This window comes from Psychrobacter sp. Pi2-51, from assembly GCF_904846665.1.
GTDB classification, from domain to species: Bacteria; Pseudomonadota; Gammaproteobacteria; order Pseudomonadales; family Moraxellaceae; genus Psychrobacter; species Psychrobacter glaciei.
This window is the reverse complement of sequence record NZ_CAJHBP010000008.1, coordinates 57,672-152,836: the sequence shown is the minus strand read 5'-3', so window position 1 is coordinate 152,836 and position 95,165 is coordinate 57,672. Positions and strand designations below refer to the sequence as shown.

82 protein-coding genes and 1 pseudogene (1 of these 83 only partly in view) are annotated in these 95,165 nt (G+C 43.8%); 35 read left to right on the top strand and 48 right to left on the bottom strand.

All coding sequences use genetic code 11. From position 1 onward, the window contains the following. Window positions 1-141: 141 nt before the first annotated feature. The 12 genes from JMY08_RS06625 to JMY08_RS06570 all read right to left on the bottom strand — a co-directional run bounded on the left by JMY08_RS06625 (window position 142) and on the right by JMY08_RS06570 (window position 15,961). Complete coding sequence (locus tag JMY08_RS06625) at window positions 142-765, bottom strand: BLUF domain-containing protein (RefSeq protein WP_189580140.1); 624 nt, start codon at window positions 763-765, stop codon at window positions 142-144. Between the two features lie 540 nt (window positions 766-1,305). Further along, window positions 1,306-2,064, bottom strand: a complete 759-nt coding sequence (gene ispD, locus JMY08_RS06620) for a 2-C-methyl-D-erythritol 4-phosphate cytidylyltransferase (protein WP_201592441.1) — start codon at window positions 2,062-2,064, stop codon at window positions 1,306-1,308. Between the two features lie 134 nt (window positions 2,065-2,198). Next, window positions 2,199-2,507: an FtsB family cell division protein gene (locus JMY08_RS06615; RefSeq protein ID WP_010196361.1), complete on the bottom strand. Its 309-nt coding sequence runs from the start codon at window positions 2,505-2,507 to the stop codon at window positions 2,199-2,201. 95 nt (window positions 2,508-2,602) lie between these two features. Then, on the bottom strand, window positions 2,603-3,919 hold the full coding sequence (gene eno, locus JMY08_RS06610) for a phosphopyruvate hydratase (protein ID WP_201592438.1): 1,317 nt from the start codon (window positions 3,917-3,919) through the stop codon (window positions 2,603-2,605). Between the two features lie 317 nt (window positions 3,920-4,236). Then, entirely contained in the window at window positions 4,237-6,597 is a 2,361-nt protein-coding gene (locus JMY08_RS06605) for a heavy metal translocating P-type ATPase (protein ID WP_201592436.1), read from the bottom strand. A gap of 337 nt (window positions 6,598-6,934) precedes the next feature. After that, window positions 6,935-7,159, bottom strand: coding sequence for a heavy-metal-associated domain-containing protein (locus JMY08_RS06600; RefSeq protein WP_201592434.1), 225 nt, complete (start codon window positions 7,157-7,159; stop codon window positions 6,935-6,937). Between the two features lie 178 nt (window positions 7,160-7,337). Beyond that, window positions 7,338-7,592, bottom strand: coding sequence for a heavy-metal-associated domain-containing protein (locus tag JMY08_RS06595; protein WP_201592432.1), 255 nt, complete (start codon window positions 7,590-7,592; stop codon window positions 7,338-7,340). 27 nt (window positions 7,593-7,619) lie between these two features. Further along, window positions 7,620-8,495 carry a 3-deoxy-8-phosphooctulonate synthase gene (gene kdsA, locus JMY08_RS06590; protein ID WP_201592430.1) on the bottom strand — a complete coding sequence of 292 codons (876 nt, stop codon included), beginning with the start codon at window positions 8,493-8,495 and terminating at the stop codon, window positions 7,620-7,622. A gap of 219 nt (window positions 8,496-8,714) precedes the next feature. Continuing rightward, on the bottom strand, window positions 8,715-10,349 hold the full coding sequence (locus JMY08_RS06585) for a CTP synthase (protein ID WP_189580122.1): 1,635 nt from the start codon (window positions 10,347-10,349) through the stop codon (window positions 8,715-8,717). A 328-nt stretch (window positions 10,350-10,677) separates the two neighbouring features. Then, the gene (locus JMY08_RS06580) at window positions 10,678-11,799 is read right to left on the bottom strand and encodes a porin (protein ID WP_201592428.1); all 1,122 of its coding nucleotides are present in this window, start codon (window positions 11,797-11,799) and stop codon (window positions 10,678-10,680) included. A gap of 285 nt (window positions 11,800-12,084) precedes the next feature. Beyond that, window positions 12,085-13,134: a porin gene (locus JMY08_RS06575; RefSeq protein ID WP_201592427.1), complete on the bottom strand. Its 1,050-nt coding sequence runs from the start codon at window positions 13,132-13,134 to the stop codon at window positions 12,085-12,087. Window positions 13,135-13,762: 628 nt separating this feature from the next. Then, a complete protein-coding gene (locus tag JMY08_RS06570) occupies window positions 13,763-15,961 on the bottom strand; it encodes a malate synthase G (protein ID WP_201592425.1) in 2,199 nt (732 codons plus the stop codon). A gap of 610 nt (window positions 15,962-16,571) precedes the next feature. Between JMY08_RS06570 and JMY08_RS06565 the strand changes: the two genes are divergently transcribed. Beyond that, window positions 16,572-17,339 (top strand): tRNA-(ms[2]io[6]A)-hydroxylase, encoded by a 768-nt coding sequence (locus JMY08_RS06565; RefSeq protein WP_201592423.1) that lies wholly within the window; start codon window positions 16,572-16,574, stop codon window positions 17,337-17,339. Between the two features lie 144 nt (window positions 17,340-17,483). On the opposite strand, the gene JMY08_RS06560 is transcribed toward JMY08_RS06565, so the two are convergent. The 6 genes from JMY08_RS06560 to mtgA form a co-directional block, all read right to left on the bottom strand. Beyond that, the gene (locus JMY08_RS06560) at window positions 17,484-17,684 is read right to left on the bottom strand and encodes a hypothetical protein (protein WP_201592422.1); all 201 of its coding nucleotides are present in this window, start codon (window positions 17,682-17,684) and stop codon (window positions 17,484-17,486) included. A gap of 93 nt (window positions 17,685-17,777) precedes the next feature. Continuing rightward, complete coding sequence (locus JMY08_RS06555) at window positions 17,778-18,134, bottom strand: hypothetical protein (protein ID WP_189580101.1); 357 nt, start codon at window positions 18,132-18,134, stop codon at window positions 17,778-17,780. A gap of 83 nt (window positions 18,135-18,217) precedes the next feature. Beyond that, window positions 18,218-18,481, bottom strand: a complete 264-nt coding sequence (locus JMY08_RS06550) for a hypothetical protein (RefSeq protein ID WP_189580099.1) — start codon at window positions 18,479-18,481, stop codon at window positions 18,218-18,220. Between the two features lie 82 nt (window positions 18,482-18,563). Next, a complete protein-coding gene (locus JMY08_RS06545; protein ID WP_189580095.1) occupies window positions 18,564-18,734 on the bottom strand; it encodes a hypothetical protein in 171 nt (56 codons plus the stop codon). Window positions 18,735-19,136: 402 nt separating this feature from the next. Continuing rightward, the gene (ppk1, locus tag JMY08_RS06540; RefSeq protein WP_413786689.1) at window positions 19,137-21,317 is read right to left on the bottom strand and encodes a polyphosphate kinase 1; all 2,181 of its coding nucleotides are present in this window, start codon (window positions 21,315-21,317) and stop codon (window positions 19,137-19,139) included. A 474-nt stretch (window positions 21,318-21,791) separates the two neighbouring features. Continuing rightward, a complete protein-coding gene (mtgA, locus tag JMY08_RS06535) occupies window positions 21,792-22,478 on the bottom strand; it encodes a monofunctional biosynthetic peptidoglycan transglycosylase (protein WP_010196335.1) in 687 nt (228 codons plus the stop codon). Between the two features lie 196 nt (window positions 22,479-22,674). Here mtgA and JMY08_RS06530 point away from each other — a divergent pair, with 196 nt between their 5' ends. From JMY08_RS06530 to JMY08_RS06520, 3 genes are all read left to right on the top strand, one after another. Further along, entirely contained in the window at window positions 22,675-22,989 is a 315-nt protein-coding gene (locus tag JMY08_RS06530; protein ID WP_201592420.1) for a glutaredoxin family protein, read from the top strand. A gap of 238 nt (window positions 22,990-23,227) precedes the next feature. Further along, window positions 23,228-24,205 (top strand): rhomboid family intramembrane serine protease, encoded by a 978-nt coding sequence (locus JMY08_RS06525; RefSeq protein WP_201592419.1) that lies wholly within the window; start codon window positions 23,228-23,230, stop codon window positions 24,203-24,205. Between the two features lie 115 nt (window positions 24,206-24,320). Beyond that, on the top strand, window positions 24,321-25,133 hold the full coding sequence (locus JMY08_RS06520) for a MipA/OmpV family protein (RefSeq protein WP_201592417.1): 813 nt from the start codon (window positions 24,321-24,323) through the stop codon (window positions 25,131-25,133). A 195-nt stretch (window positions 25,134-25,328) separates the two neighbouring features. Here the strand turns inward: JMY08_RS06520 and JMY08_RS06515 are convergent, their stop codons facing one another. The 5 genes and pseudogenes from JMY08_RS06515 to fumC all read right to left on the bottom strand — a co-directional run bounded on the left by JMY08_RS06515 (window position 25,329) and on the right by fumC (window position 29,180). Next, complete coding sequence (locus tag JMY08_RS06515) at window positions 25,329-26,411, bottom strand: DUF6602 domain-containing protein (RefSeq protein WP_201592415.1); 1,083 nt, start codon at window positions 26,409-26,411, stop codon at window positions 25,329-25,331. A 252-nt stretch (window positions 26,412-26,663) separates the two neighbouring features. Beyond that, window positions 26,664-26,816: pseudogene (locus JMY08_RS06510) on the bottom strand (class II fumarate hydratase); the annotation flags it as partial. A 3-nt stretch (window positions 26,817-26,819) separates the two neighbouring features. After that, a complete protein-coding gene (locus JMY08_RS06505; protein WP_010196319.1) occupies window positions 26,820-27,119 on the bottom strand; it encodes a HigA family addiction module antitoxin in 300 nt (99 codons plus the stop codon). A 33-nt stretch (window positions 27,120-27,152) separates the two neighbouring features. After that, window positions 27,153-27,431 carry a type II toxin-antitoxin system RelE/ParE family toxin gene (locus tag JMY08_RS06500; protein ID WP_201592413.1) on the bottom strand — a complete coding sequence of 93 codons (279 nt, stop codon included), beginning with the start codon at window positions 27,429-27,431 and terminating at the stop codon, window positions 27,153-27,155. Window positions 27,432-27,776: 345 nt separating this feature from the next. After that, window positions 27,777-29,180 carry a class II fumarate hydratase gene (gene fumC / locus JMY08_RS06495; RefSeq protein ID WP_201592410.1) on the bottom strand — a complete coding sequence of 468 codons (1,404 nt, stop codon included), beginning with the start codon at window positions 29,178-29,180 and terminating at the stop codon, window positions 27,777-27,779. A 198-nt stretch (window positions 29,181-29,378) separates the two neighbouring features. Here fumC and JMY08_RS06490 point away from each other — a divergent pair, with 198 nt between their 5' ends. Genes JMY08_RS06490 through JMY08_RS06480 form a run of 3 tightly spaced genes read left to right on the top strand, consistent with a single transcriptional unit; the run spans window position 29,379 to window position 30,730 of the window. Next, window positions 29,379-30,029, top strand: coding sequence for a 5-formyltetrahydrofolate cyclo-ligase (locus tag JMY08_RS06490; protein WP_201592409.1), 651 nt, complete (start codon window positions 29,379-29,381; stop codon window positions 30,027-30,029). After that, entirely contained in the window at window positions 30,029-30,271 is a 243-nt protein-coding gene (locus JMY08_RS06485) for a hypothetical protein (RefSeq protein WP_189580053.1), read from the top strand. Before JMY08_RS06490 ends, JMY08_RS06485 begins: the two co-directional genes overlap by 1 nt. Before the next feature lie 3 nt (window positions 30,272-30,274). Beyond that, entirely contained in the window at window positions 30,275-30,730 is a 456-nt protein-coding gene (locus JMY08_RS06480; protein WP_201592408.1) for a hypothetical protein, read from the top strand. A 132-nt stretch (window positions 30,731-30,862) separates the two neighbouring features. On the opposite strand, the gene JMY08_RS06475 is transcribed toward JMY08_RS06480, so the two are convergent. Continuing rightward, the gene (locus JMY08_RS06475) at window positions 30,863-32,224 is read right to left on the bottom strand and encodes a Na+/H+ antiporter family protein (RefSeq protein ID WP_201592407.1); all 1,362 of its coding nucleotides are present in this window, start codon (window positions 32,222-32,224) and stop codon (window positions 30,863-30,865) included. A gap of 469 nt (window positions 32,225-32,693) precedes the next feature. Here JMY08_RS06475 and lon point away from each other — a divergent pair, with 469 nt between their 5' ends. Next, window positions 32,694-35,321, top strand: coding sequence for an endopeptidase La (gene lon, locus JMY08_RS06470; RefSeq protein WP_201592406.1), 2,628 nt, complete (start codon window positions 32,694-32,696; stop codon window positions 35,319-35,321). Between the two features lie 452 nt (window positions 35,322-35,773). Next, entirely contained in the window at window positions 35,774-36,331 is a 558-nt protein-coding gene (locus JMY08_RS06465) for a superoxide dismutase family protein (RefSeq protein ID WP_201592405.1), read from the top strand. Between the two features lie 120 nt (window positions 36,332-36,451). Here JMY08_RS06465 and topA read toward each other — a convergent pair whose 3' ends face one another. Both topA and JMY08_RS06455 read right to left on the bottom strand, forming a co-directional pair. Continuing rightward, window positions 36,452-39,109 (bottom strand): type I DNA topoisomerase, encoded by a 2,658-nt coding sequence (topA, locus tag JMY08_RS06460; RefSeq protein ID WP_010196278.1) that lies wholly within the window; start codon window positions 39,107-39,109, stop codon window positions 36,452-36,454. Window positions 39,110-39,388: 279 nt separating this feature from the next. Next, the gene (locus JMY08_RS06455) at window positions 39,389-39,970 is read right to left on the bottom strand and encodes a hypothetical protein (RefSeq protein WP_201592403.1); all 582 of its coding nucleotides are present in this window, start codon (window positions 39,968-39,970) and stop codon (window positions 39,389-39,391) included. A gap of 414 nt (window positions 39,971-40,384) precedes the next feature. On the opposite strand from JMY08_RS06455, the gene JMY08_RS06450 reads away from it, so the two are divergent. Beyond that, window positions 40,385-40,855 carry a DUF2799 domain-containing protein gene (locus tag JMY08_RS06450; RefSeq protein ID WP_081501561.1) on the top strand — a complete coding sequence of 157 codons (471 nt, stop codon included), beginning with the start codon at window positions 40,385-40,387 and terminating at the stop codon, window positions 40,853-40,855. Window positions 40,856-41,276: 421 nt separating this feature from the next. On the opposite strand, the gene JMY08_RS06445 is transcribed toward JMY08_RS06450, so the two are convergent. The 3 genes from JMY08_RS06445 to JMY08_RS06435 all read right to left on the bottom strand — a co-directional run bounded on the left by JMY08_RS06445 (window position 41,277) and on the right by JMY08_RS06435 (window position 43,523). Further along, complete coding sequence (locus JMY08_RS06445) at window positions 41,277-41,678, bottom strand: ExbD/TolR family protein (protein WP_010196272.1); 402 nt, start codon at window positions 41,676-41,678, stop codon at window positions 41,277-41,279. A gap of 82 nt (window positions 41,679-41,760) precedes the next feature. Further along, window positions 41,761-42,450: a MotA/TolQ/ExbB proton channel family protein gene (locus tag JMY08_RS06440; RefSeq protein ID WP_201592401.1), complete on the bottom strand. Its 690-nt coding sequence runs from the start codon at window positions 42,448-42,450 to the stop codon at window positions 41,761-41,763. Between the two features lie 116 nt (window positions 42,451-42,566). Beyond that, window positions 42,567-43,523, bottom strand: coding sequence for an energy transducer TonB (locus JMY08_RS06435; RefSeq protein ID WP_201592398.1), 957 nt, complete (start codon window positions 43,521-43,523; stop codon window positions 42,567-42,569). Window positions 43,524-44,047: 524 nt separating this feature from the next. Between JMY08_RS06435 and JMY08_RS06430 the strand changes: the two genes are divergently transcribed. The 4 genes from JMY08_RS06430 (at window position 44,048) to JMY08_RS06415 (ending at window position 48,199) form a co-directional block, all read left to right on the top strand. Next, window positions 44,048-45,100 (top strand): siderophore ABC transporter substrate-binding protein, encoded by a 1,053-nt coding sequence (locus tag JMY08_RS06430; protein WP_201592397.1) that lies wholly within the window; start codon window positions 44,048-44,050, stop codon window positions 45,098-45,100. 195 nt (window positions 45,101-45,295) lie between these two features. Continuing rightward, window positions 45,296-46,255, top strand: a complete 960-nt coding sequence (locus JMY08_RS06425; RefSeq protein WP_227679617.1) for an iron chelate uptake ABC transporter family permease subunit — start codon at window positions 45,296-45,298, stop codon at window positions 46,253-46,255. An 88-nt stretch (window positions 46,256-46,343) separates the two neighbouring features. Continuing rightward, window positions 46,344-47,426 (top strand): iron chelate uptake ABC transporter family permease subunit, encoded by a 1,083-nt coding sequence (locus JMY08_RS06420; protein ID WP_201592391.1) that lies wholly within the window; start codon window positions 46,344-46,346, stop codon window positions 47,424-47,426. A gap of 14 nt (window positions 47,427-47,440) precedes the next feature. Then, window positions 47,441-48,199, top strand: coding sequence for an ABC transporter ATP-binding protein (locus tag JMY08_RS06415; RefSeq protein ID WP_201592388.1), 759 nt, complete (start codon window positions 47,441-47,443; stop codon window positions 48,197-48,199). 431 nt (window positions 48,200-48,630) lie between these two features. Here the strand turns inward: JMY08_RS06415 and JMY08_RS06410 are convergent, their stop codons facing one another. The 3 genes from JMY08_RS06410 to JMY08_RS06400 all read right to left on the bottom strand — a co-directional run bounded on the left by JMY08_RS06410 (window position 48,631) and on the right by JMY08_RS06400 (window position 55,399). Continuing rightward, a complete protein-coding gene (locus tag JMY08_RS06410) occupies window positions 48,631-49,977 on the bottom strand; it encodes a PepSY-associated TM helix domain-containing protein (RefSeq protein ID WP_201592383.1) in 1,347 nt (448 codons plus the stop codon). Between the two features lie 170 nt (window positions 49,978-50,147). Further along, entirely contained in the window at window positions 50,148-52,472 is a 2,325-nt protein-coding gene (locus JMY08_RS06405; protein WP_201592375.1) for a FepA family TonB-dependent siderophore receptor, read from the bottom strand. 845 nt (window positions 52,473-53,317) lie between these two features. Then, window positions 53,318-55,399 (bottom strand): TonB-dependent receptor domain-containing protein, encoded by a 2,082-nt coding sequence (locus tag JMY08_RS06400; RefSeq protein ID WP_201592364.1) that lies wholly within the window; start codon window positions 55,397-55,399, stop codon window positions 53,318-53,320. A gap of 643 nt (window positions 55,400-56,042) precedes the next feature. Between JMY08_RS06400 and JMY08_RS06395 the strand changes: the two genes are divergently transcribed. The 5 genes from JMY08_RS06395 (at window position 56,043) to JMY08_RS06375 (ending at window position 60,421) form a co-directional block, all read left to right on the top strand. Beyond that, on the top strand, window positions 56,043-56,318 hold the full coding sequence (locus JMY08_RS06395) for a Trp family transcriptional regulator (RefSeq protein WP_201592361.1): 276 nt from the start codon (window positions 56,043-56,045) through the stop codon (window positions 56,316-56,318). A gap of 87 nt (window positions 56,319-56,405) precedes the next feature. Then, window positions 56,406-57,818, top strand: coding sequence for an anthranilate synthase component I family protein (locus tag JMY08_RS06390; protein ID WP_201592358.1), 1,413 nt, complete (start codon window positions 56,406-56,408; stop codon window positions 57,816-57,818). A 79-nt stretch (window positions 57,819-57,897) separates the two neighbouring features. Beyond that, the gene (locus JMY08_RS06385; RefSeq protein WP_201592355.1) at window positions 57,898-58,545 is read left to right on the top strand and encodes an anthranilate synthase component II; all 648 of its coding nucleotides are present in this window, start codon (window positions 57,898-57,900) and stop codon (window positions 58,543-58,545) included. Between the two features lie 16 nt (window positions 58,546-58,561). Beyond that, a complete protein-coding gene (locus JMY08_RS06380; protein ID WP_201592352.1) occupies window positions 58,562-59,296 on the top strand; it encodes a lysozyme inhibitor LprI family protein in 735 nt (244 codons plus the stop codon). A gap of 177 nt (window positions 59,297-59,473) precedes the next feature. Beyond that, entirely contained in the window at window positions 59,474-60,421 is a 948-nt protein-coding gene (locus JMY08_RS06375; protein WP_189579991.1) for a DMT family transporter, read from the top strand. A gap of 468 nt (window positions 60,422-60,889) precedes the next feature. Here JMY08_RS06375 and JMY08_RS06370 read toward each other — a convergent pair whose 3' ends face one another. The 4 genes from JMY08_RS06370 to JMY08_RS06355 form a co-directional block, all read right to left on the bottom strand. Further along, the gene (locus JMY08_RS06370) at window positions 60,890-61,636 is read right to left on the bottom strand and encodes an amino acid ABC transporter ATP-binding protein (RefSeq protein WP_201592452.1); all 747 of its coding nucleotides are present in this window, start codon (window positions 61,634-61,636) and stop codon (window positions 60,890-60,892) included. An 85-nt stretch (window positions 61,637-61,721) separates the two neighbouring features. Beyond that, complete coding sequence (locus tag JMY08_RS06365; RefSeq protein ID WP_010201059.1) at window positions 61,722-62,405, bottom strand: amino acid ABC transporter permease; 684 nt, start codon at window positions 62,403-62,405, stop codon at window positions 61,722-61,724. 53 nt (window positions 62,406-62,458) lie between these two features. After that, the gene (locus JMY08_RS06360) at window positions 62,459-63,295 is read right to left on the bottom strand and encodes an amino acid ABC transporter substrate-binding protein (RefSeq protein ID WP_201592350.1); all 837 of its coding nucleotides are present in this window, start codon (window positions 63,293-63,295) and stop codon (window positions 62,459-62,461) included. 305 nt (window positions 63,296-63,600) lie between these two features. Further along, window positions 63,601-64,326, bottom strand: a complete 726-nt coding sequence (locus JMY08_RS06355) for a UTRA domain-containing protein (protein ID WP_194619651.1) — start codon at window positions 64,324-64,326, stop codon at window positions 63,601-63,603. A 312-nt stretch (window positions 64,327-64,638) separates the two neighbouring features. Here JMY08_RS06355 and hutU point away from each other — a divergent pair, with 312 nt between their 5' ends. The 5 genes from hutU to hutI all read left to right on the top strand — a co-directional run bounded on the left by hutU (window position 64,639) and on the right by hutI (window position 71,906). Further along, window positions 64,639-66,357, top strand: a complete 1,719-nt coding sequence (gene hutU, locus JMY08_RS06350) for a urocanate hydratase (protein WP_201592348.1) — start codon at window positions 64,639-64,641, stop codon at window positions 66,355-66,357. Window positions 66,358-66,389: 32 nt separating this feature from the next. After that, complete coding sequence (locus JMY08_RS06345) at window positions 66,390-67,754, top strand: YjiH family protein (RefSeq protein WP_201592346.1); 1,365 nt, start codon at window positions 66,390-66,392, stop codon at window positions 67,752-67,754. A 119-nt stretch (window positions 67,755-67,873) separates the two neighbouring features. Continuing rightward, window positions 67,874-69,436: a histidine ammonia-lyase gene (gene hutH, locus JMY08_RS06340; protein ID WP_201592344.1), complete on the top strand. Its 1,563-nt coding sequence runs from the start codon at window positions 67,874-67,876 to the stop codon at window positions 69,434-69,436. Window positions 69,437-69,459: 23 nt separating this feature from the next. After that, window positions 69,460-70,518 (top strand): formimidoylglutamase, encoded by a 1,059-nt coding sequence (hutG, locus tag JMY08_RS06335; RefSeq protein ID WP_201592342.1) that lies wholly within the window; start codon window positions 69,460-69,462, stop codon window positions 70,516-70,518. 110 nt (window positions 70,519-70,628) lie between these two features. Continuing rightward, window positions 70,629-71,906, top strand: coding sequence for an imidazolonepropionase (gene hutI / locus JMY08_RS06330; protein WP_413786687.1), 1,278 nt, complete (start codon window positions 70,629-70,631; stop codon window positions 71,904-71,906). A gap of 354 nt (window positions 71,907-72,260) precedes the next feature. On the opposite strand, the gene gdhA is transcribed toward hutI, so the two are convergent. Continuing rightward, window positions 72,261-73,607 carry an NADP-specific glutamate dehydrogenase gene (gene gdhA / locus JMY08_RS06325; RefSeq protein WP_201592339.1) on the bottom strand — a complete coding sequence of 449 codons (1,347 nt, stop codon included), beginning with the start codon at window positions 73,605-73,607 and terminating at the stop codon, window positions 72,261-72,263. A 542-nt stretch (window positions 73,608-74,149) separates the two neighbouring features. Here gdhA and JMY08_RS06320 point away from each other — a divergent pair. From JMY08_RS06320 to JMY08_RS06295, 6 genes are all read left to right on the top strand, one after another. Then, window positions 74,150-74,512 (top strand): roadblock/LC7 domain-containing protein, encoded by a 363-nt coding sequence (locus JMY08_RS06320; protein ID WP_010201036.1) that lies wholly within the window; start codon window positions 74,150-74,152, stop codon window positions 74,510-74,512. A 177-nt stretch (window positions 74,513-74,689) separates the two neighbouring features. Beyond that, on the top strand, window positions 74,690-75,184 hold the full coding sequence (locus tag JMY08_RS06315; RefSeq protein ID WP_201592336.1) for a PAS domain-containing protein: 495 nt from the start codon (window positions 74,690-74,692) through the stop codon (window positions 75,182-75,184). 3 nt (window positions 75,185-75,187) lie between these two features. Further along, a complete protein-coding gene (locus tag JMY08_RS06310; RefSeq protein WP_201592333.1) occupies window positions 75,188-75,937 on the top strand; it encodes a PhnD/SsuA/transferrin family substrate-binding protein in 750 nt (249 codons plus the stop codon). A gap of 11 nt (window positions 75,938-75,948) precedes the next feature. Then, entirely contained in the window at window positions 75,949-76,566 is a 618-nt protein-coding gene (locus JMY08_RS06305; RefSeq protein WP_201592330.1) for a hypothetical protein, read from the top strand. Window positions 76,567-76,607: 41 nt separating this feature from the next. Next, window positions 76,608-77,222: a hypothetical protein gene (locus tag JMY08_RS06300; protein WP_201592328.1), complete on the top strand. Its 615-nt coding sequence runs from the start codon at window positions 76,608-76,610 to the stop codon at window positions 77,220-77,222. A 385-nt stretch (window positions 77,223-77,607) separates the two neighbouring features. After that, on the top strand, window positions 77,608-78,288 hold the full coding sequence (locus JMY08_RS06295) for a class I SAM-dependent methyltransferase (RefSeq protein ID WP_010201027.1): 681 nt from the start codon (window positions 77,608-77,610) through the stop codon (window positions 78,286-78,288). A gap of 30 nt (window positions 78,289-78,318) precedes the next feature. On the opposite strand, the gene JMY08_RS06290 is transcribed toward JMY08_RS06295, so the two are convergent. The 6 genes from JMY08_RS06290 to JMY08_RS06265 form a co-directional block, all read right to left on the bottom strand. Continuing rightward, entirely contained in the window at window positions 78,319-78,897 is a 579-nt protein-coding gene (locus JMY08_RS06290; protein ID WP_201592326.1) for a GNAT family N-acetyltransferase, read from the bottom strand. 32 nt (window positions 78,898-78,929) lie between these two features. After that, window positions 78,930-79,634, bottom strand: a complete 705-nt coding sequence (locus tag JMY08_RS06285) for a nucleotidyltransferase family protein (RefSeq protein ID WP_201592324.1) — start codon at window positions 79,632-79,634, stop codon at window positions 78,930-78,932. After that, window positions 79,631-80,950, bottom strand: coding sequence for an XdhC family protein (locus JMY08_RS06280; protein ID WP_201592321.1), 1,320 nt, complete (start codon window positions 80,948-80,950; stop codon window positions 79,631-79,633). Before JMY08_RS06280 ends, JMY08_RS06285 begins: the two co-directional genes overlap by 4 nt. 111 nt (window positions 80,951-81,061) lie before the next feature. Continuing rightward, the gene (locus JMY08_RS06275; RefSeq protein ID WP_201592319.1) at window positions 81,062-83,500 is read right to left on the bottom strand and encodes a xanthine dehydrogenase family protein molybdopterin-binding subunit; all 2,439 of its coding nucleotides are present in this window, start codon (window positions 83,498-83,500) and stop codon (window positions 81,062-81,064) included. Window positions 83,501-83,502: 2 nt separating this feature from the next. Then, window positions 83,503-84,495, bottom strand: a complete 993-nt coding sequence (locus JMY08_RS06270; protein WP_201592317.1) for an FAD binding domain-containing protein — start codon at window positions 84,493-84,495, stop codon at window positions 83,503-83,505. Next, window positions 84,492-85,163: a 2Fe-2S iron-sulfur cluster-binding protein gene (locus tag JMY08_RS06265; protein WP_201592315.1), complete on the bottom strand. Its 672-nt coding sequence runs from the start codon at window positions 85,161-85,163 to the stop codon at window positions 84,492-84,494. Before JMY08_RS06265 ends, JMY08_RS06270 begins: the two co-directional genes overlap by 4 nt. Window positions 85,164-85,722: 559 nt before the next feature. On the opposite strand from JMY08_RS06265, the gene JMY08_RS06260 reads away from it, so the two are divergent. From JMY08_RS06260 to JMY08_RS06250, 3 genes are all read left to right on the top strand, one after another. Beyond that, window positions 85,723-86,277, top strand: a complete 555-nt coding sequence (locus tag JMY08_RS06260; RefSeq protein WP_201592313.1) for a carboxymuconolactone decarboxylase family protein — start codon at window positions 85,723-85,725, stop codon at window positions 86,275-86,277. 322 nt (window positions 86,278-86,599) lie between these two features. After that, a complete protein-coding gene (locus JMY08_RS06255) occupies window positions 86,600-87,253 on the top strand; it encodes a DsbA family oxidoreductase (protein ID WP_010201018.1) in 654 nt (217 codons plus the stop codon). 55 nt (window positions 87,254-87,308) lie between these two features. After that, entirely contained in the window at window positions 87,309-88,007 is a 699-nt protein-coding gene (locus tag JMY08_RS06250; protein ID WP_201592311.1) for a haloacid dehalogenase type II, read from the top strand. A 131-nt stretch (window positions 88,008-88,138) separates the two neighbouring features. Here JMY08_RS06250 and JMY08_RS06245 read toward each other — a convergent pair whose 3' ends face one another. Beyond that, the gene (locus JMY08_RS06245; RefSeq protein ID WP_201592303.1) at window positions 88,139-89,263 is read right to left on the bottom strand and encodes an S-(hydroxymethyl)glutathione dehydrogenase/class III alcohol dehydrogenase; all 1,125 of its coding nucleotides are present in this window, start codon (window positions 89,261-89,263) and stop codon (window positions 88,139-88,141) included. Between the two features lie 196 nt (window positions 89,264-89,459). Here JMY08_RS06245 and JMY08_RS06240 point away from each other — a divergent pair, with 196 nt between their 5' ends. Together JMY08_RS06240 and JMY08_RS06235 are read left to right on the top strand one after the other, a co-directional pair. Beyond that, complete coding sequence (locus JMY08_RS06240; protein WP_227679612.1) at window positions 89,460-90,353, top strand: LysR family transcriptional regulator; 894 nt, start codon at window positions 89,460-89,462, stop codon at window positions 90,351-90,353. 158 nt (window positions 90,354-90,511) lie between these two features. Beyond that, window positions 90,512-91,030: a DUF302 domain-containing protein gene (locus JMY08_RS06235; protein WP_201592301.1), complete on the top strand. Its 519-nt coding sequence runs from the start codon at window positions 90,512-90,514 to the stop codon at window positions 91,028-91,030. A gap of 83 nt (window positions 91,031-91,113) precedes the next feature. Here JMY08_RS06235 and JMY08_RS06230 read toward each other — a convergent pair whose 3' ends face one another. The 4 genes from JMY08_RS06230 to JMY08_RS06215 form a co-directional block, all read right to left on the bottom strand. Next, on the bottom strand, window positions 91,114-91,401 hold the full coding sequence (locus tag JMY08_RS06230; RefSeq protein ID WP_010201315.1) for a DUF4031 domain-containing protein: 288 nt from the start codon (window positions 91,399-91,401) through the stop codon (window positions 91,114-91,116). Window positions 91,402-91,467: 66 nt separating this feature from the next. Further along, window positions 91,468-93,729, bottom strand: a complete 2,262-nt coding sequence (locus tag JMY08_RS06225) for a transglutaminaseTgpA domain-containing protein (RefSeq protein WP_201592299.1) — start codon at window positions 93,727-93,729, stop codon at window positions 91,468-91,470. Further along, window positions 93,726-94,763, bottom strand: a complete 1,038-nt coding sequence (locus JMY08_RS06220) for a hypothetical protein (protein ID WP_201592297.1) — start codon at window positions 94,761-94,763, stop codon at window positions 93,726-93,728. Before JMY08_RS06220 ends, JMY08_RS06225 begins: the two co-directional genes overlap by 4 nt. A 91-nt stretch (window positions 94,764-94,854) precedes the next feature. Further along, a protein-coding gene (locus JMY08_RS06215; RefSeq protein ID WP_201592448.1) for an AAA family ATPase crosses the window boundary here: on the bottom strand, window positions 94,855-95,165 show its 3' portion. The gene runs 697 nt beyond the window's last position; the window shows 311 of its 1,008 coding nt (coding positions 698-1,008); the start codon falls outside the window, past its right edge — the gene reads right to left on this strand; its stop codon occupies window positions 94,855-94,857.

Genomic DNA, 95,165 nt, shown 5'->3' with positions numbered 1-95,165 from the left:
CTGCGCTTAGCTCTGTTACTCTCTAGGTTTGACATAATATCGCCTAAAATATATCAACTCATTCTAGGATGGGACATTCATAACAAAAAAAGCCAGCAATCTTTGCTGGCTTTTCGGTATAAGCGGTCTACTTTTTATGACCTAAAAAATCTTATCCGATATCATGAACCACAGTAGCGCTAATATAATCAGCGAGCCCAATACGGTCTGAATCAAGAAAAAGGCTTGGTGCTGTCCGACAACTTTACTTAAGGTTAAACCTAAGGTGCTATATTGTATCGGTTGACTGTCAGTTTCGCCTGTGCTGACATGCTTTTCATAATAACCTTGCAAGATATCTAAAAACTCCGTCCATTCGTCAGTGCTCCACGCATAAGGCTTAAACGGCATAAACTTCTTAAGCTTAGGCTCTTTAATCATCCAGCGCTCAAGGGTAATCGAGCGCAGTGACCAACCAGCGAAACGACGATCTTCCAGTGCTGAAAAATCTAAAATGGTTAAGTCTTTATGTCGATCATCCATTATCAAGCGATTTTTGAGATTGGTTAACGCTTGCTCACTACCTTCTACACACTGTAAAAAGTAACCATTGCCGTAGCAAAGAATACCTGTAATATTATCAGCTTTGTTATGTTTGCTGGCGACTTCTGCAATATCGTTCAGTGTACTGGCGTTTGATAGACCAGTCGACGTGATGCGGCTCAAATACACAAGTTGGCAGAGATCTGTCGTTACTGGATTTGTCGAATCATTGACTACTGACAATCAGCTTCTCCCTATTTTCAGGTAAATGTAGCTAAAACAACCATACTAACTTTAGAAAAAACATAGAGACAAGACTTTCGAAAACATCGAATTGGCTTGGTATATTATTGATTTTATAAATGTTTATATTAATTGTATTAAGTTGGTTACATCATAGGCTAGTTTAGTCAACAAATCAATATATGAATATATTACATCATTAGGTAGCAATACTAAATAATATTATATTATTACTCATACTAAGAATATAGAGTGTAATTTTCTAGTAATTATAGAATTAAGAGGCAATATGACGGGAAGTTAATGATAAAAAACGTGATCAGTTAATGATAGAACCGTCATTTAGATTGTAAGATTGGTACAGAATGCTACTTATGACAATATCACTTGCCGCGTTATGCAAACTCATCAATATGCCAGCATAATAATTTGGACTAATAACAAGTAGTGAAGGTAAGCCAATAAAGAGAAGGTAGTTTTTTGATATTTATCAAAATAACTAGGCTATCAGATAGCGATCTTTCAAATTGAAGATATGTCCTAAGACTGGGCTTTAAGAATCGCTGCGAGCAAGATAGCGTCATCAGGATAGGTGAGCTTGATGTTTTGGCGACTGCCAGTCACTAGACGAATAGGCAGTGCTAGATATTCAAATGCACTAGCTTCATCGGTGATATCGAGTTTGTGTTCAGCCACATGCTTCAATACTTGTCTTAGCTGTCCTAAACGAAATACTTGCGGCGTTTGGGCTTGCCACATATTACTGCGATCAATCGTTTGTTTAACATAAGCGCTAGACGTGTCTTTGTTTACGTTTAGAGAATCACGCATAAGCTCAGAGTGAGCGCTGGATTGTTTGCAGGATTGCTTTAGAGTGTCAGCAACAGGGGTCGCTAAGATAGCGCCATAAGGCTCAAGCATTGCCGCTTCAATGACTTGTTCAATATCATGAGTGGGAACTGCTGGACGCGCAGCATCATGAATGAGCACCAAGTCTGAGTCATCCGCACCTGTATTAACGATCGCCTCTACCCCCGCCTGTACAGACTGCCAGCGCTCAGCACCGCCAATAGCATAATGAATTGGAAGCGCAAAATTGAGTGTCTCTGCTTTGCTATCATCTGCTGCGACGACCAATAAACATTTATCAATATAAGCACTACATCCAAGCCTTGCCACACTGTGCTGTAGCAAGGTCTGCCCTTGCAGCATAGTATATTGCTTGGCGATAGAGGCACCAAAACGATTACCGCGACCAGCAGCGACGATCATGGCATGTATATTAGGTGTGGTATTCATAAGGTGGTGTTCATAAAGTAGTAATCAGGGTTTGCTTGCATGATGATATGAGTATTAAGAGGAGTAGTAATAGCGGTTTCGAGAAAAGCAAAGCCATCGTTATCAATGAACACTCATTACGATGGCGTTAAAAATTAGTAGCGACTGTGCGTCGTTGGTGCGGTTGATACTTGGACAAACGTCTCATTTGGCTTAATCAAACCTAAGTCTAAACGCGCATGCTCTTCTACTGCCTCAAGTCCATTTTTTAGATCATAGACGTCAGTACGTAATAAGTTATTTGCGGCCACTTGATTGTCATTTAAGCGTTGCTGATCTTCAGTCTGAGTCAGTAGTTTATTATGCTCAAAGCGCCCATTTTCACCCAGCCAATATTGATATTGCAGTCCTAACAGCACCGCAACGGCTAAAGCAAGTAGTATAAATTGGCTAAAGTATTTCATGTGATAGGCCAAACGATAGAGAGATAATAAAATAAATACCAGCTAAGCTTGCTAGACAATATATCAAAAATGACATATTGCCTAACCTTAGCTAATTAGCCACGTAGACCGATAAACTCTTCGCGACCACGGTAGCTTGCACGTACTTGTTGCTCAATACGTAGCAGCTGATTGTATTTCGCCACGCGATCTGAACGGCATAGTGAGCCAGTTTTAATCTGACCAGCCGCAGTACCAACGGCTAAATCTGCAATGGTGCTGTCTTCAGTTTCACCTGAACGATGCGAAATAATCGTCGCATAACCATTTTTCTTCGCCAAATAAATCGCATCTAGCGTTTCTGATAAGGTACCGATTTGGTTGAATTTAATCAAAATCGCGTTGGCAATATGCTTATCAATACCTTCTTGTAAGATAGCAGGATTGGTCACAAATAAATCATCACCAACCAATTGGACTTTATCACCAATCTGCTCAGTTAAGTATTTCCAACCATCCCAATCAGACTCATCAAGACCGTCTTCGATAGAAATAATAGGATATTGACGCGCCAAACCGACTAGATAGTCTGAAAATCCTTGGCTATCAAAAGCTTTATTGCCCTCGCCTGCCAAGATATATTGACCATCTTTATAAAACTCACTAGCCGCACAATCTAGTGCAAGATGAATGTCTTCGCCTGCTTTGTAGCCAACTTGCTCGATCGCTTGCATGATAACGGTGATAGCTTCTTCGTTACTACGTAGGTTCGGAGCAAAGCCGCCTTCATCACCGACTGCTGTACTCAAGCCTTGTGATTTTAAGACAGATTTTAGACTGTGGAAAATTTCCGTGCCAGCACGTAACGCTTCTGAGAAGCTGGTGAAACCAACTGGCTCAATCATAAACTCTTGGATATCGATTGTGTTATCTGCATGCTCGCCACCATTTAAGATGTTCATCATGGGTACAGGCATGGTCAACGACGTCTGGTTGCGCAAATTGGCGATGTATTGATGTAGTGGCAAACTTTGTGACTTGGCAGCGGCTTTTGCAGTGGCAAGAGACACCGCTAGCATCGCATTGGCACCAAGGCTGTCTTTGTTTTCTGTACCATCTAGCGCAATCATGGCATCATCGATACCTTGCTGCTCGGTGACCTCTTTATCCATCAACGCACTGCGAATCTGGCTATTGACGTTGGCAACGGCTTTTTTGACGCCTTTGCCCATATAGCGGTCTTTGTCGCCATCACGTAGCTCAAGTGCTTCACGTGAGCCAGTAGACGCGCCACTTGGGGCAGCAGCACGGCCGACAGTACCGTCAGCTAAGATAACATCGACTTCAATCGTTGGGTTACCGCGCGAGTCTAAAATCTCACGAGCACGAATGTCTTTAATTGCGGCAACGTTGGTGGTTTCTTCAGCGTACATAATGTCTGTTAATTCCTTTGGTCATGCCAAGTTTGTGGGGTAAATAACGGCAACTAGAATACAAAAAAGATAAAGCAAAATATCATATAGCCCTATACCTAGACCAGATTTTTCTACTGATATACTCGGCTAGTTTTGAGCAGGCTTCAGGGTTTGTTTAGTACTTTAACCGTCAGCTATAGTGGTTGGCATCATAGCATAAATTTTACCAAACTTCCCTTATCTTACATCGACTGGCGGTCATAAAACCACACATAGATAGCCAAATATTAATTATCAATTTGTCTCAGTAGCTGATATCAAAAGTAAAATGACTCTTATGCTTTTATTGGGCGTTCCGCTCTAGTCTGAGAGGCAGATACCGTGTTATCAAGTTCAACCTCCGTTTTGAATCGGGTTAAACGTAGCGCATTCATTAATACAGAAATAGAGCTAAGCGCCATCGCAGCGGCGGCAATCATAGGATTTAAAAAACCAAAAGCGGCAAGCGGAATGCCAAGACAATTATAAATAAAAGCAAAAAACAGATTCTGCTTAATATTGCGTAGCGTGGCTTGCGCAATTTTTTGCGCGGCATCGATATGCATCAGCGACTCGCCCATCAAACGGGCAGAAGCACTATGCTGGGCAACATCTGTGCCTTCAAACATCGCAAAACTGGCATCAGCGGTTGCCATCGCTGGCGCATCATTGACGCCATCACCTGCCATTGCGACTTTGTGACCAGCTGTTTGCAACAAGGCGATTTGGCTCGCTTTATCGCGTGGACTCATCTTGCCATAAGCTTGCTTGATACCAAGCTGCTCTGCCACATGATCGACAACGGACTGCTTATCACCACTCATCAAAATGACATTGATACCAGCATTTTGCAGCGCAGTAATGGCCTGAGGGGTATCGGCTTTTAAATCATCAGCTAAAGCAAAAGCACCTAAGGCTTCATCATTAATGCTAATGGCAACGGTACTGGCGATTTGCCATACCTTTGGCATCAGCTTTGGTAGCGTTAAATTAGCAAACTCTGCGGTGCCGACTTTTACCACACCTAAACCTTCAATGTTCGCTTGTATACCAGCGCCTTTAACGACACTAATATCCGTAACATTCATTAATGGCAGATTACGGTCTCTGGCAGTATTTATTAACGCGGTGGCTAACGGATGGCTGGCATGCGCCTCGACGCTGGCGGCAATTTGTAATACATCATCCACAGCAAGCGACTTATCAACCATCACCTTATCGACGATAGTCGGTTTACCAATAGTCAATGTACCCGTTTTATCGAGCACGACCGTATCAATATTACCTGCAGCTTCTAGGCTTTGGGCATCTTTGAACCATACACCATGACGAGCAGCGACCCCCATACCAGCCATGATAGCCGCTGGCGTGGCTAAGCCAAGCGCACAAGGACAAGCAATGACCAATACTGATACGGCATGCATTAGGGCAGTATCAACCATACCTGTTAGCCACCATGTGACCCCAAAGGTGACTAGAGCAATCGTTACCACCACTGGCACAAAAATAGCCGTGACTCGATCAGCAAGACGCGCCAAGTCGGCTTTTGAGCCTTGGGCATCGCTGAGGGCTTGTACCATATCACCCAGCTTCGTATCACTGCCTTTAGCACTGACGCGATATAGTAAGCTGCCGTTTTCGACTAAAGCGCCTGCTAATAGACTATCACCCTCTTCTTTTTTGAGCGGTACTGACTCACCCGTTAAATGACTCTCTACACACCAGCCACTACCTTCGATGACTACCCCATCCGTTGCCACACGGCTACCTTGTTTGGCACGCAAAATATCACCAATTTGCACATCTTTAAGAGCAACATTATGAAAATCACCATTTGGCTGCTGCTGTTCAACTTCATCAGGCGTTAAAGACAATAATAAATCAATACTGTTAAGGCTGTGTTTTTTGGTACGTTCTTCTAAATATTTACCCGTTCGCACAAAAGCAATAACCATCACCCCAGCTTCAAAATACACAGCAGGGCTATTACCAGTCCCATGACCACCAGCGTGACCACTTTGTAGCAGGCTATTCAACGTACCATCGCCATGCATCAGCCACAGATATGTTGAATACGCCCATATGGTTACCGTACCAATGACGACCAGCACATCCATATTAGCAAGGCCACCTTTGATGGATGCCCAAGCGCTCTTATAGAACGGTAATGCCAAGCCAAATTGTACAATCGTCGCTAGGACAAACTGAATCCAAACCGATGGCATCCACGCCATACCAAAACCTGTCAGCATACCTGCCATACCAACTAAAAACGGCAGCAAACATAACCACAAGCCAATCAAGCGCCACGGGTACTGAGTCGCGGTATCTTTATCCGTTTGGGCAAACAAACTATCAGCTGCCTGCAAATTGGCGGCGAAACCTGTTTTATTTACCCATTCTGTGACTTGCTCAGGCGTCGTCTGGGTCGGATCATAATCGACATTCGCGGTCTCGCCAGCGAAATTCACACTCACCTCGTATACCGACGGCTTTTTATTGAGCACCTTTTCAATTCGCGAGGCACAGGCCTGACACGTCATGCCATCAATAGCCAATTGCAAGTGCGCACGCTGCGGCGCGAGCAGCGTATTGGCTTGAATATCCGTTTCTACATCGTAGGCGTTATGATTGTCAGTTTGGGTAGAATCATTCATAAATAAAACTCGGTATGGCGTTTATGCGTTATGGCGTTATAAAGTCGTCTGAGCTAAAACAACAACCCAGTGGAGGGGACATCTAAGTCAAACAAGTAAAACATTCTACTATTGAATACTACTGTAATCGAATCGAATAATTAGCATGCTATTATCATCAGTAATGGCAATAATGCTAAATAATCATCCTGATTGGTAGTCATTCAAATTCTTTAATTTCTTTGACTTCTTCAGCTGTATTGAAAAGGATAGCTCTATATTTTGACGCTACTATCAATAATTTTTAACCATTAAAAAACCAGCCATGATAGCCGGTTTTTTATACAAATGGATAAGATTAAGCGTTAGCAACGGTAGCATCAAAGCCAGCGTCATCGATAGCTGATGCAATGACTTCTGCACTGGTTTTACTATCATCAAAGGTGACCGTTGCTTGATTGTCTGCAAGCTCGATACTGATATCATCTAGCCCATCAATATCGGCGGTGGCGTTATGGACACTAACCACACAGCCACCACAAGTCATGCCGTCGATTTTAATAATACGTGTTTGGTTTGCCATGGTAGGCTCCTTATTTTTATTAGTGAAAAATAGCCTTGATAGCTGTTCTTTAATATTTACCTTTTAAAATTTATCAAAGCCACACTAAACAAGCATAAGCGCTATCATCCTCAGTAACAAGACTGTTTGGTTGTCTCTTTATTAAAAGACCTATCATCAAAGAATGTTTTGCTCAACGCTAATCATCATGATGTGGATTTTGCGGTGAATCGATAGGAAACGGTTGGGTAACATAATCGACCATGCTAATCGCGGCAGTTAAGGCGTGAATACTGGTATCGGTATCATCATAGCGCACGGTTGCAACGTCATTATCAGGGTCAAGCTCAATCGCAGTGACTCCTGTAATATTCTTAAGCGCTGTCATCAAGCTATCAAGACCTTCAGCGTTATCGATATTTTCTATACTGACTTGTGCAACTTGTATGGCCATTATCTTACTCTCTTATAATCTATACTATTAATGAGTATCTAATATCTCAAAGCCTTTAACGAGATCATCAATTTGCTTAAGCTGACGTAAAAATGGCTCTAACTGACTTATTCTTAAGGCGCACGGACCATCACATTTTGCGGTTTCTGGATTTGGATGCGCTTCTAAAAACAACCCTGCCAATCCAGTTGCCATACCGGCACGTGCAAGTGTCATGATTTGCTCACGGCGTCCACCGGCGCTATCACTACGACCGCCCGGCTGCTGCAAACTATGGGTGACATCAAAGAATACCGGTATGCCCATCTGCTTCATAGTATCAAAGCCCAGCATATCGACGACCAAATTATTATAACCAAAAGCACTACCGCGCTCACAAAGTATCAGCTTGTCATTACCACCTTCGAGGCATTTATTGACGATATGGCGCATCTCATGCGGCGCTAAAAACTGCGCTTTTTTGATATTAATAATCGCATCGGTCTTCGCCATCGCATGCACCAAGTCAGTCTGACGCGATAAAAATGCAGGAAGCTGGATAATATCGGCAACCTCAGAGACGGGCGCTGCTTGATACGGCTCATGCACGTCAGTAATAATAGGTACTTGGAACTTTTCTTTAATTTGTCCCAGCCAATCGATACCTTTTTCTAATCCAGGACCTCGATACGAATGCAGGCTTGAGCGATTGGCCTTGTCAAAACTGGCCTTGAACACATAGCCGATGCCCAAACGCTGACAAATCTCGACATACTGCTCAGCAATTTCGAACGCCAATTCTTTGGACTCTAAGACATTCATACCACCGAACAGCACAAAGGGCTGATCGTTACCGATATTAAGTGTGTTATTACTCGGAGTCTTAAGCTGAATATGTGATTGCGCTGTTAATAGATTTTCCATGAAACCCTTGTCCTCTTTATTGTTATCAACACGTATATCCCATATTGTAACCGATAGACCAATTAAAAAAAGTATCCAAGCGTAATTAGATATCGCTAACTAAAAGAATATATAAACAACCATTATCACCCGTCAAGTTAAGCAAAAAAAAGACCAATCCGTAGATCAGTCTTTTTTGGTGAAAATAACGCTTTCACACTATATTTCACATTTTAACGATTACTTTGTTTCGCTATGATTTTTTGCAGCTTTCACAAAGCTGTTAAACAGTGGATGACCACCACGTGGCGAGCTGGTAAATTCAGGATGGAACTGTACGGCGACAAACCATGGATGCTCGCTAATCTCAACCGACTCAACCAAATGCTGCTTGGCAGAATAACCCGATATCGTCATGCCTGCTTGCTCTAATGGCTCGATATAACGGTTGTTCATCTCATAACGATGGCGATGACGCTCAGTGATATTGCTAGCGCCATAGATTTGGCTCAGCTTGCTACCAGCGACCAGCTCGGCTTGCTGTGCGCCTAAACGCATGGTGCCACCAAGGTCCGAGTCGTCACTGCGAATCTGTAGCTCGCCGCGCTCATCTAACCATTCAGTGATCAGACCAATAATTGGCTCAGCAGTCTTGCGATCGAACTCAGAAGAGTTGGCATCGATACTCATCACATTACGTGCGTATTCGATAACGGCCAACTGCATACCAAGGCAAATACCCAAATATGGCACGTTGTTTTCGCGAGCATAAGTAATGGCTTTCATTTTACCCATGGTACCGCGCTCACCAAAGCCACCGGGCACTAAGATAGCATCGGCATCATTAAGCTGTGCAAATAAAACATCGTCGCCTTCCAAACGTTCGGCATCGATATAATCAATTTTCACATCTACTTTATGAGTGATACCAGCATGTAATAATGCTTCGTTAATTGACTTGTACGCATCAGGCAGCTCGACGTATTTGCCGACCATCGCTACGGTGACCGTTGATTCAGGATTGAGCTGGGCTTCAACCACTTTGTCCCAATCGCTCAAATCTGCTTCAGGTACATCCAAACCAAAGCGCTCACAAATCAAATCATCAAGATCTTGCTCATAAAGGGTACGCGGTATTTGATAAATACTTTGCGCATCTTCACACATGATGACCGCACGCTCTTCGACATTGGTAAACAATGCAATCTTACGGCGATTGTCTTGTGAGATATGATGGTCAGAGCGGCAAATTAAGACATCAGGCTGTAAACCAATAGAACGAAGCTCTTTAACCGAATGCTGGGTAGGCTTGGTTTTGGTTTCGCCGGCACTGGCAATATAAGGTACCAAGGTCAAATGCATCAGCATGGCGCGATTGCGACCTAGCTCTACTTGCATCTGGCGTACCGCTTCCATAAAGGGCAGCGACTCGATATCACCGACCGTACCACCAATCTCAATAATAGCGATATCATAACCCTCGCCACTGGCAAGGATTTTGCTCTTAATCTCATCAGTGATATGCGGGATAACCTGCACAGTACCGCCCAGATACTCACCACGGCGCTCTTTATTCAGTACGTTCTGATAGATACGACCACTGGTAAAGTTATTACTCTTACTCATCTTAGAGTGGCGTAAAAAACGCTCATAATAACCCAAATCTAAATCCGTCTCCGCCCCATCTTCAGTGACGAACACTTCGCCATGCTGGAACGGACTCATGGTACCTGGATCGACGTTAATATACGGATCCATCTTGGTCATTGTCACGTTCACACCGCGCGCTTCGAGTATCGCAGCAAGAGAAGCAGCAGTGATACCTTTTCCTAGTGAGGACACTACCCCACCGGTCACAAATATAAACTTGGTCATAGTACTCTTTCGGTAATTGGTAAAGAAGGATTTTACTAAAGATACGCCAAAAAATATAGGGCAAAAGCGCAAACTATCCGAAACTCTTAGTTTTTGCTCAATGTTTATTGATTAAAACCGCATAATAAAAAAACTCACCCCGAAGGATGAGCTTTTTAGCAGAGTATTTATGCAGCATATAGTTGATACTAAATAAAATGGATACACGACATTATAATGCGTGACTGGTACAAATTTTTCTTGCTTGCTGTGCAAGCGCAGACAGAGGGTACAAAAAATTCATATCAGTCACACTGTCTCTTTTTTATATTGAACTGACTATATTGAGTTAGAATTTATATTCTAAACCGCCACCGATAGCAAATACATCCGCATCACCACGAGCTTTAACTGAGTCAATGGTGTCATCAGCATTGTTTCTAACAACGAGCAGACCGTTCTCTAAATCTGCAGAGTTTTGACCGATATAAGCATGAGCAATTATATTGTCTTTGAACTTATATTTACCGCCCAATACAATTTGGTCTGAGTCGTTGCCATCAAGACCAGCCAAGTTTTCAGTCTTATCATACTGAAGATAAACAGACGCTGGGCGAGCAAAGTTAGTCAAACCCATCTCAGCACTAACGACCAATCCTTTCTCTTCATCATCTGAATTATCAAAATCAACTTGCTGGTATAGCGCGCCTAGCTTCACTGGATAAGCCATGTATTTGCCCAAATCGACACTGGCACTACCACGCAGAATCTCACCTGTGACGCTCATGTCTTTGTCATAACCCACACCTGCGGTAAAGCCAGTACCTGGATCAAACATCAATGAAGCACCAAAGCCACTGTCACGGTCATCGCTATCAGAGACAAAAGACTCATCAGCACCGTATTGTAAGGCAAGCTCTAATGGTAGACCATTGTATTTGGGTGCAATCCATACGATTGAGTTATTAATACGCTCACCATCAGTCAAGGTAAGCGCCTCACTCAGCGTACCATCACCACCAAGAGAGCTTGAGCCGATATTATCCCAATAACCTTCGTTAACGGTTACGTTGTTGACGTAATCTGACACTGAGTAGTTGCGACCAAAGCGAAATTGACCGTAGTCTTTGTTTTTAAAACCTAGATAGGTGTCACGGCTTTTAAAACCAATGTTGCTGCTACCGCTGTCATCGATCTTGATGCCATACTCTAATTGATAAATCACATCGGTATTAGCAGTGATTGCTTCGGACCCTTTGAACCCTAGACGTGAAGAATGCGAGCTGACTTGTACTGAGCTGCTGTCTTCATTGATATTGATAGTGTCGTTAGGCAGATCCATAGACTGACGATCAAGCTCAGCGTTGACATAGTTAGCAGTGACGAATGCTTTGCCATAAACCGTTGGCGCGGCTTGAACGGCAGAAACTGATAGCGTTGCAATTGCTGAGGCTAAAAGTAATTTTTTCAAAGGGTATCTCCACTTGACGATTTGAGTGATAAATTGGCTAAGATTGACTGGCAGGTACAATGGTATTGCTACAAACTTCCAAGACCATGATATGTAACGAGCCACCAGAACGGCTTAGACACTACTTTATCAAGCAAATATTACAGTAAGATGAAAGAACAAAATTTACATGCCTGTAACTATCTATTTTAAGACTGATTACAATGAAGGGCTACTTTCTTTTTTCGCATAAAAAAACTCATCCCGAAGGATGAGTCTTTTTATACTATCTACTTGAGTCTGATACTAGAATAAGTATTCTAGACCGCCACCAATTGCTAATAAATCATAATCATCACCACCGAGGTCAGCTGAATTTTGACCGACATAAGCATGAGCAATCATGTTCGATTTGTAAACATATTCACCACCTACAACGATCTGATCAGAATCAGCATCATCAAAACCGAGCAAGTTATCAGTGTTATTATACTGAATGTAAACAGCAGCTGGCTTAGCGAAGTTATTTAGACCCATCTTAGCACTAAGGACTAGACCTTTTTCTTTATCATCGCCTCTATTATCTGCATCACTATCAAAATCAGCTACTTGATATAGCGCACCAAGTACTACAGGAGCTGCCATATACTTGCCTAGATCAACACTAGCCGTACCACGAATTAAATCGCCAGAAAGGTTAACATCTTTATCATAAGCAACACCAAATGTAACACCAGTACCAGCATCATACATTGCTGCAGCAGCAAAGCCGTTGTTACGATCACCGCTATCAGAGACAAAAGATTCATCAGCGCTATACATAAGTGCAACATCTAACGGTAAACCGTTGTATTTAGGCGCTTTCCAGATAATTGAGTTGTTGATACGACCGCTGTCAGTCATATTGTAACCATTTTCATTTTCTTCAAGCTGATTCGAGCCTAAGTTATCCCAAAAGCCACTGCCAGAAGTCACAACATTATTTACGTAGTCAACAACTGAAGTATTACGACCAACGCGGAATTCACCATAGCTATCATTATTCAAACCTAAGAAAGTATCACGGCTTTTGAATGCGATATTGTTGCTGTCACCTGCGTTACCATCAATATTAATACCTACTTCATACTGATAGATCACGTCAGTATTAGCAGTAATCGCTTCAGAACCTTTAAACCCAAGGCGTGACGAGTATGAGTTAATTTGGACTGCATCCATATCATCATCAGTACGAGTTTCATCATCTAAATTAACGTAGTCCATACCGACGAAAGCTTTACCATAAACAGTAGGTGCTGCGTTGGCTGCAGATACAGATAGGGCTGCGATTGCTGTAGCTAAAAGTAGTTTTTTCATGGGGTATCTCCACTTTACAATTGTAGTAATGAGCAAGCTATGATTAGCCGGCGCCCATAATGGTATCGTCACAAATCCTCAAAGATATAATATGTAACTGGCTACCGAGATTGGTCTAAAACAAGTGTGGCGAATTTCTACTACAATAAGACAAAAAAAACCATGACTCACATGACTGGGATTAGAACGTAACTGCCATGTAATCTTTGGTCTTTATCACTCCGTTGCGTAACATCCGTTACCAAACTCATACTTCGAATACAAGCATAACAACTTTGACATAATTTGCAACATTTTTTTTTGCTTTTTCGATACATCTACTATCGAATAACAAATGCTTTGTCATATTTGAACCGTTACGAAAAAACCCCTATCGACTCAAATAGATACGATAATCATTAATTAATATCATTACTGATAATATTAAATGACGGTAATAAATACGATACATTGACCCAAAAAAAGCGCTACTTATTGATAAATAAATAGCGCTCATAAAGAATTGTTTGTCATATTTCTGACACATATGACAGTCACAAACGGGTAAGATGCATCAATGCCTGATCACGCCTAGAGGCTTAAATAGCACTTAGATTACATGAGCAAACATGATACTTAACCTATCGTTTTAGGCATTTGCTTTGAGATCAAGACGCGCTTGATGCAATAGTGGCTCAGTATAGCCACTTGGCTGCTCGCGACCCTTAAACACCAAATCACAAGCCGCTTTGAACGCATAAGAGTGTTCAAAGTTATCTGCCATTGGCTGATAGTCACTATCACCTGCATTTTGCTCATCGACGACTTTTGCCATACGCTTCATCGTATCCATTACTTGCTGTTCGCTCACGACGTTATGATGCAACCAGTTGGCAATGTGTTGGCTCGATATCCGCAAGGTCGCACGATCTTCCATGAGACCAACGTCATTGATGTCAGGGACTTTAGAACAGCCAACGCCTTGGTTTACCCAGCGTACGACGTAACCTAGGATGCCCTGAGCATTGTTTTCAAGCTCTTGCTGTTTCTCTTCGTCTGTCCAGTTGGTGTCTTTCGCCAATGGAATGGTCAAGATATCGTTTAAACTGGCACGCTCACGTGATTTTAGGCTGTCCTGTACATCAGCGACGTTAACTTGATGATAGTGCATGCTGTGTAAGGTTGCACCCGTTGGCGATGGTACCCACGCCGTACTCGCACCAGACTTAGGATGAGCGGCCTTGGTATCCATCATCTCTTTCATCTCATCAGGCTTCGCCCACATGCCTTTACCAATCTGAGCAACACCCTGTAGGCCAGTCTCTAGACCGATATCAACGTTCCACTGCTCGTAGGCTGGCTGCCATGCTTGTGACTTCATATCACCTTTAGGAACAAATGGGCCTGCGTTCATACTGGTATGCATCTCATCGCCAGTACGGTCAAGGAAACCAGTGTTAATAAAGATAACGCGCTCTTTTGCTTGGCGAATGGCTTCTTTTAGATTGACCGTCATGCGACGCTCTTCATCCATGATGCCGATTTTAAGGCTGTTGCGCTCAAGCCCTAATAAATCTTCTGAAGCGTTAAACAAGTCATTGGCCATTTTAACTTCTTCAGGGCCGTGCATTTTTGGCTTCACAATATACATCGAGCCTTTACGTGAGTTTGATAGCTCATTTTTGCCTTTCAAATCATTGAGCGTCAATAGTGGCGTAATCAAGCCATCCATCAAGCCTTCAAAGATTTGTTCTTGACCATTACCCAAATCAACTAAGATTGCAGGGTTTTGCATCAAGTGACCGACATTACGAATAAGTAATAGTGAACGGCCAGGTAAGATCAGCTTTCCACCATCTGGGGTGTTATATTCGCGGTCTGGGTTTTGCTTACGAGTGCTGGTCTTGCCCCCTTTTTCAAAGGTTTCTTGCAAGTCGCCATTCATTAAGCCCAACCAGTTGCGATATACTTCTACTTTTTCTTCTGCATCGACAGCAGCGATTGAATCTTCACAATCCTGAATCGCTGTAATTGCTGATTCTAATAACACATCTTTGATGTTTGCTGGGTCATCTTTACCGACCGGATGATTGGCATCGATTTGAATCTCAGCATGTAAGCCGTTATTTTTTAATAAAATACCAGTAGGAGATTCAGCCTCACCAACGAAACCAACAAATTTGGCGGTATCTTTTAGCTCAGTGCTGCTATCGCCTTGGACGATTTCAAGTGTGCCATCGACCACTTTAAAGCCGGTCACATCGTTATATGAGCCTGACGCTAAGGCAAAATGCTCGTCTAAAAATACTTTGGCATAGGCGACAACTGCCGCACCGCGAGTCGGATTATAGCCGCCTTTCGCTTCTTGGCCATTATCATCACTAATGACATCAGTACCATACAAAGCATCATATAAGCTGCCCCAACGAGCGTTCGTCGCATTGAGTGCGTAGCGAGCATTTCGGACTGGCACGACCAGCTGTGGCCCTGCGATATGAGCAATCTCATCATCAACGTTTTGCGTGCTGACTTTAAAATCATCGCCTTCTGGTAACAGATAGTCAATCTCTTTTAAGAATGCTTTATAAGTAGGGTAATCAATTTCGCCGTCTTTGGCAGGGTGTTGCAGGTGCCACTGATCGATCTGCGCTTGAATCTTGTCACGAGTTTCTAGCAGCGCTTTATTACGCGGAGTAAACTCTTTGATGACTTTTTCAAAACCTGACCAATAACTTTCTGAATCAACACCGACTTTCGGCAGCACTTCGTTTTCAATAAAGTCATACATCTGCTGGTCGATGGCAAGAATGCCTTTTTGAACACGGTTGGCGTTAGAAGACTGGCTCATATTGTTATCCTTATCTGTTCGTGAGGTGTGTTAATGCTAGGTTGCTACTCTAATGGTTGGAAAATGTGTGCCCTTGCAGCATTTATGCCTAGTTTGCTTTACAGTGGATAAATAGCAAACATAATAATAATATGTACTGTCAGCTATAATCGGGCAGCTGCTCATATGATATCTGGTTAGTGCAAAATCTGTTTGATACAACATCTGGTTAATGTAGCATCTATGATTTTTGGACCGTCTTTAAGAAGATCTGGCCTATAAATCTTGTGTTTTGATACAGGATTGGCAGTTGATATAATGCGCATTAGCCGCTACTAAATGATAATCAATAGTAAGACAAAATGCCTGAAAAGCAAAATCTCATCCTACTATCAAATAATAAAATAAACAAGGAAACGCCATTCACTAAGTAAATACTTAGGCTGTATAATAATGATACTCTATGAGCCATCTACTCTAGGGGCATTAATCCATACTTTAGAGCTAGGCCGTTATACGTTCGGTATAAACTGTAAGTAATCATTACAGCCTCTATTTATGCTCAACGGTTATCTATTTAACTTTTAATATTTGATTAAGAAGTGTTTAACATTCCACTATGGCAAAGACTATGAATAAAGAAAGTATGAAACCCAGCAACAGCAAAGACGACGTTGCTTCCCACAACCGTGTAGAAGACGTTATAGACAAAGACAATATAGAAGAAAACAGTGTAGAAAAAGACCGTATAGAAAAAGAGAGTGCCGATATCGCACAACTGCGCACCCCTATTAAGGTCGACCTATCCGCTGTTTATGACTTTTTGGGCTCGCGAACCACACAGGCGTGGGTAGACGCAGCTACTGCGGATGTACCATTAATCATTCAAGATCATGCCAACTGCGAAAAAAAAGCGGCTGGTACAGCGATGAATCTATTATTCCGCTATGAGTTCTCGTATGATTTGCAGCGCAAATTGGCACAACTGATACGTGAAGAGATGCTGCATTATGAGCAAGTGCTCGGCATTATGCATGAGCGCGGGCAAGAGTGGAGATATCTGAGTGCGGGGCGTTATGCCAAAGGGTTGCTCAAGCATAAACGTACGCATGAGCCCGCAGCGATGGTCGACGTGCTTATCATTGGGGCATTCATTGAAGCACGCTCTTGCGAGCGCTTTGCTGCGCTTTCTGACGTCATCGACGATGAGCGTTTGGCAAAATACTATCGCTACTTATTGAAGTCAGAAAGCCGCCATTTCGAAGATTATTTGGCATTGGCACAATCGCTATCTGATGACGATATCGATGAGCGTGTCGCATTCTTTAAAGCAGTAGAAGCAGAGTTGATATCCAGTCCTGATACTGAGCTGCGCTTTCACAGCGGCACCCCTGCTTAGCGTTTAAGCTGACAGATTTTGTTAAATAAGCGCTATATAAAAGCACCCATATCGATCGCATAAAAAAGCCAACATTAGCGTCTTAAACCATGCCTAGCGTTAGCTTTTTTATTTGTCTGTACAGAATATAATGGTCAGTTATGACTATTTCTTATCTTCCATAAGCGGACTGTCATACTGTTTGTGATTTTTCGCGACATTATGCGGATCATGATCGTCAGTCGCTTGTTCTGCAGCGGCTGGATTTGCCTTTTGTAGTGCATTATCAGGGACGATACCATTATTATCATCCGCATCTTTGAGCTGATGGTTATCGGTGTCAGCCCTATCATTTGAGTTATTCATCACCACTCCTTGTTATAATAGTTATCTTTCACATCGAGCACTCGATAACTTGACGATACTCGTATTAATACTCAGAAATATATTGCTAAGAAATCAGTCTTTTTCGTCTGGGTTTAAGACGCGAGTTTGTGCATTGTCAATATTGGCATATCTATTCATGTCCGTGATGCCTTCACTTTTTGGTGCTTCACTGCCCACGGTATCTTCGTTAACATTGTCATCAAACGGACTGCTGCCTTGTTGATCACGGCGGTCAGGCTGGCGTGCAGGATTATCATTGTCATTCACATGTTCTGAATCAACGACTTCTTCTTTTAAAGTATCAGTCCCTTTGTTTTGATTGGTATGGCTTTCAACGTCGTCATGGTCATTGACGGGTTCTTTATGCATTGCCTCAACATTAGTATCATCAATTGCGGTTCTACTTAGCGCAGGATCTTGCGGTTGCATAGTCATGTCCTTATCGTGTTAGGAGGCCAACGAATAGTGTCAGCGCTTTAATTAATAGAAAATACCAAGCAGTCATGCAAATACTAGGTGTTGTTATTTTTACTCAAATCATAAGCATTGAGATCCGCCACGTTTTTGCCACCTGCTGGTAAGTTTTCTTCTTCACGTGGGTCGGAATATATCTCGTCTGTTTCCTGTGAATCCTGCTGTGGTCCATCGATATCAGGTTCGTGTTTACGACCTTTATAACTGTCTTTAGTGTTTTCGTTGGTATTTTTTGGTTCTGATGCTACGGGATCATCGACCAATACTTTCTCTTTGTTATTTGGTTTTGTATTGACTGTCATAGCGTGTCCCTCGCGTTTATGATGTTAATTCTTCATTTAACATGGTCACTGATATCGTTGTCATTGATATCATTCAAACTGCTTATTTATCTGTCCGTAACTCATCATCAATAAAAGAGGTTTGCTCTTCTTTACTCAACTCTTCAGGAGCATCTACCTTTTTATCTTCATTTAAGTTTTTTTCAATTTGATGATCATCTGCCTGCTCTGCTGCTTTTTTAATGTCTGAAGTATCGTTGTTAGTATTACTCATGGTGCAATTCCTATTATTATCATTGTTTAGTAAACCAACCATCCTTTTTACGCTTACCTTTGTAAAATCGAATAAGATTCTACAAAGGTAAGCATCTCAGTATGATTTTTATTAAAAATATCTGTGCAATAGCGGTAGAACTGTCATCAATTATAGTTAAGCCAACCAACAGCGCACCAGTGTACTGCCGTATCAATATGTGAATAAATGTGAGGTTACAAGACAGTTTGTAACTTATCCGAGCGCAAAAAAACCAAGCGTCGGTCGTAGCCAGCGCTTGGTTCAATAAATCATAGAGCTTTTATAGGGCTAACGTCATCACAGGACAGTCATACGTATGGCGACACTAAACAGGCAGTCACAAGTTACAGCATTAGCAAACAATATAAGCAAAACCTTCGTCTATATTGGCTCACCGACGTGATTGATCACCCGTAGCAAATGATCTTGGGCAATATGTGGTGCTTCATCGGCGGCTGGTTGACTTTGCTGCCACGCCCCATCGCCATTAAGTAGCCATGCTTGGACGTTATCTTGTAGATAATTGAGCAGCCCATCTTGATAAACCTGCTTGAACAGTTTTTTATCTTCAATCGGAAAAGCGACTTCGACACGATGAAATAGATTGCGATCCATCCAGTCAGCACTGCCACAATACAAGCGCTCATCACCATCATTATAAAAGTAATAAACGCGCGTGTGCTCTAAAAATCGTCCGATGACTGAGCGTACGGTGATGTTTTCAGATAGGCCTTTTACTTGCGGGCGCAGACAGCACATGGAGCGCAAAATCAATTCTATTTTGACACCTGCCTGCGAGGCATCATATAACTTGTCGATCAGACGACGTTCGGTCAAAGCATTCACTTTGATAATAATATGCGCGCGCTTGCCTGCTTTGGCATGAGTAATTTCATCATCGATAAAACTCACTAACTTTTCGTGCAACGTAAATGGTGCATGCAACAATTTTTTTAGATTGGCAGGTTTACCCATGCCTGTCAGCTCTTGGAAAATCTTATGCACATCTTCTGAGATATCAGGGTCGGCGCTGAACAAGCCATAGTCGGTATAGACTTTGGCATTGGCTGCGTGATAATTACCCGTGCCGAGATGCACATAACGGCGAATGCGGTCGTCTTCTCGGCGCACGATGAGCATCAGCTTAGCATGGGTTTTGTAGCCGACAATCCCGTAAACCACCACTGCCCCAGCCTCTTGTAAAAAATTGGCGACAGCGATATTGGACGCTTCATCAAAACGGGCACGTAATTCGATGACAGCCGTGACTTCTTTGCCATTGCGGGCAGCAGCAGCCAGCGCCTTGACGATTTCTGAATTGGTGCCTGATCGGTACAGCGTTTGTTTAATCGCCAATACTTTGGGGTCACTAGCCGCTTCCCAAAGTAGATTGATAATCGGTGAAAACGCATGAAAGGGATGATGTACCAAGACATCGCCTTTGCGCATGGCAGAAAATATACTGGTGCTTTTATCAAGCTTGTCCAGCTCACGGCGAAAAGGTTTTGGCACAATGTGAGTAAAAGGCTCGTAGCGCAGCTTGGGTATATTAAAGTCAAACAGCAAGCGCGTTAAGTTCACTGGACCATTAACACGGTACAGCTGATTGTCATGTAGCTCAAATTCATTGAGAAGGTAATCGCTAATCGGTGTTGGGCAATCAGTCGTCACCTCAAGCCGTACTTTATCGCCAAAGCGGCGGTTTTCAAGCTCGCCTTCTAATGCCTTAGCAATATCCTCGACATCATCTGCTAAGTCCAAATCAGCATTGCGCGTGAGGCGGAACTGATGGCAGCCTGTCACTTGCATACCTGGGAACAGCTCACCGATGTGCTCGTGAATGATGGCGGACAGCATGACATGGTGCTCTTTACCACCAGTCAGCTCATCTGGCAGACGAATGACCCGTGGCAGGCTACGTGGCGCTGGGACAATCGCAAGATTGATATCGCGACCAAAGGCATCTTTACCCTCTAAAGTGGCAATAAAGTTGAGGCTTTTATTCACCAACCTCGGAAACGGATGCGCAGGATCAATGCTAATAGGTGTCAGCACTGGTGAGACTTGTTCTGTAAAATAGCGCTTCATCCATGCCGATTGCTCAGTATTCAGCTCATCGCGTTTTAGATATCGAATGTCTTCTTTGGCGAGCGCAGGCAAGATATCTTCGTTGAGAATACGATACTGCTCAGCGATGGCATCATGCGTGATAACGGATATCTCGTTTAGCACTTCACTAGGACGCATCCCATGAGCACTGGTCGATACGTCACCTATATTGAGCTTTTGCATGATACCCGCGACACGAATCTCAAAAAACTCGTCGAGGTTGGATGAAAAAATAATTAAGAAAAATAAGCGCTCAAGTAGCGGATGGTGAGGACTGGCGGCTTGCGCTAAGACCCGCAGATGAAACTGCAATAAGGACAAATCACGATTGATATAACTACTGGGCGAATAGCTGCCATCTTCTGAGCGCTGCCATGCAATGTCAGTCAGCTGCTGGCTAAGCTGTTCTGTTCTAGATTCTGTTGCACTATCGGCTGCGTTAAGCTGGATCATTTGGTGCATATTCAGGTCGTTAACATCGGTATTGTCGTTAGTCATGACACTGTCGTTCTGATTATTCATATCTGCCATACCGCTATTCCCCTGTCGTTATCAATTTATCATCAATGAGTAATTTTTCTTTACTGTCATCAGCTATCTTTTTTATTTCTAACTTTATTGAAAAGCTTATATATATATAGTCGATACTGAATAAAGTAGATACACGATATTATCGTATGAGGCTGGTACAAATTTTTCTTGCTTGCTGTGCCTACGCCGACAGAGGCTGCAAAAAATTATCCCAGCCTCGCTGTATCCTTTTTATATTGACCTATCTATAGTGTATATAGTGGCATTCATAATAGTGAATTTAATAATAGTGACGTCCTATCATTGCAGCCACATGACTATTGATCATGTCATTCGTTTATCGTGCTATTTATAATTGTATTTATCATTCAGTAAATCACCACCAGCACATGTCGATTAAGACGCTTGCGGTAATACTGCATTCTTCATACGCTTTTTAATAATACGCTGCTTGTTACGTAAGCGTCTGTCGCCTTGATTGTCTTCGTAATACTTTGGATTGGTGAGCATCGCAATGAGGAGTGCTGATTCGTCTCGATTCAGATTGGCTGCTGACTTGTCAAAATAGTGATGCGCTGCTGCATCAATACCATAGATGCCATTGCCAAACTCGGCGACATTAAGATAAGCGGTCATAATACGTTGCTTGTCCCACAGTGTTTCAATCATCACGGTAATGATGGCCTCTTCGCCTTTACGGACATAAGAGCGATGCGACGTCAAAAATAAATTTTTGGCCAACTGCTGAGTGATGGTCGAGCCGCCAGCCGACATCTTACCTGTCTCTTCGTTTTTCTTTTGCGCCGCTTTGATACCTTTAAAATCAAAGCCACTGTGCTGACTAAACGTCGAGTCTTCACTCACGATCGCTGCTTGCTTGGCTGACTTGGCGATAGCATCGTATTCAGCCCACGTCTGAGTGACCGTGCCGCCGGTTAAGCGATGCGTCAACATAAACATACTGTTATTAATCGGCTGTGTTTTCCAGATTAATAGTAGCCCAACTATTAAAATATGGAATGCGACGACCAATAACATAATTGCCAATAACAGTCGTTTAATGAATGTGCCAAAACTTGCCATGCGCGATATCCGAGTGGTTAAAGAGGTAATAAGATAAAATTGATAATCATAAACAGCAGCTCATCTTACCTAATCTCACAATCGCTGTCATTATTTACCCCACTTCTTTATCATGTCATAACCGCTAAGCCACATTGATCTGTCGGCTTAAAAACGCTAAACAAGCATTTTGAAGGCATACAATAAGAGTAGAAACATGCATAATGATAATAGTATAAAAACATTACGGAACCGTGTTATTGCAGCACGCCCTGATCTTGGGAACACTGAAAATATTGACCAATGGTGGTTACTTGGAACGACCGGCTGTCACTTATGTGACGTGGCGACGCAGCTGCTGACTCAGTTTCAAGCAGTACAGCCACTTACCTACCAGTATGTCGATATCGCCGACTTCGATGAATCGCTGATGATGGAATTTGCCACTAGCATTCCGGTGCTACTGACAAAGACGCAGCGTCTGGATTATCCGTTTTCAGTCATGGACTTACAGCAGCTGCTGGCGTCATAGTATCTGCCATAGGATAATTACTATCCCGTCACCAAGTAACACTGCGTCATGACGCATAAACACTAAAATGTTTATGAGGCACAAGACATAAGACATTAATATTGAAAGCCTATAAGATGCATTTACTTATAAAGCGTCATATGAGTTTTTGATATCGCTAATAACATGCCATTGACTGACATGATCCGATCATACCCTTTATACTCTACGTCACCTTTTGAATTGATAGTTAGCTTTTATGACCATTCAACAGCTTTTAAAAACAGCACCCGTGACTACCCTGCTCTTAGTCAGCTTTATTGGACTATTCATCATGCAGGTGCTGACAGGCGTCGATGCCAATAATCCATCGACTGAGGCATTGCTTAAATGGGGTGCTAATGCCTTACCTTTTACCATGGGCGACGATCCATGGCGGTTGGTGAGCAGTGCGTTTTTGCACATTGGCCTCATGCATTTATTGTTTAACGGCTTTGCCATGTATTTCTTTGGGCAAATTGCCGAGCCGATGTTTGGCTCTGCTAAGTTTTTGGCGTTGTTTTTATTGGCAGCCATCGGTGGCAATTTACTTAACAGCTATGTGACGTGGCAAGGTATTTTGGAAGGAACTGGACAGCCAGGAATATCGGCTGGTGCCTCTGGCGGTATCATGGGTATCGGTGCGGCATTATTAATAGCTGCTGTATTTAAAATATCGGTCAATGGCTTAGTGCTCAATTTAAAGAGCCTGATACTTATTATGGGCATCAACTTGGTGTATGGCTTTGCTGTTCCGGGTATTGACAATGCTGGTCATATTGGCGGCGCGATTACTGGATTGATCATTGCACTGGCAATCGGAATCGTCCATCGTCAGCGTATGGCAGCCATCATGCAGACAGTCGCTATCAACCAGAGCCCTTATCAAGCTAATACTCAAACCACCCAAAACAATTACCAAACCAGCTATATCGATCAGTCAACGATAAGCAACGTTGATTTGGATAATAATGCTCATTTTGATGACGACACTGGTGTAAACTTACCTATAAATATGAACGCTAATCGTGTCCACATTATTGACCAAGAAACAATTGAGCAAAAAACAGCGGTCAAACCCGCCTTCATTTGGCAACTATTGCCATGGCTGGTGATGTTGCTCATAAGTATTGGCTTTGTCTGGTGGTGGCAAGATATTCATCAGCAGATAGTGCAAGTGTTAAAAGCTGTTGAGTAAATACTGACACTTATCTATGATCATTAAACGGCTCACAAAAACAGACATCTGATTTTGGCTTTTCTTATTCCTCTATTGTTATCCGGCTATTTTTACCTACTTACGAGACTTGATTATGTTTAAATCTTCAGTGCTACCCACTATCTCTACGCGCACCTTGCTCAATACCTTAATAGCTACTGCCCTATTTAGTGTTGCCAGCATGTCAAATGCCGCCTTTTTCAATAAAAACTTACCTGCTGATCCAGATGCTGAGCTAAGCGTTGGCATTAACGTCATGGCGGTCAAGTCAGCCTATGATCTAGAAGACAGCACCGAAGTGCGGGTACTGCCGGGTGCATTTTATGACAATAATAAGTTTTATGTGCGCGGTGCTCAAGCGGGTGCATATCTAATCAATGATGGTGTGAATCAGTTGTCTGCTTATGCCAAGCTTGCGGGCAGCGAGTTTGATCCTGATGATGCCAATGGCGCGCTTCAAGGTCTTGATGAACGTAAGTCCTCAGCAGAAGCAGGGCTTAGCTATCAGCGCCGTACACCTGTCGGCGGCTTCCGTGCTCAAATAGGCGCTGACGTGTTAGATCGTAGTGGTGGTAACACGGCACGCTTGACCTACCTTGCCAGAATCACCAAAGACAAGCTAACGGTCTATCCAAGCATTGGCTTTGAGTATTATGATGCTGACTACAATGAATACTACTATGGCGTCAGTGAAAAAGAATCAGCAGAAACAGGCGTTGCTGCTTATAAATCTAATTCGAGCTTAAATCCTTATATCAATATTAGTGCCAACTACGATTTCAATGAGCGTTGGGCAGGATTCGCCAGTCAAAGCCTAAGTTATCTGCCGACTGAGCAATACGACAGCCCAATGGTAGACTCACGTACTGAAGCCGCGACGACGCTTGGTTTGCTTTATAAGTTCTAGTTGAGTTTAGATTTTTGGTATAAAAAAGACCTTACTACGTCGTGTGGTAAGGTCTTTTTTAGCTTTAAATGTAGATACAAAGCGCACCCAGTAAACCGATAAAGTATATAGTTCTTGAAATCATTGATTGTAACGATACTACTTTACAAGTTTTAGAGATTAAATATCAAAAATCTAAGCACTTTTCTCAGATTTTTAATCTTGACTACTCTTATCTTTATTAACTGTAAATATCATTTTATTGTAATCGTTACTACTTTCAAATTTAAAGCTTACTCTCTCAGTATCGTATTTTAAACCCTTTTCATCAAAATCTTGAGCACTTAGGTTTCCCCACATGTCCTCATAGCAAATAGCAAATACTTTATAGTCAAGCTCTTTACCGCTAAGTAAATAACTTCCAAAACTCTTCTGAGAAAGCGTGTTAGATATTCCTGATAAAAGAGATAATATTACATCGTTATCAGTAGTGGACTCAATGCCATACCATCTATGGACTGTAAACTTAATCTCACTATATTTAATTCCATTGACTGTAAGCTCTTTCTTATCTAGATTATTTATATTATTATCCATATTAATAAAGTTTTTAATGAAGGAAGCAAACTCTACTCTGCTCATTTTTGATAGTAGTTCATTGTTTGAAATCGATTCACGAAAAGCGTCAAATGCATCTTGAAGAGTCGAGCCGTCTGATTTATCCAATAGCTTAATAAAGTCTGTATTACTCATTTGATCTTTAAGATAATGTTCTGACTTATGTTTAAAATAATAGCACTTATCAGAAACGCATAAAGCTATTAAATTCGGCTTAGTATAAAAAGTACTTTCGTTTTTTTTATAGCGTACTAGTTCACTACCTTTGATATCGCTAGAGAATGAAAACAGTACAGTAGGTGAAGTACCTCCAATTGATCCAAATCTTTCAAACTTTCCAATAGTTGTTTTAAGTTCTTTAGAGTTCAACGTACTCTTAACTTCGAAAATATATTTTACAGCTTCTATAGGAACAAAAGTTAAATCCTCTTTTATATATGGAGGAAGTATTTCATCATTATATATTAGAATATCACTTTCATTTGATTGATCGCCTTTGGAATTTTCTGTAACACCTTTAGTAAGCTTAAACTTCTGAGGAATTACATCTTTTATTAGTAACAATATACCATTTTCATTCAATCCACCCTTTATTCCTTGATGTACAACACTCTTATTTACCTCAAACTCACCTTTGAGGTTATTTATTTTGTTATTAAATGATTTAGAGATAATACTCATACTGAAAGACCTTGAAAATAGATAATGCTGATGATTAGTCCATAATATCACTGTTGATAGTTATCATTTCTACTTACAGTGTACTAATGCAAATTAACTCGCTATAACAAAGCTTTTTTAACTCTAAGTGAGTTAGTACCCTGTTAGTTTATGTAATAAAAAAACAGAACTAACTTTAAAACCCGAACAAAAAAAGACCTTGCCACATTACATGACAAGGTCTTTTTACTATTCTAAGAAGTCTTTAATAGCCTACTTAGGATGTACCATATCAGCAGGAATTACCCACTCATCAAATTGCGCTTCAGTTAATAGCTCTAGCTCAACCGCCACTTGCTTCAAAGTCTTATTTTCTTTATAAGCAGTCTTAGCGATTTTCGCTGCATTCTTGTAGCTACAACACGGATATTAAGCGTATTCAATAGGTTCAATATCGTCTAAAAACTGAAGGCTATCAGTTTCAACCACACGGAGCTCATAAGTGGATTGTAGATTTAGCCAAAACTGAGCACTACCACCAAAATATTTTGCTAGGCGCAGTGCTGTGTCTGCCGTAATGCCTCGTTTTTCTCGTACAATTTCGCTAATACGTGCGGGTGTCACGCCAAGTTTATTTGCTAGTGCATTGGCACTCATACCAAGCGGCTCAAGAAAGTCTTCTTGCAATACTTCACCTGGATGGATAGGACGCATACCGTTTTTAATCATAGTGTTCTCTCTATCTTTTATGGTTCAGTCAAATTAGTGGTAGTCGATAATTTCTACATCTGTAGCGCCTTGCTCTGTCCAGACAAAACATAATCGCCATTGTGAATTAATTCGAATACTATGTTGACCTTCTCTGTCGCCACTCAAAGCTTCTAAGCGATTACCAGGTGGTGCTTTTAAATCTTCGAGCGTTGTTGCATTATCCAAAAGTAAAAGTTTACGCTCTGCAACTTTTTTAATAGCAGACCATCGCCGCGTTTTACCAGTAGAGAAGAGCGTTTGGGTATCCTTACATTTGAAGTCAACTGTCATGCGAGTATCGATACCCTCTATTATTCAAATATTCAAAGTCTAACGTATCACCATATTGTATATCGATAATCGATAAGTATCAACGATAAAACCTGAATCATAGAAAGCATCGCCTTGCTTACCAATTAGATATGTATACTTTGGCATTGCTACATGAGCAGCGCCTACTTAAATATAAATAAAAAAAACCTTGCCACATTCTCGTATAAGAAGTGACAAGGTCTTTTTTTACTAAACTCTCAGTCGAAAAAATATGACGCTGCTACCAGAAAGACGAATGCAAATGGTACTTATCGTACATCAAGCGAGTCTGACGCCGTAGCAGGTCACTACTTGATCTACTGCTTACTTAGGATTCACCATATCAGCAGGAATTACCCACTCATCAAACTGTGCTTCAGTTAGCAACTCTAGCTCAACCGCCACTTGCTTTAAAGTCTTGTTTTCTTTATAAGCAGTCTTAGCGATTTTCGCCGCATTCTCATAACCAACATGACGGTTCAATGCAGTGACTAGCATCAATGAGTTGTGCAAGAAATCATCGATTTTGTCTTTTACGGGCTCGATACCAACGGCACAGTTTTCATTGAAGCTGTTACAGCCATCACCCAAGAGTTTGATAGATTGCAATAAGTTAAACGCGATAACTGGCTTATAAACGTTTAGCTCAAAGTTACCTGATGCGCCAGCCATGCTGATCGTCACATCGTTACCCATGACTTGAGCGACAACCATCGTCAATGCTTCTGACTGAGTTGGGTTTACTTTACCCGGCATGATAGAAGAGCCTGGCTCGTTCTCAGGAATCGTCAATTCGCCTAGACCACAACGAGGGCCAGATGCCAACCAACGTACATCGTTAGCGATTTTGTTCAAGCTAGCTGCTAGCGTTTTTAGTGCGCCTGACGCAAATACTTCAGCATCACGAGCTGCTAGTGCTTCGAATTTGTTTGGTGAAGTGACGAATGGCAAGCCAGTCAAAGTCGCTAACTGCTCAGCAGCAGTTACTGCGTAATCAGGATGCGCGTTTAGACCAGTACCAACCGCAGTACCGCCTAGTGGCAATTCATATAGACCTTGTAACGCATTATCAATACGTACCAATGAGTGATCAAGTTGGCTAACATAGCCGCTAAACTCTTGACCCAACGTTAAAGGCGTGGCGTCTTGTAAATGCGTACGACCGATTTTTACGATGCTATCGAATTCTTTGGCCTTAGCCGCTAGCGTATCACGCAATGCTTTTACCGCTGGAATCAATAAGCTATTGATCTGACGAGCAGCAGCCACACGAATCGCTGTTGGGAAGCTATCGTTGGTAGACTGTGCATGGTTTACATGGTCATTTGGGTGAATGGGCGTGTAGCTGCCGCGCTCAGAACCAGCAATTTCGTTGGCACGGTTGGCCAATACTTCGTTCATGTTCATGTTTGACTGCGTACCAGAACCCGTCTGCCATACAACCAATGGGAACTGATCCGTTAGACCACCATTGATGATTTCGTCAGCAGCTTGCACGATGAGATCACGCTTGTCGCCTTCGATACGCTCAAGGCTAGCGTTGGTAATCGCAGCAGCTTTTTTGACCAATGCCATTGCTTCAATCATCGGACGTGGCAAAGTCTCGCCACCGATTTTGAAGTTTTCGCGGCTACGCTGGGTTTGTGCACCCCAATAAGCTTCAGCTGGAACTTCTACGTTGCCCATGGTGTCTTTTTCGGTACGAGTTGCCTGATTCTGTGTCGACATAACTACCCTCTTTACTGGTTTGTTGTTAAATAACTGAACGATAAAAAGTGCAACACCTGCTGCACATAAAGGAGAATACGATGTAAAGTGGCGTTATGATAGCATGACTAGGACGTGTTGAATATTCACAAATAGCCATCGCTAACGTCTAAAAGCACCAGTCACCATCAACTTAATAAATTATCGGATAGTATAACTATGCATCCTGAACCAAAAATCTCAGCGTCAGAGGAATCGGCAGTTAGCAACCCGCCCAGACGACACTTTACTCGCCAGCGTCGACAGTTAAGTGATGGCGCGCGTAGGAATATGGGACAAGCAGCGAGTATGCATTTGACGAAGTTACAGCAGCGATTACCAAAAAACGCACGTATTGGCTTATATTATGATGGCTTTGGCGAGCTACCCACTCAGCCACTACTTGACTGGTGTCAACGCTTAGGCTATTTTCCTTATTTACCAGTCGCCGGCTCGCTTGGGCATACCAGTAATGGCAGTGATGATAAACGTCTACGCTTTGTGCCTGTTTATCATTCAAAATTGGTAAATATCCCTACTCGCATTCATCAACTCGGCATGAAACAAAATCATAGCCGTGCTCTGTTATGGGCGATAGAATTAGACGTGATTATCTGTCCGTTAGTCGCGGTCGATAAACACGGCAATCGTATGGGTATGGGTGGCGGCTTTTATGATACGACGCTTGGCAAAAGCTATCGGTCGGGCGCTAAAAAGCCATTAAAAATTGGCTGGTGTTATGACTTTCAAGTGGTTGAGCAATTAGAGCGCCAACCGTGGGATGTGCCATTAGATGGCTTAATTACGCCAAGCGGCATAAGGTGGTTTTAATGAAAGACGATAAGCAAGCAATGGACGCTAATTCTAGCGCTGATAATGTGGATGAGTATTTGCAGACATTAGGCAATGAGGACGCTAGAGAGCTACGTTACTACAGTCAAGAACAGGCTTTTAGTACTGATGAGTTATCAGCGGTAATTAACGAGAAACGCTTAAATGAATTACTGGCGCAAAGTGATGAGTTTTTGAGTAGTTTGAATGGTGAGATTAGAGATTTTGATGATCAGGTATGACACATGAGCACAAAAAAAATCACCATAAAGACAGTCACTGGCTACTTTAAAGCCAAGCCACTACGAATAGTTTTCGCTAGTGTATGGGCTCTGTTTGTCGGTCTTATTATTACTTCAGGTTTTGAGCCAAATCCTTATGCGCTAGAGATGCTTGATGCTCCTGAGCCGCACTCATATGCTATGGAGCTCGTCATAATATTGGTGGTTGCGATGATTTTTCACTTAAGCTTTCTCGTTACTATCGATATATATATGCGTAGCCGATGGAAGTTTTTCACCATGCTGATTGTTACCACGTTATTTTTACTTTTCTTCGGTATGATGATTATACATGCACCAGCGCCACTGGGCTGGATGATTGCGTGGAGCTTTTTATCATTTCTACTGTTTTTAGTTATTTGCTTTTGTAAGGCTTGCTTGTTTCTTTTGCAGCGATTTTTTGGTAGAAAATCAATTTAATGGCATAGTACCCGGTATTTAAAAATGACTTAAATATCCAACTTGTGCTAACTAACAACCAAACTAAAACAGGCTAATGATTATAAAATCACTCGCCTTTTTCATATCTATTATAAGAGTTTAAATCATTTACTACAGCACCATCGCCGCAATCCAACCAAATATCAATAACGGAATATTATAGTGAATAAAGGTTGGCACCACACTGTCTTTGATATGGTCATGTTGTCCATCGATATTCAAACCAGAGGTTGGCCCCAACGTTGAGTCTGACGCAGGCGAACCCGCATCACCCAGCGCGCCAGCCGTACCGATAATAGCCACGGTTGCCAATGGCGAAAAACCTAAAGAGATACAGAGCGGCACATAAATCGCAGCGATAATCGGAATGGTTGAGAACGACGAGCCGATACCCATCGTTACGACCAAACCAATGCCAAGCATAACAAAAGCGGCAATGGCCTTGTTACCCGCAAACAAGTTGGTTGCCCCATCAATCAGTGGCGTAATCTCACCCGTCGCTTTCATGACTTCTGCAAAACCCTGCGCAGTAATCATAATAAAGCCAATCATCGCCATCAATTTGATACCGTCATTAAAGACGCCATCAGCATCACGCCACTTGACCACGCCTGTGGCCATAAAGACACCAAAGCCAAACATTGAGCCAAGCAATAGCGAATCGGTATAGAGCTGTACGACAAAAGCAGTCACGATGGCAGCTAGTGCAACCAGCGTTTTTAGTTTGCTTTGCGACTGTGCACCAGCCGCAGTTTTGCTTAATGCGTCGCCTTCTACTACGGCATCATGCGCTCGCTGATCTATCGCAATCTGCTGATATGCGCGTGGCTTACGGTAACTGATAAATACGGCAACCAGCAAACCAATTAGCATCCCCAGTGCGGGAATCGCCATGGCCTTGACCACAGAGATATTAGCGATATCAATGCCCGCCTCACCGACGTTTTTTAGCATGATTTGATTGAGGTAGATATCACCAAAGCCATATGGGATAAACATATAGGTGGTGACCAAACCAAAGGTCAACAGACAAGCGATCAGACGTCTATCAATATGCATTCGATTAAATGCTAACAATAATGGCGGTACAAGTAGCGGAATAAAGGCAATATGAATAGGGATTAAGTTTTGGCTAAAGCAGCTCATGGTAATCAAGCCTGCAAACAGCATGTACTTAATCATGCCGCTGGTGCCACCTGCATCAATGCGCTTGATGACCGATCCTGCTAGTGATTGCGGCAAGCCCGAATGAGCAATGGCGACCGCAAACGCTCCAAGTAACGCATATGACAGTGCAATTTGTGCACCATTACGGATACCTTCTTGAAACGCATTGAGCGTATCAGTAATACCAAGACCCGCTATTAATCCACCAGCCAGCGCACCAATTAATAAACTGAGCACCACGTGCACTCGCGCAAGTGACAGCCCCAACATGATGATGACTGCCAGCAGTACCGCATTGATTGCCATGTGTTGCCTCGTATTCTATTTGCTTTGGTTCAATTTAAACTTATTGATATCTCATAATGTATGGATATCGCCATCGTCTTAAAAACGCTTTTTCTCGAATGTGTCTCTAAAGCGCTTTACTCTAAAACACACCGTTTAAGACGCGCGACAGTTTACCTTATTTTGCCTATAAAACCTATGCGAAGACCCCAATAGATATTTGATAGATGCTATTTATAAGTGATCTATAAGCATCTGTTATGACTGCTTTCTATGATTCTTGTATGGTTACTTCCGATATACTGATTATCACCAGCAACGCATAAAGCTCATAACCGTATGCCGATCTATATTCAGTTAGATATAAATATTTTGCACAGTTAAGCAGGTGAGTTTGAGTACAAGCCTTGCAATTTTATCTGGGAGCACCATTTATCTAAACATGAACCACGAACTTGACTTTACAAGTCTGGTGAACGAGGAAAAATATATGAGTGAACATAAAATAGCCCAAGACAATATCGACATAGATGTCGACGTTTCATCTACTGTTGCTGATGATAACCAGCCAGACACCTTGTCTAGTCATGCGTCAGAAAGCGAGTTAGAGACAGCGTCTGACAATACTGAAACCACTGCCAAAGATGACGATAGTGAAAACAGTACCAGTGAAGACGACGATGCTAAAGACAGCGTTGAAGACGACACCTACCTACCGTTATTGGCACTGCGTGATGTGGTCGTCTACCCACATATGCAAATTGCCTTGTTCGTAGGTCGTGCACCATCGGTTAAAGCCGTTGAATTGGCACAGGCTGAGTATGGCAATAAAGTACTGGTAGTCGCTCAAAAAGACTCACTGACCGAAGACATTGATCAAGATAACTTATATCAATACGGCACGGTATGCCGCATCGTCAGCACTATGCCACATGATAGCGATGAAAATTGCATCAAGGTATTGATCGAAGGTCAGTATCGTGCGCGCGTTGACAATATAGAAGATCACGACACGTTATTGATGGCGAAATTTGAACGTGCTGACCTCGATGTCAGTATGGATGAAAGCCAGCAAAAAAACACCATTCAAGCGCTGACCACGCTATTTGAAAGCTATGCTGATGCGCGTCTGCGTAATGCGCGTGAGCTAACACGTGTGGCGAAACGCATCGACGACTTACTTGAGTTGGTGTACTTCATCTCAACTCGTGTGTCGATGGATCTTGATATCAAGCAGTCGTTCTTAGAAAAAGACGATATCAAAACGCACATCAATACCTTGACTGAATACTTGGTCAAACAAAGTGCTGAGCAAAATATCGAACAAGATATCCAAGAAGCTGTCCGTCAGCAAATGGAAGAGAATCAGCGCGAGTACTTCTTAAACGAAAAAATGAAAGCCATCAAAAATGAGCTGTCAGATATGAATGACGGCGCGTTCGATGGTGATGATGATGTCGCTGAACTTGAGCAGCGTTTAGAAGATGCTGACCTGCCAGAAGATGTCCGCAAAAAAGCGGAGCAAGAGTTTAAAAAGCTCAAAATGATGCCGCCTGCATCGAGTGAATCGTCAGTCGTACGCAACTATATCGAATGGATCTTGGACACGCCGTGGAATGCGACGACCAAAGTTTCGATCAATTTAGACAAAGCCAAAACCGTATTAGACGAAGACCATTATGGCCTGCAAGATGTAAAAGACCGCATCTTAGAATATCTCGCCGTGCAATCACGTGTGAAAAAACTCCGTGGCCCGATTCTATGTCTCGTTGGTCCTCCAGGTGTCGGTAAAACCTCACTAGGTGAGTCGATTGCGCGTGCTACTGGTCGTAAGTTTGTGCGTATGGCACTTGGCGGCGTGCGTGATGAAGCAGAGATTCGTGGTCATCGCCGTACCTATATCGGTGCGATGCCGGGTAAAATCGTTCAATCACTGGCCAAGGTAGAAGTCAAAAATCCGCTGTTCTTATTGGATGAAATCGATAAGATGGCGCAGGACTTCCGCGGTGATCCAGCATCAGCATTGCTTGAAGTGTTAGATCCCTCACAGAACGATACGTTTAACGACCATTATTTAGATATGGACTTAGACTTGTCGCAAGTGATGTTTATCTGTACGGCAAACAGCATGGATATTCCAGCAGCGCTCCTTGATCGGATGGAAGTTATCCGCTTACCGGGTTATACCGAAGAAGAAAAAGTAAATATCGCACAGAAGTATCTGGTGCCAAAAGCGATTAAGAATAACGGTCTCAAAGAAGGCGAGATTGAGATCGTCGAAGCGGCGCTGCACAGTATCGTTCGTAGCTACACACGTGAAGCAGGTGTCCGTAACCTTGAGCGTGAAGTGAATAAAATCTGCCGCAAAGTTGTTCGCGGCTCGGTTGAAAGCCATGGCGCGCGTGCTCCGAAAAAAGCAGAGCGTGAGCTAATCGTGGTTGATGACAAAAACATCGATGACTATCTTGGTGTCCATCAATATGATTATGGTCTGGCTGAAGAAGAGCCTGAGATTGGTCGTATCACTGGTCTAGCATGGACGCAAGTCGGTGGTGAGTTGCTCACTATCGAAGCAGTCGCCATGAAAGGCAAAGGCGAGCTTAGCTTTACGGGTTCACTTGGCGATGTCATGAAAGAGTCGATTCGTGCCGCCATGAGTGTGGTTCGTGCTCGCGGTGACAGCTTAGGGATTGATTACGAGACGTTCAAAACCACGGATGTCCACGTGCATATGCCTGAAGGCGCTACGCCAAAAGATGGCCCATCAGCTGGTGGTGCACTGACAACAGCACTGGTCTCTGCGTTAACAGGTATTGCCATTCGTCCAGATATTGCGATGACAGGTGAAATCACTTTACGAGGAAAAATTCTACGTATCGGTGGTCTCAAAGAGAAGCTACTCGCGGCACATCGCGGTGGTATCAAGCATGTGTTGATTCCAGCGACCAATGAGCGTGATTTGGCCGATATCCCTGATAACGTCAAAGAAGGCCTGACTATTCAGCCAGTCGCAACGATTGATGAGATATTAAAAGTTGCGTTGGTGAGTATGCCAGTGCCGCTTAAACCTGCTAAAGTGACGGTTGATAAAACCTCAAGCAAAGCGCTACATAACTAATCTGATTATTTACTAATCCAGTCTTACAAATTAAAGAGCCGCTCATCACTATGATGGGCGGCTTTTTTGCGACTAAAAAATTTATCGACCAAGTAAATGTCAGCATCTACATTTTTCTACAGTCAGTGAAAAGTAATATCGATACATCACGCACTGCTGATATCAATTTTTCTTGCTTGCTGTGCCTGTGCAGACAGAGACTACAAAAAATTGATACCAGCAGTATCGTAGCGTTTCTGGGGTATTTTGACTATAGAGTGAATTTATGACTTTTTCTACTTTTCAAACCCATACTATACTTACATTTATTAACCGATTGTTGCGCTTTTAATGAATATCTATGACAAGTCCTTAGCTATACTGATTGCGATATCAACGATATGTTGTAACAAAACCAGTAACGATTATAAATATAAACATTTGAAAGACTATTTAAATAAACGGAGAAGACGATGAAAAAAGTAATTCTTGCAAGCGCTCTATTATGTGGTTCTGCTCTAGCTATGACTGGTTGCCAAAGTACAGAAGGTCAATTAAAGACTGGCAATCCACTGAATCAACCTGTGTTGAAATCAGCGCTTAAAACAACAGACGCGAATAAAACGGAAGTTGGACAAGTTTTCTTACGCCCAGTCGATGGTGGTGTACAGGTCTACGGTAAGCTAATGAACCTGACACCGGGTCAGACTGTTGCCCTACATATTCATGAAACTGGTAGCTGTGATGTTATGGGTAAAGCGGCAGGTGGTCACTTTAATCCGGACAACAAGCCACATTCTAATCCTGATGATATGAATGGTCATGCAGGTGATTTGCCAAACCTAACGGCAAATGAAAGTGGTGTTGCTACTATTAATTATGTGAACAAAAAAATCGCGGCAACAGAAGCAGGTAAATACAGCGTTAATCGCCTAGCCTTTATCGTTCATGGTGGTACTGATGACTATACTAGTCAGCCAGCAGGTAATGCAGGCGACCGTATCGCTTGTGGTATCATCGAAAAGAACTAATGACATTTAGAGTTTATTGACAGCATAAAAAAAACCTCTTAGATAATCTAAGAGGTTTTTTTATGACTTAAAATATTACGATGGCAAGATGGAGGTACAAAGCCCAAAGGTAAAAAAGGATTACTCTTCTACCCACTCGCCTTTACGCCAGTACACACCCCAACGGGTGGCTTTGCCGTTTTTCTCAGAGCCAATATATTGCTCTTTTTTCTTACGTGACCAACGTAGAATCGTTGCATTACCTTCAGGATCTTCGTCTGGACCTTCAAAGAGATATTGGAACTTGTCTTCCATTTTGTCTTTGATTTCTCTTAGCTCAGCGAGCTTAGGTGCACGTGTCTCCCTTACTTTCGGGAACTTAGATGCTGCCAAGAACATCCCAGCTGCGCCTTCACGCAAAATGAAGTAATCCTCATGCTTGACCGATTTTAGCTCTGGCAAGTGAATAGGATCCATGCGCGGTGGTGCTGCTTCGCCTGTTTTTAGTACTTTACGAGTGTTGTCACATTTTTGACAAGCGAAGTATGGACCAAAACGTCCCGTCTTCAGCTCCATCTGCCCATCACATTTATTACAATCGATGGTCGGTGCATCCGAACCCGGTACTTCGAATTTACCTTCTTCTAAAATATAGCCGTCGCAGTCAGGGTTGTTACCGCAAATGTGTAGCTTAAGACCACCATCGACGATGTAGCCGTTCATTGCGGTGCCACATTTCGGGCAGCGTTTTTTCTCCATCAAATCTTTGACTTCGGCTGCTTCGTCCTCTTCACCTTCAGCATCATCAAGATTGGCAAAAGCTTCGACTGGCATTAAGTTCTTGGTGCCTTTACAGCGCTCTTTCGGCGGCAAGTTATAACCCGTACAGCCTAGGAAGACACCCGTAGAACCTGTACGTAACTGCATCGGACGATCGCAAATATCGCAGTGGACGTCTGGTACATCGGTGGGATCATTTGGACGCATACCATCTTTTTCTTTGGCACGATCGAGCGTGGTTTTGAAGTCCCCGTAAAAATTATCGAGGACATCTTTCCAGTCTGTATCGCCTTCTGCCACATGATCAAGCTTGTCTTCAAGCGCGGCGGTAAAGGTATAATCCATCAAATCTGGGAAACTTGCCGTCAGTCTGTCAGTAACGATATCGCCCATTTTTTCGGCAAATAAACGCTTGTTCTCAAGCTTCACATAACCGCGATCTTGAATGGTCGAGATAATAGAAGCATAAGTCGATGGACGACCGATGCCTTTTTTCTCAAGCTCTTTGACTAAGCTTGCCTCGGTATAGCGCGGTGCAGGCTTGGTAAAGTGTTGGCTTGGATCAAGCTTGTCTAGCGTTAACTTATCGCCTTTTTTGACATCAGGTAACAAGGTATCATCGGTCTTCGCCGGCGGCATGACTTTGGTATAGCCGTCAAATACTAGCGTACGACCACGCGCTTTTAGCTCGACATCATCAGCGCCAACAAACAAGTTCACTGACAGATACTTTGCTGGCAGCATTTGGCAGGCGACAAACTGACGCCAAATCAGCTCATACAGACGTATCGCATCACGTTCAACGCCTTTAAGCTGTGTGGATTTCATATTGACATTAGACGGACGAATCGCCTCATGCGCCTCTTGTGCGCCTTGCTTATTACCGTAGAAGTTAGGCTTTTCTGGTACATACTTCGCGCCATAGCTGTCTTCGATATAGCCACGAACAGCAGCAAGTGCATCGCCAGATAAAAAGGTCGAGTCGGTACGCATATAGGTAATATGACCAGCTTCGTATAAACGCTGCGCCAAAATCATGGTTTTCTTAACCGAAAATCCCAATCGCGTACTGGCTGCTTGTTGCAATGTAGAGGTAATAAATGGCGCACTCGGACGTGATTGTGTTGGCTTTTCTTCACGCTCTTTGACGATAAAGTCGTTGGCGTTCAGCACTTCTAAGACTTTATCCGTCTGCTCTTTATTGACGAGCTTTAGCGTTTTGCCACCTTGCTTGGTTGCCTCTAGACGAATGGCAATTTGTTCAGCGTCTTTTTTACTGCTGGCGACGTGAGTATCAGCATGAATCTGCCAGTACTCTTCTGGGATAAAGGCGCGAATTTCATGCTCACGCTCGACCACCAAACGCATGGCGACCGACTGTACACGCCCTGCTGACAGACCGCGTGCAACCTTTTGCCACAATAATGGCGATATCATAAAGCCAACGACGCGATCCAAAAAGCGGCGTGCTTGCTGGGCGTTGACGCGGTCGATATCGAGTTTGGAGGGTTGCTTAAAGGCATTTTGAATGGCGGTTTTGGTAATCTCGTTAAAGACCACGCGCTCATACTTGCTATCAGCGCCACCGATGACTTCTTTGAGATGCCAAGCGATAGCTTCCCCTTCTCTATCCATATCCGTTGCCAGATAGATTTTGTCAGCGTCTTTGGCTAAGGCTTTGAGCTCTTTAATGACTTTGGTTTTGTTTGGCAGTACTTCATACACTGCTGCCCAGTCATGTTCAGGGTCGATACCCATGCGACGTACCAATGCTTGCTGCGCTTTTTCTTCCTTGCTCAGACTGTCATCTTTTTTGCTAGTCGCTGGCTTCTTCGCGCTTTTACTCGCACCGACGGGTAAATCGCGTACGTGTCCGATACTCGAGCGAACAACGAAGTCATTGCCGAGGTATTTATTGATCGTTTTTGCCTTGGCTGGTGACTCGACAATCACCAAAGACTTACCTTTGGAGCTGTCAGAGACAGGAGCTGGACTTTTTTTAGTTGTGGTTTTTGCCATATTTGACGACACCATAATATAAGTAGTTTAAAAGTAAGGTTAAATTCAGCAGCACGGCAATTTATGGAAGCTGATCATCATAGATCAACGATTTATTGTAATAATAGCTGCCGATATAAAAAGGTATAAAGCAAGCAACGACGCCAATACGAGTCATAAAACAGCAATAAAGATACAAAGACGTTACACTGCTAGGCGCTGAGCTGTCAACTGTAAATAACTGGGGCATCGCAAAACTGCTTGCCTATTGCTCATTAATGGAGACTAAAAAACGATTTACTAGTTCTTGTGATTTTTTTGCATCTGTAACGCCCACGCTTCAAGCTGTGCTTTTAGTACTAGTAAGTCTGCCTCAATCATTTTTTGCTGATAATTAGGATTTGTCACTGGGCGCACATAGGCGATATCTTCCCAGTAAATAACAATGCTATTGGACTTGATTAACAAGGCTTTTACAAACGGCTCAATACTGGCTGGCAATGCTAGCGGCACTTTATCCAAGCTAAAATTAGTTTGAGGTGGCGTATTGCCATTACTATTGCCACTCGCATTTTTGTCTGCAGGATTTGCGTTGCTGTTTGCATTGCTGTCTGGTCGCCAGCATCCATCGATGACCTGATAACGGGTTAGCGGCAGTTTGACATTATCTAGCACCAAGCCATACTGACCAAGCATCCCGCGACCATATTCATTGTCTTTGCCCCTGATCCAATCCGGACAAGCGATTAGTTTTGGGTTCAACTGTAAGCGACGGGCGGTCATGCGTAAATGATCCAAGCGCTGATCGATACCGCTCGGTTTGAGCGCCATCATACTCCCTAGTACAAATAGTACAATGGCGATGACAATCCATATTCCCATAACAACCTGACCTTTAGCTGAATTAAAATACTGCTGAGGCGATACATTTGACCTGATCTATCATAAAACCTATTAACAAGTAACGGACTGACCAGTGATTTGTCATACCCGTCCTTATAATAAGCACGAACCATAAAAAATCAAGCAGGGCTCATAAAGGGATTAGTCGATAATCAGGTTATTGCCATTTAATTGGCAAATGCATTTCACCCAGCAGTCCTACTATTTATACTGGCATATCAATCAGTTAGTACGCAAAAAAAATAAGTTTAATAACAAGATACAAAAAGTTGTACGCAGCAAAAAGTGCTATGATAAACCATAATTTTAGACGCGCGCAGGTTTATTATGAATTATCTTATTGAGTCAAACTCATCAACCGCTCTTTTAGCCAGCAAACTGACGAATAAATTCATGAGTAAAACCAGTATCGTCTTTTCGCTGATGAGCGCCGCATTATTCACCCTGTCAGGCTGTGCCACGACCCAAAGTCTCACACCGCAGCAGTGCCAAAGCAGCAATTGGCAAGAAGTCGGCTACGCAGATGGCATCCGTGGACGCTCGGGCGCATACTTTGGTCAATATACCAATCAATGCGCCAGCGTCGGCGGTGCTAGCCCCAACCGCATTCAATGGGAACAAGGTCGACAGCAAGGTCTGAAGACCTACTGTACTGAGCTTAATGCTTATAAAATTGGTCGCGAAGGCTATGACTGGCAGCCTGTCTGTCCCCTTGAGGGCATCGAGAAGTTGGAAGAAGCTTACTCTCAAGGACGCTACTATTATATTCGCCAGCGTGATCTTGATTACCTACGCACGCCCTATCCATTTGCCTACGGACCTGCTGGTCGTTATGGTTATAGTCCGTTTGTCTATGGTTGGTAATATAGGGCGTGTCATCAATTAGCACATTTATATATTTAGTGGTCTTAAAATGGCTAAATTTTGCTAAACATCGTCATCCTTGCTAACCATATGAAGCTTCTTATCCCTTCAAAAAACCATATCGAAATCAAGATAACGATAATTAAACGAAATATTGTGACAAATGAGTCTTGCATTAAAGGAAACCTCGCAAGGTTACCCTAGCGAGGTTGAAAAAAGTTTATTATTTTAATTATTCTTATTATTATCTTGGGGTCTGTTGAACATTCAAATATTAGGACTGCTGATCGCTAAAATCGCATCAAACTAGGCGTAAACCGACGATAATGTCGAGACCCTAGTTATTTTTATATCGCTCAGCGTACTAATTTTACTGATAAGCTTCTTAATATAAGCACGGTATTAGGCACGGCAAATTACTTTATTCGTTAACAAAAGCTATTTTACTAAGACCAGCCTGACTGGCAGCGGCGAGCACTTGAGCGACAGTGTCATACTTACTGTCTTTGTCAGCACGCAATTGTACAGAAGGGTCTTTACCCGCAGCACCTTGCTGTTGTAACCGTGCCTCTAGCTCTTCCATGCTAATCGCATCGCTGTCCCAAAATATCCCTGCGTCTTTATCAATGCTGATTTGAATAGCCTCTGGCGGTGTTTCATTGACCTCGGCACTGGTCTTCGGTAACTCTAATGGCACCGTCGGATTCAAGACGGTCGCCGTCAATAGAAATATAATCATCAATACCAGCATGATGTCGATAAGCGGAATGAGGTTCATCTCATTCATACTTTGACTATCATCATCGCCCAATTGAAATGCCATAATCACTCTCAATACATTTGGTTATTCGCAATACAGCTCGCTTGGCTCTCGCCTAACGGACTGTTTCATCAATGGATAATTGTTAAGGCTGCGACGCGGCTGAACTCTGATAATGCGTCACTTGCTGAGCATCTGCTGCGTTTGAGTGCATACTTTTTGCCAACGAATCTTGGGCAACGGTAGACTTGCTGTCTATTGAAGGTTGCTGTGTGACTACCATCTCGGCAGAATGTGCCAATAAGTCATGCGCTCTATCGTTGGCGTGATACATCACACGGCGGTTAATACGCACTGCAAGGTTATAAAACACCACCGCTGGAATCGCCACGGCAATCCCCAAACCTGTCATAATAAGTGCCTCACCAACTGGTCCTGCCACTTGTCCCAAGCCCGCTTGCCCACTCATACCAATATTATGCAGTGCATGGAAAATACCCCATACCGTCCCGAACAAGCCAATAAACGGCGCAATCGCTGCCGTCGTCCCAAGGATAGGCAATCCGCGCTCGCTGGCAAAGCGATAACGACCAATATGCTTGAGCAGGGTCTGCTCAGTAACCACACGGCGAGTAGAGGTATCTGCGGCTATCATCTCGGCCTGTTTTATCTGAATCTGTTGACTCAAATCATCTGCAACATTGACGGCCAATTTACGGCTTTGTAGCACACGAATAATGCCAGTAACCCAAGAAAGTATAGATAAAGCAAGCAACAAAAAGAACAAAGTTTTTGTCACCATGTCGCTGATTTGCCAGTATTGCATAAAGTCCATGTCAGACTCCTTAGAGTATTGTTTTATTATCTAGTCTCACTGCAGCTAATAATTCTATGCAGATGACAGCGACGACATTAGTGCCATATATAAATAATGGGTCAAAATGCTTATGGTCAAGGAACGACATATTCAATCGGCAAGGTCACGTTGCCTACCACTGGCACACCAGCTTCGGTAAAGGGCTTAAACTTGCCAGAGTCAGCTTGTTTTTGTGCAGCTTGGTCTAATAATCTATTACCAGAAGATTGAGCAACGCGTACATTATCAATCCCGCCCTGCTTATTTACTCGCAACACTAAAACGACAGTCAATTTATCACCTGACCTAGCTCTGCGTGCCGCACTAGTCGGAAAACTAAAATTCGGTCGTGACGCCCAATTGGCATTGGTCGCTGTGAAGTTCACAGGAGTATTACTTGCGGCGGCGGCCTGTGCTTTTGCACGAGCAGCGGCTTCTGCGGCCGCTTTAGCCGCTTTTGCTTCTGCTGCTTTTTTGGCATCCGCTTCGGCTTGAGCCTCTCGGGCAGCCTTGGCATCGGCTAATTGTTGGGCTTCTTGCGCGGCTTTTTCAGCTTGTGCTGCCAATATCTTACGGTTGTTATCAGCAGCTAAAGCATCTGCTTGAGCTTTTGATATCGACTCTTGCCGTTTTACTTCATGTTTAAAAGGTTCGTTTTCCACAGCCTTGGTTGTATCAGGTTGCGCCTTCGTTTTAGGCTTCAAATTAGGCTTTTCTGATGTTACCACTGGTTTGACAGCTGGTTTAGTCTTCGCTAGCGGCTGAGATTCTTTCACTATTTCAGGTTTAGTGGTAGTGACAGACCTAGGCTGTGGCTGTATAGGTTTTACAGGCTCAGCAGTATCTATCGCAACCTCTGGCTCTTTCGTTTCAGCCGGTAACGTCACCATCTTGATCTCGATAGGTGGCGTGTCTTTTTCTGGTTCAACTTTTATCTCAGGGGTCTTGATCGCCACTAATGCGACTGCTGTCAGCACGTGCAAGCCCACCACTATAATAATAGCCGCGAGTATCAATTTGAGTGGTGGCGCGTCTAAATCCGTTGAACTCATAACACCCTAATATTAATTAACCGAGGTAGAATGGCGTAGATAATAATGCAAACGATAACTATTATCAATAATAAATTTATAATGATTTGCTTATCAGGCAAATGCTGAACCAATAATTTGCCTTATTTGGAAAGAAAAATCTGCTCAGTCATTCGGCTATCCTATCTCGAATATCGTTATCGAAACTTGTTGTGTTGAGGCAGTCAAAATCAATAAACACAGAAACGTTAATAAAACTCATTATCATTTGTATTGATAATGAGTCTCAATTAATTTATCATAGCCACTGATTGATTGCCCATCTTATAATATAAAAACTTTCAAGATATTAGGGCATATCTTAATAATATAAGCGTCTCTATATTTAAGCGTAAAAAACAATCAATAAAAAAACATGACTTTTAAAGTAATACCGTCGAGCATTGTATAGCGTGGAGCATCACGCTAGATAAGCTCTTTTTCTTTTCATATGGCCAATCATTTTATTTACACGTTGTCCAACCAGCTGATATACCGAGTTATTTATGTCTATTGCTTTACTTTCTAACCGCTCTCCAGCCCCTTTTTTTAAACGTCCTTTACTGACTGCTATGATGACCGCATTCGTAGCGACTGTCAGTGTGGCAGGCTGTAGCTCTCCTGAGTCTAACGACTCTGAGCCTGCAGATGCTAAAACTGAAAATCAAACTGCTGATGAGTCATTAAATGTTGCCAATAATGATGCTGTCTCTGTTGAGAAAATAACGGTCGACACGGTAAAAGGCACTGTTGATTTGGCGATGAATCCATCGCCGCTGGTGGTCTATGATATGACGTTGATGCAAGATTTGGCTGCGTTAGATGTGGCAGTCGATGGCATGCCAAGTGGTCTAAAATTAGACAACTTACAGTCTAAGACACAGCCTGAACCAAAGACAGTCGGCACCGTATTTGAGCCAGATCTTGAAGCATTAAATGCGATGCAGCCGCAAGCGATTTTGGTCGGCTCACGTATGGCAGAAAAATATGATGCGTTATCTAGTATTGCGCCAACGCTTGATATGACGATTGATACCGCAAATATCTATGAGTCAAGTAAGCAGCGTTTGCATGATCTAGGTGCATTGTTCGGTAAAAGCGCTCAAGCAGCCAAACTGCAAGGCAATATCGACGGGCTCATTGAAGAAACCAAAGCCGTCACCAAAGACAACGGGACTGGCCTAGTGGTCATGGTCAATGGCAATAAAATGTCTACCTACGGCGACAAATCCCGCTATGGCTTTATCCATACTGTGCTTGATATTCCAATGGCAGATGACCAAATCGCCGACGCGCGCCACGGTCAGCCAATCTCGTTTGAATACATCCAAAAAACCAATCCAGATTGGCTATTCGTCATCGATCGCAGTGCCGCCATTGGGGAAGATGGCGCTGGTGCCAAAGCCGTATTAGACAATCCGTTGGTCGCGCAAACCAACGCATGGAGCAAGCAGCAAGTGGTTTACCTTAGCCCAGATTCTTACCTAGCCTTTGGCGGTTATTATCAGTGGATGCAGGATCTAACGACGATTAAGACAGCCTTCGCTAACGCGAAATAAAAGCGATGACCATACAAGCCATATTTTTAATCAAATACTAATAAGCCAGTAGACGTTATGTCGTTATTTTCCTCTCGTGCTCATGCCAGCGTTAAAGCTAATACTTCTTTGCCAACAGCAACATCAAGTTGGAAAAGAAGCACTGGCAACAGTCTCAATCCTAAACATCGACGTGCCGTCATACCACCGTGGTTAATGAATACAGCAAGCCTCATTATTATGGGGCTTTTGGTGTTATTGAGCTTATCGATTGGTGTGGCTGACTTTTCATGGTCTGGTTTTCTACACAGCCTTATCAATCATAGCGCAAACTCTGATAGCTCGCTTTTTTTAGTCAGCCGACTCCCCCGCACTATTGCGATTATCTTGACTGGTATCTCGATGGCAGTGGCTGGGATGATTATTCAAGTGGTGCTAAAAAACCGCTTTGTAGAGCCATCCATGGTGGGTGCAACTCAGAGCGCTGCACTTGGTCTGCTGGTAGTCAGTCTGCTATTTCCCGCTAGTGCACTCATTTTCAAAATGGGCGTGGCGACCATCGCTGCCGTTTTTGGCATGATGCTATTTATGCTGCTGATTCATCGTATTCCGCCGACGGATTTTTTGATGATTCCACTAATTGGTATTGTCTTTGGTGGCATTATCGAAGCAGTGACAACCTTTATCGCTTATCAAACTGAGTCATTGCAGATGCTCAGCGTTTGGCAGTTTGGTGATTTTTCTGGCGTCTTAGCAGGTCGGTATGAGCTGCTATGGCTGACCGGAGGTCTGTGTGTGTTGGCTTATATCATCGCTGATAAGCTCACCATTGTGGGACTTGGCGATAATATCGCACTGAACTTAGGTATTAGTAAACGGCAGGTAACCTGGCTTGGTGTGGGTATGGTAGCCATGATGAGTGCGGTTGTCGTTGTCACCGTTGGGATGATTCCTTTCATCGGTTTAGTCGTGCCCAACATTGTCAGCCGATTGATGGGAGATAAGTTACGTCGTAGCTTGCCAGCAGTCGCATTACTCGGTGCATCCGCTGTCCTACTCTGCGATATCATTGGTCGCTCTATCCGCTATCCATTTGAAGTGCCGGTCGCTACTGTCTTTGGCGTGGTTGGTACGGTGCTATTTTTATGGCTGTTATTGCGTGCTCCAGCTGAGTAGTAGCAAGGTCTTTATTCACTTTCGGCACTTATTTACCGTCGTTCATTTTTTGCTTTATTAGATAAGCTTGGCACCATAGGATTTTTGTATGTTCTCATCAACTAAGCTTACCTCAACAAAGACTGGTGCTACCAAAACCAGCACAGCGATAGATAGCTCATATCTAACAGACAGCCCATATTCCACCTCTGCTATTCAGAGTCAGTTGGCAAAATTTTGGGCATTCATAGCTGAGCATCCAAAATCCATAGCAGCCATTATTCTACTTATCTCGATGGCTTTATTTTTGACACTCAACGTCAATGGACATTGGGATTTTGCCCTGCCATTACGTGGCAAAAAACTGCTGGCATTAATGGTGGTTGGCTATGCGATTGGCGTATCGACCTTATTGTTTCAGACTTTAACGCACAACCCTATCCTGACGCCATCACTGTTGGGCTTTGACTCGCTATATATCTTACTACAAAGCCTGTTGGTTTTCTTTTTGGGCGCAATAAGTTTTACCAGTCTCGATCCTATCGCCAAATTCACCCTTGAAATTGTTTTGATGTTTGGTGCGTCTTTATTATTATTTAAGCTACTATTTTCTAAAAGCAATCAGGATTTGACGCGCTTGATATTGGTGGGCGTTATCTTTGGCGTGTTATTTCGCAGTTTGTCTGCACTCATTGCACGGCTGATCAATCCTGATGATTTTGTAGTCGTACAGTCTGCTAGCTACGCACAGTTCAATACGGTCAATCCTCAGTTGCTTGGCATTAGCCTATTTATTTGCGCTATTACTGCGATATTTGTATGGCGCTGGCGCTATCAGTGCGATGTGCTGATGCTCGGTAAGTCCCAAGCTATTAACCTTGGTATTCATTATCAACGTCTCGCATTTGGCCTATTGACCGTCATCGCCATATTAGTCGCCACTGCCACTGCTCTAGTCGGCCCTGTGACGTTCTTTGGCTTATTGGTATGTGCATTGACCAATCGTATCGCCCGTCACATGTACCACAGCGAACGGCTGATATTGGTCAGTCTGGTTGCTATGATTTGCTTGGTACTCGGTCAGACTATCTTTGAGCAAGTGCTAGATATGGCAGGTGTGTTATCAGTCGTGATTGAACTGGCAGGCGGCTTGGTATTCTTATTATTAATCTTTACGACACAACGTAGATAAAGACAAGAAGCACTATGATTAAACTAAATAATATCTCATACCACATTGGCAAGCAAAAAATCTTGCATGACATTACGCTGTCCTTGCCAAGCGCACAGATTATTGCCCTGATTGGCCCCAATGGGGCGGGTAAATCCACCTTGTTTTCAGTTATGTCACGCCTGCAACCGCTTCAGTCAGGGCAAGTATGTTTTGGTGAGCATGATATTGTCAGTTGTCATGCTCGGACGTTGTCCAAGACAGTGGCCATGCTTGGCCAAGACAATCAAGTGCAAGGGCGACTGCGTGTGCATGAGCTGCTGATGTTTGGGCGCTACCCTTATCATCAAGGGCAGCCGACGGCTGACGATCAGCAGAAGGTGCTAGAAATTATCGAGCGATTTGAGCTGGAGCTATTGGCCGACCGCTTCTTATCGACATTGTCCGGTGGTCAACGCCAGCGCGTATTGATTGCCATGATTGTTTGCCAAGATACGCCCTATCTATTGCTTGATGAGCCGCTGAATAATTTGGACATGTATCACGCTGGCCGCCTGATGCGTGAACTACGAGAGCTGAGCCACAGTCAGCAGAAGACCGTCGTCATCGTCTTACATGATATCAATCAAGCCGCACAATTCGCTGATATGGTGGTCACGATGAAAGAAGGACAAGTGATGGCTGTTGGTCAGCCAGTCGATGTCATTACGCAAGAGACCATGAAAGAATTGTACAATGTCGATGTGACCGTGCTAAACCATCAAGGTCGTCCAGTGATTGTCGATGCGGTTTAAGTACAGAACTTTGCAAACGAAAAAGGAATTGTCGATGCATAAAGCTTTATTGAATAATCGATGGATAAACTATAGAAATCTATCTATATTAATTTTAGTAATTAGCTTTTGCTTATTCATTTTTAATGCTTTAAATAAAGAGATAGCAAATACTTTTTTTTGCTAGGAATAACTTTATATGCTCTAAGATTGGTGGTTATTCCTATGGATTTTACTCAAAACATCTCTTCAGTAGATTACACAAAGAACTATGATGAAAATAATAGTTGGCATAAATGGGTCATGCTAGGTGAGACGTTTTCTTTCTGTATTTTTACTGTCTCGATAGCATACAGCATATTTTTGCAATTAAAATGATAACTAGGGCACGCCTTTAATTCAGTAGATAGCTATTTACTGAATTAAAAGCTTACCTTAGAAATCTGGCAATATTACCTACTCTTTTGCAACGCTTTTAAGCGCTGTTGACGCCCTTTCCACCATAGATAAACACCAGTAATGGACAATATGGTCACAGCCAAACCTATCAATGCTAAAAATATTTGATACAGTAAATGGCCAATACCTTGACTAATATGCCCCATATGTAATGTCGATAGCCATTGATCAGTTTTGCTGCCAAATGATGAGCTTTGATAGCCAAAATTTACACGCTCGATGTTGCCCGTCCTTGCATCGACAGTGATAGACGAAGCGCCGCCTTTTTTACCGATATCTCTATCTGTTTTAAAACGCAGTTGCCATTGACCTTCATCCTCTACCCAGCGTATGCCCAATAGCTGCTGTACTCTCATGCCCTTACTTTTAGCAGCGATATCCGCATGCTCACTGAGATAAGCAATGCTATTGGCTTTATTGACGACATCAACAGTATCAACATTACTAGCCTCGTTACCCAAAGTCTCACCCTTTGCAGCGCCAATCCTCGCACCTCTGTCTGCATTAGCAGTCTGCCCAACTTTTTCACGTGGTTTTTTCGATTTTTCTTGTTTTTCACCTCTGCCTTCGAGCCCAACCACTGCTTGCATGACAGGGCGATAGACTTGCTGTAAATTAAAGCCAACACTCGACCATGCGATGGCAAATAACATGCCCCAAAGCCACAATCCAAAAGCATGGTGCAAATCATAGCTGAGCTTAAAGAGATTGGTTTTGCGGCGAATTTTCCAAGCAGGTAGCCAACGTTTAAAAAGCGAGGCGCGCTTTTTGTTAGAAGCTTGCTTTGTTTTATTCGACCTGACCGCTCGCGGAAAGGTTAAATAAAAACCAATAAAGCAATTGATAGTCCAGACCAGTGAGACAATGCCCAAGACCCATTTGCCGATATCGCCAAGCAATAAATCGCGGTGCAACCAAAAAACTTTCCACATGGTATTGTGCAATGCCCATTGGTCTTTATCACGGGTTCCAATAATATTACCGTCATAGGGGTTCACATACACTTCTTGAAACGGTGCTTTTGGTTGATTTTGGGCAGCCTTGCCTCGGGCTCTATCTACCGAAAATACTGCCGACCTGTCCATCGCTATCGACGTTGGCATACTAGAAAAAGTATGCTGCGGATAAGCACTCACAACCCTATCATGAAGTGTAGCGATAGGCAGTTGTGGTATATTTTGGGCATCAACCTGCGCCAGTTTATGATTGAACACATCATCGAGCTCGTCATGAAATGCCAATAGTGCACCAGTGATACTGGCGATAATTAAAAAAGCTGCCATGGCAAGCCCCGTATAACGGTGAATCCATAAGCAGGCTTGGCGAGGATTGAATGACATAAATAAATCTGCTGTTATATTGTGATGGTTATTAAAAGAAGTTTGTTTAAAAAGACTCACTTAAAGAGCATTACTTAAAGATGCTCACTTAAAAAAAGTTACTGACAGCACAAAAGGTCTGAACCAATAGCTCAGACCTTTTTTAATCGAACAAACCCAGTATCTACCTATTAAAAGTCAACGCTAACGTCAAACACATAAGTACGACCCGGCTCATTGAATGTACGTGCACCAGCATTGGTACTAGTACCTTCGCGATAAACACCCGTATCAAATAAGTTTTTGACACCAGCACCAACGGTAATACCGTCTGTCAGATCATAGCGAGTACCGATATTGGCAATGGCATACGGATCACGGTCGAGCGACAACGTATCAAGCTCATCCCCTGTTGTCACCGAAATATCAGGCGCTTCAATCGTGCCATAGTAGCTCACATCAAAGTCAGCATTCCAGCGAGGCGTAATGTCCCAATCGACACCAGTATTGAGAGTAAATTTAGGAATCAATGATAATGGCTCACCATTGTCTTTGCGCTCTGAGCGGAGAATGCCTGTTATGTTAGAAGACCATGAAACTGTATCGGTAACAGGGACTTTGACAAACCCTTCTAGACCTTCGATAATCGCTTCGCCTTGGTTCTCCCATAAAAATATAGAGCGATCTGTCGCCGTATCTACCGCCACACGGTCAACTCCAGCACCGATACGGTTGTCATAGGCGTTATGGTAGTAAGTCAAGCCAGCATTTAGCCCAGTGCCATCATCATAAGTAAAGGTTATCTCTTTGTTCCACGAGGTCTCATTTTCTAGGTCAGGATTACCCAGCACATGACAACCTCTTTCGTCAGTAGGTACCCAAGACGGGCAGCCATTACCACCAGTATAGTAAATATAATTTGGATCAAGCTGATACAGCGAAGGCGCTTTAAATGCGCGACTGACACCGCCCTTCACTGACCAATCACGACTAAAGTACCAAGTGCTGTTGATACTAGGTGACCAGTTACTACCCGCCTCACTATGATAGTCAAAACGCAAGCCCGGTGTGATATACCAATCGGGCGTAATCTCGTAGTTGTCTTCTAAATAAACACCAATGAGGTAGGCATCTGATGTCGGGTCGCGCTTTTCAGGGTCGGTCTCTACATCACCAAAATCAAAACCATCTGCAAATGCCAAATCAGATACCACAGGGTTGTCCAGCTTTTCACCGCGGAACTCAGCACCAGCAGTCAAGGTATGACGGTCAAAATAGATATCCCACTCTGATTTAGCATTCAACGTATCGTAAGTGGCTTCTGTCCACTCAAACTCCTCTCCGTCATCAGGTATCTGAATTTGACCTTCACCACGTCCAGCACTGCCTTCACCCAAACGCTCATTAACTGTCCGAGTGTACTCTACAAAGCTGTTACTACTAGCGTCATCATACTCACCGCGATGTGTAATCGCTGCACCATAACGCTGCATTTTGCTCGTTGTTTCACCTTCTAACTCATCTAACAAATTTTGGTTCACGGTTTGGAACAATGAATCACCTGCCCAGCGATTCTCTTGGCGGCTATAATTGACCTCAACACCGACCGTATTCATCGCATCCATCGCGTATTCAAACAGCTGACGCACATCAATATTTTCGACACCTTCAGTACCTGCCGCGACCGAGGCAGCCGGACCACTGCGCCCATCAACAATCTGTGCGTCTTCAGCATTGATATAAGGATCGTCCCCTTCACTATCGTGGTAACCAAGGGTAGTACGTGAGGACAGCTTATCAGTCAATGGACCAGACATATTGACGTTGGTACGCCAGCTGCTACCTTCTAGATTGTTTTCTGGTGCCTCGTAATGACCAGTAACAGAAAACTCTGTTTCAGTCGGACGCTTGGTGATGATATTTACCACACCGCCCATACTACCAGATCCATAACGAGCGGCTGCTGGACCACGCAATACTTCGATGCTCTCAATCGCACTTGGCGGCACCCACTGCGAGTCACCACGCGTGTCTTGCTCGCTGCCACGGCTAGGACGTGAGGAATTACGAGAAGTGACAGGACGACCGTCGATTAAGATAAGCGTGTTGTTCGGACCCATGCCACGCAAATCAATTTGACGTTGGTTACCACGTTGGCCTGAAGTCGATGACCCTGACAAATTCACACCTGGCATTTTGCGTACAATCTCTGAGATATCATTAGAAAGTGAGGCTTTTTCGATGGCCTCTTCACTAATGATAGATAACCCCGCCGCTTGTTCTAATTCCTCTCTGGCCGCTCGTACCACAATCGTGTCTAGTGTAGTCGTAGGCACTGCTTCCTGCTCAGTCGCTGCTGCTTGCATCACCATTTCATCACCCTCCGCAGCAACAGCCGTACTGCTAAGAATAGAGGCCACAGCGATACTGAGCAGGACTTTACCCGTCACTAAGCGTTGAGCGCTCTTTGAAGAAGTGAGGTATGAATGATCAGAGCGACCTGATTGGTTTAACATAAATAACGTTCCTTGAAGCACTTAGGCTCATTAGTACCTTGCAACTGCACTGACAGCGAATATTTTTAGCCACTTTGCATGCAATGCTTATCATGTATCCACATTCTCAACACATATACTAGACACACGACTGCGGAACGATACAAGTATGTTATGAAGTACGCGTATCGTAAAAATGTGATTAAAGCATAGACAAAAATCATAGGCAAAGGGCTTAAATATCGAGATAAGGCAAATTAGTAAAGATAGGTAATGAATAGGGTTAAAAGTTTGGTGACGCTACAACTGACATAGGCCAGCTATTTAAAATATGGATCACAAGAAGTTCTCTAAAATAGATAGGGCAAAGAACCCTTAACTATTCTGCAATGAACGAAACACACTTTAACGGAATAGAAATAATAATGCAAACATTAATGATAATTATTCTCATTTATTTTTGAACACGTCGCTTAATCGTCTGTAATGAATGCAAAACCCGTGCTCAACGTGACAATAGAGATACCTCACGATGCCATCTGTGTAACCTCAGTACATCCAAAATTTCTCAGTGCATACAAGCTTTCTCATTACATACAAACCCTCAGTGATAGCTTGCCCAGTTATAAACGCTACGAGTCAGATTCTGCATCTTGACGTTTAGTCACTTTATATTCATCTTTGCTTCTATCGAGCTTCCAATAGCGAAAAATATACCGTTGGGCTCTAATCCTATTCCAGTCTTGTCTAAAGCATTTATGAAGTTGAATCGTGCTCTATACTACTTTTAAACCTCTATCTACAATAAAAAGCCAGCTCTCTATTCAGACAGCTGGCTTTTTGCTATAAGACTTATCATCGTAAAATTAGAACTGGTAGGTTAAAGACGTTTTGATATTACGTCCCATGTCAAAATCAGTAGAAGCATCATTGGTCGCATTTAGTCGAGATGAGTGGCTAGCATACGTTTCATCAAAAATGTTATACACACCTAGCGTCGCTTGAATACCTTCGATCTGAGTTGGCGTATAGGTCATAAAGATATCGTGAACATCGTAGTTGGGCTTGGTATCTTGATTATTATCTGTAACCGATGCCACATAAGTACTGCGCCAACCTAGATCAACGATATCAGTTGGTGCATAATTTAAGTTCACCATGTAGCGATCGCCCGAGTCAGCCGTGCCGCCACTTACCGAAGGAATACTGTCACCTGTTTCATCACCTTCACTACGTGCTCGTGAATAGCTTAGACCCATACCAAAGTTGCGAGTCGTATAATTGGCTGCCAGTTCGACCCCTTTGATTTCATAGTCTTCGTCGCTGTTTATTGTACCTTGGCAATCTTGTAAGTTGCCCGATGAACCGCGCGCACCAGTGTCGCAGTTGAGACCATATCGACCCGCGCGATCACCTGTTCTGATGAACTGCTGATAGTTTTCAATGTCAGTGACGAAGTACTTACCACTCAATTGCAGAGCATCATCAGCGATCGTTAAACCACGCAATGTCGTCGCAATACCAACCTCAGCGTTAGAACCTTCTTCCGCTTTTAGATCGTTATTAGCATAAGTCCCTGCTCCGTCATCATTAAAAACAGTTTGGCTTAAGTCTGGACCGTTAAATAGCTGCGTATAGCTCGCAAATACTTGGGTGCGTGGGGCAATCTCATAACTGGCAGCCAGTGCACCGACGACGTTGTCATACGTTTTGCCACCAGAGACAAACTCTGGAGATTCGTAGCGATCATAGCGCACACCTGGCGTTAAGGACAGTTTACCCATTTGCCATTGGTCTTCTAAATATACAGAAGTATTGGTTGCCTCATCACTGCCTGCCGCAGTGCCGTCACGAACCATTTCTGATTCTTTCTTATAGTGCTCAACACCTGCAATCAGCTTATGAGTGCCTTTGATACCCTCAATGATATTGCTATCAATAACACTGGTATTCTGAATTTTGCCGCCTGTGGTTTGTACTTGAGCATCAAAATCAAAGTTGCCCACATTGTCAGAATCACGCAATATTTGCGTCTCTGTGTGGTAGATGTTGGTATCAACATCTACCAGCTGGTTTACAGGATTATAAGTATGATCAAGTGTATAGGTATCTCGGCTTATTTTCTGCGGTATTGGCTCATCAGACAGACTAGGAAAGTCTGGGCGAAATGGAAAGATACCGTCTTTTTCAGTACGGCTAAAGCTAGCGCCAATGCGGTGGTCATCAGTAATATTAGCGCCCGCCTTCAATAAGATGCTTTCGCTTTCACTATCCTCAAAAAGCTCACGACCGCTACCATCTTCACCAGAGCTAGTATCACGCTTACCATAGTAAGCAAGCAGATCAATATTCTCTGTTGGGGCGCCATACACAGTGGCTGAAGTCAATAATTCATCATTATTACTACCATAACCCAAATTGACTTTAGCACCGATTTTTTGACCAGGCTTGAGCAAGTCTGCCGCGTCAACTGTCTCAAAAGCAACCGCACCGCCGATAGCATCATTGCCTAGCGTCACTGAGTTATTACCGACTGATACCTCTGCTTGTTTTAGCAGATCTGGATCGATGGTGACATCACCCATATGGTAGAACAAAGCGCCTTCTTGACGTGCGCCATCAATCGTTACTTTTAGATTGGTATCATCAAGACCACGTACACGAATACGTTGGTTGACCGATGATGTACCGCCCACGCTTACTCCTGGCACAACGTCCAGAAAATCGCTCAAGTGGCTGGCTTGTGCCGCTGGCGTATAGTCATCTATATAAACAGAGTCTTCTTGTACAGCGTTACGTACTGAGCTATTCGCTGTTACGGTGATAGTCTGTAACGTCGTATTTGGCATATCTTCTGCTGTGGCTGCACTGGCAGCTTGCGTCCACAATACGGCTGCGACACCCATTGACAATACCGTCAATTGACTAGATAACTTTACTTCGCGCATAACACACTCACTTTATTGACTATCAGAAATTAGAATTTTTAGAATTATTTTCAAAGGTCGTTAGATAACCTTTGAAATAGTGCCTATCAGAAGATTTAATACTTTAAAACACTTGACTCATCGTGCGAATAACATTATTAATGTTAATGATAATGATTAGCGTTTAAATAATGAGAGGCATAATAACGAAGTATTAACAATTTGGCAATAATTAATATAAAAATTCGCATGAATAATGCTGATCAAGCACGAATATACAATGAGATGCTTTGATAATTACGAATACAAGAGTATGCAGGGCTATAAGTACGGCTGATTTAGCATTGATGAAAGATCAACTAGGGCGTGTCTTCATTTCAAAAATGGTGATAAAAATGAGATAAATTGCCGTCAAACAAGAAAAATAGCGCAGGTAATATCGGGATATTAACCAGCTATTTGACGATGTTTGGCAAGATTTAGCCATTTTTAGCCCATTCAGATGACTATCGAGTGAATTGAAGACACGCCCTAGTGATTGTCTTGGTCAATGATAACGATATGGTCTAGCACTTGTTTTTATTGTACTACTGTACTAGAATACTGAAACAAGATAGTTGCTTGAGAGCGACCTATCTATTTTCTTTGGCTAAGATTACCTATTATGACTACCGATCCTTATCAGAGCTTAGTGAAACACTTGACGAACTGTGCTGATAGCTCAGATATCGACAAGCTGCTCAGCGCACTGCTGACAGATAAAGAGCAGCACGACATTGCCAACCGTATTCGTATTTTTGATTTGCTTGATCGCGGCATCACGCAACGTGATATCTCTGAGCAGCTAGGCGTTGGTATCGCAACTGTCTCTCGCGGTGCCAAGGCCAAGCAAAGCCATGATGTAAGTGGGTTACTGGCCACTCATAGAAGTCGCTCTTAAGCCACTTATTTCAGCACTATCCACCTTTTTAATTGCTACTTTCTTACTTATTAATCGACACACATTTGATGAATTTCGGACTTTGTTATGACCTCTATTACTCGCATACAGACCAAGCCTGCTCCTATTGATATTCCGAGCAAACCAAAGCGTATTAAGCTCACGCAAGATATTGATTTCTTTGCGTTATTCAAACGCATCGAGAGCGCTTTTGATACCTGCTATTTGCTCGAATCATTAGGCGAAGATAGCCATATCTCACGCCATCATGCGATAGGTTTTGATCCTGTCACGACCATAGCTGCATTAGATCGCACTACGCTTGCCATTACCGATAATAAAACCGCTGAAACCAGCCGTTATCAAACTGACAACCCTTACCAACTGCTCCGTACCATCACGCCGCAGCATGTCATCGCCCGCGATCAAAGCGGCGGTCTGGTCGGTTATTTGGGTTATGACTGCGTGAACTTCTTTGAGCCTAGCCTTAATGCAAAAGCCAGCGAAGATTTTGAGCCATTTAAGTTTGGTGTGTATTTAGATGGATTGACCCTAGATAAAATGACGGGGGAAATCTTCTATTTTTATTACCCGACCGCTCAGCAAGAAAACCGTATTGAGCAAATCAAAGCCCTACTCAATGAGCCAACGCCTAGCTATGAAGCGCCGAAAGTCGAGTTCTTAGGTGATGGCATGAGCCAAGAGGAGCATGCCAATGTCGTTATGCAGGTCAAAGAGGACATCATCGCTGGGCGTATCTTTCAGTGTGAGGTAGGCTTTAAGTCTAAGTATCGTATTGCCGGTGACAAGATGCCCATTTATGAAAAGCTGCGTGCTGTCAACCCATCACCGCATATGTATTTTATGAAATTTGCTCAGCAATGCATTATCGGTGCTTCCCCTGAGCTGCTATTCCGCTTGCGCCAAGGTGAAATGGAAACCTATCCGCTTGCAGGCACTGCCAAGCGCGGCGTCGATGTGATCGAAGACCGTAAGCTTGCCCGCGCATTGCTCAACGATGATAAAGAAATTGCCGAGCACAATATGTTGGTTGACTTGCATCGTAACGATATCGGCCGTGTGGCACGATTTGGTACGGTAAAAGTCCGTAGCTTGATGGATATCAAACGCTTCTCACACGTGCAGCATATTTCTTCTGAAATCGTTGGTATCTTGCACCCTGACGAAGACATGTTTAGTGCCCTTGCCAGCAACTTCCCTGCTGGTACCCTATCAGGCGCGCCTAAAGTAGAAGCCATCAAAGTGATTAATGAGCTAGAGCCAGACGGACGCGGTGCTTATGGCGGCGCATTAGGCTCGTTTAATTTCAATGGTGATTGTATCTTTGCCATTCCTATTCGCAGTCTATTCATCAATGGCGAGTCTGCCTATGCCCAAACTTGTGGTGGCAACGTTTATGACTCAAACCCAGCCGATGAATACTTAGAGATTCAGCGTAAACTGTCTGCGATGAAAGTCGTATTAGACAGCTTTATGTAGCTGTACATTTGTACCAGCCTTAATTCGTACATTGACCATATTTTACCTAGCTATATTTTTACAAAAGAGTTTATGACCTATGAATGTTTTAATTATTGATAACTACGACTCGTTTACCTTCAATCTCTACCAATATGTGGGCGAGATTTTGCAAACCTTGGACAGTGATAAAGAAGCCAGCGTCATCGTTAAACGCAACAATGAGATTACCTTAGCAGATGTGCAAGCGATGAATCTGGATAGAATCATCATCTCACCTGGCCCTGGCTCCCCCGATGATCCAGCGTACTTTGGTATCTGTAGCGAGGTCATCGAGACACTGGGTAAGACCGTTCCACTACTAGGCGTCTGCTTAGGTATGCAAGGCATCGCTCATGTGTTCGGTGGCGATGTGATACGGGCAAGTGTGCCGATGCATGGCAAGGTATCCTCGATTCGCCATAATGGTTTAGGCATCTATCAAGGCCTGCCGCAAGAGCTTGAGATCATGCGCTATCACTCACTAATCGTAAAAGCCGATACCATACCAAGCTGCCTTACGATCACATCTGTGGTCGCCAATGACAGCCGTGCGGATTTGAGCTTTGATGAATCCGCATTGACCGGTGATGAGATTATGGGATTGGCGCACAAAGACTATCCTATTCAAGGTGTTCAGTTTCACCCTGAGTCATTTGCCACTGAAGGTGCTAAGCGTCTATTGAGTAATTTTTTAATGCAGGTATAAACCCATTATGTTTGTCATGCCCTTAATTGCATCTTGCCCACTCAGACGTATCACATTGTTCTCTGGCCTAATATTAGCCGCTTCTTTTAGCTCAGCCGTAGCACCTTTAGAAGCAACATTTATATTAGGTATGGACATCCAAGGTCAACGTTTGAACCTCTATGAAGGCTGCACAGAAGGGCATGTGACTTGCGATGACATGCTATTGGTCGCTCCAGATTTAGGACGGTTATTGCAAACGAAACTGCTCAATGAAAGACTGGATAAATCACCATATGCCATTAAGCTTTATCCTGCTAAGACCAAGCATAGCTTATGTAAAGATGGCGTGACTCCTTGTGGATTTCAGGGTTATACTTTTGAGGGGGAAGATTTCAACGGATTTATAGAGCCATCAAATAATGAGCTATACGTAGCCAGTAACTGGACAACAGATAGCGGTACTTTCTCCTACAAAGAAAATGCTACTTATTTGCCGTTAGCGTCACAAGTCGGGCTTATTAATGATAGGTATAAAAGCTCTGATCAAGAACTGAATGATAGCTATCGCAGCATTCGAGATGAAGTCAGACGCTTATATAGTAAGAAAATGGAATCCAGCTTAAGACAAGAGCAAGTAGAATGGATAAAGCAGCGCTCAAAAAACTGCGGTGCCGACGTCAAACATCAACCAAGAACCCAAGCTGAAAAAGTATGTTTTATTCAGCAAAATGAACTCCGAGTGCAAGATTGGTTTTTGTGGATTGATTAAATTTAGGCTACGCCCTAGTAGCCATTTCTTCTCTTTTAGTGATAGACTAAAAAACAAACAAAAGACAGCCTTTCATCAGGTTGTCTTTTCTTATTTCAGTATTGCTCGGGCGCTTGACTTGAGTCGCTGGCAATCTTACAAAACCTTGTGTCACTTAGATAATAAGAAGAAAATAATATGGCAAACACCGATAGCGTCATGTCAGCGCGGCAATCATGGATAGGCACTATCCAAATCATTACGGCAGCTGTCTGCTGGGGCACGTTGGGTATATTTTCTACCTACCTTAATCAAATTGGATTTAGCGGCTGGCAAGTGACGATATTACGCATCGTCACGGCAGCATTTATTATTCTAGCCATGCTACCAAAACTGTGGCCACATCTGATCAAACTGCGACCCAAGCAATGGCTCGGACTGGCGCTCCAGTCTTTGATAGGTGTGCTTGGTATGTCGTTATGCTATTTTTTTGCGGTGATTTACGTCGGTGCTGGACCTGCTGTCGCCTTGCTATATACCGCACCCGTTTTTAGCTTATTATTTTCGAAATTCTTGCTTAGTGAGTCCATTACACGCAAATCAGTCTTGCTGGCATTAATGGCAGTGTTTGGTGTCGGCTTAACGATGCTGGGCGAGCAAGCGCAAGTCAACTGGGGTATTTTACTCGGCTTGTCAGCAGGAATGTGCTACTCCCTATATGGCGTGTTGGGCAAGCGCGCGATGCACGATGCTCACCCTGCCCCTTTGGTATTCTTTACCTCCATTATCATTAGTGCCGGTGTACTACTATTCTTGCCCGACACCTATAATACTTATGAGCAGCTGCTCACTTTACCTTTACTGACTTGGGGTTATGTTTTAGGGTTGTCATTATTGGGTACCGTGGTGCCTTTCGGGCTATACATGAAAGCGTTAGAAAAATTGCCCGCCACTCGCGCATCAGTCTTTACGATCTTTGAACCGTTGACTGCGATTGCGCTTGCGGTGCTGTTACTGCATCAATCTTTGTCTTGGATTCAGTATTTGGGCGTGGCGCTTATTTTGCTGGCGGCTTTATTAAATGCGGTGTTAAACGGTACTGCTACGCGCGTACCTCGTTGGTTAAAACAACGGCAAAAGATATAGGGTCTGTTGAACATTCAAATACTAGGACTGCTGATCGCTAAAATCACATCAAACTAGGCGTAAACCGACGATAATGTCGAGACCTTAGTTAGGTTTACAACAACGTTTGGGGCGATTTTAGTATCAGCCTTTCAGGGCAGGGCTATTTTTTGCCAATACATGGCGAAATTATCTAACCTAGAATAACTAGGCGTCAAAAATTTCACTGCGTATTGTCTAAAAAATAGCCACTGCCAGTTCCACATTTGAATGTTCAACAGACCCTAGTATAGTCAGTGAAAAGTAACATCGAACCATCACGCACTGCTGATATCAATTTTTCTTGCTTGCTCATTTAAAATACACTCTATCCGTTTCTATAAAAAAGCCCCAACCATGACATCATAGTTGGGGCTTCTTGGTTTCATCGCTTAAAGACGAACACTTTACAATAAGAAGAGCTAATAGACAGCTTGAATTATCTCAAGCCTACTTCTGATCAATACGCTGTAAAAATGCTTGCGTACGAGGATGCTTTGAGTCCTCAAACAACTGCTTGGCACTGCCTTCTTCGACGACAACACCATCTTCGATTAAAACCACATGATCGGCGACATCACGGGCAAAATTAATCTCATGCGTGACTACGACCATCGTCCAGCCTTCAGACGCCAGTTGTTTCATCGTTTCAAGGACGTCTTGTACCAGCTCTGGATCAAGCGCGGACGTTGGCTCATCGAACAGCAATAATGACGGTTCGATAGCGAGCGCACGAGCAATACCAATACGCTGCTGCTGACCACCAGATAGCTGAAACGGATACAGATCGGCTTTATCTGACAGACCAACTTTCTCAAGCAAGACCACTGCCTGCTCGCGGGCTTGCGCTTTGCTTTGTCCTTGCACCACTGTCGGTCCAAGCATTAAATTCTCAATGGCGGTCTTATGTGGAAACAAATTATAAGACTGAAAAACCATACCTGACTTACGTTGCAGTGCGAGCAAGGTTTTTTTCTTAGGTTTAGTGGCAAAATCGACCGTAAGACTGTCATCGTCAAAGGCAATCACGCCTTGATCTGGAATTTCCAGCGCATTAAGACAACGTAAAAAAGTCGTTTTACCTGACCCAGATGGTCCTAATATCACGACCACTTTGCCTTTTTGGATGGTCAAATCAATGCCTTTGAGCACTTGATTGCTACCAAAGGCTTTGTGAATATTGGTGACTTGAATCATAAAGGTTCCTGTTGTACTGATGATGCTAAAGCTATCCTGCAATAGGTCAGTAAGCAATGTCATACTAACCTATCGCTATCTGGCGCTATTTCGCCACGTAACGATCAAGCCTAGTTTCAAGCTTGCCTTGGATAAAGGTCAAGAATAAACAAATACCCCAATAAATCACCGCTGCCTCTGTATAGACCAGCATAAACTCATAGTTACGAGCTGTGATAATCTGCGCTTGTTTAAACAGCTCAGTGACGAGCACCAATGATGCAAGCGACGTGTCTTTTACCAAACTGATAAAGGTATTAGACAACGGCGGCACCGACACTCGTAGTGCTTGCGGCAAAATCACATGACGGAAAGTCTGTAGATACGTCAAGCCAACGGTCGATCCTGCTTCCCACTGTCCTTTTGGGATGGACAAAATAGAGGCACGCACCGTCTCCGATGCATAAGCGCCAATATTGAGCGAAAAGGCAATAATCGCGGAAGGAAACGGATCAAGCTTCAGTCCAACACTAGGCAGTCCGTAAAAGATGATAAACAACTGTACCAGCATCGGTGTACCGCGAATCGCAGACACATAAATACGAGCAAGCCTGTAGACAATCTCATGGGACCAGCTGGCACGCGGAATGATACGAATCAGCGCCACTGTCAACGCAATCGCCATACCAATCGCAAATGAGATCAACGCTAGCGGTATCGAATAATAGATACCGCCTTTGAGCATTGGCCAAAATGAATTGATGACAATCTGCGCCCGATCCGGATCCATGAATGGCAACAGTGCCAGCAATTCAGCTATCCATGAGGTTATAGAAGCTAGCATTATTTTTGTTGACTTATATCAGCACCGAAGAAATCTTGACTAAGCTTGGTCAACGTACCATCAGCTTGTAGCTCAGCCATTGCTTCATTTAATTTTGCTACGACAGCATCATCGCCTTTAATCAAGACTAATCCTGAACCAGTCTGCTCGCTAGCAGGAGCAACCAATTTAATCTCAAGCGCGCTGTCTGGGAATTTTTTTAGATAATCTAATATTGCAAGGTTATCATTCATCGTAAAGTCAGCACGGTCTTGTTTGACCAACTGGATTGCTTGCGCCATACCATCCACAGGGACAATCTCTGCACCGTAACGCTCTGCAAGTTCACCATAGTTACTGCTGAGTGATTGCGCCGTACGTAGACCTTTTAGACCTTCCCACGAGCTATAACGATTATCGTCCGTTGGTGCCAATACAACCGCACCCGACCAACTATAAGCTTGAGCCTTATCGTACTTAGCTAAGCGCTCAGGCGTCGTCAAGCTGACTTGGTTGGCCACCATATCAAAGCGTTTTGAATCCAAACCTGCCAGCATCGCATCCCACTGGGTTTCTTTGAATTCAACCTCTACGCCCAGTTTTTCCGCCACTGCGCGCGTCACTTCGACATCATAACCCGTGAGTTTGCCACTCTCATCATGATACGTGAACGGAGGATAAGTACCCTCTGTACCGACGTTGATGGTGCCGCCATTATTGATACGCTGTAGCAAATCAGAACCGCCTGTTGCAGTGCTGTCAGTTGCAGTGGTATCGGCTTCGTTGGTAGTAGATTGACCACAAGCGGCAAGGAACATAGTGCTGGCGGCAAGGGCTAAAAGAGTACGACGTTTCATAAGACGTCCTTATAAGAGTGAATGAATAAAGTGAAAACGCATAAAGCTAATAAATAGGGAAAGCCGGCACAAGAGAACAGTATAAACTGTCCTGCAATATTCGGCTTTGACTGCCCAATTTGAGGTTATTTAGGCGATTTTTCAATGCTATTTCTAGTTTATTTTTGAATTTTTAACGCTTGTGCAAATCCTATTACTATTCAATAAATAGTAATTGCTGCTCATTAAATACCAGCTTATGGATATAGTATCTCACTTTAGACAGAAAAAACGTACACAATCAGTGAGTATACGTAAGGTGCTGGCTATAATTCACCTGAAAACTGATAGCGATCACCAGCATGCCACATTTTTACAAAAGTAACGACTTGGCCTGCCGAGTAGGTCTGGCGACGCAATACGAGCGTCGGTGACTGCGGGGCAATTTGTAGTGCACTTGCTACTTCATCAAGTGCCGCTAAGGCCCGAATAGTATAGTTGCCGCGCTCTAGTGGACTTTTGGCAATCAAATAATCACTGGTATTGACCACACTAAAATCCTGCTCGATAAACGCTGGTACTTTATTCGCATCGACCCAACGTTCTTCGAACTGTATAGGCTGACCATCTGCAAAATGAATGATTTTTACCTCGTATAAAACAGCTACTTCGTGTTCAATACGGTCATCATCCTTATCAATACCAAATTTACGCCGTAATTCATCATCCAACATAGCGGCAGTTAGCGTGCGCTTACTCACTACTTGTGCCTGATAATCGCGATTGGCAGATTTTAAATCCTGCGCGATATTACGCACTTCTACAAACGTATGATTGAACTGCTGCTGCGCGACAAACGTCCCCGACCCCTGCCGACGCTCTAATACCCGCTCTTCGCTCAGCTCTTTTAGCGCGCGGTTGACCGTCATTCGCGACACACCAAACTCCGCTGCCAGTGCCATTTCTGTCGAAATCGCATTACCCGCTTGCCATTTACCAGAATGAATGTTGTCTAATATGGCGTTTTTTATACGTTGATACGCCGGAATCATTTTTGTCATGTTCGCCTTTAACCGTCAGTTTCACCAATAAGAATAGCGTCATAATATCACGAGATACCCTCATGAACGTCAGCAAAACCACATGACACCTACCTATCTACCAAAATGCGCACAAAAATAATTGAGTTATTTATAAAAACTTCTTGCATGAAAAAAGTATCTTTGATAATTTGTATATACAACTTTACAGCAGCATAAACAATCTGCTTTATCTACTCGATATTTTGCTGTGTTTATAGCCTGACTATAAAACACTTACTTTGATTACTGTATCGCCCTATTCGCTATCACAAGGATATGATCATGACGACTGACCATGGAACCAACAAAGAGACTAAGCTGACCCGCCGTGACGAAAGCCGCGAAATCGCTGCGCCTACTGGCAGCACCCTACATTGCAAAAGCTGGCTGACTGAAGCGCCTTATCGCATGCTGCAAAACAACTTGCATCCTGATGTGGCGGAAAATCCAAAAAGCCTAGTCGTCTATGGTGGTATCGGACGCGCAGCCCGCAACTGGGAAAGCTATGATCAAATCTTAGAGTCATTAAAAGAATTAGAAGATGACGAGACATTATTGGTGCAATCTGGCAAACCAGTAGGAGTGTTTCAAACGCATGAAAATGCACCGCGCGTGTTGATTGCCAATTCGAACCTTGTGCCGCGCTGGGCAACGTGGGAGCACTTCAACGAGCTGGATCGCAAAGACTTAATGATGTATGGCCAAATGACAGCTGGTAGCTGGATTTATATCGGCACGCAAGGCATCGTCCAAGGTACTTACGAGACTTTCGTTGAAGCAGGTCGTCAGCATTATGACGGTAGCTGGGCGGGTCGTTGGATTTTAACCGCTGGTCTTGGCGGCATGGGCGGCGCGCAGCCATTAGCTGCGACCTTTGCTGGTGCAACCTCACTGAACATTGAGTGTCAGCAGTCTAGTATCGATTTCCGCTTGCGTACGGGTTATGTCGATAAGCAAGCCGATGATCTTGACCACGCTTATGAGCTAATCAAACAGCATACCGACGCGGGTGAAGCGGTCTCTATCGCCCTACTTGGTAATGCCGCAGACATCTTACCTGAAATGGTCAAGCGTGCGCATACTGGTGGCATGAAGCCTGACTTAGTCACCGATCAAACCTCAGCACATGACTTGATTAATGGCTATCTGCCAAGTGGCTGGACCGTAGAAGAATGGAAAGCTGTCCAAGAAGATTCAGAGCAACATGCAGCACTGACTAAAGCAGCCGCTAAATCTTGCGCTGTACACGTACAGGCGATGCTAGATCTACAAGAGATGGATATTCCAACGACCGATTATGGCAACAACATCCGTCAGGTCGCTTTCGATGAAGGCGTCAAAGATGCCTTTAACTTCCCAGGTTTTGTCCCCGCTTATATTCGTCCCCTGTTTTGCCAAGGTAAAGGCCCATTCCGCTGGGTAGCATTATCAGGCGATCCAGAAGATATCTACAAAACCGATCAAAAAATCAAAGAGCTATTCCCTGAAAACAAACATATCCATCGCTGGTTAGACATGGCAAAAGAGCGCATTCAATTCCAAGGCTTGCCTGCCCGTATCTGCTGGCTAGGGCTTGGTGAGCGTGATAAAGCAGGCTTGGCATTTAATGAAATGGTCAAAAATGGTGAGCTAAAAGGCCCTATCGTCATTGGTCGCGACCATTTAGACACAGGCTCTGTTGCCAGTCCAAACCGCGAAACCGAAAGCATGAAAGATGGCTCAGACGCCGTATCTGATTGGGCCCTATTGAACGGCATGCTCAATGTCGCAGGTGGCGCAACTTGGGTATCGCTTCATCATGGCGGCGGTGTTGGCATGGGCTACTCGCAGCACTCAGGCATGGTCATCGTCGCAGACGGTACAGATGCAGCAGCCAAACGCTTGTCACGAGTACTGGTCAATGACTGCGGCTCAGGGGTTATGCGTCATGCCGATGCAGGTTATGAGCTGGCGATTAAAACAGCGAAAGATTATGGTTTAAACCTGCCAATGATTAAGTAGCCTGTCAAGCACATTTTATCAAGGAGGATAATATGATTGAGCAAAATACGACACCCGGTCTGAACGATGAAAACGCGACGACATCGTCCAAAAAACTGCTATCAACCCCTATTGCATTAATACAGCTTATCGTATTCAGTGCGATCGGTTTAGTCATGTTTTTTGTGCCATTTACCATTGGTGAAAAAAGCACGATTTTGTTCGATCATGGCGCGACCTATCTGGTGACTCAGCAGCATACCTTGTCCGTGACATTATTATTTTTACTCATGCTTCATGGGGTAAGTAAGCCTTTTATCGATGGCTCATGGCGTAAAAATATCACCCATATGATTATGACTGTTTTTAAAATCATTGGTCTGATACTGGCAGTGATGTATGTGGCTGACGTAGCGCCCGCCTTTATGATGGAAAAGGACATGCTGCCGTTTTTATTTGAAAAACTGGCGCTACCCGTTGGTATGATTGTACCGATTGGGGCATTGATATTGGCATTTTTGGTTGGTTTTGGCTTACTAGAAATGGTCGGTGTACTTATGCAGCCGATTATGAAACCTATTTGGAAGACCCCGGGTTCATCAGCGATTGATGCCGTTGCTTCCTTCGTCGGTAGCTACTCCATTGGTTTGCTCATCACCAATCGTGTGTATTTACAAAAGCAATATTCAGCGCGTGAAGCCATTATCATTGCGACTGGGTTTTCGACTGTATCAGCGGCATTCATGGTGATTGTTGCCAAAACGCTTGGATTGATGGAGTTTTGGAATGTGTTCTTTTGGTCTACGCTAGTAATTACCTTTATTGTCACTGCGATTACCGCTCGTATTCCACCTATCAGTCTCTTTGATGATCATGTCGAACGTCCCGCTTTAGATCATAAACGTGGTACACGGTTAGCAGCAGCATTTGATTTAGGCTTGTCTACTTCGCGCCGTGCCACTGACCTCAAACAAATCTTATGGTCTAACTTTCGTGATGGTCTGACGATGGCAGCCGCCATTGTGCCATCTATCATCGCGGTCGGCTTAACAGGATTGCTATTAGCAAAATATACGCCCGTGTTCGATGCCTTGGGCTTGCTGCTTTATCCCTTTACATGGCTTGGCGGCTTACCAGAACCGCTCGTCGCTGCCAAAGGAATGTCAGCGGGATTGGCTGAGATGTTCTTGCCAGCATTACTACTAAGTGAGGCAGATATTCTGACACGCTATGTCGCAGGGGTCATTTCCATTAGCAGTGTGCTGTTCTTCTCAGCCATGATTCCGTGTGTGCTTGCGACCGAGATTCCTATCTCTGTTGGCAAAATGGTCATCATTTGGTTCGAGCGCGTGGTATTCAGTATTTTATTGGCTGCAGCATTCGGACATCTGGCTATGTACTTCAATTGGATTGGCTAAAAAATTCAAACCCAATAATAGATATTTCGTTGATTAAAAACTTTCAACAACTTCATTTTAAAAAGATACGAATCAAAAATAATATAACCCATACTGCTTACAAAACTAGGATTACCCCTATGAATAATATCAAACAACTAACCCTACACCCTCGCCAGCTTAGCTTTAAAATGCTACGTGATATCTATGAGCAGCCTGTCATATTTACACTACCTGAGAGTGCTTATGCCGCAATAGATGCCTCACACGAAGATGTGCGTACCATCATTGCACGAGACAAAAGTGCCTATGGCATCAACACGGGTTTTGGCCTCTTAGCAAAGACGCGTATCAGTGATGATCAGCTTGAGCTGCTTCAGCGTAACCTGATCGTTTCTCACTCAGTGGGTACTGGTGAAGCACTTCCTGCCGGCGTAGTGCGATTGATTATGGTCATGAAAGTGGCCAGCCTAGCGCAAGGTGTATCAGGCGTACGTCGCGAGGTAGTAGATAGTCTACTGGCCTTAATTAACAATCAAATCACACCAAACATTCCCGCCAAAGGGTCGGTCGGTGCTTCTGGTGACTTAGCGCCTTTATCACATATGACGCTGGCGATGATGGGTGAAGGTGATGTGTTTGTTGCTGGTAAAAAAGTGCCAGCTGCTGATGCCCTAGCCCAGCATGGACTTGAGCCTATTACTCTTGCAGCCAAAGAAGGCCTTGCACTGATCAACGGTACGCAAGTATCAACTGCATTGGCATTACGGGGCTATTTCTTAGCGCGTGATTTACTTGAAACTGCGACCATCGTCGGCTCGATGTCGATTGATGCTGCCAAAGGATCAGACTCACCGTTTGATGCACGTATTCATGAAGTACGTGGTCATCATGGTCAAATCGAAATCGCTAAAGCACATCGTCAATTAATCAAAGGCAGTGCTATTCGCGCCTCACACGATGGCGAGCAAGACGATAGAGTTCAAGACCCTTACTGCCTACGCTGCCAGCCGCAAGTCATGGGTGCCTGCCTTGATATCATCAACCAAGCAGGTAAAACCTTATTAATCGAATCCAATGCGGTAACTGACAACCCACTTATCTTTAATAACGAAGATGGTCCTGTCGCCATATCAGGTGGTAACTTCCATGCTGAGCCAGTCGCTTTCGCCGCTGACATCTTAGCCTTGGCAATCGCCGAGATTGGTTCTATGTCTGAGCGCCGTGTTGCCTTGCTGATCGATGCAACTTTATCAGGTGGTCTGCCGCCATTCTTGGTTGATAATGCTGGGGTAAACTCAGGCTTTATGATTGCTCATGTAACCGCCGCAGCACTGGCCTCAGAAAATAAATCTATCGCCCATCCTGGTAGCGTCGATAGCATTCCAACTTCTGCCAACCAAGAAGACCATGTGTCTATGGCAACCTATTGCGCACGCCGCCTATATGAGATGGCACAAAACACCGCCACCATCATCGGTATTGAGCTATTAGCTGCTGGCCAAGGGATTGATTTTCATCGCGGATTAGACACTTCAGAGCCATTGACAGTCGCGCATCAGAAACTACGTGAACAAGTGACTTTCTATGATAAGGATCGCTACCTCGCCCCTGATATCGAAGCAGCCAAGCAGTTGGTATTAGACGGTACGCTTGCTGAACACTGGCAGTCACTACGTAACGATTGGTATGAGTCTAAATAAATATTAATGGGCGGAGAACAGCGATGACAATAGCGAGAACAACAGCAACGACTACCACTCACATTGGCCACACCCCTGCTGATATGACCCAGTGGACAGGACGTGCAGAGCCATTTGAGACTGCGCGTGCCCGCTATTGGTATCAACTTGCTCAGCCTTACGAGGATCAAAATATTGGGCTAATTGGCTTTGCCTGTGATCAAGGCGTCAGACGCAATCAAGGCCGCATAGGTGCTAGAGCTGCTCCGCCATTGATTCGTCGAGCCTTTGCTACGCTGCCAGTCATCGCTGATTTACAACAACGTTTTGATGGTCAATTATCAACCTTATTGGGTGATGCTGGCGACATTCATTGTCACGACGATGATGATTTTGCCGACAGTTCTCTTGAGCAAGCGCAGATCAAATATGCCGATGCAGTGAGTACTATTATTAAGCAAAGCGGATTACCCATCGGGCTTGGTGGCGGTCATGCCATTGCTTATGGTAGCTTTCTGGGATTATGGCAGGCATTAGAAAATACAAGCGAAGCAACTATCAGCACAAACACAGCGCCTACTATCGGAATTATTAATTTCGATGCTCATCTTGATATCCGTCAGTCTGATGTAGCGACTTCTGGGACACCATTTCGCCAAATTGCCGAGCATCTTGATGTACATGGTCAGCCTTTTCACTATTGCTGTATTGGCGTCAGTCGGTTCTCTAACACGGCGGCGCTTTTCGATCGTGCCGAGCAATTGGGCGTACAGGTCATTAGTGATGAAGACTGTCATTATCAGCCTTGGGATACACTTGCTGAGCGGGTCAAAAGCTTTGTAGATCAGGTCGATATCATATATCTAACCATCGATATGGACTGCTTTCCTGCCAGTGTTGTGCCAGGTGTGAGCGCCCCAGCTGCTTACGGCATTGAACTGGGTTTCGTTGAACGTATGGTCAAAACCATCATGGCATCAGGCAAAGTAAAAATGGCAGACATTGCTGAGATTAATCCTGCTTTTGACGTTGATAGTCGTAGCTGCAAAGTTGCTGCGCGCTTACTAGCCACTATTATAGAGCAGCACTTACTTAGCGCTTAGATCTTGCCAACAAAGATCATCGACTTCACAATAATCAGGAGCATAGTATGAATGAATCAAAGAACTCCGTATTGAAAAATCCTACAGAACAGACGCTCGACGAGTCTACTATGACATCATTTGACCATGTCATTATCAATGCCAATGTCGCCACCTTTTCAGTGCAGTATGGTTTTGGTATTGAGACAAGTGATGATGAAAATGAACACGCTGATAGCATCCCATATGGTCAACTACTTAACGCGGCCATCGGTATTAAAAATGGCAAAATCGCTTGGGTGGGCACACAGGATCAAATCACTGCTCATTTGTCTAAATATCAAGGTAGCCAAATCACAGATGTAGATGGTAAATGGATAACCCCTGGGCTTATCGATTGTCATACGCATATCGTCTATGGTGGCAACCGTAGCAATGAGTTTGAAGCGCGTTTGCAAGGCGCTAGCTATCAAGAGATTGCGGCACAAGGCGGCGGTATTGTCGCGACGGTCACTGCTACCCGCGCCGCCAGTATTGAATCGCTATTTGCCCAAAGTGAAAAACGTCTACTCGCGCTCATGAAAGAAGGCGTCACCAGTATCGAAATCAAGTCTGGCTATGGCTTGGACTTAGACACGGAGCGCAAAATGCTCACGGTCGCCCGTCAGCTAGGAGAGAAATACGATATTCATGTGAGCACCACTTATTTGGCTGCACATGCCCTACCCACTGAGTACAAAAATCGTGCAGACGACTATATCGAACAAGTCTGTGATTGGCTACCAACTCTACATGCAGAAGGCTTAGTCGATGCGGTCGATGGTTTCTGTGAAAACATCGCCTTTAATACTGAGCAAATTAGGCGTGTTTTTGAGGTAGCGCGTTCATTAGATCTTCCCGTCAAACTGCACTCTGAGCAGCTATCTGATATAGGTGGAAGTGCTTTGGTTGCTGAATATAAAGGACTATCGAGCGACCATCTAGAGCACTTGTCAGAAGAAGACATCAAAAAAATGGCTGCCAGCAATACGGTTGCCGTGATATTGCCAGGGGCGTTTTATACGCTACGTGACACCAAGTTGCCGCCGATTGAGGCCTTACGTAAGCACCAAGTTCCTATAGCAATTTCAACTGACTGTAATCCTGGCACCTCACCGTTAACGTCGCTTTTATTAACGATGAACATGGGCTGTACGTTATTTTACCTGACACCTGAAGAAGTGCTGGCAGGCTCAACCGTTTATGCTGCACAGGCGTTAAGGCTACCTAATAAAGGAAAAGTAGAAGTAGGCTGTGATGCTGATTTGGCGCTATGGGATATCGCCCGTCCTGCTGATCTGGCCTATCAGATGGGACTAAATCCTATCCAAGGCATTATGATTCAAGGGAAATGGCGCGAGATGGTATAGCTATAGTGAGTTTACTTTAAAATAGAGACAGTGCGACTGGGATGAATTTTTCGTAGCCTCTGTGATAGCAGCAAGCAAGGAAAATTTATACCAGTCGCATCTATAGTCGGTGAACTACTAAACCGCTACGGCGTTACCCTCCTTAGATGCACTACTTGTACAATCTACAGTCGGCTGCCTTGTACCCATTTTAGAGTTCTTTGACCATAAGTAATATATCGATATTATTCTGAACTGACTATAACTCATCTTGATTTATCTCAATTAAAAAGCCCCAACCATTCAATGATTGGGGCTTTGCTATTTGTCCATACTAACCAACCACTAAGGCTTGTTTACCACTTATAAGTAAGACTAGTTTAAAATACCAAAAGCGACCAACGCATCAGCCACACGTTTGAAACCAACCATATTGGCACCAGCCATATAGTCGACATAACCATTATCAGTTTGACCATACTCTGCTGAAGCAGTCGCAGCACTGTCGTGGATATCTTTCATAATACCTTTTAGACGCTCATCAACTTGCTCAAAGGTTTGATACTGACGGACAGAGTTTTGCGACATTTCAAGCGCAGACACTGCAACCCCGCCCGCATTGGCAGCTTTACCAGGTGCATAATGGACTCGGTGCAAACGTATATGATCAATCGCTTCAGCAGTGAGCGGCATATTAGCGCCTTCGACCACGTACTTCACACCATTTTCGACGAACAGTTTGGCGTCAGCTTCATTGACTTCGTTTTGAGTGGCGCATGGAATCGCAATATCAGCCTTAAACTGCCACGGTTTTTGCTTGGCAAGCCACTCTCCACCATGCACACCAACATACTCTGCTAATGGTTTGTTCTGCTGTTTTTGCTTTTTGAGCCAATCGATTTTTTCTTGATTGAGGCCTTTTTCATCATGCAAAGTCCCTTGTGAATCAGACACAGTTATTGCCATACCACCAAGTGCATTCACTTTTTCGGCAGCATGTAATGAGACATTACCTGCCCCTGATATCAGTACCTTTTTGCCTTTTAGCGTGTCATTTTGGGCGAGAAGCATATTTTCTAAGAAATAAACTGCACCATAGCCAGTCGCTTCTGTACGCATCAAGCTACCACCGAAGCCCACGCCTTTACCAGTGATAACACCTGTTGATTCACGTGTTAAATTCTTATACATCGCAAACATGTAGCTGACTTCTCGACCACCGACGCCGATGTCACCAGCAGGCACATCCATGTCTTTGCTCACATAATGATGTAGCTCACGCATGAAAGCGTAGCAAAAACGGCGAATCTCACTGTCCGTTTTACCTTTAGGATCGAAATCTGACCCGCCTTTACCACCGCCAATCGGCAAGCCAGTTAGCGCATTTTTAAAGATTTGCTCAAAGCCTAAGAACTTCAACACGGATTGATTGACCGTAGGGTGAAATCTAAGACCCCCTTTATAAGGGCCCAAAGCATTACAGAACTGCACACGCCAGCCACGATTGACTTGTACGTCGCCTTTATCATCTTCCCAATTGACACGAAAACCAAATACCCGATCAGGCTCCACCAAACGCTCAAATACTTTCAATGCACTATATTCAGGATGGGCATCATATAAAGGTTTAATCGTAATCGCTACCTCTTTTACTGCTTGAATAAACTCTGGCTGATGCGCATAACGTGCTTCGATTTTTTCGATGGCCTGACTGATACTCATACATCTCTTCCTTAGGATAAAACTGGGGATCATATTTACTTACGTCAGCGTCACGTCATATCACAACGGATAAGAGGATTACGAACGCTGACGTAAAACTGAAATCGCCCCTATACAAGATTCTGTATAGAGACAAATGGGATTAAAAAAGCTGACTGAATTTGTGCTTATATGGCAAATTTAGAAGTGACAACATTTTTCATCTTACAACTATATATCATCTTTAAGACTGATAAGTCTAGTAAATATCTCCATCATAAAACTCTATAAGCAATTTTTGTTGGCTAAATTTGAGCTGTTACGTTTAACCGCTCATCGACTAGACATAATAGAAAAATGTCATTTCTCTCTAAAAAATAAAGACAAAAGGAAAACATTTGATGATAAACGGTAAAAAAAACCAAAAAACTCGCTTTTTATTAAGCAAATGTATATCAATATTATTAGTAAGGAATTATAATACCTTTCTTATAACAAGGATATTTCTGGCTAATTCAGCTAGTTCATAAATACAAACCAATCACCAGTACAGAGAAAGCGATATGCGTACCGATTCATTTCAACAGATACTAGAAGACCTAAACAGCTCATCAGCAGATGTTGAAGCATCTGCCCTAATCTCTAACGATGGTCTGATGATTGCTTCAGCTCTGCCAACTGGCGTCGATGAAGATCGTGTGGGTGCTATGTCAGCAGCATTATTATCGTTGGGTGATCGTGCAGGTCGTGAGTTGGCACGTGGTAGTATCGATCGTATTATGATTCAGGGTGAAAAAGGCTACGTTATTATGACGTCATCGGGAGATGAGGCGGTACTCACTATTATGGCAAAACCAAATGCCAAGCTTGGTTTGATATTCTTAGATATCAAACGTGCCTCAGAAGCCCTTGCAAAGCTCATTTGATCGGCGGCTGCTTATCGAATTTATTCGCTTTTTAATTACTATAAATATAGTCGGTTCAACATAATTTGGATGCAAGGAAGCCGAGTGAAAGTACTACAAATAGTAGACTAAGCAAGGCTGACACCGTATCCAATTTATGCAGGATTGACTACATAACGACCAATGAAGGAGATGACCATGGGTTCTCCAATCCCTGATGCACACAAGCCTGATATGCCTGCCGAACAGATTACCCTGACTTACCATGATGGCACGTCGCGTACTGTCTATGACACTGGTATCGAACGCCCTTATCCAGATGGTAAATTGATTGTATCGCGTACCGATTTGGATGGCATACTCACACACGTCAACGATGCTTTTGTTCAGATTAGCGGTTACCATGTCGATGAATTGATTGGCCAGCAGCATTACATTTTGCGCCATCCTGACATGCCAAAAGCGGCTTATAAAGATCTGTGGGACACAGCCGAAGCAGGACAAAAATGGCATGGCTACGTCAAAAACTTATGCAAAGATGGTAGTCATTATTGGGTCTATGCAACCGTCGTACCTAACGTTCGTCATGGCGAAACCGTCGGCTACACATCCGTACGACGCAAGCCATCACGCAGCAAAATCGAAGCGGCAATGGCGCAATATGCCCAAATGAAACAAAACGAGGAAGGCTAAATCATGACGACACACAATATGTTAATCGCCCCAGATTTTTCACCTGAGCGTTTTGCAGGCTGGCACATGTTCAATACGTTGATCCAAAAACGTGCCAATTTAAATATGCACTTGAACATCCCTGCATCACATGCTGAGCAAGAGCAAGTCATTAATGCGGGTGACATTCAGGTCATTTACGCCAATCCCTTTGATGCAGCTACCCTAATCCGTGAGCAAGGCTACCGTGCGGTCGCCCGCCCTATCGGAAAATCTGATGAAATGGTCATTGCCGCAGCGGCAAATAGCGACATTAACCACTTAGAAGACATTCAGGCTGGCGCTACCATCGCCATGGCAGACAACCGAGATGTCAAACTGATTGGCTTACGATTGCTAGAAGCGGTTGATATCGAAGAATCTGATCTGACATGGGATGTCACTGAAACCTATCAGGCAGCTGCCCGCAAAGTCATTAAGGGTGACGCCCAAGCCGCGTTCTTTTTGGCAGAGATTTTTCATAGCTTTTCGCGGTTGACCAAGACCCAGCTCTCCGTACTCATCGAAAGTGACTTGGCTGACATTAGCCACGTGCTACTTATCAAAGATGGCTTCCCTGATGCACAAATCTTTATAGAAGCGATTCTCAATCTGCACAACGATGATGATGGTAAAAAAGCCTTAGCCGAGCTTGGTATGCCGCAAGGGTTTGAGGCGATGAATGAAGAAGACGCCGAATTTATGATAGATTTGATGCAGACCTTGCTGGACTGAGGAACACCATTATGTCTGATGTAGACCTTATCAAAGAGAATGAGAAAGTCGCGCACCGAGCATTTCGGTTTTACTCGCGCAAAGTATTTTTGGCACCCAATAACCGTCACTTTCATGAACAACGTATCAATGCGGCGCTACTATTGACTGAAAGAGAACCGCTGCAAGGTGCTGTTGCAGACTTCTTTTATGGCTGCTGGTACGACATTCCTTACGATGTAAATAACTTGTTTATTCGTGTCAAAGATCGCCTGCACCCTCATATTCAACAAGGGTTCCGCGACTGTATCGATAAGAAAAGATATATTCAACGCAATAGTATGCTCGCGACCCGCTGGAGCGTTTTGATATCCCCTTCTCTAAATGAGCAAAAACAACGGTTACGTATCAGTAGCGATGATGCCAAAGAAATCGCTAAAGACATCACGACGGAGCTGATGCAAGCGCGTGATGACAAAAATTGGGGCACGATTGAGCAAATCGAAAATGAGTTTTTTGCCCACTGTATCGCGCGCAATGATCGTTTGGCGTTTTCCTTAGTATGGTTTCGCTTGGGCAAAAGTGATTGGCAATTCGATACGCGTTGGGATAATTGCCAACAGCACCTTGATCAAACCGTTCAAACCTAATTTATCACCACTCTATAACCTTCATCATAATGGTAGTTACTATGTCTTCTTATTTAAATGCTGCTAAAACATATTTGACTCTGACCCCAGCCGGTATTTTTGAAGCATTTTCACAAAACGAACCGACTGCTGAGCAGCTAGCATTACAGAATTTATTGTCTTATGATCAGACATTGCTCGCTGCTGATTGGCTCCAGCGTTATTCTGACATTTGGCTACAGCGCTTTATAGAACATGACTGGATTGAGAAACTGTCTCTCCTACTGCCAGCGCCCAATCTGCCATTAGATCAGTTTTTGCCCTATGTCGTTGCCAGCTTATCGGGCAAACGCCGCGCTGCCATTGGCTCTGATGAAGGATTTTGCTTGGCACGTATTGGCTACAGCCAAGAAGAAGCAGATATGCTCAGTGTGGCGGCGGCTGATTTTTCAGGATTTATGCTACGACAAAAGCAACGTGGCTGGGCAGTAGAAAGCCAAGCTATCTCATTCTTTCAGCAAGTTGACCTGCTCATTCCTGAGACCAGCTTTGTGTTTTTATGGATAGATAATGCTGGCTACGTTCTCATCATCGATGGCGAACCTTTGACCAATAGCCGCGCCTTTGTAGAGCTGGTATGGGCACTAAAAACCTCTGGACTAAGATTTCTGAATTAATTCAGTTGAACCAATTGATATACTGCTTAATATCAACCTTTCACACTAGAGTAATACTCAGTGCGCTTATATAAAATTAAGCGCACTGCCCTCTCTTACACCAACTCCTCTCATGCCATTCATTTTTCTACTGCTTTCTAATTCTAGTCAATTTCACACAGTAATAAGAATACCCTCAGAATTAACAACAACTTGTCAACGTTTAGGTCATACTCCTCTCACGCATGTAAGATGTTTTCTTACTGCTGTTTAAGTTTCCATAAAACCCTAGCTTCTATAAAATATAAAGCCTCCAAGATTTAAATCACCTCGTCCAACGTCCTACCTTACTGAAAGTGGCAACCTCTGCCAAACTTTGCATTCTTGCTTATTTTTAGGACAGTTTATGACTTCGCTGACCACTGTGCGCGTGCGTTATCAAACGATTGAAATTGGCAACACCGATATCCATATTTGCACCTTACGTGACAACCAACAATTTAGTGACCCTGACGATGAAGCGTTAAATTTGGGCATCTGCTCTGCTTCTTGGCCGATGTTTGGGGTGATATGGCCGTCAAGCTTGGTACTGGCCAATCATATGCTCGATTACGATATTGCAGGCAAACGTATTTTGGAAGTTGGCTGCGGTATGGCGCTCTCTAGTCTGCTACTCAATCACAGACATGCTGACATCACAGCGACCGACTATCATCCAACGGTTGAGTATTTCCTTGATAGAAATACCACGCTGAATAATAACAAAGAGATCAATTTTGAGCGTTTAGACTGGGCAGAAGACAATAGCCATCTTGGCAAGTTTGATATGATTATCGGCAGTGACTTGCTTTATGAAGATCAGCACATCGATATACTGGCTGAGTTCATTGACCGTCATGCTATGCCAACCTGCGAGGTCATCGTGGTCGATCCGGGGCGCGGTCGCAAAAACAAGCTGACCAACAAGATGACTGAGTTTGGCTTTAGTAGTCAACATGTCAAGCCTGAAAATACCACTTATCTAGACTTGCCTTTTAAGGGGCACATTTTGACATTTTCGCGGATTGAGACTGGTCAAAACGAATAAACAATACAGAGCCCTTTTATAGTAAGTTTTCTATATATTTTCCCACTGCTGACGAGATATCTTGTACAACACATGCTCAGCAAGTGGATGTGTTGATTTGAGCGCAGGATGATAGAAATTGTCTTGCGTATCCGTCATACCAATGCGCTGCATGATCAGTTGCGAGCGCTTATTAATGACCGCCGTAAATGAAACCACTTCCTCAAGCCCTAGCTCAGTAAAGGCAAAATTTAAAGACGCACGAGCTGCTTCAGTAGCATACCCTTGTCCCCAATGTTCTTTGCTCAAACGCCATGCAATCTCAACCGCAGGGGCAAAGGACATATCTGCGTGCGTGTCATTCAAGCCTATAAACCCGATAAAGCCACCGCTATTTTCTTCATCACCTTTTAGGCTAACTGCCCAAAGCCCCCAGCCATTATCTGCAATAAGCTGCTGGCATTTATTGGCAATGACATCACTTACTTTAGGTGTTAATAGCTTAGGAAAGTATTGCATTACTTCTGGATCAGCATTCATGTCAGCAAAGGTCGCAAAGTCGCTTGCTTGCCATTGTCTGAGGTAGAGGCGTTCAGTTTCTATCGTATTTATGATTTTATTCTCTCGCATCTCATGGTTTGGGATAAATTATATTCGTAAAGCTAATCATCAAGCCAGCCTTGCTGTTTTGCATATGCTAGCTGCTCAGGCGTATCAATGTCATAGCTAAGTTGATCATTATCGACTTTACCTATTTGATCGGCAGGCAATCCTCTGATTAGGTTACGAAGCCCTTTATCGCCTATCAATTCTGACTGCCACTGTCTAAGCAGTTTATAGTTAATTGCTAAAGGTAGACCTATGATATCAGATGCGCCTTTATGCAGACTTTGGTGTTTTTCTAAAGGTTGCCAATGGTGATAGTTACTCGCAACCGCAGCCTGCTTGCCAGCGAGCAAAGCCGTCAAATGCAACTCGTCTAGTAACACTTGATCCACTCCCATGATGAGCACTCGATTGATTGAAGTCGATTCAAAAGCAGCAATTGTCTCAATACCTAGACTTAAACTATGCGCCATACCCGTTTCAGGTTTCGGGTTCACTACTATTTGAACCGATGGGTGTTGATCAGCCAACTCTGTAATTACACTGGCAATTAAACGATGATTATCAGGGATAACAACAACGATAGCTTGCGGGTTGGTGCTCAATGCCAATCGGATCATGTATCGAATTAATGGCTCGCCATTCTTAACGAGCAGCTGCTTAGGTTGACCGAGACGCTGACTGAGGCCGCTTGCCAAGATGATGACCGCATGGTTTTGGCTCTGTCGCTCAGTACCTTCTGTAAATGCACTCTTGCTCATACGATACTCTGAATAATATCAGCATCCTTATCACTACTCTCCGCTACTATATTTGAGAGATTGATATGCGAAAGACATACTGGTGCAGTTTGATTATGCATGACCGCATTTATCTCTGCCATGATACCGAGCGCGAGTGCTTCAGGGCCGTCGCCTCCTAACTTATAGCCAATTGGATAATGCAGTTTACGAATACCCTCAGTTAACATCTTAGGATCGGTTTTAGTGACGCTGATTTCATTAATCAAGCGCTCGGTACGATAGCGCGGCCCCAATTGTCCTAAGTATCTATAATTGTCTGGATGCTCGAGCAGTATCGCTAGGCGAGCACGATCTTGACTCAAGCTGTGTGACATCAGAGCGACTGCGGCGTTATGGCTCAGCTGAAGCAAAGTCTCACTGTCATCTAAAGATAGCGACATCACCGCATTCGCTTGAGGAAAACGCATGCGGGTCGCGTATTGCGCACGACTATCTATAACTGTCACATGCCAATCTTGTAGCTTGGCCATGGTCACCAGTGGCATCACATCGTTACCCGCTCCGCAAATTAGGAGACGCAATTGTGGTTGCAGGCTTTGCACGAGCCATTCTGTTGTTGCCTTGCCGTTTTCCACCGTCACATACTCAGCATTTTTATCAAACAGTTTATATTCTACTAATTCCTTCACAGTATAGGTAAGCACGCTTGAAGCATCTGTTGTCTCTTGTTCTAAGAAGACTTTCGAGTTGTGATATTCATCTAAATTAATGCGCAGACCAATTTTTAAATTATCATTTTTTTGCGATACAGAATCTTGATGCTGCCAATCATTAGCGCGAATTAAAGTAGCCATAGTAATCGGCTGCTGATTACGTCGAACTTGACAAATTGTCGCTAACAATGGCATTGCTGTCGTTAGTCGCTCAAATAATACATGCACTCGCCCATTACAGCCCAAGCCGAAATTTAACTCATCAAAGTCCACGTCGTCTAAATCGCTATCTGGCTCATTATATATATCATGCTTAGTTTCATTTTTATTAGCACCTGCTTGCACTTGACCATTGTCAGCATATTCAATATCATCACCCGTCTGATAAACCTGCACATTGGCACCATCACGAGTAAGCCAAAAGGCACGTTTGATAATATGCGGCTCCAAGCAACCACCACTGATCATCCCAACCGAGCGACCATCCTCACAGATGAGCATCATCGCGCCAGCACGACGATACGCTGAGCCCTCGGTGCGTACGACCGTTGCCAGTACAGCATCAACGCCTTGCTGCTTAGCCGTACTTGCCAGCTCAAGAATGTCAGCGACCTGATTCATAACGCCTCTTATTTGATATTTATTTTTTTGATAGTGATGAAATATACTGCTGATTGAGTTATAAAAACCCGCTCATTAAGCGGGTTCCTGTCGTACATATGGCTTAAAAAATTACTCTGGCATCTCGTAAAGTAGCTTATCAAGAGTAATCGGAAAATCATAAACACGTACGCCGACGGCATTGTATACAGCGTTAGCAATCGCGGCAGCAGCACCTGCAATCGCGGTCTCGCCAATACCTTTGATATGCATCGGGTTGGTATAAGGATCATCCTCTTCTACCAATATCACATCCAACTGCGGAACATCAGCATTAACTGGCACATGGTACTCAGCAAGGTCATGATTACACAGACGACCATCACGTTTATCGTGGATGACCTCTTCCATCAATGCTGAACCAATACCAAACACCATGCCACCATAGCATTGCGAGGTTGCTGTTTTATGATTAAGGATACGACCTGCGGCAAATGCGCCCGTCATACGTTTCACTCGAATCTCGCCCGTGACTTTATGAACGGCTACTTCAGCGAAGTTCGCGCCAAAAGAGGATTGACGATACTTCTTACCATTTTTACCTGGCTTTATTTGGCCTTTGGCACTGATTTTTTGCTCCTCATAGCTAGCGACCACGTCGGCAAGCGTATATGACTCTGTTTTCTCAAAATCATATTTTTCTGATTCTGACTGTTCTTCTAATACATTCTCTGATAATGAAACTCCGGTCGTTTCAGATATTTTATCGATAGTGCTATCAGCGAACGCTTGGCTACTCTCTTTGGCTGCCTCTATAGCAGTTAGATCGTGCTTTCCTACTTGCTTAATTTGACCGTTATCTAGCTGAATCGTATCAGGGTATAGACCCACTTTTTCTGCTAGCATTTCACGCAGCTGCTCACAAGCGAGGTAGACGCCACTACCTGCACTTGCTGCGCCCCAACTACCACCTGAACCTGCTGCGGGCGGAAATGCACTATCACCCAGTTTCATCTCAATATGATCAATGGGTAGTCCTAGTAAATCTGCGGCTACTTGAGAGAACACAGTATAAGACCCTGTACCGATATCGGTCATGTCTGTCTCGATAACTGCTTTGACACCGAGTGCTTTTGACTTATCGATTTGCAGGGTTGCGCGCGCTTCAGAAGGCTGTAATTGATTCCCACGTGCCGCAGCTGCCATGCCCGTTCCTATCCACCAGTCTCCTTCTAATTGACTGGCAGGCTTGGCATTGCGCTGATTCCAGCCGAACTGCTCTGCACCTTGTTCCATACAAGCGATCAGCTGACGTGAAGAAAACGGAATGTCTTTACTAGGATCTTTTTCGGGTTCATTGCGGCGACGCAGCTCGATAGGATCAAGATCTAATTGTGAAGCCAGCTCATCCATCGCACATTCAACGGCAATCATACCGACAGCTTCACCGGGTGCACGCATTGAGCCTGATAGCACTTGGTTCATGTCGACCATTTCATAATTTACACGGCGGTTTTTACCGCGGTACAAGTAATGGGTAGACAGAGCAGTTGGCTCAAAGAATGCCTCTCCAGGCAAATTGCTAGAAACGGTATCGTGAATCAATGTATCGATAACGCCATCTTTATCACAGCCGATGGCGATACGCTGACGAGTGTTTGAGCGTCTGACCGTTGCTTCCATCACCTGTGGACGGGTCATGGTTATCAATACTGGTCGACCAAGCTCTTTTGAGGCAATTGCAGCGGCAATAGACTCAGGCGCAATACCGAGCTTGCTACCGAACCCGCCACCGACATAATGTGCGATCAGCTGAACTTGGTCTTTATTTAAGTTTAAGGCGTCCATGACTTGCTGCTTACAAGACGCGAGCATTTGATTGGCAGTATAGAGAATTAGCTTGTCTTCCTCCCAATGCGCCAATGTCACATGTGGCTCCATGGCAGAGCTGTTTTGACTTGGCGTATGGTAAAAGCGATCGAGCGTCACCTCGGAGTCAATAAGTCCTTGTTCTGGATCGCCTTGGACATAGTTTTTGTCAGAGCCTTTTTTTTCATCGACTGCATGGGCGTTAGACAGCTCTTTAGTAAAATTCAATGCCGCTTGGTCAGTCTCATCTTTATAAGTAACTTTAAGCGCATTTGCCCCTTCTGTTGCTGCTTCAAAGGTTTCAGCGATGACCACAGCGATAGGTTGACCATGATAAAAAATCTCAGTCGCTCCCTGCTTCGGGGCTTTTTTTAATCCGCCTTGCTGAGAGTTGCGTAAAAAGTGCTTAGGGTCTGTGACAACCTTGACAATATTAGGAATGCCGTCTAAAGAACTGCTATCAATGTTCTCGACTTGACCTTTGGCAATGGTCGCACCGACCAAAACACCGTACGCTTTATTGTCTAAATGGATTTCGGCACTATAGTGGGCTTGACCGCTAACCTTTAACGAGCCATCGATACGGTTGATTGGCTTACCAACCAGTTTACTCGCCGTTTTGCTAAACAGAGACTCGACAGGCTCATCCATGGTCATTTTTTTGGTCGGTTCTGACTGAGTGATTGATTCAAATAATGACATAATTATGCTCCCTCGCCCGCTAGTGCGCGCTGAATGACTTGTTTTAGTAGGCGACGCGTCAACGGTATCTTAAAGTCGTTTTGACCATTACCTTTGGCATCATGCAACAACAGATCGGCGGCTTGCGCGATAACATCGCTATTACCATCGGTGTCCATTAATAATGCCTCAACTTCTTCGTTACGCCATGGCTCAGTTCCGATACCACCGAATGCCAATCGTACCGTCTTCAGATTACCGCTATCGTCAGCGTCAATGACTGCCGCACAAGATACCAGCGCAAAGGCATAAGAGGCGCGATCACGCACTTTGTCATAAGTATGCATACCCTTGACAGGGGCAGGTAATACAACGTGAGTAATTAATTCACCTGCTTCCAATACATTTTCGATATGCGGTGTGTCTTTTGGTAAGCAATAGAAATCTTTCACATCAATAGCACGAGTCGATCCGTCAGCTTTGACTGTCTCAATAGTGGCATCCAGCAAGCGCATTGCCACTGCCATATCAGAGGGGTGCTGAGCAATACAGGCATCGCTCGTACCTAAAATAGCCAGCGTACGGTTCTCACCGTTGATGGCAGGACAACCTGTCCCCGGTTCACGTTTGTTGCAAGCGCTGTCTGTCTGGTAAAAATAATAGCAACGGGTACGCTGTAAGAAATTACCACCAGTGGTTGCTTTATTGCGCAGTTGACCTGTCGCTCCTGCCAAAATTGCTCTGGATAATACTGGGTAATTTGCAATAACGTCAGGATGTGCTGCCAAATCACTATTGGTCACAAGTGTGCCAATACGTAAACCACCATCGGCAGTAGTCTCAACTTGTTCTAACTCTAAACGAGTAATATCGACCAATTTAATTGGCGTCTCAATCTCTAGCTTCATTAAGTCTAATAAGTTGGTACCACCTGCGATAAAAGAAGCATCTTTGGCACTAGCAGATGTCGCGGCCTGCTCTGGTGCATCAGCACGGCTATATTCAAAACGTTTCATGAGCGGCCTCCTGTCGTAGCAGTTGCTGTCTGAGTATTTACCGTCTTATTATTCGCTGAGGGTTTACCAAGTTGCGCCTCGCTCGGTGGTGGCGACCAGATACCTGTCACGCTTAAATTTTGCGCAGCATTATCGTTTGCCTCAAAGGTAGACTCTGAGACTTCATTCTTAAGTACTTGTGAAATGGCTTTGATAATATTTGGATAAGCAGAACAGCGACAGATATTACCGCTCATGCGCTCAGCGATTTCTTGTACCAGCAGACCATCAGGATGTTGCAAGTCTGTGCTGACATGGCTTGGCCAATTTTGTTTGATCTCTTCTATCAATGCGGTCGCTGAGCAGATCTGACCGGGGGTGCAATATCCGCACTGAAATGCGTCGTTGTCTTTAAAGGCTTGCTGCAATGCCGATAATGAATCCGGCATTCCGATGCCTTCAATCGTTGTGATGTCATCACCATCATGCATGACCGCAAGTGTCAGACAAGAATTAACCCGTCGTCCATTGATGAGCATCGTACAAGCCCCGCATTGACCGTGGTCACAGCCTTTTTTAGGTCCAGTAATTCGTAAGTGCTGACGACAGACGTCGAGCAGTGTCGTACGGGCGTCAAGATTATCGAGCTGATAATCCTGTTTATTGATTGTTAAGGTCAAAGTAGACATGCTGGCTTCTCGCTGGCAGATGAACATAATGGAATGGTAAAATACGCCTCAAAAGACGGCATCGATAAATTTATTATGACGCATCAAAAAAGTTGTTTTGTTTTTACTTTGTAGTTATTACAGTGTAGTTTTTAATCATAGGTAGTTTTTAATCATAGAGAGTGTCGAGACATGAGTGATGCTGCTAACGGGCATCTTATTTATGATGATGACTCTTTTTTACATTGGTCAGTTTTCTATATTCGTCAGTAGACAATCGAACAAGTTTTAAATGTGTTCGGTAAAATCTTCAATATAGTCATTATCCTTTTATGAGTCACATTTTTGGTGCCGTTACAAATTGGCTATATATCTTCACAATTCATTGTTGAGCAATCACTCAAATTTGTTTATAGTGGTTGCAGTTGATTCACTTAGAGAAGATTGACATGTTAAATTGAGTATTCACTCAAATTGACTTGTCCTTTTTAAGAGATCTGATTTCAGGTATCTACTCTAAGAAATATAAGCTACAACACTTTAAAAACGACCTAACAACTATTTATCTTAAGGATTTTGTATGACCGAATTTACATTACACGACAAAGAAACCGCACCAGCAGAGAGCAAAGACTTGCTAGACGTTTCTATCAAAGCATTTGGCATGGTTCCAAACTTGCATGCTGTGATGGCTGAAGCGCCTGGATTGCTTGAAGGCTATCAACGTCTACATGAGTTGTTTTTGGACAGCAGTTTCGATGACGAAGAAGTCACCGTTGTCTGGCAAACCATCAACGTCGAGCATGCTTGTCATTATTGCGTACCTGCACATACTGGTATCGCCAAAAGCATGAAAGTGGATGATGCCATCACCGAAGCATTGCGCAATGAAACTACACTACCGACTGAGAAATTAGAAGCGCTACGTGACTTTACACTCTCTGTAGTCCGTGGTCGCGGTAACGTAGATGATGCTGCTGTACAAGCATTCTTGGATGCTGGCTTTACCAAACGTCAAATCCTAGAAGTAGTCCTTGCTGCGGCGCAAAAAGTGATGAGCAATTACACCAACCATCTTGCTAACACGCCAATCGATAAGCCATTCCAAAAATTTGAATGGCACAAAGCAGACTAATTAAACCGCCAATTTGGGGTTGTAATGACCCCTCTGGTGTTTTTATACTGCTGTAAGAGAGACTGCTGTTCGAAAACAATCGAGCAGCAGTTTTTTCAGTTAAAATCTTATTGAATAAGAGGGTAGTTATAGTCAAAGTATCCTAAAAACGCTACGGTATTGCTGATATCAATTTTTTGTTGCCTCTGTCTGCGCAGGCACAGTAAGCAAGAAAAATTGATGTCAGCAGTATGTAATGTATCGATATTACTTTTACTGACTATAATTACTGTCATAAATAACGAAATCATGAATAACAAACTTGTAAATAATGAGAGGTCATATGAAAAATATCGAGAAGCCCCTACGCATAGATATCGTATCAGATGTCGTTTGTCCTTGGTGCGTCGTTGGTTATAGACAGTTGGCTGAAGCACTCAAGCAAACCAATACCGAGTACGAGATTCATTGGCATCCGTTCGAGCTAAACCCTAATATGCCAAGCGAAGGTCAAAATTTTCGGGAGCATATTGCCGAAAAGTATGGCTCAACCAAGCAAGAGTCTGACGCCAGCCGAGCAAGAATGACGGAAGCTGGTAGTGAAGTTGGCTTTGAGTTCAACTTTAGTGATGACATGCGTATGCACAACACCTTTAACTTGCACCAGCTTTTACATTGGGCGCATCAGCAAGGTCGCATGCATGAGTTAAAGCAAGCATTGTTCACCGCTCACTTTACCAATGGCAGAAACATCTCTGATCATTCCGTGCTCGCGGATATTGCGTCGGAGACTGGACTTGATCGTAGCGAGGCGCTAGCAGTACTGGAAGACCAACGTTTTGCTAAAGAAGTACGTGCCGCTGAGCAACATTGGCAGCAGCAAGGTATCCAAAGCGTACCTGCGGTGATATTCAATGAGCGTCATTTGGTTAGCGGTGCTCAAGGCGTGGAGAACTTCACGAGTATCTTGCAGCAGTTGGCTGACATGCCAGACTAGGTTTTATTAGCTCTTACATTGACTATTACATTGACTCTTAATAAAAGGATCTCTTATGTCTTCTGAGCATTCCCCTTCGATCATCGTATTTGACGTCAATGAGACGCTACTCGATATTGATACCCTCGCGCCTTTATTTTCTCGCTTATTTGACAATGAAAAAATACTGAGAGAATGGTTTGCCCAATTGGTGCTTTATTCTCAAACCATGACCTTATCCGGTCTCTATACACCTTTTGGCGAACTTGGCGTCGCTGCCTTACAGATGACGGCTGATATTCATAGTGTCACGCTGACAAAAAGCGATATCGATGAGTTAAAAGAGCGTATGAGCAAAATGCCAGCTCACCCTGATGCAGTGCCAGCATTAACCAAGCTAACTGAAGCAGGGTTTCGACTGGTGACGTTGACCAACTCAGCGAGCAGTCCATCGCCAACACCATTAGAAAAAGCAGGGCTAAGTCAGTTTTTTGAGCAGCACTTCAGCGTTGAGACTGTTGGCAAGTTCAAGCCTGCACCTGAAACCTATCAGATGGTAGCCAAAGAGTTGTCTGTTGAAATGTCAGAGTTGTGTTTGGTCGCCTGTCACCTTTGGGATACCATCGGCGCGCAAGCGGCTGGCTGCCACGCTGCGTTTCTCACGCGACCTTATAATGAGTTGCTATCAGCGTCGAATGTTCCCACACCTGATTTTATAGCATCAGATTTAGATACGCTTACCAATCAGATTATTCTTAATAATCAGAGCAAATAACCCTTCTGATTTTTAGCAATCAAACTTTTTAGCAATAAAACAAAAAATGCCGCTTCTACTAATAGAAGCGGCATTTTTATGAATGCTATGACACGATATTCATTTTAAAACTACTACCTTAAGATTGACTCTTAAAAATGAATAACCGTACGAATACTCTCGCCTTTATGCATCAAGTCAAACGCTTCGTTGATGTCTTCTAATGGCATGGTATGGGTAATGAAGTCTTGTAGTGGGATTTCGCCCGCTAGATAGCGCTCAACATAGCCTGGTAATTCTGAACGGCCTTTTACGCCGCCAAATGCTGAGCCTTTCCAGACTCGACCAGTCACTAATTGGAACGGACGGGTTGAGATTTCTTGCCCAGCACCAGCGACACCGATAATGACCGACTCGCCCCAGCCTTTATGGCAGCACTCAAGCGCGGAACGCATCACATCGACGTTACCGATACACTCAAATGAGTAATCAACCCCGCCATCGGTTAGCTCAACGATGACTTCCTGAATTGGTTTGTCATAATCTTTTGGATTAATGCAGTCAGTCGCGCCTAGTTTTTTGGCCAGCTCAAATTTGCTTTCATTGATATCAATCGCAATGATACGGCTGGCTTTTGCCATGGCAGCACCGATGACCGCTGACAGACCAATACCGCCCATGCCAAAGATAGCAACCGTAGCACCTTCTTCGACTTTTGCAGTATTCATGACCGCGCCCATACCAGTCGTGACGCCACAACCTAGCAAGCAAACTTCTTCTAATGGCGCTTCTTTATTGACTTTAGCCAATGAAATCTCTGGCAAGACAGTATATTCAGAAAAAGTTGAGCAGCCCATGTAATGATAAATTGGCTCACCATCTTTATAAAAACGCGTGGTACCGTCTGGCATCAGACCTTTACCTTGGGTCTCGCGCACGGCTGAACACAAATTGGTTTTGCCTGAGGTACACATTTTACAGACGCCACATTCTGCGGTGTATAAAGGGATAACATGATCGCCAACTTGGACACTGGTCACGCCTTCGCCGATTTGCTCAACGATACCGCCACCCTCATGACCCAAAATCGCTGGGAATACGCCTTCTGGGTCTTCACCAGATAAGGTAAACGCATCGGTGTGACAAACGCCACTGGCGATGATTTTTACCAAGACTTCACCTTTGCGCGGCAACATCACATCCACTTCTTCGATAGATAGCGGCTGGTTTGGACCCCAAGCAATGGCGGCTTTCGATTTGATAAATTTATCTGACATAGTTGTCTCTCTTTTTAATTAATTTTATCGCTTATTCAGCGCAGACCTATTCAGCTTATAGTGCTTACCTAATAGAGGCAAGCTACAGTTGTAGCAGTCTGTAAAACATTTCATGCTATGTCGATAATTATAGTTGTTTCTGAGGTGATAACAATATGCTATATTTGCAAATATCTTTTACACAGTGGTAACAATCATGCGCTGGGATGGTATTAGCGAATTCGTTTGTGTGGCAGAATATGAGAGCTTCACGCGCGCCGCAAAAGAATTGAGCCTCTCGACTGCGCAAGTCAGTCGGCAGATCAGCGCGTTAGAAAAGCGCTTGAATATAAAATTGCTATATCGAACCACGCGCAAGGTCTCACTGACCGAAGAAGGCCGCGTGTTTTATCAGCATTGCCGTGGTGTGCTTGATGGCTTGGATGCCGCTGAACAAGCAGTGAGCCACCTACAGTCAAAGCCACAAGGCAGGATTAAATTGACCGCTCCTGTCACTTATGGCGAGCAGCAATTATTACCACTGGTCAATGATTTTATGGTGCGATACAACGATATCGAAGTAACGGCTTTTTTGAGCAATCAAAAAATGGACTTGATCGACGGTGGCTATGATTTGGCGATTCGTATTGGCAAGTTAAGCGATTCAACCATGATGGCAAAAAAAATCAGCCGTCGTACGAATTTTGTCTGTGCCGCGCCTGCTTATCTTGAGAGACACGGTACACCGCACTCTTTGAGTGAGCTGAGTAAACATAATTGTCTGCTAGGCACACGTGACTATTGGCACTTTATAGAAGATGGCAAAATAGATTCTGGAAAAAATGCTGATAAAGAAAAGAATCTACGCGTTTCGGGCAGCGTTCAATATAACAGTGGTCATAGCCTAGTTGATGCTGCGCTAAAAGGTTTGGGCATCGTCCAGCTGCCAGATTATTATGTGCAAAAATACCTAGCATCTGGTGAACTGATAAGCTTGCTGGATGACTATAGAGAGCCTGAAGAAAGTATCTGGGCTATCTATCCGCACAACCGTCATTTATCGCCAAAGATTCGATTACTGGTAGATTATCTATCGGAGCATTTAGCATGAACATGCAAAGCCACTATTCGGTTTTACTTAACATTCGGTTTTACTTAAAATGAATATTATCCACTATCATTAAGAAATATCTGTAATATTAGAAGAAGATCGCTTAACAAAACCAAGCATCACTCACTAAATAAATTACCATAATAAAAGGAATTTTTATGATTAAGATTGTCTCTATCGCTGCCTTAGCTTTGGCCATGTCCTCGTGCGCCAGCGTTGAAAATATTTTAAACGCGCCGGATAAGATGCCATCAACACCAGAAACGATGACTGCTATCAATGCTGAAAAGGGTTTGGTTACGATGCAAAGTAATCATTCCGTGCAAGATACTGCTGATAAGCTGGCGGCGATTATCGAAAGTAGAGGCATGAAAGTATTTGCGCGCGTCGATCATCAAAAAAATGCGCAGGGTGCCAATTTAACATTGAGACCGACGCAGGTAATTATGTTTGGTAACCCAAAAGCGGGTACGCCATTGATGAATTGCGAGCAAAGCGTCGCCATCGACTTACCACAAAAAATCCTTATCAGTGAAGATGCGGATAAAAAAGTCTGGTTGTCGTACAACAATCCTGAATATTTGAAAGAGCGTCATAACATCAAAGGTTGTGATACCGAGATAGCTAACATCGCAAAAGCGCTTGATGGTGTCAGTAAGGCAGCTATTGCAAAATAAGCTATAAATGGAAATATGAACACAAAAAAGGTGGGATGCAAAAGCATAACCCACCTTTTTTATATCTTTAAAAGATTAACTTATTAGCCATTCTTAGACTGTGCTATTTGCTCGTGTAGCTCTATTTTTAACTTCTTAGCACATTCGATAATCTTTTTTCGACCGGCAGGGATAGCGCCATATTCAATCGCTGTCGCGCGCATTTGTACCGTAACATCATAATGCGGATAACTGGCATGACGGTGGAATAAGCGCTGATCTACTTCTATCAATAAGGCAAACTCATGCAGCTCTTGCAGCGTATCAGCCAACATATGACACCATTTATAGCCTTTAAATTCTATCTGCACAAAATCCACATATATTGCCATACAGCCACCTCCTTTATTACCCTTAACTTCTTCTCATGCGCTAAACCACGCTTTCACAAACAGTCATCAAAATAACTCACCGACATTTTTTTTGAGCTGTTTAAGCACTATTTGATATTCTTTATCACTGATTTCAAGTGTACTGAGACGCCCATAGCGTAGCTGACGATAGTCTTGTTGAATCTGCATGATTTTGGTTTGGACAATTTCTGAGTGACCGCTGTCTGTTAAACGGCTATCAGTACCACCTTCGGCATTTGAATCAATAGCCAGTGCCACGCGCTCAAGCCATGCCAGTTGGCCTTCACTGTCATCACGAGCCAGCGATTTATCCACCTTACCAATACGTCTTGATAGCTGTGCAAGCGGCAGATCGGCTAGATGCCAGCGTTTGCGGCGACGTTGCCAGATGACAAAGATTAAAATAGCCATGACAGTGATAACACTCGCTGCCAACCAAATAATTTGCTGCATCACTGAGCGGATATTAAACCATTTGAGTAGCGAGTCAGCTTGTTTATCCTGATCGTAACCGACGACGTCTTTTTGCCAATAGTAGCTGGCTTGATCTGAGAGGCGGCGTAAGGTTTGTAGCATTTGATATTGCTGATAGCTGATTTGCGCACTAGCGCCATCACCGAACATCGCCGCTCCCTGCGACTGTGTCAGCGCATCCATGCCTTGCTCGACGCGCTCAGGTGCAACGAAAGCTGTCGGATCAACACGTACCCAGCCTTGACCCTCAAGCCAAACCTCCGTCCAAGCGTGCGCATCTTTCTGCCGAACTTCCCAAACATTGCCGCCGCGGCTTAGCTCGCCACCTTGATAGCCTGCCACGACCCGTGCAGGTATACCAGCTGCCCGCATCATAAAGGTAAAACTTGAAGAATAATGCTCACAAAATCCCGCTTTGGTCTCAAATAAAAACTCGTCAATACGGTTCTTATTCAGCCGTGGCGGTGATAGTGTATAACGAAATTCTGTTTGATTAATCCAGCGTTCAATAGCCGCTATATAGCGCACTGGATCTGAGCCAGATTGCGCAAATAATCGCTTTGCCAGTGCGCGTGCTTGTGGGTTGCCGTCAGCTGGCAGAGCAAGGTTCAGCCGCCGCAACGCTTCAGACAGAACAGGGTCAATACGCATCGGCGCAAACTGTAATACGTCATAACGGAACTGCTGAGTAACGGGCTGGTCTTTTAATAAGGTAAAGTTTGAAGTAATACTGATGTCTTGGCGCTGGGCAAAAGGATAATCGAGGCCAAATAGCCAGCTTTGTTGTGTGGGTTCTAAAATAATCTCATAGCTGGTAGGCGCAACTTTCACTTCATCGGGGATAGTAGCAAAGGCGTTCTCAATCCAAACAGGCATTTGCAGTGCAGGCCGCCATTGTTGTTGCTGAGGGCTAGGACGCCATGTAATTCCATCAAAGTCGCTAAACACCAAGCCGCGCCAGTACAGCTGCTGCTGCGGTGGGCGCTTATCTGCAAACTCTACCCGAAAGGCCAGCTCAGTCGATTGTCCCAAATTAGCAAAGTCACCGGGCGACATACTATCGGAGACGCCAGTGGTTGCTTGCTGACCTGATAGCTGCACTGACCATAGCGGTGGTAAGCGCGGGAAGAATAAAAACAATACAACCAATAATGGCAGTGCCCCAAGACCTAATACACCCAAAGTGCGCAGACGACCATCACCGCGAGTATTACCATCGTCATTGAGCGCAATAAATGCCAACAAGATAATGACAGCACCGACGATTACCTCTAAAGTCGTAACAAGACCTTGATCCATCAAAAACAGCGCGGCAAGCACGAACAGTGATAAATTTAAGACCACATAAGCATCGCGCCGTTTATACAATTCCCACAGCTTACTGATGAGACATAGCACTAAAAATGCCACGCCCATATCGAGACCAAACGCTGTATTGTACGTCAGCCATAGACCGACAAGACCCAGCAAGAAGCCGAGCATTTGCATGCCTTGATAGACGCGTTTTAAATGACGCAATTTTTTGAACTTAATTTTGATGCGCGGTAGTTGGGCGGCGATACTAACCACAGCAAAGCCAATCAGCCATAAAGGCAGATGCGCGGCATGAGGTAAAATGACGATGATTTGGGCGATTAATACCCAATAATACGCTGGCAAGGCAAATAGCTTGCGAGTCCATTTAGTATCGCTAGCCTGTTCAGTATGAGAAGCGATATTTTGACCCAATGCCAACTGCTCAAAGCTTGCAGAATTTATAAAGTCTGATTTAGAAGAGCCAGTAAATACTTCTACCGGTTTTTTTGAGTCATCTATTTTAGAGATATTGGTCATGGCGTTTTTGCCAACCTTAGCAAGCACGCTTGCGCAAAACTATCACCTTCTCCCATTGGGGCAGCAGCAGAGGCATCACTCGGCAAGCGCATTTTAAATGGCGCACCTAGCTCACCCAACCTCATCGCCCCATACGTCATCTGAGCCAGCCTCTGCTCATGATGCACCGCTGGCATATCGGCATAATCTAAGCTTTGTTCATGACCGACTGGATCAGCAAAGTGCTTGGTAAACATACCCTGACCGCGCGCCACATGCCCCCAAGAAACTCGTGCCAGCGACTCACCTTCGATATAATTATCGAGCCGCTCAAAGTCATCTTGACCTTGCCGATATTGCCCGCCTGTTGGTAAGTCCTCCAAACTTGCAACTGCATATTGTGCCTGCCAGTCAAAGGCTTCAGGTTTTGGATAGACCCACGCCGTACGCGCAAAATAGACATAAGACCATGCCCGCATAATGCCCAAAGGATAAACGGTTTTTATTTTTAAGCGTGGTAATTCAAACTGCCCACGACTATGCGTCTGTACTGGCAAACGAATAATCTGCTCACCTTGTAGCCGTGTAACGAGCACAGAATTTTGACTATCTACGTTAGGTTTGATTTTCTTACTGGATTTTTTATCCGTCTCTTTATCAACCTGCTCAAAGCCAAATAACAACTGCCGTCTTGGTTGGCGGCTCTCACTGCGCAGCTGCAAAGTCACCCAAACAGGCGCACCCGCTTCTGCCATGGTCACTTCTATTAATTGTACTTTTAGACCTGAAATATGGGCAAAGGTTACATGAAAGCTGATCAGCCAGACACTGATCAAATAAAAACATAAGCCCAGCACCAGATTATTGCCATAGTTGATGCCAGCAATAAAGGTAATGACCAATAACACCGCAAATAGCATCCCTTCACGGCTAAAAAAGATATAGACATTGCGCAAATTGAGCGTGGCGCTATCACTTTTAGGCGCACGCGAGGCAAACCAACGGCTTAATGCTGAAGTAGCTGGTACGGTTAAGGCTTTTGGCAAAAAGCTCATGATTACCCTATCCTTACCATAAAATTAATACTCTCATTCACAATTGAATAGCAGTTTTGGACATAAACGCACGTTATAAAAAATCAAACGGTTAAACAATAACAGCCACGTCTGCCAATATGCGTTGTGCGATGGTCTGCGTCGCTTGTCCTCCCGTCACATACGCGGGCACAAAACGCTGACCGAGACGATGATCAGTGACCGCAGCGAACACCGCTTGAATATCTTCAGGCGTCATCTCCATATGCCCCGATACATAGGCATAAGCTTGTGCAGCACGCTGTAGTGACAGCACACCACGCGGTGATAAGCCATGATACTCTTGACTTGCTCGTGTTTTTGCCACCAGTCTTTGTAGATAATCCAAAACCACATCCGCGACATGAACTTGCTTGACCCCTT

Coding starts and splice junctions, on each gene's coding strand:
- JMY08_RS06290 (WP_201592326.1), bottom strand. CDS start 78,897: ATGCGAGAGAATAAAATCATAAATACGATAGAAACTGAACGCCTCTAC.
- eno (WP_201592438.1), bottom strand. CDS start 3,919: ATGTACGCTGAAGAAACCACCAACGTTGCCGCAATTAAAGACATTCGT.
- JMY08_RS06615 (WP_010196361.1), bottom strand. CDS start 2,507: ATGAAATACTTTAGCCAATTTATACTACTTGCTTTAGCCGTTGCGGTG.
- JMY08_RS06450 (WP_081501561.1), top strand. CDS start 40,385: ATGAGTAAAACCAGTATCGTCTTTTCGCTGATGAGCGCCGCATTATTC.
- JMY08_RS06490 (WP_201592409.1), top strand. CDS start 29,379: ATGCATCCTGAACCAAAAATCTCAGCGTCAGAGGAATCGGCAGTTAGC.
- JMY08_RS06220 (WP_201592297.1), bottom strand. CDS start 94,763: ATGAGCTTTTTGCCAAAAGCCTTAACCGTACCAGCTACTTCAGCATTA.
- JMY08_RS06355 (WP_194619651.1), bottom strand. CDS start 64,326: ATGATTCCGGCGTATCAACGTATAAAAAACGCCATATTAGACAACATT.
- JMY08_RS06475 (WP_201592407.1), bottom strand. CDS start 32,224: ATGGCAATCAATGCGGTACTGCTGGCAGTCATCATCATGTTGGGGCTG.
- JMY08_RS06360 (WP_201592350.1), bottom strand. CDS start 63,295: ATGAAACGTCGTACTCTTTTAGCCCTTGCCGCCAGCACTATGTTCCTT.
- JMY08_RS06345 (WP_201592346.1), top strand. CDS start 66,390: ATGATTGAGCAAAATACGACACCCGGTCTGAACGATGAAAACGCGACG.
- JMY08_RS06515 (WP_201592415.1), bottom strand. CDS start 26,411: ATGAGTATTATCTCTAAATCATTTAATAACAAAATAAATAACCTCAAA.
- JMY08_RS06405 (WP_201592375.1), bottom strand. CDS start 52,472: ATGTTAAACCAATCAGGTCGCTCTGATCATTCATACCTCACTTCTTCA.
- JMY08_RS06250 (WP_201592311.1), top strand. CDS start 87,309: ATGTCTTCTGAGCATTCCCCTTCGATCATCGTATTTGACGTCAATGAG.
- JMY08_RS06525 (WP_201592419.1), top strand. CDS start 23,228: ATGACCATTCAACAGCTTTTAAAAACAGCACCCGTGACTACCCTGCTC.
- JMY08_RS06245 (WP_201592303.1), bottom strand. CDS start 89,263: ATGTCAGATAAATTTATCAAATCGAAAGCCGCCATTGCTTGGGGTCCA.
- JMY08_RS06415 (WP_201592388.1), top strand. CDS start 47,441: ATGATTAAACTAAATAATATCTCATACCACATTGGCAAGCAAAAAATC.
- JMY08_RS06295 (WP_010201027.1), top strand. CDS start 77,608: ATGACTTCGCTGACCACTGTGCGCGTGCGTTATCAAACGATTGAAATT.
- JMY08_RS06275 (WP_201592319.1), bottom strand. CDS start 83,500: ATGTCATTATTTGAATCAATCACTCAGTCAGAACCGACCAAAAAAATG.
- JMY08_RS06585 (WP_189580122.1), bottom strand. CDS start 10,349: ATGACCAAGTTTATATTTGTGACCGGTGGGGTAGTGTCCTCACTAGGA.
- JMY08_RS06285 (WP_201592324.1), bottom strand. CDS start 79,634: ATGAGCAAGAGTGCATTTACAGAAGGTACTGAGCGACAGAGCCAAAAC.
- JMY08_RS06545 (WP_189580095.1), bottom strand. CDS start 18,734: ATGAGTAATACTAACAACGATACTTCAGACATTAAAAAAGCAGCAGAG.
- JMY08_RS06560 (WP_201592422.1), bottom strand. CDS start 17,684: ATGAATAACTCAAATGATAGGGCTGACACCGATAACCATCAGCTCAAA.
- JMY08_RS06255 (WP_010201018.1), top strand. CDS start 86,600: ATGAAAAATATCGAGAAGCCCCTACGCATAGATATCGTATCAGATGTC.
- topA (WP_010196278.1), bottom strand. CDS start 39,109: ATGGCAAAAACCACAACTAAAAAAAGTCCAGCTCCTGTCTCTGACAGC.
- JMY08_RS06270 (WP_201592317.1), bottom strand. CDS start 84,495: ATGAAACGTTTTGAATATAGCCGTGCTGATGCACCAGAGCAGGCCGCG.
- ppk1 (WP_413786689.1), bottom strand. CDS start 21,317: ATGATCCAGCTTAACGCAGCCGATAGTGCAACAGAATCTAGAACAGAA.
- hutH (WP_201592344.1), top strand. CDS start 67,874: ATGAATAATATCAAACAACTAACCCTACACCCTCGCCAGCTTAGCTTT.
- JMY08_RS06445 (WP_010196272.1), bottom strand. CDS start 41,678: ATGGCATTTCAATTGGGCGATGATGATAGTCAAAGTATGAATGAGATG.
- JMY08_RS06505 (WP_010196319.1), bottom strand. CDS start 27,119: ATGATTAAAAACGGTATGCGTCCTATCCATCCAGGTGAAGTATTGCAA.
- JMY08_RS06565 (WP_201592423.1), top strand. CDS start 16,572: ATGAATAAAGAAAGTATGAAACCCAGCAACAGCAAAGACGACGTTGCT.
- JMY08_RS06570 (WP_201592425.1), bottom strand. CDS start 15,961: ATGAGCCAGTCTTCTAACGCCAACCGTGTTCAAAAAGGCATTCTTGCC.
- JMY08_RS06520 (WP_201592417.1), top strand. CDS start 24,321: ATGTTTAAATCTTCAGTGCTACCCACTATCTCTACGCGCACCTTGCTC.
- JMY08_RS06260 (WP_201592313.1), top strand. CDS start 85,723: ATGACCGAATTTACATTACACGACAAAGAAACCGCACCAGCAGAGAGC.
- JMY08_RS06555 (WP_189580101.1), bottom strand. CDS start 18,134: ATGCAACCGCAAGATCCTGCGCTAAGTAGAACCGCAATTGATGATACT.
- JMY08_RS06230 (WP_010201315.1), bottom strand. CDS start 91,401: ATGGCAATATATGTGGATTTTGTGCAGATAGAATTTAAAGGCTATAAA.
- gdhA (WP_201592339.1), bottom strand. CDS start 73,607: ATGAGTATCAGTCAGGCCATCGAAAAAATCGAAGCACGTTATGCGCAT.
- JMY08_RS06485 (WP_189580053.1), top strand. CDS start 30,029: ATGAAAGACGATAAGCAAGCAATGGACGCTAATTCTAGCGCTGATAAT.
- hutU (WP_201592348.1), top strand. CDS start 64,639: ATGACGACTGACCATGGAACCAACAAAGAGACTAAGCTGACCCGCCGT.
- JMY08_RS06320 (WP_010201036.1), top strand. CDS start 74,150: ATGCGTACCGATTCATTTCAACAGATACTAGAAGACCTAAACAGCTCA.
- JMY08_RS06550 (WP_189580099.1), bottom strand. CDS start 18,481: ATGACAGTCAATACAAAACCAAATAACAAAGAGAAAGTATTGGTCGAT.
- JMY08_RS06385 (WP_201592355.1), top strand. CDS start 57,898: ATGAATGTTTTAATTATTGATAACTACGACTCGTTTACCTTCAATCTC.
- JMY08_RS06420 (WP_201592391.1), top strand. CDS start 46,344: ATGTTCTCATCAACTAAGCTTACCTCAACAAAGACTGGTGCTACCAAA.
- fumC (WP_201592410.1), bottom strand. CDS start 29,180: ATGTCGACACAGAATCAGGCAACTCGTACCGAAAAAGACACCATGGGC.
- JMY08_RS06605 (WP_201592436.1), bottom strand. CDS start 6,597: ATGAATGATTCTACCCAAACTGACAATCATAACGCCTACGATGTAGAA.
- JMY08_RS06310 (WP_201592333.1), top strand. CDS start 75,188: ATGACGACACACAATATGTTAATCGCCCCAGATTTTTCACCTGAGCGT.
- hutG (WP_201592342.1), top strand. CDS start 69,460: ATGACAATAGCGAGAACAACAGCAACGACTACCACTCACATTGGCCAC.
- JMY08_RS06500 (WP_201592413.1), bottom strand. CDS start 27,431: ATGACAGTTGACTTCAAATGTAAGGATACCCAAACGCTCTTCTCTACT.
- JMY08_RS06225 (WP_201592299.1), bottom strand. CDS start 93,729: ATGACCAATATCTCTAAAATAGATGACTCAAAAAAACCGGTAGAAGTA.
- JMY08_RS06430 (WP_201592397.1), top strand. CDS start 44,048: ATGTCTATTGCTTTACTTTCTAACCGCTCTCCAGCCCCTTTTTTTAAA.
- mtgA (WP_010196335.1), bottom strand. CDS start 22,478: ATGGCAAGTTTTGGCACATTCATTAAACGACTGTTATTGGCAATTATG.
- JMY08_RS06455 (WP_201592403.1), bottom strand. CDS start 39,970: ATGGGAATATGGATTGTCATCGCCATTGTACTATTTGTACTAGGGAGT.
- JMY08_RS06395 (WP_201592361.1), top strand. CDS start 56,043: ATGACTACCGATCCTTATCAGAGCTTAGTGAAACACTTGACGAACTGT.
- JMY08_RS06435 (WP_201592398.1), bottom strand. CDS start 43,523: ATGAGTTCAACGGATTTAGACGCGCCACCACTCAAATTGATACTCGCG.
- JMY08_RS06400 (WP_201592364.1), bottom strand. CDS start 55,399: ATGCGCGAAGTAAAGTTATCTAGTCAATTGACGGTATTGTCAATGGGT.
- JMY08_RS06375 (WP_189579991.1), top strand. CDS start 59,474: ATGGCAAACACCGATAGCGTCATGTCAGCGCGGCAATCATGGATAGGC.
- JMY08_RS06300 (WP_201592328.1), top strand. CDS start 76,608: ATGTCTTCTTATTTAAATGCTGCTAAAACATATTTGACTCTGACCCCA.
- JMY08_RS06390 (WP_201592358.1), top strand. CDS start 56,406: ATGACCTCTATTACTCGCATACAGACCAAGCCTGCTCCTATTGATATT.
- JMY08_RS06480 (WP_201592408.1), top strand. CDS start 30,275: ATGAGCACAAAAAAAATCACCATAAAGACAGTCACTGGCTACTTTAAA.
- kdsA (WP_201592430.1), bottom strand. CDS start 8,495: ATGGAAAATCTATTAACAGCGCAATCACATATTCAGCTTAAGACTCCG.
- JMY08_RS06265 (WP_201592315.1), bottom strand. CDS start 85,163: ATGTCTACTTTGACCTTAACAATCAATAAACAGGATTATCAGCTCGAT.
- ispD (WP_201592441.1), bottom strand. CDS start 2,064: ATGAATACCACACCTAATATACATGCCATGATCGTCGCTGCTGGTCGC.
- JMY08_RS06465 (WP_201592405.1), top strand. CDS start 35,774: ATGAAAAAAGTAATTCTTGCAAGCGCTCTATTATGTGGTTCTGCTCTA.
- JMY08_RS06440 (WP_201592401.1), bottom strand. CDS start 42,450: ATGGACTTTATGCAATACTGGCAAATCAGCGACATGGTGACAAAAACT.
- JMY08_RS06280 (WP_201592321.1), bottom strand. CDS start 80,950: ATGAATCAGGTCGCTGACATTCTTGAGCTGGCAAGTACGGCTAAGCAG.
- JMY08_RS06575 (WP_201592427.1), bottom strand. CDS start 13,134: ATGAAAAAACTACTTTTAGCTACAGCAATCGCAGCCCTATCTGTATCT.
- JMY08_RS06370 (WP_201592452.1), bottom strand. CDS start 61,636: ATGATTCAAGTCACCAATATTCACAAAGCCTTTGGTAGCAATCAAGTG.
- JMY08_RS06595 (WP_201592432.1), bottom strand. CDS start 7,592: ATGGCCATACAAGTTGCACAAGTCAGTATAGAAAATATCGATAACGCT.
- lon (WP_201592406.1), top strand. CDS start 32,694: ATGAGTGAACATAAAATAGCCCAAGACAATATCGACATAGATGTCGAC.
- JMY08_RS06240 (WP_227679612.1), top strand. CDS start 89,460: ATGCGCTGGGATGGTATTAGCGAATTCGTTTGTGTGGCAGAATATGAG.
- JMY08_RS06235 (WP_201592301.1), top strand. CDS start 90,512: ATGATTAAGATTGTCTCTATCGCTGCCTTAGCTTTGGCCATGTCCTCG.
- JMY08_RS06530 (WP_201592420.1), top strand. CDS start 22,675: ATGCATAATGATAATAGTATAAAAACATTACGGAACCGTGTTATTGCA.
- JMY08_RS06600 (WP_201592434.1), bottom strand. CDS start 7,159: ATGGCAAACCAAACACGTATTATTAAAATCGACGGCATGACTTGTGGT.
- JMY08_RS06410 (WP_201592383.1), bottom strand. CDS start 49,977: ATGTCATTCAATCCTCGCCAAGCCTGCTTATGGATTCACCGTTATACG.
- JMY08_RS06365 (WP_010201059.1), bottom strand. CDS start 62,405: ATGGATCCGGATCGGGCGCAGATTGTCATCAATTCATTTTGGCCAATG.
- JMY08_RS06305 (WP_201592330.1), top strand. CDS start 75,949: ATGTCTGATGTAGACCTTATCAAAGAGAATGAGAAAGTCGCGCACCGA.
- JMY08_RS06315 (WP_201592336.1), top strand. CDS start 74,690: ATGGGTTCTCCAATCCCTGATGCACACAAGCCTGATATGCCTGCCGAA.
- hutI (WP_413786687.1), top strand. CDS start 70,629: ATGACATCATTTGACCATGTCATTATCAATGCCAATGTCGCCACCTTT.
- JMY08_RS06425 (WP_227679617.1), top strand. CDS start 45,296: ATGAATACAGCAAGCCTCATTATTATGGGGCTTTTGGTGTTATTGAGC.
- JMY08_RS06380 (WP_201592352.1), top strand. CDS start 58,562: ATGCCCTTAATTGCATCTTGCCCACTCAGACGTATCACATTGTTCTCT.